Annotated in this window: 101 protein-coding genes and 1 riboswitch (1 of these 102 running past the window's edge); of the genes, 30 read left to right on the forward strand and 71 right to left on the reverse strand. The window is 68.1% G+C overall.

The annotated features are described in order from the left end of the window. Positions 1-57 precede the first annotated feature (57 nt). The 4 genes from A3ES_RS47085 to recA all read right to left on the reverse strand — a co-directional run bounded on the left by A3ES_RS47085 (position 58) and on the right by recA (position 4,694). On the reverse strand, positions 58-777 hold the full coding sequence (locus tag A3ES_RS47085) for an Rv0909 family putative TA system antitoxin (protein WP_020387250.1): 720 nt from the start codon (positions 775-777) through the stop codon (positions 58-60). A 613-nt stretch (positions 778-1,390) separates the two neighbouring features. Further along, positions 1,391-1,816, reverse strand: coding sequence for a peptidase inhibitor family I36 protein (locus A3ES_RS0112985; protein ID WP_020387251.1), 426 nt, complete (start codon positions 1,814-1,816; stop codon positions 1,391-1,393). 441 nt (positions 1,817-2,257) lie between these two features. Then, positions 2,258-3,634, reverse strand: a complete 1,377-nt coding sequence (locus A3ES_RS57035) for a regulatory protein RecX (protein WP_420323136.1) — start codon at positions 3,632-3,634, stop codon at positions 2,258-2,260. Then, positions 3,621-4,694: a recombinase RecA gene (recA, locus tag A3ES_RS0112995; RefSeq protein WP_020387253.1), complete on the reverse strand. Its 1,074-nt coding sequence runs from the start codon at positions 4,692-4,694 to the stop codon at positions 3,621-3,623. Before recA ends, A3ES_RS57035 begins: the two co-directional genes overlap by 14 nt. Positions 4,695-4,942: 248 nt before the next feature. On the opposite strand from recA, the gene A3ES_RS0113000 reads away from it, so the two are divergent. The 3 genes from A3ES_RS0113000 (at position 4,943) to A3ES_RS0113010 (ending at position 8,600) form a co-directional block, all read left to right on the forward strand. Next, complete coding sequence (locus A3ES_RS0113000) at positions 4,943-5,734, forward strand: hypothetical protein (RefSeq protein ID WP_020387254.1); 792 nt, start codon at positions 4,943-4,945, stop codon at positions 5,732-5,734. Between the two features lie 28 nt (positions 5,735-5,762). Beyond that, positions 5,763-6,332, forward strand: a complete 570-nt coding sequence (locus A3ES_RS0113005) for a GrpB family protein (RefSeq protein ID WP_020387255.1) — start codon at positions 5,763-5,765, stop codon at positions 6,330-6,332. Positions 6,333-6,476: 144 nt separating this feature from the next. Then, positions 6,477-8,600 carry an MMPL family transporter gene (locus tag A3ES_RS0113010; RefSeq protein ID WP_020387256.1) on the forward strand — a complete coding sequence of 708 codons (2,124 nt, stop codon included), beginning with the start codon at positions 6,477-6,479 and terminating at the stop codon, positions 8,598-8,600. 26 nt (positions 8,601-8,626) lie between these two features. Here A3ES_RS0113010 and A3ES_RS0113015 read toward each other — a convergent pair whose 3' ends face one another. Together A3ES_RS0113015 and A3ES_RS0113020 are read right to left on the reverse strand one after the other, a co-directional pair. Next, positions 8,627-8,821: a DUF3046 domain-containing protein gene (locus A3ES_RS0113015; protein WP_020387257.1), complete on the reverse strand. Its 195-nt coding sequence runs from the start codon at positions 8,819-8,821 to the stop codon at positions 8,627-8,629. Next, positions 8,821-9,900: an LppM family (lipo)protein gene (locus tag A3ES_RS0113020; RefSeq protein WP_020387258.1), complete on the reverse strand. Its 1,080-nt coding sequence runs from the start codon at positions 9,898-9,900 to the stop codon at positions 8,821-8,823. Before A3ES_RS0113020 ends, A3ES_RS0113015 begins: the two co-directional genes overlap by 1 nt. Positions 9,901-9,980: 80 nt before the next feature. Here A3ES_RS0113020 and A3ES_RS0113025 point away from each other — a divergent pair, with 80 nt between their 5' ends. The 3 genes from A3ES_RS0113025 (at position 9,981) to A3ES_RS51230 (ending at position 15,871) form a co-directional block, all read left to right on the forward strand. Then, positions 9,981-14,567 (forward strand): ATP-dependent helicase, encoded by a 4,587-nt coding sequence (locus A3ES_RS0113025; RefSeq protein ID WP_026162827.1) that lies wholly within the window; start codon positions 9,981-9,983, stop codon positions 14,565-14,567. Positions 14,568-14,570: 3 nt separating this feature from the next. Further along, a complete protein-coding gene (locus A3ES_RS0113030) occupies positions 14,571-15,356 on the forward strand; it encodes a DNA-formamidopyrimidine glycosylase family protein (RefSeq protein ID WP_020387260.1) in 786 nt (261 codons plus the stop codon). A gap of 92 nt (positions 15,357-15,448) precedes the next feature. Then, complete coding sequence (locus A3ES_RS51230) at positions 15,449-15,871, forward strand: DUF4262 domain-containing protein (RefSeq protein ID WP_020387261.1); 423 nt, start codon at positions 15,449-15,451, stop codon at positions 15,869-15,871. A 20-nt stretch (positions 15,872-15,891) separates the two neighbouring features. On the opposite strand, the gene A3ES_RS0113040 is transcribed toward A3ES_RS51230, so the two are convergent. The 8 genes from A3ES_RS0113040 to A3ES_RS0113075 form a co-directional block, all read right to left on the reverse strand. After that, the gene (locus A3ES_RS0113040) at positions 15,892-16,182 is read right to left on the reverse strand and encodes a helix-turn-helix domain-containing protein (RefSeq protein ID WP_020387262.1); all 291 of its coding nucleotides are present in this window, start codon (positions 16,180-16,182) and stop codon (positions 15,892-15,894) included. A gap of 163 nt (positions 16,183-16,345) precedes the next feature. Next, positions 16,346-16,792: a CinA family protein gene (locus A3ES_RS0113045; protein ID WP_237744941.1), complete on the reverse strand. Its 447-nt coding sequence runs from the start codon at positions 16,790-16,792 to the stop codon at positions 16,346-16,348. A gap of 170 nt (positions 16,793-16,962) precedes the next feature. Further along, entirely contained in the window at positions 16,963-17,586 is a 624-nt protein-coding gene (pgsA, locus tag A3ES_RS0113050) for a CDP-diacylglycerol--glycerol-3-phosphate 3-phosphatidyltransferase (RefSeq protein WP_026162828.1), read from the reverse strand. Next, positions 17,583-19,316 (reverse strand): MiaB/RimO family radical SAM methylthiotransferase, encoded by a 1,734-nt coding sequence (locus tag A3ES_RS56020; RefSeq protein WP_040454633.1) that lies wholly within the window; start codon positions 19,314-19,316, stop codon positions 17,583-17,585. The genes pgsA and A3ES_RS56020 overlap by 4 nt, the downstream gene beginning before the upstream one ends. 663 nt (positions 19,317-19,979) lie before the next feature. After that, positions 19,980-20,741 carry a helix-turn-helix domain-containing protein gene (locus A3ES_RS0113060; RefSeq protein WP_157630483.1) on the reverse strand — a complete coding sequence of 254 codons (762 nt, stop codon included), beginning with the start codon at positions 20,739-20,741 and terminating at the stop codon, positions 19,980-19,982. A 92-nt stretch (positions 20,742-20,833) separates the two neighbouring features. Then, complete coding sequence (locus A3ES_RS0113065) at positions 20,834-21,406, reverse strand: hypothetical protein (protein WP_020387267.1); 573 nt, start codon at positions 21,404-21,406, stop codon at positions 20,834-20,836. Positions 21,407-21,409: 3 nt separating this feature from the next. Next, entirely contained in the window at positions 21,410-24,031 is a 2,622-nt protein-coding gene (locus A3ES_RS0113070) for an FtsK/SpoIIIE family DNA translocase (RefSeq protein ID WP_026162829.1), read from the reverse strand. A 393-nt stretch (positions 24,032-24,424) separates the two neighbouring features. Further along, positions 24,425-24,940 (reverse strand): DinB family protein, encoded by a 516-nt coding sequence (locus tag A3ES_RS0113075; protein WP_020387269.1) that lies wholly within the window; start codon positions 24,938-24,940, stop codon positions 24,425-24,427. 162 nt (positions 24,941-25,102) lie between these two features. Next, positions 25,103-25,216, forward strand: a riboswitch (SAM riboswitch). 16 nt (positions 25,217-25,232) lie between these two features. Here A3ES_RS0113075 and A3ES_RS0113080 point away from each other — a divergent pair. Then, on the forward strand, positions 25,233-26,600 hold the full coding sequence (locus tag A3ES_RS0113080; RefSeq protein WP_020387270.1) for an aminotransferase class V-fold PLP-dependent enzyme: 1,368 nt from the start codon (positions 25,233-25,235) through the stop codon (positions 26,598-26,600). A 125-nt stretch (positions 26,601-26,725) separates the two neighbouring features. Here the strand turns inward: A3ES_RS0113080 and A3ES_RS0113085 are convergent, their stop codons facing one another. Then, positions 26,726-28,786 carry a prolyl oligopeptidase family serine peptidase gene (locus A3ES_RS0113085; RefSeq protein ID WP_020387271.1) on the reverse strand — a complete coding sequence of 687 codons (2,061 nt, stop codon included), beginning with the start codon at positions 28,784-28,786 and terminating at the stop codon, positions 26,726-26,728. A gap of 158 nt (positions 28,787-28,944) precedes the next feature. Continuing rightward, positions 28,945-30,471 carry an alkaline phosphatase D family protein gene (locus A3ES_RS0113090; RefSeq protein WP_020387272.1) on the reverse strand — a complete coding sequence of 509 codons (1,527 nt, stop codon included), beginning with the start codon at positions 30,469-30,471 and terminating at the stop codon, positions 28,945-28,947. 135 nt (positions 30,472-30,606) lie between these two features. On the opposite strand from A3ES_RS0113090, the gene A3ES_RS0113095 reads away from it, so the two are divergent. Both A3ES_RS0113095 and A3ES_RS0113100 read left to right on the forward strand, forming a co-directional pair. After that, a complete protein-coding gene (locus tag A3ES_RS0113095) occupies positions 30,607-31,317 on the forward strand; it encodes a GAF and ANTAR domain-containing protein (RefSeq protein ID WP_020387273.1) in 711 nt (236 codons plus the stop codon). A 147-nt stretch (positions 31,318-31,464) separates the two neighbouring features. Further along, a complete protein-coding gene (locus A3ES_RS0113100; RefSeq protein WP_020387274.1) occupies positions 31,465-32,547 on the forward strand; it encodes a fatty acid desaturase family protein in 1,083 nt (360 codons plus the stop codon). A 79-nt stretch (positions 32,548-32,626) separates the two neighbouring features. On the opposite strand, the gene A3ES_RS0113105 is transcribed toward A3ES_RS0113100, so the two are convergent. Beyond that, a complete protein-coding gene (locus A3ES_RS0113105; protein ID WP_020387275.1) occupies positions 32,627-33,205 on the reverse strand; it encodes a TetR/AcrR family transcriptional regulator in 579 nt (192 codons plus the stop codon). An 80-nt stretch (positions 33,206-33,285) separates the two neighbouring features. Between A3ES_RS0113105 and A3ES_RS0113110 the strand changes: the two genes are divergently transcribed. After that, positions 33,286-34,044 carry an alpha/beta hydrolase family protein gene (locus tag A3ES_RS0113110; protein ID WP_020387276.1) on the forward strand — a complete coding sequence of 253 codons (759 nt, stop codon included), beginning with the start codon at positions 33,286-33,288 and terminating at the stop codon, positions 34,042-34,044. Next, complete coding sequence (locus A3ES_RS47095) at positions 34,041-35,159, forward strand: YbfB/YjiJ family MFS transporter (RefSeq protein WP_020387277.1); 1,119 nt, start codon at positions 34,041-34,043, stop codon at positions 35,157-35,159. The genes A3ES_RS0113110 and A3ES_RS47095 overlap by 4 nt, the downstream gene beginning before the upstream one ends. Here the strand turns inward: A3ES_RS47095 and A3ES_RS0113120 are convergent. The 11 genes from A3ES_RS0113120 to paaA form a co-directional block, all read right to left on the reverse strand. Beyond that, complete coding sequence (locus tag A3ES_RS0113120) at positions 35,113-36,144, reverse strand: LacI family DNA-binding transcriptional regulator (protein ID WP_051084707.1); 1,032 nt, start codon at positions 36,142-36,144, stop codon at positions 35,113-35,115. The genes A3ES_RS47095 and A3ES_RS0113120 overlap by 47 nt on opposite strands. A 20-nt stretch (positions 36,145-36,164) precedes the next feature. Next, complete coding sequence (locus A3ES_RS0113125) at positions 36,165-37,859, reverse strand: ribonuclease J (protein WP_020387279.1); 1,695 nt, start codon at positions 37,857-37,859, stop codon at positions 36,165-36,167. After that, positions 37,856-38,791 (reverse strand): 4-hydroxy-tetrahydrodipicolinate synthase, encoded by a 936-nt coding sequence (dapA, locus tag A3ES_RS0113130; protein ID WP_083933408.1) that lies wholly within the window; start codon positions 38,789-38,791, stop codon positions 37,856-37,858. Before dapA ends, A3ES_RS0113125 begins: the two co-directional genes overlap by 4 nt. Before the next feature lie 323 nt (positions 38,792-39,114). After that, entirely contained in the window at positions 39,115-40,203 is a 1,089-nt protein-coding gene (locus A3ES_RS0113140) for a serine hydrolase domain-containing protein (RefSeq protein WP_020387282.1), read from the reverse strand. 26 nt (positions 40,204-40,229) lie between these two features. Further along, positions 40,230-41,039: a metal-dependent hydrolase gene (locus tag A3ES_RS0113145; protein WP_020387283.1), complete on the reverse strand. Its 810-nt coding sequence runs from the start codon at positions 41,037-41,039 to the stop codon at positions 40,230-40,232. Positions 41,040-41,140: 101 nt separating this feature from the next. Next, the gene (locus A3ES_RS0113150; protein WP_237744942.1) at positions 41,141-42,766 is read right to left on the reverse strand and encodes an alpha/beta hydrolase; all 1,626 of its coding nucleotides are present in this window, start codon (positions 42,764-42,766) and stop codon (positions 41,141-41,143) included. A gap of 85 nt (positions 42,767-42,851) precedes the next feature. Further along, positions 42,852-43,934, reverse strand: coding sequence for a 1,2-phenylacetyl-CoA epoxidase subunit PaaE (paaE, locus tag A3ES_RS0113155; RefSeq protein ID WP_026162831.1), 1,083 nt, complete (start codon positions 43,932-43,934; stop codon positions 42,852-42,854). Between the two features lies 1 nt (position 43,935). After that, positions 43,936-44,415, reverse strand: coding sequence for a 1,2-phenylacetyl-CoA epoxidase subunit PaaD (gene paaD / locus A3ES_RS0113160; RefSeq protein ID WP_020387286.1), 480 nt, complete (start codon positions 44,413-44,415; stop codon positions 43,936-43,938). Beyond that, positions 44,409-45,164: a 1,2-phenylacetyl-CoA epoxidase subunit PaaC gene (gene paaC / locus A3ES_RS0113165; protein ID WP_020387287.1), complete on the reverse strand. Its 756-nt coding sequence runs from the start codon at positions 45,162-45,164 to the stop codon at positions 44,409-44,411. Before paaC ends, paaD begins: the two co-directional genes overlap by 7 nt. Further along, entirely contained in the window at positions 45,161-45,463 is a 303-nt protein-coding gene (paaB, locus tag A3ES_RS0113170; RefSeq protein WP_020387288.1) for a 1,2-phenylacetyl-CoA epoxidase subunit PaaB, read from the reverse strand. Before paaB ends, paaC begins: the two co-directional genes overlap by 4 nt. Beyond that, positions 45,460-46,389 carry a 1,2-phenylacetyl-CoA epoxidase subunit PaaA gene (gene paaA / locus A3ES_RS0113175; RefSeq protein ID WP_237744944.1) on the reverse strand — a complete coding sequence of 310 codons (930 nt, stop codon included), beginning with the start codon at positions 46,387-46,389 and terminating at the stop codon, positions 45,460-45,462. The genes paaB and paaA overlap by 4 nt, the downstream gene beginning before the upstream one ends. A gap of 83 nt (positions 46,390-46,472) precedes the next feature. On the opposite strand from paaA, the gene A3ES_RS53985 reads away from it, so the two are divergent. Beyond that, positions 46,473-46,673, forward strand: a complete 201-nt coding sequence (locus A3ES_RS53985; protein WP_157630484.1) for a DUF418 domain-containing protein — start codon at positions 46,473-46,475, stop codon at positions 46,671-46,673. An 87-nt stretch (positions 46,674-46,760) separates the two neighbouring features. Continuing rightward, a complete protein-coding gene (locus tag A3ES_RS0113180) occupies positions 46,761-47,375 on the forward strand; it encodes a GNAT family N-acetyltransferase (protein WP_020387290.1) in 615 nt (204 codons plus the stop codon). A 34-nt stretch (positions 47,376-47,409) separates the two neighbouring features. Here A3ES_RS0113180 and A3ES_RS0113185 read toward each other — a convergent pair whose 3' ends face one another. Beyond that, positions 47,410-48,375 (reverse strand): GlxA family transcriptional regulator, encoded by a 966-nt coding sequence (locus A3ES_RS0113185; RefSeq protein WP_020387291.1) that lies wholly within the window; start codon positions 48,373-48,375, stop codon positions 47,410-47,412. A gap of 53 nt (positions 48,376-48,428) precedes the next feature. On the opposite strand from A3ES_RS0113185, the gene A3ES_RS0113190 reads away from it, so the two are divergent. After that, complete coding sequence (locus tag A3ES_RS0113190; RefSeq protein WP_020387292.1) at positions 48,429-48,815, forward strand: cupin domain-containing protein; 387 nt, start codon at positions 48,429-48,431, stop codon at positions 48,813-48,815. Between the two features lie 135 nt (positions 48,816-48,950). Here the strand turns inward: A3ES_RS0113190 and A3ES_RS0113195 are convergent, their stop codons facing one another. Further along, positions 48,951-49,646 carry a DsbA family oxidoreductase gene (locus A3ES_RS0113195; RefSeq protein ID WP_020387293.1) on the reverse strand — a complete coding sequence of 232 codons (696 nt, stop codon included), beginning with the start codon at positions 49,644-49,646 and terminating at the stop codon, positions 48,951-48,953. A gap of 1,044 nt (positions 49,647-50,690) precedes the next feature. Between A3ES_RS0113195 and A3ES_RS0113200 the strand changes: the two genes are divergently transcribed. After that, entirely contained in the window at positions 50,691-52,409 is a 1,719-nt protein-coding gene (locus A3ES_RS0113200; RefSeq protein WP_020387294.1) for an alpha/beta hydrolase, read from the forward strand. 411 nt (positions 52,410-52,820) lie between these two features. Here the strand turns inward: A3ES_RS0113200 and A3ES_RS0113205 are convergent, their stop codons facing one another. From A3ES_RS0113205 to A3ES_RS0113280, 15 genes are all read right to left on the reverse strand, one after another. Further along, positions 52,821-54,419 (reverse strand): hypothetical protein, encoded by a 1,599-nt coding sequence (locus tag A3ES_RS0113205; protein WP_020387295.1) that lies wholly within the window; start codon positions 54,417-54,419, stop codon positions 52,821-52,823. A gap of 705 nt (positions 54,420-55,124) precedes the next feature. Then, positions 55,125-57,662, reverse strand: coding sequence for an ATP-binding protein (locus A3ES_RS0113210; RefSeq protein WP_020387296.1), 2,538 nt, complete (start codon positions 57,660-57,662; stop codon positions 55,125-55,127). Positions 57,663-57,891: 229 nt separating this feature from the next. Continuing rightward, on the reverse strand, positions 57,892-58,335 hold the full coding sequence (locus A3ES_RS0113215; protein ID WP_020387297.1) for a hypothetical protein: 444 nt from the start codon (positions 58,333-58,335) through the stop codon (positions 57,892-57,894). Between the two features lies 1 nt (position 58,336). Beyond that, complete coding sequence (dapB, locus tag A3ES_RS0113220; protein ID WP_020387298.1) at positions 58,337-59,083, reverse strand: 4-hydroxy-tetrahydrodipicolinate reductase; 747 nt, start codon at positions 59,081-59,083, stop codon at positions 58,337-58,339. 41 nt (positions 59,084-59,124) lie between these two features. Continuing rightward, a complete protein-coding gene (locus A3ES_RS0113225; protein WP_157630485.1) occupies positions 59,125-60,966 on the reverse strand; it encodes a hypothetical protein in 1,842 nt (613 codons plus the stop codon). Positions 60,967-61,639: 673 nt separating this feature from the next. After that, on the reverse strand, positions 61,640-62,638 hold the full coding sequence (locus tag A3ES_RS0113235) for an ABC transporter ATP-binding protein (RefSeq protein WP_020387301.1): 999 nt from the start codon (positions 62,636-62,638) through the stop codon (positions 61,640-61,642). Beyond that, entirely contained in the window at positions 62,638-63,636 is a 999-nt protein-coding gene (locus tag A3ES_RS0113240) for an ABC transporter ATP-binding protein (protein ID WP_020387302.1), read from the reverse strand. Before A3ES_RS0113240 ends, A3ES_RS0113235 begins: the two co-directional genes overlap by 1 nt. After that, the gene (locus A3ES_RS0113245) at positions 63,633-64,526 is read right to left on the reverse strand and encodes an ABC transporter permease (protein ID WP_020387303.1); all 894 of its coding nucleotides are present in this window, start codon (positions 64,524-64,526) and stop codon (positions 63,633-63,635) included. The genes A3ES_RS0113240 and A3ES_RS0113245 overlap by 4 nt, the downstream gene beginning before the upstream one ends. Continuing rightward, a complete protein-coding gene (locus A3ES_RS0113250; protein WP_020387304.1) occupies positions 64,519-65,445 on the reverse strand; it encodes an ABC transporter permease in 927 nt (308 codons plus the stop codon). Before A3ES_RS0113250 ends, A3ES_RS0113245 begins: the two co-directional genes overlap by 8 nt. After that, the gene (locus A3ES_RS0113255; RefSeq protein ID WP_157630486.1) at positions 65,442-67,055 is read right to left on the reverse strand and encodes a peptide ABC transporter substrate-binding protein; all 1,614 of its coding nucleotides are present in this window, start codon (positions 67,053-67,055) and stop codon (positions 65,442-65,444) included. The genes A3ES_RS0113250 and A3ES_RS0113255 overlap by 4 nt, the downstream gene beginning before the upstream one ends. A 202-nt stretch (positions 67,056-67,257) precedes the next feature. Then, positions 67,258-68,925 (reverse strand): ATP-binding cassette domain-containing protein, encoded by a 1,668-nt coding sequence (locus A3ES_RS0113260; protein WP_237744945.1) that lies wholly within the window; start codon positions 68,923-68,925, stop codon positions 67,258-67,260. 130 nt (positions 68,926-69,055) lie between these two features. Next, positions 69,056-70,366, reverse strand: a complete 1,311-nt coding sequence (locus A3ES_RS0113265) for a M16 family metallopeptidase (RefSeq protein ID WP_020387307.1) — start codon at positions 70,364-70,366, stop codon at positions 69,056-69,058. Then, positions 70,363-72,591, reverse strand: coding sequence for a polyribonucleotide nucleotidyltransferase (locus A3ES_RS0113270; protein ID WP_020387308.1), 2,229 nt, complete (start codon positions 72,589-72,591; stop codon positions 70,363-70,365). Before A3ES_RS0113270 ends, A3ES_RS0113265 begins: the two co-directional genes overlap by 4 nt. A gap of 297 nt (positions 72,592-72,888) precedes the next feature. After that, positions 72,889-73,161, reverse strand: a complete 273-nt coding sequence (gene rpsO, locus A3ES_RS0113275) for a 30S ribosomal protein S15 (protein ID WP_020387309.1) — start codon at positions 73,159-73,161, stop codon at positions 72,889-72,891. 112 nt (positions 73,162-73,273) lie between these two features. Then, positions 73,274-74,239: a bifunctional riboflavin kinase/FAD synthetase gene (locus A3ES_RS0113280; RefSeq protein ID WP_020387310.1), complete on the reverse strand. Its 966-nt coding sequence runs from the start codon at positions 74,237-74,239 to the stop codon at positions 73,274-73,276. A 173-nt stretch (positions 74,240-74,412) separates the two neighbouring features. On the opposite strand from A3ES_RS0113280, the gene A3ES_RS0113285 reads away from it, so the two are divergent. Beyond that, positions 74,413-75,390, forward strand: a complete 978-nt coding sequence (locus tag A3ES_RS0113285) for an SGNH/GDSL hydrolase family protein (RefSeq protein ID WP_063745954.1) — start codon at positions 74,413-74,415, stop codon at positions 75,388-75,390. 142 nt (positions 75,391-75,532) lie between these two features. Here A3ES_RS0113285 and A3ES_RS0113290 read toward each other — a convergent pair whose 3' ends face one another. The 8 genes from A3ES_RS0113290 to rimP form a co-directional block, all read right to left on the reverse strand. Next, positions 75,533-76,765, reverse strand: coding sequence for a MalY/PatB family protein (locus tag A3ES_RS0113290; RefSeq protein ID WP_020387312.1), 1,233 nt, complete (start codon positions 76,763-76,765; stop codon positions 75,533-75,535). A gap of 57 nt (positions 76,766-76,822) precedes the next feature. Continuing rightward, a complete protein-coding gene (locus A3ES_RS0113295; RefSeq protein WP_026162834.1) occupies positions 76,823-77,707 on the reverse strand; it encodes an NAD-dependent protein deacetylase in 885 nt (294 codons plus the stop codon). 253 nt (positions 77,708-77,960) lie between these two features. After that, a complete protein-coding gene (gene truB / locus A3ES_RS0113300; RefSeq protein WP_157630488.1) occupies positions 77,961-78,914 on the reverse strand; it encodes a tRNA pseudouridine(55) synthase TruB in 954 nt (317 codons plus the stop codon). After that, entirely contained in the window at positions 78,895-79,332 is a 438-nt protein-coding gene (gene rbfA / locus A3ES_RS0113305; protein ID WP_020387315.1) for a 30S ribosome-binding factor RbfA, read from the reverse strand. The genes truB and rbfA overlap by 20 nt, the downstream gene beginning before the upstream one ends. 109 nt (positions 79,333-79,441) lie before the next feature. Further along, positions 79,442-82,660, reverse strand: coding sequence for a translation initiation factor IF-2 (infB, locus tag A3ES_RS52540; RefSeq protein ID WP_083933412.1), 3,219 nt, complete (start codon positions 82,658-82,660; stop codon positions 79,442-79,444). Positions 82,661-82,843: 183 nt separating this feature from the next. Next, positions 82,844-83,140, reverse strand: coding sequence for a YlxR family protein (locus A3ES_RS52545; protein ID WP_083933414.1), 297 nt, complete (start codon positions 83,138-83,140; stop codon positions 82,844-82,846). A gap of 44 nt (positions 83,141-83,184) precedes the next feature. After that, positions 83,185-84,177, reverse strand: coding sequence for a transcription termination factor NusA (gene nusA, locus A3ES_RS0113325; protein WP_020387319.1), 993 nt, complete (start codon positions 84,175-84,177; stop codon positions 83,185-83,187). Continuing rightward, positions 84,177-84,704 carry a ribosome maturation factor RimP gene (gene rimP / locus A3ES_RS0113330; RefSeq protein WP_020387320.1) on the reverse strand — a complete coding sequence of 176 codons (528 nt, stop codon included), beginning with the start codon at positions 84,702-84,704 and terminating at the stop codon, positions 84,177-84,179. The genes nusA and rimP overlap by 1 nt, the downstream gene beginning before the upstream one ends. A gap of 131 nt (positions 84,705-84,835) precedes the next feature. Between rimP and A3ES_RS0113335 the strand changes: the two genes are divergently transcribed. From A3ES_RS0113335 to A3ES_RS47110, 3 genes are all read left to right on the forward strand, one after another. Then, positions 84,836-85,423, forward strand: a complete 588-nt coding sequence (locus tag A3ES_RS0113335; RefSeq protein ID WP_020387321.1) for a hypothetical protein — start codon at positions 84,836-84,838, stop codon at positions 85,421-85,423. Further along, positions 85,420-85,830 carry a ferritin-like domain-containing protein gene (locus A3ES_RS0113340; RefSeq protein WP_020387322.1) on the forward strand — a complete coding sequence of 137 codons (411 nt, stop codon included), beginning with the start codon at positions 85,420-85,422 and terminating at the stop codon, positions 85,828-85,830. The genes A3ES_RS0113335 and A3ES_RS0113340 overlap by 4 nt, the downstream gene beginning before the upstream one ends. Before the next feature lie 248 nt (positions 85,831-86,078). Then, on the forward strand, positions 86,079-86,738 hold the full coding sequence (locus A3ES_RS47110; RefSeq protein WP_020387323.1) for a lysoplasmalogenase family protein: 660 nt from the start codon (positions 86,079-86,081) through the stop codon (positions 86,736-86,738). On the opposite strand, the gene A3ES_RS0113350 is transcribed toward A3ES_RS47110, so the two are convergent. Further along, positions 86,658-87,659, reverse strand: a complete 1,002-nt coding sequence (locus A3ES_RS0113350; protein ID WP_020387324.1) for a sigma-70 family RNA polymerase sigma factor — start codon at positions 87,657-87,659, stop codon at positions 86,658-86,660. The genes A3ES_RS47110 and A3ES_RS0113350 overlap by 81 nt on opposite strands. Before the next feature lie 67 nt (positions 87,660-87,726). Between A3ES_RS0113350 and A3ES_RS0113355 the strand changes: the two genes are divergently transcribed. The 3 genes from A3ES_RS0113355 (at position 87,727) to A3ES_RS0113365 (ending at position 90,051) form a co-directional block, all read left to right on the forward strand. Continuing rightward, the gene (locus tag A3ES_RS0113355; protein ID WP_020387325.1) at positions 87,727-88,503 is read left to right on the forward strand and encodes an SDR family NAD(P)-dependent oxidoreductase; all 777 of its coding nucleotides are present in this window, start codon (positions 87,727-87,729) and stop codon (positions 88,501-88,503) included. Between the two features lie 12 nt (positions 88,504-88,515). Next, on the forward strand, positions 88,516-88,905 hold the full coding sequence (locus A3ES_RS0113360; protein WP_020387326.1) for a YchJ family protein: 390 nt from the start codon (positions 88,516-88,518) through the stop codon (positions 88,903-88,905). 168 nt (positions 88,906-89,073) lie between these two features. Further along, a complete protein-coding gene (locus tag A3ES_RS0113365; protein ID WP_026162838.1) occupies positions 89,074-90,051 on the forward strand; it encodes a GlxA family transcriptional regulator in 978 nt (325 codons plus the stop codon). A 27-nt stretch (positions 90,052-90,078) separates the two neighbouring features. Here the strand turns inward: A3ES_RS0113365 and A3ES_RS0113370 are convergent, their stop codons facing one another. From A3ES_RS0113370 to hisD, 12 genes are all read right to left on the reverse strand, one after another. Continuing rightward, positions 90,079-91,488, reverse strand: coding sequence for an alkaline phosphatase PhoX (locus A3ES_RS0113370; protein WP_020387328.1), 1,410 nt, complete (start codon positions 91,486-91,488; stop codon positions 90,079-90,081). 99 nt (positions 91,489-91,587) lie between these two features. Next, positions 91,588-92,892 (reverse strand): ABC transporter substrate-binding protein, encoded by a 1,305-nt coding sequence (locus A3ES_RS0113375; RefSeq protein WP_157630489.1) that lies wholly within the window; start codon positions 92,890-92,892, stop codon positions 91,588-91,590. A gap of 38 nt (positions 92,893-92,930) precedes the next feature. Then, complete coding sequence (locus tag A3ES_RS0113380; RefSeq protein ID WP_020387330.1) at positions 92,931-94,037, reverse strand: branched-chain amino acid ABC transporter permease; 1,107 nt, start codon at positions 94,035-94,037, stop codon at positions 92,931-92,933. After that, entirely contained in the window at positions 94,034-94,921 is an 888-nt protein-coding gene (locus A3ES_RS0113385) for a branched-chain amino acid ABC transporter permease (protein ID WP_020387331.1), read from the reverse strand. Before A3ES_RS0113385 ends, A3ES_RS0113380 begins: the two co-directional genes overlap by 4 nt. Next, positions 94,918-96,756 carry an AMP-dependent synthetase/ligase gene (locus tag A3ES_RS0113390; RefSeq protein WP_020387332.1) on the reverse strand — a complete coding sequence of 613 codons (1,839 nt, stop codon included), beginning with the start codon at positions 96,754-96,756 and terminating at the stop codon, positions 94,918-94,920. Before A3ES_RS0113390 ends, A3ES_RS0113385 begins: the two co-directional genes overlap by 4 nt. After that, on the reverse strand, positions 96,753-97,535 hold the full coding sequence (locus A3ES_RS0113395; RefSeq protein WP_020387333.1) for an ABC transporter ATP-binding protein: 783 nt from the start codon (positions 97,533-97,535) through the stop codon (positions 96,753-96,755). The genes A3ES_RS0113390 and A3ES_RS0113395 overlap by 4 nt, the downstream gene beginning before the upstream one ends. After that, positions 97,532-98,317: an ABC transporter ATP-binding protein gene (locus A3ES_RS0113400; protein WP_020387334.1), complete on the reverse strand. Its 786-nt coding sequence runs from the start codon at positions 98,315-98,317 to the stop codon at positions 97,532-97,534. The genes A3ES_RS0113395 and A3ES_RS0113400 overlap by 4 nt, the downstream gene beginning before the upstream one ends. Before the next feature lie 357 nt (positions 98,318-98,674). Then, on the reverse strand, positions 98,675-99,214 hold the full coding sequence (locus tag A3ES_RS0113405; protein ID WP_020387335.1) for a YciI family protein: 540 nt from the start codon (positions 99,212-99,214) through the stop codon (positions 98,675-98,677). Beyond that, a complete protein-coding gene (hisH, locus tag A3ES_RS0113410; RefSeq protein ID WP_020387336.1) occupies positions 99,214-99,855 on the reverse strand; it encodes an imidazole glycerol phosphate synthase subunit HisH in 642 nt (213 codons plus the stop codon). Before hisH ends, A3ES_RS0113405 begins: the two co-directional genes overlap by 1 nt. Next, positions 99,852-100,451 carry an imidazoleglycerol-phosphate dehydratase HisB gene (gene hisB, locus A3ES_RS0113415; protein ID WP_020387337.1) on the reverse strand — a complete coding sequence of 200 codons (600 nt, stop codon included), beginning with the start codon at positions 100,449-100,451 and terminating at the stop codon, positions 99,852-99,854. Before hisB ends, hisH begins: the two co-directional genes overlap by 4 nt. Further along, on the reverse strand, positions 100,448-101,566 hold the full coding sequence (locus tag A3ES_RS0113420; RefSeq protein WP_020387338.1) for a histidinol-phosphate transaminase: 1,119 nt from the start codon (positions 101,564-101,566) through the stop codon (positions 100,448-100,450). The genes hisB and A3ES_RS0113420 overlap by 4 nt, the downstream gene beginning before the upstream one ends. Next, positions 101,566-102,888 (reverse strand): histidinol dehydrogenase, encoded by a 1,323-nt coding sequence (gene hisD, locus A3ES_RS0113425; RefSeq protein WP_020387339.1) that lies wholly within the window; start codon positions 102,886-102,888, stop codon positions 101,566-101,568. Before hisD ends, A3ES_RS0113420 begins: the two co-directional genes overlap by 1 nt. Positions 102,889-103,036: 148 nt before the next feature. Between hisD and A3ES_RS0113430 the strand changes: the two genes are divergently transcribed. The 3 genes from A3ES_RS0113430 to A3ES_RS0113440 all read left to right on the forward strand — a co-directional run bounded on the left by A3ES_RS0113430 (position 103,037) and on the right by A3ES_RS0113440 (position 104,321). After that, a complete protein-coding gene (locus A3ES_RS0113430) occupies positions 103,037-103,705 on the forward strand; it encodes an LON peptidase substrate-binding domain-containing protein (protein WP_020387340.1) in 669 nt (222 codons plus the stop codon). 74 nt (positions 103,706-103,779) lie between these two features. Continuing rightward, a complete protein-coding gene (locus A3ES_RS0113435) occupies positions 103,780-104,016 on the forward strand; it encodes a ribbon-helix-helix domain-containing protein (RefSeq protein WP_020387341.1) in 237 nt (78 codons plus the stop codon). Further along, positions 104,016-104,321, forward strand: coding sequence for a type II toxin-antitoxin system PemK/MazF family toxin (locus A3ES_RS0113440; protein WP_020387342.1), 306 nt, complete (start codon positions 104,016-104,018; stop codon positions 104,319-104,321). The genes A3ES_RS0113435 and A3ES_RS0113440 overlap by 1 nt, the downstream gene beginning before the upstream one ends. A 649-nt stretch (positions 104,322-104,970) precedes the next feature. Here A3ES_RS0113440 and ilvD read toward each other — a convergent pair. Further along, positions 104,971-106,821, reverse strand: coding sequence for a dihydroxy-acid dehydratase (gene ilvD / locus A3ES_RS0113445; RefSeq protein ID WP_020387343.1), 1,851 nt, complete (start codon positions 106,819-106,821; stop codon positions 104,971-104,973). Positions 106,822-106,949: 128 nt separating this feature from the next. On the opposite strand from ilvD, the gene A3ES_RS0113450 reads away from it, so the two are divergent. From A3ES_RS0113450 to A3ES_RS0113470, 5 genes are read left to right on the forward strand one after another with little or no spacing between them, the layout of a single operon-like run. Then, entirely contained in the window at positions 106,950-107,792 is an 843-nt protein-coding gene (locus A3ES_RS0113450; RefSeq protein WP_020387344.1) for an AraC family transcriptional regulator, read from the forward strand. Beyond that, positions 107,789-108,235 (forward strand): VOC family protein, encoded by a 447-nt coding sequence (locus A3ES_RS0113455; RefSeq protein ID WP_020387345.1) that lies wholly within the window; start codon positions 107,789-107,791, stop codon positions 108,233-108,235. The genes A3ES_RS0113450 and A3ES_RS0113455 overlap by 4 nt, the downstream gene beginning before the upstream one ends. 26 nt (positions 108,236-108,261) lie before the next feature. Further along, positions 108,262-110,109 (forward strand): DNA helicase RecQ, encoded by a 1,848-nt coding sequence (recQ, locus tag A3ES_RS0113460; protein WP_020387346.1) that lies wholly within the window; start codon positions 108,262-108,264, stop codon positions 110,107-110,109. Positions 110,110-110,147: 38 nt separating this feature from the next. Continuing rightward, the gene (locus A3ES_RS0113465) at positions 110,148-111,248 is read left to right on the forward strand and encodes a hypothetical protein (protein WP_157630490.1); all 1,101 of its coding nucleotides are present in this window, start codon (positions 110,148-110,150) and stop codon (positions 111,246-111,248) included. Positions 111,249-111,301: 53 nt separating this feature from the next. Further along, entirely contained in the window at positions 111,302-112,015 is a 714-nt protein-coding gene (locus A3ES_RS0113470; RefSeq protein ID WP_020387348.1) for a class I SAM-dependent methyltransferase, read from the forward strand. On the opposite strand, the gene A3ES_RS0113475 is transcribed toward A3ES_RS0113470, so the two are convergent. From A3ES_RS0113475 to A3ES_RS0113490, 4 genes are all read right to left on the reverse strand, one after another. Then, the gene (locus tag A3ES_RS0113475; RefSeq protein WP_157630491.1) at positions 112,001-113,170 is read right to left on the reverse strand and encodes a serine hydrolase domain-containing protein; all 1,170 of its coding nucleotides are present in this window, start codon (positions 113,168-113,170) and stop codon (positions 112,001-112,003) included. The two genes, A3ES_RS0113470 and A3ES_RS0113475, sit on opposite strands and share 15 nt — an antisense overlap. A 94-nt stretch (positions 113,171-113,264) precedes the next feature. Beyond that, entirely contained in the window at positions 113,265-113,633 is a 369-nt protein-coding gene (locus A3ES_RS0113480) for a VOC family protein (protein WP_020387350.1), read from the reverse strand. 66 nt (positions 113,634-113,699) lie between these two features. Next, complete coding sequence (locus tag A3ES_RS51245; protein WP_020387351.1) at positions 113,700-114,134, reverse strand: hypothetical protein; 435 nt, start codon at positions 114,132-114,134, stop codon at positions 113,700-113,702. A 67-nt stretch (positions 114,135-114,201) separates the two neighbouring features. Continuing rightward, positions 114,202-115,343: the 3' portion of a DUF3352 domain-containing protein gene (locus A3ES_RS0113490; RefSeq protein WP_237744947.1), read on the reverse strand. The gene runs 358 nt beyond the window's last position; 1,142 of the gene's 1,500 nt are visible here — the last part of the coding sequence; the start codon falls outside the window, past its right edge; the stop codon is at positions 114,202-114,204.

Genomic DNA, 115,343 nt, shown 5'->3' on the forward strand with positions numbered 1-115,343 from the left:
GTGCAGGAGAAGAGCCCGGGTCGATGGGGGTTGCTATTGCTGGTGCTCGGGTGAGAACTACCTCGGTCCAGGGAGACCGCCGTCAGTGGTACCGGTCGCAGTACCGCCGGTCTCGGTCCCCTCCGTACCGGACCCGGCCGAACTGCTCGGGTTGCTCGCGACATCCGGCGCATCACCACCGACCACAGTGCCATCCACAGCATCCGGGTCAGCCTCATCGACCGCACCCTCAGCACCAGAATCCACGGCAGAGTCGCCAGCACCAGACTCATCCGCGCTGGACTCACCCGCACTCGAATTGCCCGCGCTGGACTCCGCGCCGCCCTCGTCACCGGTGGACTCGCTCGTGCTGGAGTCCGCGCCGGAGTCGGCCGCTTCTGGCTCAGCCGCCTCGGGCTCGGTCGTCGTCGCCTCGCTGGTCGGCTCGCTCGTACTCGCCTCGGGGGCGGTCGACTCGGTCGTGCTCGAGTCTGTCTTGCTCGAGTCGGGCGTGGTCGGGTCAGTAGGGGCCGACTGGTCTGGTCCGGAGTCGGTGGGTTGGGTCGTCTGCTCGGGTGCGGTGGTCCCGGGACCACCGGGCGACTCGGAAGGCTGGCCCTGAGAGTCGACATAGTTGCCGACCTTCTCCTGAACCGAATCGACCTTCTCGGCGTACTTCCCGCCGGTCTGCTTGTCGATCAGGTCGCCAGCCTTCTCCACGCCCGCCTTGATCTTGTCCGGGTTTTGCTTGACGACATTCCGGAGCCAGTTCTTAGCCTGTTCCTGGAAATCGTTCATTGCACCCTCCGAGAGGTGTCAGGGGCGGATCGGACGAAAATCTCAGCCTACGGACCGCACAAAACCGATCCGTACTTCGGATCAGACACCGTCAACCCCCACCCGTCAACGTCCCTCGCCGCCCACACCCCATCTCCTTGCCCCCCACTCCCACCCAACGCAGCCGGCACAGCGGCAAAAGCGCGCCGGCCGGAACGCCGCGAGGAGGGCTGCGGCCACCACGTCGAGAGAAGAACGACGCGACCGGTGCTGCGGGGAGAACCGCGGCATGACCGGTACTGCGGGACAAGCGCGACGTGACCGGTACTGCGGGTGGGCGAGCCGTAGCCGCGCGGAGCGGCGAACTCGGCGGACCGCAGCCATCTCGTACGGCGTACTGCGGTGGCTGGCTGGCGCGCCACCGGCGCACGGTAACCGACCGGCGCTTTGTGGGACCCGCTGGAGACACGCGATTCGCTTTCTGACACTTCCTGATGACGCCTGAGGCGATTCGGCTGTGCGAGCTGTTGATCCTTGCCCGGCCTTCAACGCCGCTGGGACTGCTCTGTGGGTCCCGGTCCTGGCCGGTGCGCAGGCGTCCGCCAGAACCGGCACGGGACTCAGCAGTCGATGACTACCGGGGCGCCAAGGGCTTGTCGCAGCTATCGCCGGCATTGACAACGCTGTAGGAGCTGACAATTCGGCTAAAAAAGTTCTGTGCCGCGTCCGGATGTGTAGCCGGCGGGATCTTGCGCGACCACCCCTGCTCCCCCCTGTTGTAGTTGTGGTGCTGGTAGACGCAAATGTAAGCCCCGGTGCGGTTCCAGACCGACCAGGCCCAGTCCCCGAAACCGATGGAATGCAGGTCCTGGTGCCAGATCGGAGCAACTCCGTCGGTGAAGGGGCTATCTCCGCCATCCGCGTAGTGGAAGAGGCAGAACTTCCCTGCGGCGCACTGGTACCAGTCGGCATTCGCCTGGGTGGCCGGGGCCGCGACCAGGACGGCCGCTCCGAGCCCGGTGGCGAGCGCCGCCGACGTGAGTGTGCGTCGTATGTTCATCGTCGATCCTTTCGATGATGTGCTGACGCTTCGATCCTGCGTGCCGCGGCGAGTTCGGTGGGTGATCCCGGACGAATCCGGATGAACTCGTTGTCCAGGGGCAAACCCGCGCGTCCCGCCGAGTAGTCCTGACAGGAGGTCCTTCGGGCGGTCTGTCGCGGTCGAGGTCAGCGCGAATGCCGCCTCCGCCGCTAGCCAATACCGCACGACTCGGATAGCGCTCGTTGCCGACCTACCGGGCAGCCGCCCGTACGCCGGTGGCGCCGCTGGCGTACCGCAGCCGACTGCCTTTGGGGCCGATGGCGAGACGCCAGGCGCTGGTCGCTCCGTTGCCGTGCCAGGTGCCGCGTCAGTGCGGCGGTACGGGTACGACTCACTGATGTCTTGTGGGCGCCGCTAGCGGGACGCCTCATCGAGCGGGCCAGCCCGCTCGGTACGGCGTTAGTCGGCTTCGAGGCCTGAGTCGTTGAGGAGGGGGAGTTCCTCGTCGGTCGCGGCTAGTTCTTGTTTGACGATGGTCATGGCGAGGCCGCCTGGGTAGCCCTTGCGGGCGAGCATGCCGATCAGGCGGCGCATGGCGACCTGGCGATCGAGGGAGCGCATCGAGCGGAGCTTCTTGCGGACCAGGGCGCGCGCGGTGGCTTCTTCCTGGTCGGGGTCGAGTTCTTCGAGGGCGTCGCGGGCGAGTTCGTCGTCGACGCCTCGGCGGCGGAGTTCCTGGGCGAGAGCGCGCTTGCCCAGGCCGCGGCCGCGATGGCGTGACTCGACCCAGGCGTTCGCGAAGGCCGCGTCGTCGATCAGCCCGACGTCGGTGAAGCGATCAAGCACCTCGTCCGACACGTCGTCGGGGATTTCGCGCTCGGCCAGCAGGTCGGCCAATTCAGCTCGAGTCCGAGGCTGACCACTCAGTTTGTCGAGCAGGATCGTCCGCGCCGTGGACGCTGGATCCGCCGACTCGTCGAGTTCGGCATCCGCCGACGCACTCGGCCGTCTGTCACCGAACCGCCGGCTCCCCCGCAGCCCTGACCTCCGCCGACCACCCGTTCCCGACGATCTGCCGCCAGAAGAACCATCACCACTCGGAGCGTCAACACCCGGAGCGTCAACACTCGGAGCAGCAACGTCTGAAGCAGCATCACCAGAATCGGCGACAGCATCACCCAACCGGCTGGAAGCACCAACGGAACTTGCGGCGGGCGCGCCGATGCTGCCGCCCGCCGATCTGCCACTGCCGGCCACCCCGGATGACCCACTGGACGCGGACGAGTCGACGCCACCACCGCCGGCGGACCCACCCGTCATCCAGGCATCAACCGGCTCGCTGGCCGACCCACCCGACGTCCACACATCAACCGGCGCACTGGCCGACTCACCCGGCATCCAGACATCTACCGGCTCGCTGGCAGCCCAGTCCGGCATACGGTCGGCAGGGCCCTCGAAAGCATCGATCGCTCCACCGTCGGCCGAGCCATCGGCAACACCGCCGACCCGCCCACCCGTAGAACGGCGAGGCCTCCCAGACCGACCTTGCCCAGACCGACCTCCACCTGAGGGAGCTTGGCCTGAGCGACCTTGCCCTGAGGAACCCCGACCGCTGCGGCTCCCGGCGGACTTCCCGGATGCCCCCGCGTCATCCCCAAGGGACCACGGGAGCGGTTGAACAGGGGCTCGTTCCGCCTCTGGATCGGCCTCCAACTGCTGAGGCGGAACGATTCCCGCTAGTCCCCGGCGGACTCCGTCGGGCAGCTCCGGCAAAGCCTTCCTGGAGCTGCCCGGACGGTTGGCGCCGGGAGACGACGGGCGATCAGAAGTCGACATCGACCGCGGCCGCAGCCTCGGCCGGCACGTCGACGACTACCGGGCCGATGCCCATCTTCTCCTTGATCTTCTTCTCCAGCTCGTTGGCCAGATCCGGGTTGTCGCGCAGGAAGTTCCGCGCGTTCTCCCGGCCCTGACCGAGCTGGTCGCTCTCGTAGGTGAACCAGGCACCGGCCTTGCGGACGAAGCCCTGCTCCACACCGAGGTCCAGCAGGCTGCCCTCGCGGCTGATGCCCTGGCCGTAGATGATGTCGAACTCGGCCTGCTTGAACGGCGGGGCCACCTTGTTCTTCACGACCTTGACCCGGGTCCGGTTGCCGACGAAGTCGGTACCGTCCTTCAGCGACTCGATCCGGCGCACGTCGAGTCGCACCGAGGCGTAGAACTTCAGCGCCTTACCACCGGTCGTCGTCTCCGGGGAGCCGAACATCACGCCGATCTTCTCGCGCAGCTGGTTGATGAAGATCGCGGTGGTGTTGGTCCCGCTGACCGCACCGGTCATCTTCCGCAGCGCCTGGCTCATCAGCCGGGCCTGCAGACCGACGTGGCTGTCGCCCATCTCGCCCTCGATCTCGGCCCGGGGCACCAGCGCGGCCACCGAGTCGATCACGACGATGTCGATCGCGCCGGAGCGGATCAGCATGTCGGCGATCTCCAGCGCCTGCTCACCGGAGTCCGGCTGCGAGACCAGCAGCGCGTCGGTGTCGACGCCGAGCTTCTGGGCGTAGTCCGGGTCCAGCGCGTGCTCGGCGTCGATGAACGCCGCGATCCCGCCGGCCGCCTGTGCGTTCGCCACTGCGTGCAGCGCGACCGTCGTCTTACCGGATGATTCCGGACCGTAGATCTCCACCACACGACCGCGCGGCAGGCCGCCGATCCCGAGCGCGATGTCGAGCGCGATCGAACCGGTCGGGATGACCTCGATCGGCGCGCGGCCCTGCTCGCCCAGGCGCATCACCGCACCCTTGCCGCAGCTTCGCTCGATCTGCGTCAGCGCCGTCGCCAGCGCCTTCTCGCGATCCGCGGCCTTGCGGTCGTCCTTCGCCGCTGCACCAGCCATGTGACTGCCACCTAACCCATCTACTATCGGGGCCGCTGTCCAGCTGCCCGGAGGAAATTCGTTGTCGCCAGAGACGGTATGGGTTCCGACGGACAGTTTTCGGTGCCGGAGAGAATCTGTGGACAAACCCGGCCGATCCGAGGAACTCGTACGAGACAAAATAGCCCGAACACCTGTTCGAATCACAACTGACACGCCGAAGCACCCCGAGATCGTGGCTGGACCTTCGAGTCCCTACCCTGGCGGTCGTGACCGACCGTCCTGACATCCCCGACTCCGCCGTCGTCCTCGCCCTCAGCCGGGTCGAGTTCGGCATCGACTCGGTGCTCGACGCACTCCGCTCCCAGGACCCCTTCGGCATCCGCAGCGTCCTGGCCGAGTACTCCGCCCAGGAGCAACCCAACCTGGCCGAGAAGGGCCTGATCCTCGCGATCGACCGGCTGCTCAAGATGAAGGTGCCCGGCCACGCCGAGTGGCCGACCCTGCCGCTGGCCAAGCGCTGCGACTGGTGGGTGGAGCGGCTCGGCGGGTTCGCAGCGGTGGTAGCGGGTCTCCCCCGCCTCGGTGGCGCTGCAACCGACGCCCTGCCGGTCAAGGACACCCTTGGCGCCGCAGTACAGGCCATGGTGATCGGGGCGGTCTGTCGCGAGTACGGCGTCGACGCGCACGCGGACCGGACCGCTGTGATCGCCAGGGTGCTTACAGCTCGCCCGATCACGCCTGACGACGTACTGCGGTACGACGATCCCACCACTGCCGGCAAGGATGTCGCGGAGCAACTGGGGCTGGGTAACGAGTCAGAGGAGGCCGGTCTCCGCAAGGGTGTCCGCCTGGTCTGGCGGATCAGCAAGCTCTTCGGTGGACTCGGAGAGGTGTTCGAAGAGCGGCCTCGCGGCAGCATCGGCGCAAGGATGCTCGGCAAGCTCCCTGCGGTCGGAGTGGTCGGCGGGTACTTCGACGAGCGCAAGGGCATTCGCAAGGCCGCGTACGCCGCAGCCGAGCTGCTCAGCACCAGCGCCTTCCGGGTAAAGCCTGTCTGAGACGGCGACTCACTGGAATGATCACCTCATGAGCGCGATCGCCATAGTCAACCCGGACGCGAGCTGGGCCGCGCAGTACGACAAGACGGCCCAGGTGATCAGCAACATCCTCGGCGACGTCGCAGTACGGGTGGACCACATCGGTTCGACCTCGGTACCGGGCCTGGCGGCCAAGGACGTCCTCGACATCCAGGTGACCGTGGCGGCCGAGTCCGAGCTGGAAGACGCCGTGCAACTGCTGGTAGCGACCGACTGGGAGGCGAGGGCGCCCCGGCGTGACCACCCGGTGCCCGGCCTGCCCAAGGACGAGTTCCAGTGGGTGAAGCGACTGGTGATCGAGCCCATGTACCGCCGCCGGGTGAACCTGCATCTGCGTGTGGCCGGCCGCGCCAACCAGCGGTACGCGCTGCTCTTCAGGGACTACTTACGTGCCCACCCGGACACCGCAGCGGCGTACGGGGAGTTCAAGCGGCGGGCCGCGTCGCTGCCGTTGGAGTCAGTCGGCGAGTACGCCGATCTGAAGGATCCCGTGTGCGACCTGATCTATCTGCCCGCCGAGGAGTGGGCAGAGCGTTCCGGCTGGACCAGTGACCGTTAGGGCAACCCCCTGCGGACAGTGACCGGAGTACTACGCGGGGCTCGTTGACGTGCGCCCGTGACAGCCAGGAGTCTGGACCAGGGGTGTGTCGTCGACGACCCGGCGTACGGCGGGCGGGCGCTTCCCCAGGGGGCGTGATAGCGAATGGCGGGATCAGGGCGGCTCGCGGCGTTGCCGTGCGGCAAGGTGTCTAAGTGGATCGTGCTCGGGCTGTGGATCGTGGCGGTCGCCGTGTGCTTCAGCCCAGCCGGCAAGCTGACTGGTGCACAGGAGAACGACGCTGTGTCCTGGTTGCCCGGCAATGCCGAGTCCACCGAGGTGCTGAAGGCAACGGCACAGTTCTCCTCACCGGACGAGATCCCCGCCGTGCTGGTCTACGAACGACCTACCGGACTGACCGACGCTGACAAGCAAGCCGTCGCCGGCCACGTAGCGGAGTACGGGAAGCTGCAGGACGTCGATCGGGACGTAGTCGGGCCGATTCCGTCGGAGGACGGCAAGGCGCTGCAGGTCCTGGTACCGATCAACGCGGGCGCTGGCGGCTGGGAAGTGATCGGCGCCAGAGCCGATGACATCCGCAGGCTCGCCGCCGAGCGACCTGATGGACTGTCGTTCCACCTGACCGGGCCTGGCGGCTTCGCTGCCGACTCCCAGGAGGCGTTCGCCGGGATCGACGGCAAGTTGCTGTACTCCGCGGCTGCGGTAGTGATCGTGATCCTGCTGCTCACCTACAGAAGCCCAGTGCTGTGGCTGCTGCCGCTGATCTCGGCAGGTGTTGCGCTGTTCGCCGCACAGGCCGTCATCTACCTGCTGGCGACCAAGGCAGACCTGACAGTGAACGCCCAGAGCGCAGGCATCCTCACAGTGCTCGTCTTCGGCGCCGGGACCGACTATGCCCTGCTGCTGGTCGCCCGGTACCGGGAGGAGCTCCGTCGACATCAGGACAGGCATGAGGCGATGGCCTTTGCCCTGCATCGATCCGGTCCTGCCATCTTCGCGTCCGGCTCCACAGTGGTAGCCGGCATGTTGTGCCTGCTGCTGGCTTCCATGAACTCGACCAGTGGCCTCGGCCCCGTGGCGGCAGTCGGCATCGTGGTCGCGCTGCTCGCCATGCTGACGCTGCTGCCCGCACTGCTGGTGATCTGCGGCCGCTGGGTGTTCTGGCCGATCCGGCCGACGTACGGGTCCGACGATCACACAGAGACGAGTGTGTGGGGCCGGATCGGGCGCAGGATCGCAGTACGGCCTCGGCTCACCTGGATCACCACCACGGTTCTGCTGGGCGCTGCGGCGCTCGGCATGCTCACACTTGACGCCAACGGGCTGACGAACGAGCAGTCCTTCACCGGAACCCCGGACTCGGTGGTCGGCGAGAAGGTAGTGGCAGCACACTTCCCGGCCGGAGCAGGCAACCCACTGGTCGTCGTAGGCAAGGCAGATCACGCTACAGAGATCCGTACTGCGATGTCGTCGGTGCAGGGCATTGCCTCAGTCGCCGAGCCGCAGACGGCCGGTGGCCTTGCGTATATCGAGGGCACCATGTCCGATGCGGTCGACACCGAGGCGGCGAAGGACACGGTTGACCGGGTGCGGGCGGCCGTCCATGCGGTCGACGGGGCCGATGCGCTGGCCGGCGGTGGTGCCGCGATCCTGCTGGATACGCAACGCGCGGCAACCGACGACAACAAGATCATCATTCCGGCCGTGCTCGCGGTGGTGCTGATCATCCTGGCGTTGCTGCTGCGGTCGCTGCTGGCGCCGGTGTTGCTGGTGGCAACCGTAGTGCTGTCCTTCGGTGCCGCGCTCGGGATCAGCTCGCTGGTGTTCAGTCAGCTGCTGGGGTTCGAGGGCGCGGACAGTTCGCTGCCGTTGTTCGTCTTCGTCTTCCTTGTTGCCCTAGGCATCGACTACAACATCTTCCTGATGACCAGGGTGCACGAGGAGTCGAAGGTGCACGGCACCAGACGCGGCGCGCTGATCGGCGTCGCCGCGACCGGCGGGGTGATCACCTCGGCCGGCCTGGTGCTGGCGGGCACGTTCGCAGTACTGGCGACGATGCCGGTGGTCGCGTTCGCGGAGATCGGCATCGCGGTCGCCCTGGGCGTGCTGCTGGACACCATCGTGGTCCGGTCCGTCCTGGTGACGGCGCTCAACCTCGACATCGGCCGGCATCTGTGGTGGCCGAGCAAGCTCGCGCAGAAGCGCGACCCGGACCCCACAGAAGCACTGGCCGACCCCGAACCAGAACGCACCCTCGCCGGCAGCTAGCCGTCCAGCGAACGCACGCCGACTGGCTAGCGCTCGCTGGCCGGCAGTTGGAGGTGCGCCCAGACGGCGCGCCAGACGGCCTTGGCGGCTTCGCCGTCGGACAGGGCCTCGACGACCGTGCGGCCGCCGAGCTCACTCAGCGCCTGGGTCTCCGCCCAGGTTCGCGAGTAGGCAGGGCCCAGATGGCTGTCCATCCGGGCCCAGAACTCCGTCAGTCTCATTACTGCCCATCGTCGTCCGGCGGCCGGTTCCAGCCGCCTTGCTGTCCGCCCTGCTGCGGCGGCTGGCCCCAGCCACCTTGCCCCTGCTGCGGAGGCTGTCCCTGAGCGGGCGGTCCCTGAGGCGGCTGACCCCAACCGCCCTGACCCTGCTGAGGCGGCGGACCCTGTGGCGGCTGCTGCGGTCCCCACTGGCCGGGCTGACCCTGCTGCGGAGGCTGCGGCTGCCCAGGGTACTGCCCCTGACCGGGCTGACCGTACTGCTGCGGCGGCTGACCGTACTGACCCGGCTGCCCCTGCCCGTATTGACCGGGCTGCCCGTACCCAGGCTGGCCCTGCGGCGGACCGTACTGACCAGGTGCGCCCTGCTGGCCGCCGTACTGGGGTCCCCACTGGCCCTGCTGCGGCTGGCCCGGGTACTGCCCGTACTGGCCGTACTGCTGCGCTTTGGCCTTGCGCCCACGCAGTACGAAGAAGGCCACGGCACCCGCCGCGAGCAGCAGTAGCACGATGATCAGGATCAGCGCCCACGTTGGGAAGCTGCTGCCGGCCTCGGACGTCAGCGACACGTTGCCCAGCTTGTCGAGGCTGTCGTACGTCGCCGTGCGGCCGTCGACCTTGGCGCCTGAGTCGTGCTCGAGGATCTTGCCCGGCATGGTGATCTTGAAGTTGACCACCGGCGTGGCACCGCCAGTGTTCCTGCCGAGGTTCGCCTGCTTGACCGTGACCACGAATTTGTCGCCGTCCTTGCGGAAGCCCACGCCCTGACCGGTCGACGTCCCCATCTTGCTGAACGGCACGTTGTCGAAGGTGCAGTTCGATCCGACGTACTTGTCGTCCTGGAAGGCCTCGCAGGTCACGCCCTCGGTGGCGGTCTGCTTGATCCCCTTCTCGACCTGCTCGCGGATCGCGTCGATCGACTGACCGCTGCTGGTCAGCAACTGCTTGTCGATACCGATCTGCATCGTGCCGGAGACGGTCTCGTTGGAATTCACCTTGAGGTCGGCATCGAGCTTCACGCAGCCGGTCAGACCGACCAGGCAGGCCACGATGACGAGCGCGGTGCGCACGCGGTTCTTCATGCGGCGATCATTCCAGAAGACAGGGACACTGCGACCGCTGGGAACGGTCCAGACGAAAACTGTCGGTGCGGCCGGGCAAGATGGTGGCCGTGCAGAGATCCAGCGCGTTGAGCCGCTTCTCGCCCGCGACCCGGGCGTGGTTCGGCGACGTCTTCGAGGCAGCCACCCCGGCCCAGCTCGAGGCGTGGGACGCGATCACCGCGGGCCGGGACGCCCTGGTGGTCGCCCCGACTGGTTCGGGCAAGACGCTGGCGGCCTTCCTCTGGGCGCTCGACCGGCTCGCCACCACGCCCCCGCCGGACGATCCGAAGCTGCGCTGCCGGGTGCTCTACGTGTCGCCGCTGAAGGCGCTGGCGGTCGATGTCGAGCGCAACCTGCGGGCCCCGCTGATCGGGATCCGGGAGACCGCCCGGCGACTGGGTGAGTCGCCGATCGACGTCGAGGTCGCCGTCCGCTCGGGTGACACGCCGGCCAACGAGCGCAGACGGTTCGCCACCAAGCCTTCCGACATTCTGATCACCACGCCCGAGTCGCTGTTCCTGCTACTCACTTCTCAGGCGAGGGAGTCGCTGCGAGGCGTCGAGACGATCATCGTCGACGAGGTGCACGCGGTCGCCGGTACGAAGCGCGGTGCCCATCTCGCGCTCACCCTCGAGCGGCTCGATGCGCTGCTGCCCGAGCCCGCCCAGCGGATCGGGCTGTCGGCGACGGTCCGGCCGGTCGAGGAGGTCGCGCGTTTCCTCGGCGGCGAGCGGCCCGTGACCGTGGTCCAGCCGAAGTTCACCAAGCAGTGGGACCTCAGCGTCGTCGTACCGGTCGAGGACATGGCCGAGCTGGCGAACACCGAGGTCGAGACGTCCGGGCCGGCCACCGGTCCACCTCGGCACGCGTCGATCTGGCCACATGTCGAGGAGCACGTCTTCGACCTGATCGCCGCGCACAGATCCACCATCGTCTTCTCCAACTCCCGCCGACTGGCCGAGCGACTGACCGCCCGGCTGAACGAGATCGCCGCCGAGCGAGCCGAGCTCGAGCTGCCGGAGGCCGGTTCGCCGGCCCAGGTGATGGCCCAGTCGGGCGCTTCGCTGGCCGCTCCCCCGTTGATCGCCCGGGCCCACCACGGTTCGGTCAGCAAGGAGCAGCGAGCCCTGATCGAGGCTGATCTGAAGTCGGGCCGGCTGCCTTGTGTGGTCGCGACCAGCAGTCTCGAGCTCGGCATCGACATGGGTGCGGTCGATCTGGTCATCCAGGTCGAGGCGCCGCCGTCGGTCGCGAGCGGTCTGCAGCGGGTCGGCCGCGCGGGTCACCAGGTCGGCGCGATCTCGCGGGGTGTGCTGTTCCCGAAGTTCCGCGGCGACCTCATCGACACGGCCGTGGTGGTCCAGCGGATGCGGGACGGGCTGATCGAGAGTCTGCACATCCCGGCCAACCCGCTCGACGTACTAGCTCAGCAGATCGTCTCGATCGTCGCCCTCGACCCGATCGACGTGGACGAGCTCTACGCACTGGTACGGCGTTGTGCTCCGTTCGCGACACTGCCGCGGTCGGCATTCGACGGCGTACTGGACATGTTGTCCGGGCGCTATCCGTCGGACGAGTTCGCCGAACTGCGGCCGCGGATCGTGTTCGACCGGGTCAGCGGCGAGATCTCGGGCCGGCCAGGTGCGCAGCGGCTCGCGGTGACCAGCGGTGGCACGATCCCGGACCGAGGCCTGTTCGGCGTTTTCCTGGTCGGCGAGTCCACGAACCACCGCGTCGGCGAGCTCGACGAGGAGATGGTCTACGAGTCCCGGGTCGGCGACGTCTTCACGCTCGGCGCCTCCAGCTGGCGGATAGAGGACATCACTCACGATCGGGTGCTGGTCTCCCCAGCCCCCGGGCAGCCGGGCCGATTGCCGTTCTGGAAGGGCGACGCGGTCGGCCGCCCGGCCGAGCTGGGAGCCGCGACCGGCGCCTTCGTGCGGACGATGGCCGCGTTGCCGCCGGCGAAGGCCATCAAGCGAGCACGCGACGCCGGCCTCGACGAGTACGCCGCCAACAACCTGGTCGCGTACCTGGCCGAGCAGCGTGAAGCCACCAGTCGGGTGCCCGACGACATCACGATCCTGGTCGAGCGGTTCCGTGACGAGCTGGGCGACTGGCGAGTCTGCATCCACTCTCCTTACGGCGGTCAGGTGCATGGCCCGTGGGCCTTGGCGATCGCGGCCCGGCTCCGCGAGCGGTACGGCATGGACGCACAGTCGGTCTCTGGCGACGACGGCATCGTCCTGCGCCTGCCGGAGACGGACGAGCCGCCGCCTGGAGCCGATCTGGTGCTGTTCGATCCGGCGGAGATCGAGGATCTGATCACGGCGGAGGTCGGCGGATCGGCCTTGTTCGCCGCACGTTTCCGCGAGTGTGCCGCGCGGGCGTTGCTGCTCCCCCGGAGGAATCCAGGCAAGCGATCACCTCTGTGGCAGCAGCGGCAGCGATCAGCGCAGTTGTTGAGCGTGGCCAGCAAGTACGGCTCGTTCCCAATCGTGCTGGAGACGCTGCGCGAGGTGCTGCAGGACGTCTATGACTTGTCCGCGCTGAAGGACCTGCTGACGGGCATCAGTGAGCGCCGGATCTCGGTGGTCGAGGTGGAGACCCCGGAGGCCTCGCCCTTCGCGAAGTCGCTGCTGTTCGGCTACGTCGGCGCGTTCATGTACGAAGGCGATACCCCACTCGCCGAGAAGCGCGCGGCGGCGCTGGCGCTCGATCAAGGCCTGCTGGCCGAGCTGCTCGGCCGCACCGAATTGCGCGAGCTGCTCGATGCCGAGGTCGTACTGCGAACCGAGGCCGAGCTGCAACGCCTCGCCGAGGATCGACGCGCTCGCGACGGCGAAGGGCTCTTCGACGTACTGCGACTCGTCGGGCCGCTGTCGTTGCCGGAGGCATCACAGCGTTGCGTAGACGGCTCGGACGCCGAGGCCTGGTTGACCGAACTCGCCGCGGCTCGACGAGTGGTCCGGGTACGGGTCGCGGGTGAGCACCGATGGGCTGTCGTGGAGGATGTCGCGCGCTTGCGAGACGCACTCGGCGTACCGCTGCCGCCGGGGATCGCCGAGGCGCATGCCGAGTCGGTCGCGGATCCACTGGGCGATCTGGTGTCGCGGTATGCCCGGACGCACGGACCTTTCCGCGCCATCGATCTAGCGACCCATCTCGGGATCGGCATCGCTGTCGTTTCGGACGCGCTGCGCCGGCTGGCCGCGGCGGGGCGAGTGGTCGAGGGTGAATTCCTGCCGGGCGGGATGGCGATGGAGTGGTGCGACAGCGAGGTACTGCGGTTGCTGCGCCGCCGGTCGCTAGCCGCGCTACGCAAGGAGGTCGAGCCCGTCGATCCTGCTGCGCTCGCGCGATTCCTGCCTGCCTGGCAAGGCATTACGAGCAGTCGCGGCCGCGGATACGACGTACTGCTGGGTGCTGTGGAGCAGTTGGCGGGATGTGCTGTGCCAGCGTCCGCGCTGGAGTCGATCGTGTTGCCATCGCGGGTGCCCGGGTATCAGCCGTCGATGCTGGACGAGCTGACCGCGACCGGCGAGATCGTGTGGGCCGGTTCTGGTTCGCTGCCGGGCACTGACGGCTGGGTCTCGCTCCATCTGGCGGACAACTGCGATCTCACGCTGCCCGATCCGGATCCAGCCTTCGAGGTCGGCGAGACCCATCAGGCGGTGCTGGACGCGTTGTCCGGTGGCGGCGCGTTCTTCTTCCGCCAGCTGAGCGATGTCGTCGGCGCCACAGCTGGAGTGGTCGACGACCAGACGCTCGTCGGCATCCTCTGGGATCTCGTCTGGGCAGGACACCTGACGAACGACACACTGGCCCCGGTCCGATCTCTGGTCGGCGGCGGCCGGGGCGCGCACCGGACTCGCCGTCCTACGCCTCGCGCGCGGCCAGGACGTCCGCTGAGAGCCGGGCGGCCCGCGATGCCTGCTCGGAGTGGTCCACCGACGGCGGGCGGCCGATGGTCATTGCTGCCGGAGCGCAACGAAGACGCGACTAGGCGCGCCCACGCGGCAGCGGAGACGCTGCTCGATCGCTATGGGATCGTCACACGTGGCTCAGTCATGACAGAGCGGACGCCGGGTGGGTTCGCCGCGGTCTACAAGGTGCTGAGTGCTTTCGAGGAGTCCGGACGATGCCGCCGCGGGTACTTCGTGGCGGGGCTCGGGGCTGCGCAGTTCGCCTTGCCTGGTGCCGTTGACCGGTTGCGGGCAATGGCCGAGTTGCCGACGGTCGGCTCGAGTGGCAGCCGGTCGAAGGAACAGCCAGCGGCGCGGGCCGTAGTACTGGCAGCTGCTGATCCGGCCAACCCGTATGGCGCTGCCCTGCCCTGGCCCGAGCGTGAGAACGCAGGCGGGCACCGGCCGGGACGGAAGGCTGGGGCGCTCGTGATGCTCGTCGATGGGCGGCTGATCGTCTATGTCGAGCGTGGCGGGCGGACCGTGCTGAGCTTCACCGAGGATCCGGATCTGCTGCAGCCGGCCGTGGACGCGCTGGCCCTGGCCATCAGGGACGGTCATCTGGGCAAGCTCAGCGTGGAGACCGCGGACGGCGAGCAGGTCCGGCACACCGCTTTTGGGGATGCGCTGGCGAAGGCCGGCTTCCACGCGACGCCGCGCGGTCTGCGGCTGCGGGCCTGAGCCATGCCGGAAGGAGACACCGTCTGGCGAGCCTGTCGGCGGCTCGATCAGGCGCTGGGTGGGCAGGAGTTGACGCGCACCGACTTCCGGGTGCCGTCGCTGGCCACGACCGATCTCAGCGGTCGGAGCGTGCTCGAGGTCGTTGCGAAGGGCAAGCATCTGCTGATGCGGTTGTCGGCCGGAGTGACGATCCACAGCCACCTCCGGATGGACGGCAGTTGGCATCTGTACCGACCTGGCGAGCCGTGGAGAGGCGGCGCCGATCATCAGGTGCGCGTTGTCCTGGAGACGGCCGGCTGGCTGGCGGTGGGGTATCGGCTGCCGGTGCTGGAGCTGGTCGCGACCGCTGCCGAGGACACCGTGGTCGGTCATCTCGGCCCTGATCTGCTGTCCCCCGACTTCGACCGGGCTCTGGCGCTGGCCAATCTCGCCGCCGAGCCTGAACGGACGATCAGCGAAGCGCTACTGGACCAGCGAAACCTGGCCGGAATCGGCAACTTCTATCGGACCGAGGTCTGCTTCCTGCTCGGCCTCCATCCGTGGCGGCCGGTGGCCTCGGTCGACCTGGCGGCCGCAGTCGACCTCAGCCGTCGGCTGATGAAGGCGAATCTCGGGCATGCCGCCCAAGTGACGACCGGGGTCGATCGGCCTGGCCAGCGCTCGTACGTCTTCGAGCGGCCGGGCAAACCGTGCCGCCGGTGCCGGACGACGATCCTGGCGGCCCCGATCGGGGAGCCGCCCCGGGAGCGGGTCAGCTACTGGTGCCCCAACTGCCAGCCCGAGCAGTGAAATCCGCCTGTGGATGAACCGCTGCTCCGGCGGAAAGACGGATATCTTCCCTGTCGAGTCGAACATTTGTTCGAGTCCGAGAGGAGAGAGTCATGTGCGATCTGTGCGGCGGCATCACGAGTCCTGAGTACGAGCAGCGCCTGCTGGCCAACATCCAGCGCTACGGCTGGACGGTGCAGTTCGTCGAAGGCGACCACGGCGGGCGGAACCCGGCGTACGCCTACACGCTCGGGCTGAGCCTGCACGGGCATCCGGAGTTCATCACGTTCAACTGCCGGCCGGAGCTGGTCGCGCGCGACCTCGAGCCGCTCGCACAGGCAGTGCTCGCCGGGCGGCAGTTCGACGAGGGTGACGATCTCGGCGATCTCTTCCGGCCACGGCTGCTCCGGTTGCCGGACTCGACGACGCATCTCTACACGGCGAACACGATGTTCAGGCGCCCTGGTGATCCACCGATCCGGGCGCTGCAGTTCGTCTGGCCGAGCATGACGCCATGGCTGGAGAGCGGACGATGACCGCCCGCGAGCTGGATGGTTCAGGCTGCGGAGGCTACGACCTCGGCCTCGATCACCGGGTGCGCCAGCACCAGAGCCTCTTCGCGGGCCAGATCCTCGCTCACCTCGGCGAAGACCGTCGACAGCGGCACGTCCAGCGCCATGCAGATGGCGGCGAGCAGCTCGCTCGACGCCTCCTTCTGGCCGCGCTCGACCTCCGACAGGTAGCCCAGGCTGACCCGGGCATCGGCGGACACCTCGCGCAGTGTGCGCCCTTGGCGCAGTCGCTTACGCCGCAGGACGTCGCCCAAGAGGCCACGAACCAGCACCATGAGGTTTCTCCCTTCCGCCTGTCGGACCGAACCTACTCGCACCGTAGCTCGGTCGTGGGGACCAACGGTACCCGTTGCCGGGTCACTACTCCTCGCAATGTCCAGCTTCGGTGCGCCGTGCCAGTCTGCCTTACCTGTTCCCATGGTGGTCTCAACACTCCGATCAAGCCAGTTCTTCCGCCACTAACTCGGCAGCCAACTCCAGCGCGGCCTGCACACTGCCCTGCCGGACAGTTGCCCGGTCCCCCTTCAGCGACAACTTCCGGACCCGTACTGCGCCCGGCCCCGCGGCCGCGACGTAGACCGTGCCGGCCGCGACACCCGCCTGAGGCTCTGGACCGGCCACACCGGTCGTGGCAAGCCCATAGGTGGCCCCAAGCCGCTCCCGTACGCCGGTGGCCAGTGCTGCGGCCGTGTCGGGGTGTACCGGGCCTACAGCGGCCAGGAGATCCTCTGGGACACCAGCAAGGGTTGCCTTCAGATCAGTCGCGTAGACAACGACTCCGCCGCGGTAGACGGCTGACACGCCGGGCACATCCGTCAGCGCGGCGCCCACCAGGCCACCCGTCAGGGACTCGGCCGTCGCCAGCGTTTCCCCGCGCTGTTTCAACCGCGCTACCAACCCCAGGACCACGTCCGGAGGTGCAGCGGCAGCGGGGGTCGGCAGCTCCCGAGGACGAGCTGGGCCCGGAGCCGCGGCCTCTGCGGTGTTCGATCCGGTCCTTGATCCGGTGCTGGATCCGGTGCTGGTCCCGGTGGAGGCCGGAGGTTGGTTCGGGGTCATGGCAGAGGGTGTTTGGCGGCGGCTCGAAGACGGAGGGCCCGGCCGACGTAGTCGAGGCCCGTGACGATGGTGACGAGGACGGCGGCGCCCATGAAGACGATTGCGGTCCAGTGCAGAACGGCGAGCGAGTGCCAGGGAAGGAGGTAGAGGCCGAGGGCGATCGCCTGCAGGACCGTCTTCAGCTTGCCGCCACGGCTGGCCGGCATCACGCCGTGCCGGATCACCCAGAAGCGAAGTGCGGTGACACCCCATTCGCGCACCATCACCACGACGGTGACCCACCAAGGCAGGTCGCCGAGGATCGAGAGGCCGATGAACGCTGCGCCGGTGAGCGCCTTGTCCGCGATCGGGTCGGCGATCTTGCCGAAGTTGGTGACCATGTTCCAGCGGCGGGCGATGTCACCGTCGAACCGGTCGGTCACGATCGCGACCACGAAGGCGGCGGTGGCGAGCAGCCGGTTGCCGTCGCTCGCGCCGACGTCGCGGAGCAGCAGCCAGACGAACAGCGGCACCAGGGCGAGCCGCAGTACGGTCAGCGCGTTCGCCACATTCCAGGCGCTGGGCGCGCTGAGCGCACCGGCCGCGGCGCGCGGCACGGGGTTCGTCGGCGGGATTGTCACGCGGTCAGATTAGCTGCCGGAACACCCTCTCGGGTGCCTACCTGCGCGGCGAACGTGGCGATCAGGTCGACTCCCTCGCTCCCGACGACGTCCGCGGTGACCAGATCGCCGATGGCAAGATCCGCCGGGAAACCGGTCAGCGTGGTCGAGCCATCGACCTCCGGGCCCTGGTGGGCGGCGCGCCCTTCCGCGGTGTCGCCGTCGAACGACTCGATCAGGAGTTCGACGGTCTCGCCGATCCGGGCCTCGGCGCGGGCCGACGTCAGGTCCTCGGCGAGCCGGGTGACGCGATCCAGCCGGGCCGCGATGGTGTCCTCGTCCAGCTTGCCGTCGTAGGTCTCCGCCTCGGTGCCGTCCTCGTCCGAGTAGCCGAACACCCCGATCGCGTCGAGACCGGCGCGGGAGAGGAAGTCGCAGAGAATGTCCACATCCTCCTCGGTCTCCCCCGGGAAGCCGACGATCACGTTGCTCCGGATGCCGGCGGTCGGCGCCTGCGCGCGGACCTGGGCGATCAACTCGAGGAAACGCTCGGAGTCACCGAAGCGGCGCATCCGGCGCAGGAGCGGGCCGGACGCGTGCTGGAACGAGAGATCGAAGTACGGGACGACGCCTGGGGTCGACGCCATCGCCGTGATGAGGGTGGGTCGCATCTCGGCGGGCTGCAGGTACGAGACCCGCACGCGGGTCAGGCCCGGCACCTCGGCGATCGCCGCGACCAGCGTTTCCAGCAGGCGCAGATCGCCCAGGTCCTTGCCGTACGAGGTGGAGTTCTCCGAGACCAGGAAAACCTCGCGGACACCGTTCTCAGCGAGCCAGTGCGCTTCACCGATCACCTCGGTCGGGCGACGGGACACGAACGCACCACGGAAGGCGGGGATCGCGCAGAACGCACACCGGCGATCGCAACCGGACGCCAGCTTCAACGGAGCCATCGGCCCACCGTCGAGACGACGGCGTACGACCCGCGGCCCACTGGCAGGCGCCGACGCAAGATCCGGAGCATCAATAGTCAACTCGGATGCCTTCAGCGTGCGCCCCTTCAAACCGGACCCCTGAGTGGCGAGCCCAGTTGCAGCATCGCCCTGCCCGTCAGTGGCCAGCGCGGTTGCGCCGCTGCTCTGTCCGTCAGTGGTCAGCGCGGCTGCGCCGCTCCCCTGCCCGGCGGTGGTCAACGCGGTTGCGCCACGGGTGCGCTGACCGTCGGTGGTGAGCGCGGATGCGCTGTGGCTGGTCCGCGGGTCGGTGGCGGGGCTTGCGTCGCCGTGGCCGGGGAGGGAGACGCCTTGGGCGTTCGCGCGGTCGGCCGGGGCGAGGGGTAGGAGCTTGCGGCGGTCACGGGGTACGTGGGGCTCGTGCTTGGTGCCGGCGAGGATGGAGCGGAGCTTCTCGGAGATGTCCGCATAGTCATCGAAGCTCAGCACCGCGTCGGTCTCAGGGAGCGCCTCGGCCAACTGCTCGCCGTACCGCTCGGCCAGACAGCCGACGGCCACGACTGCCTGTGTGCGACCGGAGTCCTTGTAGTCGGAAGCAGCCAGCAGAGTGTCGACCGAATCTTTCTTGGCGGCCTCGACGAATCCGCAGGTGTTCACCACCACGGTGTCCGCCTCGGCGGCGTCCTCGACAAGCCGGAAACCTCCGGCCTCGAGCCGGCCGGCCAGTTCCTCGGAGTCGACGTCGTTGCGGGCGCAGCCCAGCGTGACCAGGGCGACGGTGGTGGGAGTCGTAGTCATCACCACCGAGTATGACTGCTCCACCTACCGCACAGAAATCAGCCGGCCAACTACACCGAGCCAGCCAACAACACCGTGGTTCTTGCGACCTCGGAGACCATGCGGCGAACCTGAACACGTAAGTACGACTACGCCGGGGCTTGAGTGGGCGCGAGTACGCGCGCGGTCGAGGGGCGACGCACTGGGCTGATCAGCGCGGGCAGCAGACCCAGACCGAAAGAGCAGGGTATGCAGCGGTGACCTCGTTGGACTGGAAGCCCGTAGGGTGCCGATGGAAGTGGGTTGTGTGTCAGATAGCGGTCCGCACTACTGACCTCGATCCTGTGGCTGGTCTGGCCGCTGCCAGCCGCCCGGCGTCGCAAGCGTGAGCCAACTGTTCGACGTCCCGCTGCGCGAACACACCAAGAAGTCCGAGTCCGAGCCGCGTTGTAGGCGACCGCGGCGTTCGACATCGGAGTACTGCCTTCGGTACTGGGTCGAAGCCGGCATTGGTGTCACGGCCGGTGGTCAGTCGACGCTGACCAGTTCCTTCCCGGGCTTCCTCGGTGGTGCGTCAGCTCATTCCTTCAATGGCAGCGGACGACCGACGGAGAAGCGAGGTGGCTGGGAGGTGGGGAGCGGCGACGCAGGAGCCGCGTGGGCATGCGGCGTGCAGAGAGGGTGTTAGTCCTCGGGGTTGGCGATTTTGCCGGTGGGGGTGATGGTGAAGCGTTTGGCGGGTGGCGTGGATTTGGTGCCGTTGATGAAGACGGTGATGTTGCCGCCGTTTTCCAGGGAGACGCGGATTTCGCCTTTGTAGGTGACGGTTTGCGTGGAGCCGGGGCCGAGCAGGCCCTGGAAGAGCTTGAGGCCCTTGGCGTCGCGGATGGTGACGTAGGAGCCGTCGCCGCGGGCTGTCAGGGTGAGCTTGGTCTTGGCGGGAACAGCGGGCTTGGCGGGCTTCGCCGGTGTGGTCGGCTTCAGTGTGGGCTTGGCCGGCGGCTTGGGAGCCGGGGTGGTCACCGCAACAGTGGGAGCCGTCTTGGAGGCGTTGGCCTCAACGTCGCTGGGCAGGGTGAACAGTCGCACCATCCCCCAGCCCATCAGGCCGACCAGGATCGCGCCCAGGACGACTGCCCAGCGCGGGCGGGCGGGATGCAGGGTCGGGCGCTTGGAGTTCGCTCGCTCCTCGCGGCGGTTGCGATCCGGTTGCGGGGCCGGGTGCGTCTCGTCGAACTTCGCCAGCAGGACTTCCGGGTCAGCCTTCACCACGCGGGCGATCGCCCGGATGTGGCCGCGGGCATAGAAGTTGCCGCCGCAACGGGAGAAGTCGTCGGCCTCCATGGCGGTGAGCAGCCCGGATCTGATCCGGGTGGACGCGCTCAGCTGCTCGATCGTCATGTCAGCCCGTTCGCGGGCCGCCGTGAGCGCGCTGCCGATGCTCACGCCCACCACCTTTCTCCACCGTCTAAGTTGAGTTCCCAGATCCGCCGACTTCACACAGTCAACGGCCTGGGCACGACGGGGTCACGCAAGGCTCAGAGTTGTTCCCTGACCGGACACCTGGTGTCCGCCAGCATGTGCAGAGCCTGTACCACTTCCCCGTTCGACGGCTTGGCCGTCAACCCGAACGGTACCGCGAGCGATGTCCCGGTCAGCCGTCGGTTGGCATCAGTGACCTTGCGAGTCGCGGCCGGCATCTCGCCGAGCACCGGTCCGGGGTCGAGCAGGTGCACCGCGATCCGGCCGTCGTCGAGCAGGTGCCGTCGCTTGAGCACGGTGACCTCCTCGATCTCCTCCCACCGGGTGCCGATCCACTCGTTCCGGATCCGCAGCCGGATACCGACGTCGTCGGCGACCAGCATCGCGCCGACGGTCAGCGCCCGAGCGCAGATCACCGCGAGCACGGCGAAAGCCGCGGCGGCGATCCAGCGCAGTACGCCGGTGGGGCTGGTCGACGCCGAGGTCGCGAAGCCGATCGCGACCAGGCCGGCGCCGGCGGCCAGGGCTCCGTGCACCTTCTGGGAGGCACGGACGGTGAACTCGTGGGTGACTGGATCGGTGTCGACAGCGTGCTGCTCAGACCGGGGCATCGCGGTATGGGCGGTCACGGGTCACTCTCCTCGCAATGTGGCGACGAAGTCCTCTAGGTCGTCCGGTTTCACCAGTACGTCACGGGCCTTGGAACCTTCGCTCGGCCCGACCACACCCCGGCTTTCCAGGATGTCCATCAGCCGGCCCGCCTTGGCGAAACCGACCCGGAGCTTACGTTGCAGCATCGACGTCGAGCCGAACTGGGTGGAAACGATCAGCTCGGCCGCCTGGACGACCAGGTCGAGGTCGTCCCCGATCTCGTCGTCCAGGTCCTTGCTCGGACCGGTCGGCGCGATCAGATCCTCGCGGTACGTCGGCTGCAGCTGCGCCTTGCAGTGCTCGACGACCGCACGGATCTCGTTCTCGGTGACCCAGGCACCCTGGATCCGCATCGGCTTGCTCGCGCCCATCGGCAGGAACAGCCCGTCACCCTGGCCGACCAGCTTCTCCGCGCCGGGCTGGTCCAGGATGACCCGGCTGTCGGCCAGCGACGAGGTCGAGAAGGCCAGCCGGGACGGCACGTTCGCCTTGATCAGGCCGGTCACCACGTCGACCGAGGGCCGCTGGGTGGCCAGTACCAGGTGGATGCCGGCGGCCCGCGCGAGCTGGGTGATGCGGACGATCGAGTCCTCCACGTCGCGCGGCGCGACCATCATCAGGTCGGCCAGCTCGTCGACGATCACCAGCAGGTACGGGTACGGCGTGAGCACGCGTTCGCTGCCGGGCGGCGGCTTGACCTTGCCCGACTTGACCGCCTTGTTGAAGTCGTCCACGTGCCGGAAACCGAACGCCGCGAGGTCGTCGTAGCGCATGTCCATCTCGCGAACGACCCACTGCAGCGCCTCGGCGGCCTTCTTCGCGCTCGTGATGATCGGCGTGATCAGGTGCGGGATGCCCTCGTAGTTGTTCAGCTCGACCCGCTTGGGGTCGACCAGGACCATCCGTACCTCGTCCGGCGTCGCGCGCATCAGGATCGAGGTGATCAGCGAGTTGACGAACGACGACTTGCCGGAGCCGGTCGCACCGGCGACGAGCAGGTGCGGCATCTTCGCCATGTTGGCGACGACGAAACCGCCCTCGACGTCCTTGCCGAGGCCGGCCACCATCGGGTGGTGGTCGTTGCGGGCCGTCGCCGACCGGATCACGTCGCCGAGGCTGACGATCTCCTTGTCGGTGTTCGGGATCTCGATACCGATCGCGGACTTGCCCGGGATCGGCGACAGGATCCGCACGTCCGCGCTGGCGACCGCGTAGGCGATGTTCTTGCTGAGCGCGGTGACCTTCTCGACCTTGACGGCCGAGCCCAGCTCGACCTCGTACCGAGTGACTGTCGGGCCGCGCGTGTAGCCGGTCACCTGGGCGTCGATGCCGAACTGCTCGAACACCTCGGTCAGCCGGTCGACGACCGCGTCGGAGGCCTTCGTGCGGGCCTTGTGCACCGAACCCGGCTTGAGCATCTGGCCGTCGGGCAGCGTGTAGGTGATGTCACCGGACAGGCTGAGCTGCTCCACCCGCTGCGGGATCGGCGCGTGCGGCGGCGGCTCAGGGGCCGACTCGGCCGACTCCGCCTTCGCGGCTGCCGCGGTCTTCCAGGCCGGCTCGGCCTCGGTGTCAGCGGCGCCATCGACGTCGTACGGGTCTTCTTCAGGCTCGACGGCTGCGGCCTTCTTGCGGCCGCGCTTGGCGATCTCGCGGCCTTCGAGCACCGGCGAGTCGTAGGGCTTGACGGTCGGCTCGGAGTCCTCGTCGAGGGCGGCCTTCGCGCGCCGCTCCTTGCGGGACAGCCGCACGGTGTCGTCGGCCTGCGCAGTCACGGACGGCGCGTCAGCCGGGATCTCGGTGCGTCCGAGCAGTACGTCGAACGCGGCGCGCACGCGCAGCGGGATCGCGTAGATCGGAGTACCGGTCACCACCAGGGCGCCGAAGATCGCCAGCAGTACGAGCAGCGGTGCCGAGACGTACTGCGTGAGGAGATCGGACAGGAACGAGGAGACGAAGTAACCGATCGCTCCCCCGGCGTCCTGGAGCTTGCCGTCGGCCGGGTTGCCGGGACGCGGCAGGCCGTTGGCGATGTGGACCAGGCCGAGTACGCCGAGCGAGACCGACGTCCAGCCGATCACCTGGCGACCAGCCGGGCCGTTGCGGTCCGGGTGGCGCATGGTGCGGACCGCGATGAACACGAGCATCATTGGTACGGCCCAGCCCAGCATGCCGACGCTGCCGCCGACCACTGTGCGGATGCCCTTGCCGACCACGCCTGGCAGGTCCCACCAGATCGCGGCGGCTACTACTAGCGCCAGACCGATCAGGGTGAGTCCGGCGCCGTCGCGGCGGTGAGCCGGGTCGAGGTCACGCGCGCCGTGCCCGATGCCGCGGACCATGCTGCCGAGCAGGTGGGCGATCCCGATCCAGACCTTGATCAGCCCCCTGCCGAGGGCCAGCATGGCGGCCGCGAAGGGACCGGCGCCGCTCGATTTGGGCGTGGCGGTGCGCGCAGCGGTGGTGCCACTGCGCTTCGCGCTCTGCCCACGCTTCTGGGCGCCTGACGGACGGGAGCGGCCACCAGCCGCCGAACGGCCCGAAGCTGGGCTGCTGGCTGCCGACTTCCGCGCCCGCGCCGGGGAAGACGTGCGGGTCGCCATGTCTAGCAGGCTACCCCGACTACCACTCGAGTCACACGTGTCACACGCCGATCACGCCGTCCCATCCGTAGCGTCACAGCGCGGACACCACCCCTCCCGAGGCGCGGCGAGGCGGGAGGGGCGAGGCGGCGCGGCGCGGCGCGGGACGGGGACGAGGCGGGGTGGCCCGGGGGTGCCGCTGGGCGAGCGGCGGAGTGGCGCGGGGTGAGGTGGGGTGCTCGGGGCGGCGCTGGGCACGGCGGGACGGGGCGAGGCGGCGCGGGGCTGGGTGGGGTGAGGTGGCCCGGGGGTGGCGCTGGGCGGGCGGGGTGGCCAAGGGTCTCGCTGGGCGGGCGGGGCGCTGGGCAAGGCGGGACGGGACGGGACGGACGAGCCGGCGCGGGGTGCGGGTGGCTAGGCGCCGGTTGTTCCGTCTAGTTGTTCGCGGAGGAGGTCGGCGTGGCCACAGTGGCGGGCGTATTCGCCGATCAGGTGGATGTAGATCATCCGCAACGAGGAGATCTCGCCTTTGAATGTGAACCGCTCGTCGAGTGAGTGACCCTCGGCCGCCTTGTCCGACCAGGTCCATTCGGCGATCAAGGCGTCGTACTCCGACCGCGCGCGCCCCGCGTCGATCAGCTCGAAGTCGGCGTCCTTGCCCAGCGAGAGGTCGAAGACCGGCTCGGCCGGGTTGTCGGCGAAGTGGATCCGGAACCAGATCCGCTCCACCTTGGTCAGGTGCCGGATCAGGCCCAGGAGCGAGAGGTTCGAAGGCGGCGACGGCCGCGTGGCCAGTTGTTCGGCGGTCAGCCCGGCGCACTTGTGCAGCAGAGTGGTCCGGTAGAAGTTCAGGTAACCGGCGAGCAACTCCTGCTCAGGGGCGACGAGCGAGCCGCCGGGCCGCTCGACCTCAGGTGCGATCCAAGTCATTGCCGCATCCTCTCCCGGCGCCTGCACACCAAGCCATCGGATTAGGCAGCGGCCCGAAACAAGCACTTCACCACGCCTGCCGTCTCACGATACGTGCGAGTATCCCATGTACTGAGATAGCTGCTGGCGCATCGACCGGGTCTTTGGCTACCGTCTTCGGCAGGTCATGAGTGCCAGCGCGAAGCCCCGGCTTGCTGGCCGGCAACCCTCCTCCGCGGTGGGGTGCCCCGGGTGAGGACCCGGCCGTTCGGATACCCCGATCGGCAAGTGCGGACCACCCGGGAGCAGAACCATGTCGATCCTCTCCATCCTCGAGCCTGTCAACGCCGCCGTGAGCAGCCGGCCCGTCGTCGCCCGGCTCACCACCGGCAACATCCCCGCCACCGTCGCGAGTGATCTGCTGGTGCCGCTGGCCGACGGCCGAGTGACGGACTACGCGAACTTCGACCACGGTGCGAGCGCGCCGTGTCTGGAGTCCGTGCGAGCGGCGGTCGAGGCCGCGCTCCCGTCGTACGCGTCGGTGCACCGCGGCAACGGTTACGCCTCCCGGATCACCACCCAGTGGTACGAGCGGGCCCGCCAGGAGGTGCACACCTTCGTCGGCGCCCGCGCCGACGACCAGGTGATCTTCACCCGGCAGACCACCGACGCCCTGAACCTGCTGGCCCGCGCGGTACCGGCCGACGCGACCGTGATCGTGTTCGAGTCCGAGCACCACGCGGCCCTCCTGCCCTGGCCGGCCGAGCGCACCGTGCGGCTCGCGGCGCCGACCTCCCAGACCGCGGCGGTCACCGCAGTCGCGGACGCGCTGCGCACCGCGCCTGAAGGCCCTCGCCTGGTCGTCATCACCGGCGCGTCGAACGTCACCGGCGAGATCTTCCCGATCGCTGAGATCGCCGCCGTCGCCAAGGCGCACGGCGCCCGCGTCTGCCTGGACGCAGCACAGCTCGCACCGCATCGCCAGGTCGACATCCAGGAGCTGGACGTCGACTGGGTCGCGCTGTCGGGCCACAAGCTCTACGCCCCGTACGGCGCCGGCGCACTGATCGGCCGCGCCGACTGGCTGAACGCTGCCGACCCGTACCTGTACGGCGGTGGCGCCACGGCCGCGGTGACCAGCGACGCGACAGTCTGGAACGAAGGCCCGGCCCGGCACGAGGGCGGCTCCCCCAACGTCATCGGCGCGATAGCTCTGGCTGCGGCGTGTGCCGCGATCACCAAGCACCGCGAGGCGATCGAGCAGCACGAACGCAGCCTGCTCGCCCGGCTCCGCACCGGCCTGGCCCAGATCGCAGGCGTAACGACCTACGACATCTTCGGCACCGACGCGGACCGTGTCGGCACCGTCTGCTTCACCGTCGAGGGCGTCAGCTCGCCCCTGGCCTCCGCGGCGCTCTCGGCGGAGTACGGGATCGGTGTCCGGGACGGCAAGTTCTGTGCGCACCAACTGGTCGGCCACCTGCTCGCCGGTTCGCCGGAGCACTGTACGGCCGTCCGCGCGAGCCTCGGCCTCGGTACGACGCCAGAGCACGTGGACCGTCTCGTCAACGCCGTTCGCACCCTGGCCACCAACGGCCTGGCGACGGAGTACGAGGAGTCCGGCCACGGCTGTCAGCCCGTCGGCGACCCCCGCGACCTCGAGGCTCCTCAGATCTGGTGAACAAAGCCCACTCACCAACCGCCTGAGCCCCGCACCACCGCTCGGTGCAGGGCTTCAAGCCCCAAGGCTTGGTGAGTCTCGGACCTGCACGGTGAGCGGCTGACGCCAGCAGGTCCGGCCAACAGCTACTGCGGTCGAAGGCCCGTGTGATGCGCGGCGAACGCCAGCAGATCGGCCCATTCCGAAGCGACCATGGCGGCGGGCTTCCCGAAACCGTGGCCAGTGTTGACTTCGATGCGGCTCAGAACCGGGTTCTCACCTGCTTGCACGTGCTGCAGCGTCGCCATGAACTTGTGGCTGTGCAGCGGCACCACCCGGTCGTCGTGGTCGCCAGTGACGACCAGAGTCGCCGGGTACGACGTACCGGCGTGCAGGTTGTGCAGTGGCGAGTAGGCCAGCAGATCCTCGAACTGTGCTGGGTCATCGGGCAGCCCGAAGTCCGATGCCCAGGCAGCGCCGACGGTGAAGAGATGGAAGCGCAGCATGTCCATCACGCCGACACCGGGCAGTGCTGCCGCGAACAGGTCGGGCCGCTGGGCCATCACCGCTCCAACGAGCAGGCCGCCGTTACTGCGGCCGTGGATGGCCAGTTGCTGCGGCGTGGTGACCTTGGTCTTGGCCAGGTGTTCGCCGACCGCGATGAAGTCGTCGAAGACGTTCTGCTTGTTCGCCAGGCGACCTTCGTCGTGCCAGGAGCTGCCGTACTCGCCGCCACCACGCAGGTTGGCGATCACCAGTACGCCGCCCGCCGCGAGCCAAGCCGGCCAGCCCGGCCTGTAGTCGGCCAGAACGGGGATGCGGAAGCCGCCGTACCCGTACATCAGCGTCGGCCGCGGCTGGTCGAAGGTCAGGTCGGCCCTGCTGATCAGGAAGTACGGCACCTCGCGCCCGGGTTCGACCCGGCGGCTGACGATGATCTCCGGCGAGCTGAAGCCCGTACCGGCCGGGACGAGCTCAGGCAGCGCACGGACCTCTCCTGATGCCCCTGAGACCACGTATGACACTGTCGGGTCGGTGGTCGAGGACAGGCCGATGAAGATCTCGTCGTACTTCGGTGACGCGTTCAGCCCGACGACGCCACCACCGGGCACGGGGACCACTCGGGCGTTGCCGCCGTCGAGGTCGTGCAGCGAAAGGACCGGCAGCGCATCGATCAGGGACAGCACGGCCAGACCGGCCGCCGTACCGGAGACGTCCTGCAGAGCACCTTCGCCTTCGGGGATCAGGTCGGTGAAGTTGCCAGCCAGGTCCGAGCTCACCAGTCGGCCTCGCGGGGCGGCGCGGTCGGTACGCAGTACGAGCTGGTCACCGGACATCCGGACGAAGACGGTGTTGTCGCGGAACTCGTCGATCACCTTGACCGGCTCGCCCAGCTCGCCGTCTGTGATGGGGTAAACCCACAGCTTCGTCGCCGGGTCGGTGCCTTCGCCGATCGTCACCACGAGGTAGCGATCGTCGTCGGACACCTCCGGACCGATGAAGATCCGGTCGTTGTCCGGGAAGCTCAGGATCAGCTGGTCGTCCTCCTGCGGTGTCCCGACCTTGTGCAGCTTCAGCAGGCCGCCGCCGAGCGCCTTCGTCTCGGTGCCCTCAGCGCGGCCGCTGGACGGGTAGTGCAGGTACAGGTACGCCGACAAGTCCGGCAGCCAGGTTGCCTCGCAGAACTTGGCCTCTGTCACCACGTCGTCTACGTCGGCTCCGGTAGCGATCTCCCGGAGCCGGAAGGTCGTCCAGTCGCTACCGCTCTCGTTAACGCCATAAGCGAAGTACCGGCCGTCCGGGCTGACCGTGAAGCTGCCTAGTGAGTCAGTGCCGTCGTCGGACAGCTTGTTCGGGTCGATGATGACCCGGCCGCCTTCCAGCAGCCCTTGCAACGAGTCGGCGACGTACACGACGTCCTGCGCTTGGGTGCCGTCGTTGCGGCCGACGAAGTACCAACCAGCCTTACGAGCCGGTACTCCGGCGCGCGGGCGGCGCAGGATCGCCGTCATCGTCTCCTGGAACCAAGCCCGCTCGGCATAGCCCGACAACTCGGCCTCAAACGCTTCGTTCTGGCGGCGGACCCAGTCCTTGGTCTCGGCGGAGTCGGCATCCTCCAGCCAGCGGTACGGGTCCGCGATCTGGCGTCCGTGCAGGGTCTCGACGACGCTCTCGTCGCGGCGGCTCTCGGGGTACTCGGCGCTCATGCCAGCAAACCTAGTACGCCGTACCAGTCGACGCCCCTTGCGCGTCCCACTCACCAGGCCTTCAGCGGGCGGCATCCCGCGCTAGGCATCCGGCACTGGTGAGTGGGCCGCTCCCCAGAGCCAGACCGGGGCAGTGGGGCGGGGGAAGAATGAAACAGTCAGTGGGCTGGCGGTAGGTCCTTGCGCCAGAGCACCTTGCCGTAGAGGTCGCGGAGCGAGGTGGTGAAGACTTCGGTGCGCGGGTCGATCTCGACGTGCCCGAAGAACTGGTTGCCGCCGGACGGCGGCTGGTTGGGGAAGTCGGCCGCCTTCACGAACTCCAGCCGCGGGCCGAAGGTCGAGTCGAGCGCGTTCGGCCCGAAGCTGCCAGCGTTGATCGGACCGGCGACGATCTCCCAAAACGGGTCGAAGTCGGTGAAGGCAGCACGGCTCGGGTCGTAGTGGTGCGCGGCGCAGTAGTGCACGTCCGCGGTCAGCCAGACCGTGTTGCGGACCTTGCGGCGCTTGAACTGGCTCAGCACCCAGGCGATCTCGTGCTCACGGCCGCCGGGGGCTCCGGCCAGCCCGTTGGCGACTGCCTCGATCTCAGTGCCGTCCGGTATCAGCAGGCCGATCGGCATGTCGCTGGCGATCACCTTCCAGGTCGCCTTGGAAGCGGCGACCTCGCGAACCAGCCAGGCCGCCTGCTCGGCACCCAGCATCGCGACCGGACCGGCGACACCCGGTGCCGGGTTGCCGCCGCGGTACGTGCGCATGTCCAGGCAGAAGACATCGAGCAACGGGCCATAGCTCACCTTGCGGTAGATGCGGTTGCGGCCGGCGGTATGGACCATCGGCAGATACTCCAGGAACGCCTGCCGGGCCCGGGAGGCCAGTACGTCGACCCGCTTCTCGGTGTACCGGGGGTCGGTCAGGATCTCGCCCGGGTACCAGTTGTTCACCGTCTCGTGGTCGTCCCACTGGCTCACGATCGGTACGTCGGCGTACAGGTCGCGGACGTTGTGGTCGAGCAGGTTGTACTTGTAGCGGCCCCGGTACTCCGCCAGCGTCTCCGCGACCTTGCTGACTTCCTCGGTCACGACGTTCTTCCAGGTGGTGCCGTCCGGGATCTTCACCTCGGCGGCGATCGGGCCGTCGGCGTAGATGTTGTCGCCGGAGTGCAGGAAGAAGTCCGGCCGGGTCTGGTGCATCGCCTTGTACGCGATCATGCCGCCGAAGTCGGGGTTGATGCCGTAGCCCTGCCCAGCGGTGTCACCGGTCCAGACGAAGCTCACGGGGCGGTTGCGGCCCGGCGTACTGAAGGAGCCCTCTGTGGTCTCGCCGCGGCGGCCGTAGGCGTCCTCGAAGCCGATCCGGTAGTCGTAACGCTGGCCGGGGCGCAGGCCGCGGAGCGGAAGCTGGGCGGTGTAGTCCTGCTCGGCAGAGGTGATCGGCCCGCGCAGCCGGACGGCCCGGTCGAACCGGCCGTGGCTGGTCAGGTCGACGACGAGGCGGGCGCGGCGATCGGTCCGGGACCAGACGACGGCCGAGTTCGAGGTGACGTCGCCACTGGCGATCCCCGACGGCAAGGCGGGCCGGTCGCGGCGGACGACGGAAGGGGCAGCGGCGGCGGTCACGCTGGGAACAGCGACGGTGGCGCCCGCGGCGGCAGTGGCGGCCAGCAACTGGCGGCGGCTCAAGTTCATGAAGCCGAAGGTGCTCCCTCCGGATGACGCGGGGGTGACCGCGGAGCGAACTACCTGACAACTCAGCGGCGGTGTCGTCGACCTTGCCTTGGGACCGATGATGGAGTGACTTCGGACGAAAGGGCATGCTGGGGAATGACACGGGAACACCGCCTCACGCAGGTCTTCATCAAGCTGGCTGACACGCTGGTCGCCGAGTTCGACCTGGTCGATTTCCTCGGCATGCTCGCCGAGGCGACGGTCGAGCTCATCGACGTGGACGCGGCCGGGCTGATGCTCGCCGACGATCACGGTGTGCTGCACGTGATGGCTTCCTCCGACGACCAGGCCGAACTGCTGGAGCTGTTCGAGCTGCAGCAGAACGAAGGCCCCTGCCCAGAGTGCTTCCGGACCGGCGTACCGGTGGTGAACGTCGATCTGGCCGGCTGGCCCGAGTTCGCGCAGGCTGCGGCGGCTGGTGGCTACGTCTCGGCGCACGCACTGCCGCTGCGCCTGCGTGGCCAAGTGATCGGTGCGATGAACCTGTTCCGGTCCAGTCGCAGCCCACTCACCGACGAAGATGCCGGGCTCGCCCAGGCGCTGGCAGACATGGCGACGATCGGCCTGCTGCATGAGCGGGAGCTCCGTGGCCAGCAGGAGCTCGCGGAGCAGCTTCAGCACGCGCTGGACAGCCGGATCGTGATCGAGCAGGCGAAAGGCATGCTCGCCGAGCGAGCCGGTCTGAGCCTGCCGGAAGCGTTCACGGCGATGCGCTCGTACGCCCGTGGCGGGGGCTTCGGATTGACCTCCGTCGCCCACGGTGTGCTCGAAGGCACACTCCAGACCTCCGCCTTGATGACCCGCTGAGCCTGAGCGTGCGGCGCGCGTGGTGGGCGCCGTGTTGCGTAGCGCCTTCCAGCATGGTTCCGTTGGGGGCACCAGCCACTTTCTCGTGGCGCTGCCCTGGACCCGGTAGCGCATCTCGACCGATGCACTCCGGATGGGGCGTTCTCCTTGTCGCAACTGCTCGCTGAAGACCCGCACCCCCAACGACCGCAGGAACGGCATGTAAGTCTCTACAGCGACCTGCTGCACACAGTGCGTGACCTCGGCCTGCTGCGGCGTCGCTACACCTACTACTGGACGCGCATCGGGCTGGTACTGGTCGCGCTGGGCGGTGTGATCACCGGATTCATCCTGCTCGGTGACTCCTGGTTCCAGCTGCTGATGGCCGGCGCGCTCGCCCTGATCCTCGTCCAGGTCGCGTTCCTGAGCCACGACAGCGCGCACCGGCAGATCTTCCACTCGGCCGCCTGGAACGACTGGACCGCCCGCGTCCTGGCCGGCGGCCTGGCCGGGATGAGCATCACCTGGTGGAAGAACAAGCACAGCAAGCACCACAACGCGCCGAACCAGATCGGCAAGGACCCCGACATCGCCATCGGCGTGATCGCCTTCACGCCCGAGCACGCCGCCAGCCGCAAGCGCGGCTTCAAGAAGTGGTACGGCGATCGCCAGGGCTGGCTGTTCTTCCCGCTGCTGACGCTGGAAGGCCTCAGCCTGCACGTGTCGAGCCTGCGGCACCTGTTCCGGCGCGGTGCGACCAAGGTGGAGCGGATCGAGGCCGCCGTCGTCGTCTCGCGCCTCGGCCTCTACGTGACCGCCCTGTACGTCGTACTGCCACTCGGCAAGGCCAGCGCCTTCCTCGGCCTGCAGTTGGCCGTCTTCGGCGTCTGCCTGGGCGGCTCGTTCGCGCCGAACCACAAGGGCATGCCGCTAGTCCCGGCCACGATGAAGGTCGACTTCCTCCGTCGCCAGGTGCTGATGTCGCGCAACATCCGCGGTGGCGTGATGGTCGACTTCGCGATGGGCGGCCTGAACTACCAGGTCGAGCACCACCTGTTCCCGAGCATGCCCAGGCCGACGCTGCGCCGGGTCCAGCCGATCGTCCGCGAGTACTGCGAACTGCATGGCGTGAAGTACACCGAGGTCGGCTTCTTCGAGTCGTACCGGATCGTCGTGGACTATCTCAACAACGTCGGGCTGCGGGCCCGCGATCCGTTCCAGTGCCCGCTGGTCAGCCAGTACCGGGCTTAGGGCGTGTCTCCTTGTCTCGTGCAGTAGCGAGGTGCCGTGCCGAGTGCCGCGCAGCACGCACGAGATAAGGAGACACGCCCTAGCTCGCCAGGAGGGGTAGGGCCGCGGCCAGCGCGTCATCGGCCGCGGCCCGGCCTAGCTGGTGATGGTCGGCCATCACGATCGCGCCTTCGAGCAGCATCAGCAGTTGACGCCCGGCCCGGTCGGGATCGGCGACCCTCGCCTGCGCCGCGATCTCGGTGAACAGCTCCTGGTAGCGGTCGAGATGCCGCACCGCCATGCCGTGGGCCGGCTCGAAATGCCGCTGGGTAGCAGCGTTCATCAGCGCACAACCGCGGTAGTTCGGCTCGTCGAACCACTCCCCCAGTACTGCGAACACGGCCGTCAGCCGGGCGACGGGATCATCTCCGCCCGTCTCGGCCGCCTGCCGGAGCCAGGCGTTGTTGCGATCGCTACGGGCCTGCAGGACAGCGGCGATCAGCCCGTCCTTCGAGCCGAAATGCCGGTAGAGCGTCTCCTTCGACCCTCCCACTGACGCGCACAGCTCGGCGATCCCGACGCCGTCCAGGCCGCGTTCGTAGAAAACGACGCTGGCGGCCTCGAGCATGGCTGCCCGGGTCCGCTCGGGATCGAGCGAGGTTCCTTTGGCGACGGGCATGAGACAGATGGTACCGACTGGGACGATCTCTTGCTAGCGTAGCGATGGTACCGACCGGTTCGATCAGATGAGGTGCCCCTTTGACGCACACCAGCACGCACGCCAGCACGTCCGCTTTCACCGTCGCCAGCGGCGGGCACCAGCTCCCCGGAGTGCTGCATCTGCCAGCGGGTGACGGCCCCCATCCGGCCGTCCTGCTGCTGCACGGCTTTCCGGGCTGGGAGCGCAACTTCGACCTCGCCCACGCTTTCAGCAGGGCCGGCTACGCGACGCTCGTCTTCCACTACCGCGGCTCGTGGGGCGCGGCCGGCACGTGGTCCTGGAGCAACGTCCTCGAGGACGCGGCTGCCGCCGTCCAGGTACTGCGTGCGGACCCGCGAGTCGATGCCGCAAGGCTCGCCATCGTCGGCCACAGCATGGGCGGATTCGCTGCGCTGCGTACGGTCGCCGCCGACCCGACGATCCCGCTCGTCGCCTCGATCGCCGCTTTCGACTTCGGCGCCGCGGCAACCGCGCCGAACCCGGACCAGTACGTCGAACCCTTCGACAGCGACCTGCTCCCCCTGCGAGGAACCAGCGGCCGCGCACTGGTCGACGAGATGGTTGCCCACGGCCCCGAATGGCGCCTGACCGCGCTGGCCGCGCAACTCGCGGATCGCCACGTCCTGCTGATCGGAGCGAATCGCGACGCCGCAGCACCGCACGAGGAGAACTACCTGCCACTCGTCGACGCCTATACGACGGCCGAGCACCACCTGTTCCCCACAGACCACGCCCTCGCCGACCACCGCGAGGAGCTTGCAGAGGCAGTTGTCGACTTCCTCAAGCGGAAGCTGTGAAATATCGCCTCGCCCTCGGATCCGCTGTCGCGCTCGGCTTCGCGCGGTTCGCCTACGGTCTGGTCGTACCCGCGATGCGCGACCAGCTCGGCTGGTCACAAGCCGACGCCGGGCTGCAGACCACGGCCAACGGCGTCGGCTACCTGATCGGCGCGATCCTGGTGGCCATCATCGTCCGCCGGCTCGGTACGGCGCGCTCCTTTCAGCTCGGCATGGTCATCACCACCCTCGCCCTGGCCGCGACCGCGCTCGCCCCTTCGTTCCCGGCCCAGCTGTTGCTGAGGGCAACGGCAGGGTGGTCCGGTGCTCTCGTCTTCGTGGCCGGCACAGTGGTCGCCGCGAGAATGCCGGATCGCTCGGCGATCACCGTGTACTTGGGCGGTGCCGGCCTTGGCGTCGCGCTCAGCGGTCTCGTGCTTCCACTCCTGCTCGACGGTCACCCGAGTCGCTGGCCCGTCGCGTGGCTGTTGCTCGCCGCCGCATCACTGGCCGCCACTGCGATCTCCTGGTCTGCGGTCAGCTCGGTCTCACCAGCGGCCGAGGCCAAGGCCAAGCTGGGCCGCCTCTGGCCTGTCGGTGTCGCCTATGTGCTGTTCGGCGCCGGCTACATCGTCTACCTGACCTTCCTGACCGCCTACCTGAAGTCGGAACGCAGTACTGCCCACGAGATCGCCGCCACCTGGACCCTGCTCGGAGTAGCCGCGATCGTCGCGCCCGTGATCTGGAACCGGCCGCTGGCGAGGTGGCCCGACGCTCGCCCGATGGCGGTCATGCTCGCACTGCAGGTGGTAGCCGCAACCCTCCCGCTGATCAGCCGCGCCACCGTGCTGGTCTCGGCGGCGATCATCGGGCTCACGTTCATGAACGTTCCCGCCTCGGTCGCCTCGCTGGTACGCCGTACCAGGCCGCAGCACGAATGGACCGCGACGATCGGCACGCTCACCGTGCTGTTCGCGGCCGGTCAGACCGTCGGGCCCTGGCCGGCAGGGTTCCTGGCCGACCACCTCGGCGCGGCCGCGAGCCTCGGCTGGACAGCCGCCCTCTGTGCGGCGGGGGCGGCGGTAGCTTTCAGCTGGACGGCGGAATCTCGCCGGACCCACGAATCGTCAGTTTGACCGGAACGCGCACCGTCCGGCCCGGGCGGTGTGGCTCGGGCAGACGTTCGGTCATCAGCTGGATCGCCGTACGGGCCATCACGTCGGCTGATTGTGCCACCGCGGTGAGTCCCGGGCTGAGCAGGTCACCCAGCGCCAGGTCGTCGAACGACACCAGCGCCACGCGATCACGCCGGCCGGCCATGCCCCGCAGTACCTCGGCGGTGGTCATGTTGTTTGCCGAGAGGATCGCCGTCGCGGCCTCGGGCCGGTCCAGTACTGCGGACAGCGTGATCCCGATGCCCTCGGTCGTCGGCTCGGACAGGTGCACCAGGTCCTCGTCGACGTCGATCCGGTGCCGCGCCATCGCCGCCCGGTAGGCGACCACCCGCTCGCGAGCCGTGAAGATCCGCTCGTCGTCACCGAGATAGGCGATCCGGCGATGTCCCTGCCGGACCAGGTGGTCGATCGCCTGGTCGATACCGCCGGCGTTGTCGGCCAGCACCGCGTCGGCCTCGATCCCGTGCGCCGGCCGGTCGATCGTCACGACGGCCATGCCCGCGTCCACGTGCGGAGCCAGGTAGTCCTGGGTCTCCCCGATCGGCGCCATGATCAGCGCGTCCGGGCGCCGGGCCACGAACTCCAGGCAGACGTCGCGCTCACGCTCAGGATCCTCGTCGGTCAGGCCGATCATCACGACCGAACCGCTCCCCCGCGCCCACAGTTCGACCGCCCGGCCGAGCGAGGCGAAGAACGGGTCGCCGATGTCGCGGATCACCACGGCGATCGTGCCGGTCTTGCCCCGGCGCAACATCCGGGCGCTCTCGTTCGGCGTGTAGTTCAGTTCCTTGATCGCGGCCTGGACCTTCGCGGTCAGCTCCGGGCTGACGTTCGGCTCCTCGTTGACCACCCGGGAGACGGTCTTGAGCGCCACACCCGCCCGGGCCGCGACCTCTTTCATGGTGGGCCGGCGCTGCCCGGCTCCATTGACACCAGAGATGCTCATGCCTGGCCCACCCTCTCCCTTTAACTTTCCACGACGACGGGGATGATCATCGGGCGGCGACGGTGTGTGTCGCTGACCCATTTGCCGACCACGCGGCGGATCACCTGCTGCAACTGGTACATGTCGTCCACCCCGCTCCCGATCGCCTTCTCGATCTCGGCCTCGATCTTCGGCTTCAGGTCGTCGAAGACAGTGTCGTCCTCGGCGAACCCGCGCGCGTGGATCTCCGGTCCTGCCGTCAGTTTGCCGGTGACAGAGTCCATCACGGCGATCACCGAGATGAAACCCTCGTCGCCGAGAATCCGCCGGTCCTTCAGCGAAGTCTCGGTGATGTCGCCCACGGTCGAGCCGTCCACGAACACGTACCCGCAGTCCACCTTGCCCGCCACCACGGCCTTGCGGTCGATCAGGTCGACCACCACGCCGTCCTCGACCACCACGACGTTCTCGGCCGGTACGCCGGTCTGCCGGGCGAGCTCGGCGTTCGCGTGCAGGTGCCGGATCTCGCCGTGCACCGGCATCACGTTGCGCGGCTTCACGATGTTGTAGCAGTACAGCAGCTCGCCCGCCGAAGCATGGCCCGACACGTGTACCAGGGCGTTGCCCTTGTGGATCACGTTCGCGCCGTGCCGGGTCAGCCCGTTGATCACCCGGAAGACCGAGTTCTCGTTGCCCGGGATGAGCGACGACGCCAGTACGACGGTATCGCCCGGGTGGATCTGTACTACGTGGTGGTCGTTGGCCGCGATCCGCGACAGCGCCGACATCGGTTCGCCCTGCGACCCGGTGGACACCAGCACCACCTGCTCGGGCGGGTAGTTGTCCAGCTCGCGCATATCGATCAGCGTGTCGCCGGGCACGTTCAGGAAGCCCAGGTCGCGGGCCACTCCCATGTTCCGCACCATCGAGCGGCCGACGTACGCGACCTTGCGGCGGTGCTTCACGGCGGCGTCCATCACCTGCTGGACGCGGTGCACATGGGAGGCGAAGCAGGCGACGATGATGCGCTGGTTCTTCGCCTTGCTGAAGACGCCGTCCAGGACCGGCGCGATGTCGCGCTCGTGGGTGGTGAAGCCGGGCACCTCGGAGTTCGTGGAGTCGACGCAGAACAGGTCGACGCCCTCCTCGCCCAGCCGGGCGAACGCACGCAGATCGGTGATCCGGTTGTCCAGCGGCAACTGGTCCATCTTGAAGTCGCCGGTGTGCAGCACCATGCCGGCCGGCGTCCGGATGGCCACGGCGAGCGCGTCCGGGATGGAGTGGTTGACCGCGATGAACTCGCACTCGAACGGGCCGAAGCGGACCGTCTCGCCCTCGACCACGGTCTGCTGCGGCACGTTGCGGTGCCGGTGCTCCTTCAGCTTGCCCTCGAGCAGCGCCAGGGTCAGCTGCGAGCCGACCACCGGGATGTCGCCGCGCTCGCGCAGCAGGTACGGCAGACCGCCGATGTGGTCCTCGTGTCCGTGCGTCAGCACAACTGCCACGATGTCGTCCAAACGCTCCCGGATGGGCTGGAAGTCCGGGAGGATCAGGTCGACACCGGGCTGGTTCTCGTCCGGGAAGAGCACGCCGCAGTCGACGATCAGCAGTTTGCCGTCGAACTCGAAGACGGTCATGTTCCGGCCGACCTCACCGAGCCCGCCGAGCGGGATGACACGAAGCGCGCCGGGCGCGAGTGGGCCCGGCGCATCCAGATCAGGGTGCGGGTGACTCATGCAATCAGTCCTGCCGTCTTGAGGTCGGTGGTGAGCCAGTCCACTTGTTCCGCGGTCGCCTCGACCAGCGGCGGCCGGACGGTCGCGTGCTCGATGGCGCCGGTCAGTTTCAGCGCGGCCTTCACCATGATGGCGCCCTGGGTGCGCGTCATGATCGCCTCGACGGCGGGCACCAGCTGGCGGTCGATCCTTCGCGCGGTCGCGAGGTCACCGGCCGCGACGGCGTCGATCAGCTCGCGGTACTGCGGGCTGGCGACGTGCGCGACCACGCTGACGAGTCCGACCGCACCCATGGCCAGCCAGGCCAGGTTGAGCTCGTCGGCGCCGCAGTAGTAGACGAGATCGGAGTTGGCCAGCACCTTCGTCGTACCGGCGACGTCGCCCTTGGCGTCCTTCACCGCGACGATCCGCGGGTGCTCGGCGAGCGCCAGCAGCGTCTCGGTGGCGATCGGTACGCCGGCCCGGCTGGGGATGTCGTACGCCATCACGGGCAGGCCGGTGGCGTCGGCGATGGTGGTGAAGTGCAGCTTGATCCCCTCTTGCGGGGGCTTGTTGTAGTACGGCGTGACCACGAGCAGGCCGTGCGCGCCGGCGGCCTCGGCGGCCTTCGCGCTCTCCACGCTGTGGGCGGTGTTGTTCGTACCTACGCCGGCCACGACCTTGGCCCGGTCGCCGACCGCTTCGAGGACGGCGCGGACGATGCGCACCTGCTCCTCGTCCGTCGTGGTCGGCGATTCACCGGTGGTGCCGTTGACGACGAGGGCGTCGTTCCCCTCGTCGACCAGCTTGGTGGCCACCTTCTGCGCAGCGTCGAGATCGAGCGAGCCGTCAGGCCGGAACGGGGTGATCATCGCCGTGGTCAACCGCCCGAACGGCGGCTTCGCCGCCGAGGCAGAGTTTGCGCTTGAGGCTGTGTTTGAGGCTAAGGGCATAGGGCTCAGATTACCGCTCCCAGCCCCTCAGGAAATGAGTAGGCCTGGTGGCTGTCCGCTCGGGGGTCCGGGCAGCCACCAGGCTCACTCGTCCTATCGGGCCACCCCCCGCAGTCGTTACAGGTTCTTTCAAAAAAGTCCGGAAAACTTTCTGGCAATACTCTCCGTCGCGAAACGACTACTCTTGGTCGATTCTTGCCTGAAACTCCGAGCCGATAGCCTCTGCCGGTGTCCACCCTGCCGACCGCTCCCCGCCCGCCTGCCACCCAGACGATCACCATCACGATGACCGCGCTGCTCTTCCCCGTACCGCTGATCACGTTCTAGACGGCAGCCAGCGCGCTCACGAGGTCGAGCGGGCGTTCGTCCGGCGCAGCTATCCGGACTTCACTCATCAGGTAAGAGAAGCTGATCCCGCGGCTCGGCCACGCCCCATGGCGGGAGCCGCCGGCACCGGCATGACCGAAGACGTCGGCGGGCGTCCCCAGATTGCCCGCTGGGGTCTGCAGTTCGAAGCCGGCGCCATACGCCAGCTCGCTCCCCCAGAACGGCTCGATCCCGCGGCGGAGTTCCCGCCGCCCGAGCTGGACCGTCTCCGGCTTCAGCACCCGAACGCCGTCGACCTCGCCGAGCAGCGCCGCGTAGAACCGGGCCATCCCCCGCGCTGTCGCAAACCCACCGACCGCCGCGAGCCCCGCGCTCCGGTACTCCGCGCTGTTCCAGATCCGATCAGCACCCGGCACCAGCAACGGATTGCGAATCAACTGCCGCAACGGGTCAGTCTCCTCAGGGTCGCCCAGCACCCCGTCCGCCGCGACCATCGCGGAAGCCCTCGAATGCAACGCCGACGGCAAACCGACCCAGACCTCCAGGCCCAACGGAGCCGCGAACTCCTCGGCGAAGAACTCTCCCAGCGGCCGGCCGTCAGTACGCCGTACTAGCTCGTCGACCAGCCAGCCCCAAGTCGTCGCGTGATACATGAACGCCGCGCGCGGGTCATCCGACGGAGCCTGCGCGGCGAGCTGGGCGGCCACCGCGTCATGGTCGAGCAGATCGACCTTGCTGAAGTCCGTGCCCGGCAGGCGGGCTTGATGGGAGAGCACCTCGGCGACCGTGATGGCGTCCTTCCCAGCGGCACCGAAGGCCGGCCAGTACTTGCTGAGCGGCGCGTCCAGGGCGACCAGCCCGCGCTCGACCAGCAGCAGGACACAGGCCGACGCGAGCCCCTTGGTCCCGGAGAAGATCAGCTGGATCGTGTCCTCCCGCCAGTCCCGCCCACCCCACAGGTCCACCACGGGCCGTCCGTCGCGGTAGGCCGCGAACCCGGCGCCCAGCTCCTGCCGTTCGGTGAAGTTCCGCTCGAACGCCGCCGCGACGTGTTCGAACCCGGTAGCCGTCCATCCAGAGATCATGGTGAGATAGTACCGACCGGTTCGATCTATTGGCTACCGGCGATCCAGACCGAAGTGGTGGAAACTATCGCCGTGTAGACGTCGCGGAGGATCGGCATCGCGCCGGGCAGCAGGAGCACGCCGGCGATGATCAGGGCGGGAGCGATCAGCAGGTTCTCGACCCAGCCGCCGGTGCGGAAGCGCAGGTGCCGGGGCAGGCGGATCTCGTACCAGGTCTCGCCGCGGATCGGGAGCGGCCAGAGCCATGGGCAGCCGGAGCGGGTCAGGCTGTCGCCCAGACAGTGCACGAACATGCCGACGGCGACAGCCACACCAATCCAGCCGCCGATCTCCCCCAGGCCGTTGTGCAGCGCCTCGACCGCCGACGTGCCCGGTAACCACGTCCCGGCGATCGTCCACGTGCCCGCGCCGAGTACCACCAGCAGAACCCAGTCGCCCAGCGCACCAGCGGCAAGGATCAGCCCAAGCAGAGCAACAGCCAGTACTGCGCGCCAGCCACCCGCCGCGCCCGCACTCGAGGTCGCGAAGCCGAGCAGGACGGCAGCCACCAAGGTGTGACTCGCGTGCCGATGCTGGCCGGTGCTGTCCTCGTCGCGCGGCCCTTTGGTGAGTGAGTACAGCAGGCTCGAGAAGGCCCGCACCACACTGGAGACGAACCCGGTGATCGGCCCGAGCAACCGCGACGCTCCGGCTCCCGGATGGTCGAGGTCAGGCAGCAACGCGTACCCCGCTGTCGCGGCGGCGAACGGCACCACCTCGGCGACCGACGTCAGCCCCACCATCGGCGCGACCGCGAGCCCCGCACACCAACCGGACAACGCATGCGAACGCCCCATCACGGCGCCCCACCCCCATCAGTCGTACTGTGTCGACTTCATTGAGGGCCAATCCTTCCAGCGTCGACCGACAGTTCCGGGGAGGCGCACAGGGGTTTCGGTCACCGTGTCATCGGAGGCCATTGGTAGGTCGGCTTCTTCTTAAGAGCGGCGCTGCCGGTGAAGGGGATGGCCTCAACCTCGCAGACTGTTCCGGCTTTTGGCACGGCCCCGGTGAGGAGGTAGCCGCTGGCGTAGGCGTCGGCGCAACTGGAGGTGAAGAGAGAAGTGTGGCCCCAGCCGTTGACGGTCAGCAGGCGGGCGTTGCCGAGGATCTTCGAGGTGCTGACGGCGTCCTCGTAGCGGGTGGCGGGATCCCAGCGTTGGCCGATGACCAGGACCGGGTTGGCGGTGCGCTTGTTGAACGGGCCCAGGTAGCGGTCGCTGTCATGGCCCGGCCAGCTGGCGCAGGCGCTCGCCGACCAGTTCCACGGGCGGCCGAAGTACGGCCACTTGCGATCGGCGGCATGGGCCGCGTTGGCCCAGGCGGAGACATGGAAGGGCTTCAGCGAGTCCGTGCACCACACACCGTAGAAGCCTTCAGCGCCCTGGGCGTACGGCGTCTCGGCGCGTGCGGCCCGGGCTTTGCTGACCTTCGCGAAGGATGCGGTGTCGAGACCCTGGAGGTAATCGGCCAGTACTGGGTAGGTACCCCCCGAGTACAGATCGCCGAGCGACTCCCCCACCATGTCGGCGTAGGTGACCACCGTGGTCCCGCCCTGTCCGTCCGGGAGCTTGATCGGATTCTTGAGCAGCCGGGCCGCGAGGGCGTCGTACCGGGCCTTCGGATCGCCGGCGCTGAAGGCGCACCTCGGTCCGGCGGCCTTGCACAGCTTGAAGAACTGCAGCAGTGACTGGTACGCGCCCTGCTCACTTTCCAGGCGCGCGTCGGGTGACTTGGTGAGCCACTCGAGACCGCGGCCGGTGGCGTCCGAGATCGGGTCGATCACGCCGTCGATGATGACCGCACGCACCTTGCCCGGGAACAGGTTCGCGTAGACCGAGCCGATGTAGGAGCCGTAGGAGAAGCCGCCGTACGTCAGCTTCTTGTCACCGACCGCGGCGCGCAGCAGGTCCAGGTCGCGGGCGACATTGGCTGTCGACATGTGGTCGATGATCGGGCCGGCGTACTTGCGGCACGACTTCACGTAGGCACGGTCGAAGCCGACCCACGCGCGCTCCTCGGCCCGGGTGACCGGGAAGACGAAGGGTGCCGTCGCCGCGTCGGCCTGCTCCTGGGTCTTGAAGCACGTCAGCGGAGTACTGCGCGCAACCCCTCGCGGGTCGAAACCGATCAGGTCGAAGCGCGCCCGCACCGCGTCGGAGTACAGGTAGGGGCCGAGGCCCTGGACGAACTCGACGCCCGAGCCGCCAGGGCCGCCGGGGTTCAGGAACAGTGAGCCGATCCGGTGCTCCTGGTCGGTGGCGCGCAGCCTGGTCAGCGCGAGTGAGATCTTCGCGCCACCTGGGTTGTCGTAGTCCAGCGGCACCTGGACCGTGGCGCAGTCGTACTCCGGAAACTGCTCACTGCAGAGCTTCCAGTCGATCTTCGGCACCTGCGGACCGGTGCCGGCCGAAGCAGAAACCGAAGCCGGCTCTCGGGTGAGCGCGGCCGAAGCCGGCACCGTAGTCAGCAGACCGGCGGCAAGCGCGCCGATCGTGGCGAACGTCATCCAGCGTCGTGACATCGAGACCCCCAGGGCGGATGGACCGGAGTGTCGGATTCTGCCTCATCAACCCGGTCACCGGCACTGCACGACAGCTTCCTGTCACTCAGGCGTCGAAGTCGAGCGTGACCTTCTCGCTGGTCGGGTGCGACTGGCAGGTGAGCACGTAGCCCGCCCGGATCTCGTCCGGTTCGAGCGCCCAGTTCGTGTCCATCCGCACCGAGCCCTCGACCACCTTGGCCCGGCAGGTCCCGCAGACTCCGCCCTTGCACGCAAAGGGAGCATCCGTCCGTACTGCGAGCGTCGCGTCGAGGACTGCCTTCGCGTGCTCGCCCAGCTGGAACGTCGAGCGGCGGCCGTCGAGGATGACGGTCACCTCGGCCGCCTCCCCGTCGATCACGTTCTCCTCGACGCGTGCCACCGGCGCTTCGTCGCCGACATGGAACAGTTCGGCGTGAACGCTCTCGCGCGGAACCTCTTGATCGAGCAGCAGTTCCTGCGCGCCGACGACCATCGCGTACGGCCCGCAGAGGAACCACTCGTCGACGGACTTCACCGGCAGGATCGTGTCGATCATCCGGCGCAGCCGATCGCTGTCGATCCGGCCGCTGAACAGCTCGACATCCGTCGACTCGCGCGACAGCACGTGCACCAGGTGCAGCCGTTCGGCGTACCGGTCCTTCAAGTCGGCGAGGTCGTCCGCGAACATGACCGAACCAGCCGTGCGATTCCCGTACAGCAAGGTGACCCGGCTCTGCGGCTCGACCTGGAGGATGGTCGCGATCAGCGAGAGCACCGGCGTGATCCCGCTGCCCGCCGCGACGAAGGCGTAGTGCTTCGCGTGAGCGGGGTCGAGCGGCGTCCCGAACCGGCCGAGTGGCGTCATCACGTCGATCGTGTCGCCGGGCTTCAGGCCGGACGCGGCGTACGACGAGAAGTCGCCGCCCGGGATCCGCTTGACCGCGATCCGCAGTACACCGGAACCGGCCGGCGAGCAGATCGAGTAGCTGCGCCGGATCTCGTCGCCCGGCCGCCGGACGGTCAGGTGCTGGCCCGCGGCGAACTCATACTCCGCCGCGAGTTCCGCCGGTACGTCGAAGGTGATCGCGACCGAGTCCTCGGTGATCAGATCGATCGCCTTCACCGTCAAAGGATGGAAGGTCGCCCTGCGGCGCGTAATCGTCGTCATCTCAAATCGCCTTGAAGTGGTCGAAAGGCTCACGGCAGGAGTTGCACCGCCACAGCGACTTGCAGGAGGTGGATCCGAACCGGCTCAGCTCCGAGGTGTCCGGCGAACCGCACAGCGGGCACCGGAGGGTCAGGCTCAGCGACACCGGCCCGCCGACCGCGCGACGGCCCGTCGGCGGAGCGATCCCGTACTCCGTCAGCTTGGCCTTGCCCTCGTCGCTCATCCAGTCCGTCGTCCAGGCCGGCGACAACACCGTCTCGACGCGGCCCTTCAGGTGGAGGGAGTCCAGGGTCAGCTCGACCTCGTGCTTGATGAGATCCATCGCGGGACAGCCGGAGTACGTCGGAGTGATCGTGACGACCACCTCGTCGCCCTCGTGCCGGACGCCGCGCAGTACGCCGAGGTCAGCGATCGTCAGGACCGGTACTTCGGGGTCCGCGACCTCACCGACTGCTTCGAAGATCGCCGTGTCACTCACCATGACGCTCCTGGGTGTGAGCGCGCGACATGCTGCAACTCCGCGAGCAAGTACCCGAAGTGCTCGGTATGGCGACCGTCGCGGCCACCGCTGTGCTGGTACGCCGACGTCGGCCGCTCGCAGGTGGACTCGTCGATCACCTGGTTGACCCGGCGCAGCCACTCCTCCTCCAGCGTCGACGGATCGACGGCGACGTCGAGCCGCTGCACCAACTCGTCGGAGGCGAACAGTTCGGCCGTGTACGGCCACATCGCGTCGAGGCCTGCCTGCATCCGGCGGTGGCTCTCGTCGGTGCCGTCACCCAGCCGCAGTACCCATTGGGTGGCGTGGTCGACGTGGTACGCGACCTCCTTCACCGCCTTGCCCGCGACTCCCGCCAGGGTCTCGTCGGTGCCTCCGCGCAGCTCTTCGTAGAGCAGGTGCTGGTACGTCGCGAAGTACAGGAGCTTGGCGATGGTCTGGGCGAAGTCGCCGTTCGGCAGCTCGCACAGCTGGAGGTTGAGGAACTCACGCTCGTCGCGGAAGTAGGCCAGGTCGTCCTCGGATCGGCCCGCGCCCTCGACCGTACCGGCGTACTGGAGCAGGGATCGCGCCTGGCCCAGCTGGTCGAGGCCGATGTTGCCCAGGGCAACGTCTTCCTCGAGTTGCGGTGCGGCCGCGATCCACTCGGCGGTCCGCTGCGCCGCGATCAGCGCGTCGTCGCCGAGGCGGAGCGAATAGGTACTGAGGTCATTGGCGCGGGGGTCGCTCACAGGTGCTCGACGCCTTCCGGGACCTGGTAGAAGGTCGGATGCCGGTAGACCTTGTCGGCAGCCGGGTCGAAGAACTCGTCCTTCTCGTCCGGGCTCGACGCGGTGATGTCGGTGGCCGGCACGACCCAGATCGAAACACCTTCCTGGCGGCGGGTGTAGACGTCGCGGGCGTTACGCAGCGCCATCGTCGCGTCCGGCGCGTGCAGGCTGCCGACGTGAACGTGCGACAGGCCCCGGCGGGATCGGACGAAGACCTCCCAGAGCGGCTCGATCGGCGCGCGCTTGGCACCTTCGGTCATGCTGCGCTCCCCTGCATCTTCTTCGCCTGCTTCTCGGCGTACGCCGCGGCTGCCTCGCGGACCCAGGCGCCGTCCTCGTGCGCCTTCACCCGGTGCGCGAGCCGCTCCTGGTTACACGGACCGTTGCCCTTGACAACTTCATACAGCTCGGCGAAGTCCGGCTGGGTGAAGCTGTAGCGCCCGGTCGCCTCGTCATAGGTCAGCTCGTCGTCCGGCACCCGGATGCCGAGTACGTCGGCTTGCGGCACCGTCATGTCGACGAACCGCTGCCGCAGCTCGTCGTTACTGTGCCGCTTGATCCCCCACGCCATCGACTGCTCCGAGTGGGTCGAGCTCGCGTCCGGCGGACCGAACATCATCAGGCTCGGCCACCACCAGCGATTGAGCGCATCCTGCGCCATCTCCTTCTGCGCCGGCGTGCCGTTGCACAGCGTGTGCAGGATCTCGAAGCCCTGCCGCTGATGGAACGACTCCTCCTTGCAGACCCGGACCATCGCTCGCGCGTACGGACCGTACGAGCAGCGGCACAGCGGCACCTGGTTGACGATCGCGGCGCCGTCGACGAGCCAGCCGATCGCGCCGATATCGGCCCAGGTCAGCGTCGGGTAGTTGAAGATGCTGGAGTACTTCTGCTTGCCGGCGTGCAACAGGTCCAGCAGGTCGGCGCGATCCACCCCGAGCGTCTCGGCCGCGGCGTACAGGTAGAGGCCGTGGCCGGCCTCGTCCTGGACCTTCGCCATCAGGATCGCCTTGCGGCGCAGTGACGGCGCGCGGCTGATCCAGTTGCCCTCGGGCTGCATGCCGATGATCTCGGAGTGCGCGTGCTGTGCGATCTGCCGGATCAGGGTCTTGCGGTACCCCTCGGGCATCGCGTCGCGCGGCTCGATCCGGCCGTCGGCGTCGATCGTCGCCTGGAAGCTGTCCATGACCCCGAGCATAGCCGACTTGTGACACTTCGTCTGCAGAATCGACAGCAAGTGTCACAAGGGGTGCCAGCACCACCACAGGAGTGGGGTCAGACCGCTGGGACGGCGCCGGCCACGGCAGCAGGATTGAGTTAACAGCTCAACCCCTCCACAGTTATCGAAAGGGTGAATCCCCCGCGGCCGCAGTACTGGTCTGGACGGTCTCGGTGGCCGGGGCCTACCAGATGAAGAAGCGCTCGTACCGCGGTCCGGCGGAAACGCTGCTCCGCAAGCTCACGTACTGACCACTCCCCCGACCGCCTTCGGCAGGACACCTCCCCGACGGGTGTCCTGCCGAAGGCCTTTGTCATCCGCTTTGAAAGGATGGGGGCATGAACCACGACGACTTCGGCGTACCGGAACCGGAAAGCCTGACCTCGATGGGCGCCACTGACGAGCCGATCGCCGAGTCGAGCGTCCGGCTGGCGCTGCCGGCCGAGGCGGATGCGATCGGCGAGATCCAGGTAGCGGCGTGGCGCCGGTCGTACGACGGCCTGCTGCCCGCGGACGTACTGGCCGACCTCAACCCCGCGCAGTTCGCCGCCCAGTGGCGTGCTGCTCTCATCGCTCCCGGCGAGGCTCGCAACCGGGTGATGGTCGCGCTGGCCGGCCGGACCCTCGTCGGCTTCGCAGCGATCACCGCCTCCGACGACCCGGACTCCGACCCCCGCCACGACGCCCTGGTCGCCGAACTGGCGGTCGACCCCGAAGCCACTCGCGCCGGCCACGGCTCCCGGCTGCTGAACGCGGTCGTCGACACGATCCGCGCCGACGGCTTCAGCCGCGTGACCGTCTGGGTGAACTCGACGGACGACGTACTGCGTTCCTTCTACACCGACTCCGGCTGGGCACCCGACGGCGCCCATCGCGAACTCGACCTGTACGGCGACGGCACGGTCCGCGTGAAGCAGATCCGGCTGCACACGGATCCCTCAGCCGAGGACTAAGCGTTGAGCAGCCCGCCAGGCGGTGGGCAGCCCGTTAGGTGTTGAGCGCGAAGCGGCGGCGGTAGTCGCTGGGCGTCAGGCCGGTACGTCGTCTGAGCTGGATCCGCAGGTTCGTCGCGGTACCCAGACCACATTGGCGGGCGACTGCATCCAAGCGGATCTCGCCTGCCTCCAGGAGCCGGCAGGCAAGGGCCACACGCTCGGCGGTGAGCCACGCGAGTGGAGTGGTGCCGAGCTCGGCCTGGAACCGGCGATGCAGAGTCGCCTGGCTCATGGCCGCGTGAGCTGCGATGTCGGCAATGGTCAGCGGGCTGGCGAGTTCCTGCCGCACCCAGGTGAGCAACGGGGCCAATGAGCTATCCGCGACCGGCGGTACCGGTTGGTCGATGAACTGGCGCTGTCCGCCGTCGCGATGCGCGGTGAAGACGAGTCGCCGGCTGACCGCGTTCGCCACCTCGGCGCCGTGGTCGCGGCGGATCAGATGCAGCCCGAGGTCCAGCGCGGCCGCACTCCCCGCCGCCGTCAGGACATCCCCGTCGTCGACGAAGAGCACATCCGGCTCCAGCTTCACGGCCGGGAACATCGCCCCGAAGAGCTCGACCCACTTCCAGTGCGTGGTCGCCCGCCGCCCATCGAGTACGCCGGCCGCTGCCAGCGTGAAGGCACCTGTGCAGAAGCTGACCAGCCGCGCCCCGCGCGCGGCAGCCCGCCGTACTGCGTCCAGCACCTCCGGCGACGGCGGCGTCTCGGGGTCCGGGCGATTCGGCACGATCACCGTGTCGGCCTGGTCGACCTGGTCGAGGCCGGCGACTCCGGTGAGCGTGAAGAATCCACTGTGCATGCGGACGGCCGGTTCCGGAGTACAGAGGTCCAGGTCGTACCAGCGGCGGCCCAGCTCTGGCCGGCGCAGGCCGAACAGTTCCGTCGCGACGCCGAGCTCGAACGGGTTGGAGCCCTCGTCGATGATCAGCGCGACGCGATGCGAGGATTCTTTCGACATATGCTATTCCTAGCACTCACGCGCAAGCCGCGCATCCCGTCACGCTGGGAGGCGTGACCACTGAACCGATCGACCTTCGCGCCGTCCTGAGCACCTTCGACGAACTGTGGAGCCCGCGGATCGCCGCGCGGATCAACGACTACGACGTCCGCGTGACGCACGTGAAGGGCTCCTACATCTGGCACGTGCACGACACCACCGACGAGTTCTTCCTGGTCCTCGAAGGCGAACTGAGCATCGGCCTCCGCGACCCCCACGAGCGAGTCGTCTCGCTACCCGCCGGCTCGGTCTTCGTTGTCCCGAAGGGTATCTACCACCGCCCGTTCTCCGACGGCGGCGCACAGATCGTCGTCATCGAACCAGCCGGCATCCCAACCACCGGCGACAGCCACGACCCACTCCCCGACCACATCAAAACCCACACTGGCATCGACCTCTAGCGCAGTGGATTGCGTCCCGACCGACAGGACGTAGTGCCCGTCCGGCGGCCAGCCGCCGTCTCCGTGAGCGTGGCGCCCGCCCGAACGACCGACTATGTCCTGTCGATCGGGACAGCCCAGCGGGCTGAACTGGATCTAGACGGCCTGCAGGGAGCCGGCGGCCCGGAGTAGGAGGGCTTCATAGACGGAGGGGTCATCGGCGGTGGCGATCGGGAAGCCGATGCCGTAGTCGCCGGTGTAGTGGACCTCGACTCCCGGGTTCGCCGCGTCCGTGCCGTCGGGCAAGAACAGATGCGGGCTGCACTGGACGGCATCGGTCTGCGAGACCGCGAAGTCGGCCATCACCGACTTGCGCGCGCGCCCGTCGTCCAGCGCCTCCGCCAGCAGGTCGACGTCGACGACGCTCGTCTCGGCCGCAACCTCCAGCAACACCGAACGCAAACTGATGCATCGGCTGTCCACCCAGAAAGCCTTGCGCAGCGCGAGATCCATCGCCTCACTCGCCGCCAGCCCTTGCTCCTTGGCCGCCTGAACAGCCTCCAACGCGGGCAACGTGGTCGTCGGATAAGTCCAGTCGGGCGCCTGCCACAACTTCCACCCAGCCTCCGGATCAAGCCGCCCGATCGCCGACACCTCCGAATCCGTCCCCGGCCGCGGACTGCTGTGCCCGTTCAGCAGTTCCAACGGAAACGCGTGGTGATCAAACGCCACAACCCCTTCCAGCCCAAGCCGCGCCCGAGCCCGATGCAGCCGATGAACAGCCAGATGTGCAAACGAACACCACAGGTCGGAGTACACGACGATGGTCCCCGACGCGACAGCAACAGTCATCACTTTCCCCTTCATTCCAACGGAAAACCGACGGTATCACAGAATCGGACCACAGTCCGGTTAGTTCAACGACCCTGCCGGCTACTCGGCTCGTACCGCGACCCACGCCCCCGCCGCCGCGCTCCTGCGTCGCTCCCAGCTCTGAGCACTCCCGCCCACCCTTACACCGCTCCTAATGAGGCTCGTGCCCTGCCGCAACTCGCCTCCTACCGCGGGCGCACTCTCCTCAGGCCAGGTTCGCGGTTAAGCCCAAAGTTGTTTAGTTAGGGCGAGCGCCAGGCTGTCAACGATCCGTCAGGGCGGTCCGCGACCAGTCGTCCTCCGTGTGTCTGGGTCTTCGGCGCCTGGGGCTTCGGCGCCCGGGCTGAGTGGGTCACCCGTACTCCGGAGGGGTTCGCGCCTCGGCGAGGGGTTCGCCCATTGCTCTACCAGTGGGTGATGCCCGTGCGGCGGGGCGGAGTACACCGATTAGCGCGAGGTCGCGCGTGCGCAGCCGTCCACGCCTTCGCCATGACGGACGCACGGTCGAGCAAGCCGAGGAGTGACAGCTGACCCGCGTGAAGGATTTCTGCCACGGAGCGGCAAAAATCCTTCACGCTGTGGCCCAGGTCGATCTCAGCCAGCGTCGTCGAGCAGCACCTTGCCGGATTGAACAAGTGGCTCAGGAGTTGCTGACCAAGCGACTACCGAAGCCGACTTCGGGCGAGACCCAGCCCTCTGACAGGTCCCGGTCTGTGTCAGCTGGCACTGGCGAGTAGTTCTCTGACTTCCAGACTGACCGTCGATTGCGGGCCGCGAGTCTCTGGTGACCCGCGACAGAGACCGACCCGCGCGCGACCGCCCACCGCGACGAAGGAGCGGGAAACCGGGTGGGTGGGAGCGCCCAGAGCCGGGAGCGGCGTGGGAGCGCGAGCGGCGGCCGGTGCGTGGGATCTCATACCAGCTGAGGATCCCGCGACGGGCCGGGGGTGGTGCTCGACGTCGCAAGGCTGGCATGACAGATTGCGACGGACCGATCACGCTTGGCCATCCGTTGGAGGATGTATGAAGTTCCGTACCCTGGCCGTCGCCCTGGGTATCAGTGCAGCCGCTCTGCTCGCGATTCCGGGCTCCGGGGCGACTGCCTCGCTGCAGACCGGGACAGAGCGGATGCAGACCGGGCCGAACCAGGTGGCCAACCGGTACCTGAAACAGCAACTCGTCTGGAAACAGTGCGGCGATCCGGAGTACCGGACCTTCTGCGCCAAGATCACCGCACCGCGCGACTGGTCGAACCAGTACTCCGGCAACGACATCGAGCTCGCCGTCAGCAAGGTGACCCCCGTCGGCAAAAGCAAGACCAAGCCGAGCCGCGTCATCTTCGGCAACCCGGGCGGACCCGGCGGCGCGGGACTCGGCATGGCGCCGTACCTGGCCAGTCAGGCGGCGCTCGCCAAGGATCACCTGTTCATCGGCTTCGACCCGCGCGGCACCGGCGACAGCGCCAACGTCACCTGCGAAGGCGCACCCGGTTTCACCATGGACGCCCGCGATCGCGACAGCAGCAACCTCGACCTGATCTCCGAGGCGGCACTCCTGACCAGGCCGTACTGCGAACGCCAGTCGCGCGGCCTGCTGCCCTTCGTCAACACCGCGCAGACCGTCCAGGACATCGACCTGATCCGCCAACTGCTCGGCTACGACAAGATCGACTGGGTCGGGTACTCCGGCGGCACCTGGCTCGGCGCGTACTACCAGACCTACTTCCCGGCCCACGTCGGCCGTTTCGTGCTCGACTCGAACACCGACTTCACCAAGCCGTGGTCAGACACCTTTCTGGCCCAGCCGCAGGCGTTCGAACGCCGTTTCCGTGAGGACTTCGCCCCCTGGGCCGCGAAGCACGACGACAAGCTGGGACTGGGCGGATCGCCACGCTTGGTGATCAGGACCTACGAACGGCTCCGCCGCGAACTCAAAAAGCAACCGGCCGTCGAAGAGTTCCTGGACGGCTCGGTGAAGATCAGTTACGACCAGAACGCCCTGGACGACATCATCGCCGGGGATATGTATACAAAAGCTGATTTCCAGTCACTGGCGATCGACCTCGCATTTCTCCGCGACCTGTCCGCCGCCCAGACCAAGGGCGGCCCGAAAGCCGCGCAACGCAAGGTCGACGCGCTCCCCCTGGCCCGTCAGCACGAACTCGTCCGGCGCGCGACCCGCAGTACGGTCGGACTGAGGCCGCTCGGGCGGCCCTTCGCCGACGACGCCGAGGACGCGACCTTCACCGCGGTCACCTGCAACGACACCCCCTGGCCGCAGGGCCGCGAGTACGGCGACCAGCTCGCGGCGCGGCTCGGCCCGAAGTACCCGCTGCTCGGCTGGGGGATGAACGAGAACCCCTGCTTCTACTGGGATCGACCCGCTCTCGAGATGCCGGTACCGACCGGCAAGGGCTTGCCGACGACCTTGATGGTGCAGTCGGTGCACGACCCCGCCACCAGCCTCTCGCTGGCCACCTCGGCCCACCACCGGTACGCCGGATCGCGGCTGCTCACGATCACCGGCGAGGGCGACCACGGTGTCTACGGCGGGGTGAACAAGTGCGCGGACAAGATCATCAACACCTTCCTCACCACCGGCGTCGCGCCGGCCAAGGACCTCAGCTGCAAGGGCGAGGGAATTCCGGCCCCGTCGGTTCCGGATTCCGAGGACGACGGTGCCGGCGCGCCACTGCGGCGGATCGCCGGATTTACCAAAGAAGTTTCCGGATATCTGCAGTGAAAGCCCTGGAGCATCCCAGAACATCACTGAAACGGGTGAATTAGGTTCGATTTCTGGCACCGAATTCCGGTACAGAATGGAAACGCACCGTCACGATCGGTGAAAACGTGACAAGGCGTTCGTTGTCAGCACTGTCTTGTCAGGGCGATGTCAGGGTTGCGTCCCTGTGCGACGCAGCGTGACCACGCCAACCTTGAGTCAGCGCGAGAGAACCAAGCGTCGACTGGGAGGGCCCGACGTTTCGTTGACTCGCCGAACGTGGCTTCGGCCGGCTGTGAGGTGGGGGGACTGCCTGGGGGGTCAGACAGAACACAGCCGGCCGGGCCCCGTTTACGCTTGTCCGGCCCGTCCCCCAAGATCCCTCGCGGGGTACCTTCGATCCCCCAGGTCGTGGTGCCTCGCGAGGCTTGTTCAGCGGTGTCTGTCCAGGTACTGCGCCTGGTACAGCGAGGGCGGGAACAGCCCGGGCCGGTTGGCACCCTCGATATGGCCCGCCGGCTGACTGAACGGTCCGTCGCCGGTGACCACTCCCCGGCAGCCGATCGCATAGTTCTGCGCTGTCGGCGGCTTCTGGACCACGAGCTTGGCGGTCGCCGTGTCGCAGTTCCAGCCGACCGAATGCGAGGTCGCCCAGCCGTGGCCGGTGCCGTAGTCGCCACGGTTGTAGATCCCCAGACTCAGATTGACCTGCGGGGCGACATCGCGGTGGTTGTCCCAGAGCAGTCCCTGGCTCCAGCGCCGGTGCCCTTCGCTCGACGCGAGCGCGCCTTCCGACGTACCGCGCAGGAAGACGATGCCCGAGGCGCTGCTCGCGCCATTCGAGATGAAGGCGTGCCGGGCCTTCGAGGCGTGACAGTCGGCGAACAGCACCTGCTGCGAAAACGCCTCGCAGTTGAAGTTGTAGCGCAGCCCGCCGGTGATGACCGAGGCCGGATCGAGAGCGCGGCAGTTCCGGACGGTGACTCGGGTCGCCTGGGTCGTCTCGACGCCGGCCTTCGCGAAATGCAGGAACGTGCTGTCCCGGACCCACGCGTCCTCGACCTGCCGGACCTTCACCCCGACCCAGGCGTGTGCCTCGTCCACCTCCGGATCGCCCGCGAACTGGATGTCGATCCGCAAGCTCTCCACGCCGACGCCGGTCACCAGGCCGGCGCGGTCCCAGACGTACAAGTAGGCCTGCGAGCGTTCCCGTCGCAGGTGCTCGAACAGCGGTACGTCGACGGTCACGGTGTTGCCGCGGATCGAGTGGACGTAGCGGTTGTAGGTGATCGGCTGGCTGTCGACGGTCCAGCCGGCGTCCGTCGCAGTGCCGCCGTGGTCGACGGCGGCCAGCCAGGCCTCGGTGCACGGGTGGATCAGGATGATGTTGTCGCCCCGCTTGAGCGCACTGGCGTCGGCGACCTCGAACGAGCGCGATCCGACCTGCACCCAGTCGGTGGTGATGTCGGTCCGCGTCCCCGCGACCTGACCGCGCCAGCCGGTACTCGTTCCGCCGCCGAGCACGATCACGTCCCGCGAGACGGGGGTGTTGCCGGTCGCCTGGATGATGGTGTCGCGCGCTGGATCGGCGCCGTCGCCGGAGCCACGCAGTACGACGCCGGACTGGTTCACCTTCAGCGTTCCCGCGACCGGATAGTTGCCGGGGGCAAGCAGTAGCGCGCCGCGGAAGCCGCTGGCATCCGGGGTGCGTTTGCCGACCTCGTCGATCGCGGCCTGCAGGTGCGCGGTGTTGTCGCCTTCGACCGGCCGGACGGTCTTCGCGGTCCGCACATGCGGGATCGGGCTGTCGCCGTACTTGTAGCCGGCGTAGCTGAAGTCGGGGATCCGGTTTCCTTCGGCGTCGGCGGTGTAGACCAACCGGTACTTCGCGTCGTACCGGACCCGCTCCGACTGCCAGAGGCCTGTCGTCTTCGCCGCCGCCTGGCCCTGACCGAGCGACCCCAACGCCGCTCCCCCGACCACGGCTCCCCCGGCCCCGAGCAGACTCCTCCTGCTGAACGCGTTCGTCATCGAGCACCTTCCTGATGGGCGGATCAGGCTGCCCATCCTGCGGCCTCGCCATGCAGTTTGGCAAGCGCTTGCCACCGCCCGGGGAACGTTTTCCCACCAGGCGGAACCCGAGGCGCCCAGCATCCCGGACCGCCACCAAACACCAACCTCCTCCGGAGGCCACTCAGCCGGTGCCGCTGAGCGTGGAAGCCCGTGCCGGCCGCGACTTACCGTGTGATAGCGGTCCGGCCGGCCGAGTGAATCGGCAGCCGGAGTCAAGTCCGACGGAGTGGTGGACGAGGTCTCGTGCCTGCCACCCCGGTCCTCGCCAGGCCGACCGACCAAGCACCTGATCATTCGCCCCCTTTTGGCCGCTCCCGGCCCACCGTGTGCACCGACCAGGCACCCAACCCGCCCAACGATGCCCAGCCGGTGCCCAAGGTCGATCACCCTTCGCCAGGTGGGGAGGGAAATGTCTCATGACGGGGGCAAGATCCGCCTCGGGTCCAGCGAGAACCCTCCCCAACCACACCCCGTCTTGCCAAACCACCACGGGTGGGTCGGACGAGCTCCTTACCCCTCCAGGCGGCCGATCCGATTCACCGTGGCTCGGAGCGCGGGTGAAAAGGGGGCGAATGATCACAGGGGTTGGCGTGGAATCGCGGGCAGGGCGGGTCGAGCGGGTCGTCCCGGTGGGCCGTCGAGCGGTCCGGCCCGGCAGGTGGGTCAGAGGTGGGTTGAGCGGTCTGGGGTGGTGCCGGGGCCTGGGTAGCCGTCGGCTACGGCGGCGAGGGGCGCGGCGCGGCCGGCGGACCAGGCGGCGCGGAAGGCGCGGCGGTCGAGGGTTTGCTCGATCGAGCGGCGGGTGGCGAGCTGGTCTGGCTTCTCGACCTCGGGCACCGGTGCGCCGATCGCCTCGCGGATCCCGTCAGCCGCGCCGATCAGGAAGGCCGCGTACTCCCCCCGATTGCGCTGCTGAGCGACCGTTGCCAGCTCCTCCAGCACGCTCGCGGATCGCCAGCGGTCACCGAGATCGCGATGCTCGGCCAGGCTCTCGTCGAGCAGATGCACAGCGCGATCCGTGAAACTGCGGCGCCGCTCGACGATGCCCAGCTGGTTGAGCGACCAGGCAACCCCTTCGCGATACCCGAGCCTCTGCGACAGCGCGAGACTCTCCAGTAACAGGTCCTCGGCCTCGGTCAGCTCACCGCTGTACTGCGCGATGGTGCCCAGGCTGATCAGCGACCAGGCCAGCCCTTCGCCGTCACCGAGCACCCGGAAGCTGTCCCGCGCCCGCCGGCATCGCCGCTTCCCGATCTCCAGATCCCCACGCAGCCAGGCGACGAACCCGAGGTGGTTGTGCGCCCAGGCCATCCCCGACCGATCCCCGAGACTCTCGAACAGGTCGTAGCTCTGGCAATGCAGATTCTCCGCGGCCAGATAGTCGCCCCGCTCGCGAGCCACTCCGCCGAGACGCTGCATGACGAGCGCAGTACCGGCCGCGTCCCCAAGCTCCTTGTACTGCGCCAGCGCCGACTCCAGCCGCGCCATCGCCACGTCGTACTCGCATTGCAGGAAGGCCAGCATCCCCGCACCGAGCGCCGCCTTCGCCTGGTACTGCGCTTCGACGCCGGCCGCGCCGGTCATGGCGAGTGCCCGCTCGAGCCAGTCGCCTCCTTCGGCATAGTGACCGCGCAGGTAGCAGAACAACCACAATCCACCCGCCAGGCGAAGCGGCTCCCCCGCCGTACCGGACCGCAGCGACCACGCCATCGCGGCGCGGATGTTGTCGAGCTCGCCGTCGAGCCGATCGAGCCAGTCAGCCTGGTTCGCACCCCGCAGATGGCTCTCGGCCTCTTCAGCGAGCGCGACGTAGAACGCCGCGTGCTGCCGCGCGATCTCCTCGGTGCGACCGGTCGCGGTCAACTGGTCGGCGGCGAACTCACGGATCACGGCCAGCATGTCGTACCGCGCGATGCCACGGTCGCGACTGACCCGGATCAGGGACTTGTCCACCAGCCGGCTGGTGAGGTCGAGCGCTTTCGCTCGCTCCAGCGGACCTGGGACGACCGTGCCGGAGAGCACGGCCGCTGCCGCGTTCAGCGTCCAGCCGCCGACGAACACGGACAGCAGCGCGAACAGTTCACGCTCGGCCGGAGTCAGCAGGTCGTGGCTCCACTCGATCGCGCCGTACAAGGACTGCTGCCGGGGACCCGCAGTACTGGAACCGCCGGCCAGGATGGCGAACGAGGTCTCCAGCTCGGCGGCTAGCTCCTCGACGGTCAGCACGTTGGTACGGGCGGCCGCTAGCTCTATCGCGAGTGGCATGCCCTCCAGCCGGCGGACCACGCGGGCGACCTGCTCGCGCTCGACGGGATCGTGCCCGCGGGCGGTGGCGCGGTCGACGAAGAGCTTCACCGCGGGCGAGGTGTCCAGCTGGTCGTTCGTCTCGGGCAGGGCGAGTGGCGGTACGACGTACACGCTCTCGCCGGGGATGCGCAGGAGCTCGCGGCTGGAGGTGAGGACGGACAGGTTCGGGCAGTACTCGAGCAGGGTCGAACAGACCGACGCGGCATCGGCGACGACGTGCTCGCAGTTGTCGAGCACCAGCAGCAGATGGCGCTGGCCGATCTGCTCGGCGATCTCCTGGAGCAGCCGGGCTCCGTCCAGCGGATGCAGGCCCGTCGACGAGGCCACGGCCGGAGCGACCGCGGCCGGATCCAAGACCGGGGCCAGCGGCACCCAGCAGACACCGTCATCGAAGTGGTGCCCCACCTCCCCCGCGATCGCGAGCGCAAGGCGCGTCTTGCCCACGCCACCAGGACCGCTCAGAGTCATCAGCCGGGTGACCCGCTCACCGACCAGACGGCCGACGTCGGCGAGTTCGTCCGTACGGCCGACCAGCTCATTCGCTGCGACCGGTACCGGGCGCATCGCCGTACGGGGGCCGGTGTCGCCGTCGCGGCGGGCGGCGGCTGTCAGTTGCGCGCGATCGAGCGCGCCGAGCCGGAGAGCGTCTCCGAGCAGCCTCAGCGTGTGCGGCCTCGGCGCACGCCGACGACCTCGCTCCAGCGCCGCGATGGCGTCGACACTCAGTCCAGCGAGTTCCGCCAGTCCCTCCTGCGACAATCCGGCATCTCGCCGGTGCCGGCGGAGCAGATCACCGAACCCCGTTGCCTGGGCGTCGTCCGAGCCGCGGCGAGACCCGTCTGAAGGCAAAGGACGGCCCACCCAGTCTCCGACCTCGTCCGTGGCGGTCGCCACGCACCCCCCGAAGGTATCCCGTTCCGCACCGCATTGTCAGGCCATACCCGCCGTTCCCAGCCAACTCCCAGGAAACTCCCCGGTAGCCCCTGCCCAGCCGTCGCGGCCGCGACCCCACGCCATTTCAGCGGTTAACCGCCGAGGTGGTGGGTTGTCACCCGATCTTCCGGGGTGACAACCCACAAGCTCGGCGGTTAACCGCCGAAATGCTGCGGGCGTCGCGAGTCGGTTAGGGGTTGTGGTGGGTTATGGCTGTGCGCATGGAGGCGCGGGCTCGTTTGCGGTCGCCGGCGGCGTCGTAGGCGGTGGAGAGGCGGAACCAGACTCGCCAGTCGTCCGGCGCGGCTTCGGCTTCTTGTTTGTACTTCGTGAAGGCGGCGTCCGCGGCGGCTCGGTCGATTCGGCCTGACGGGCGTCTTGGCAGGTCGTCGACAGGGAGGCCGCCCGACTCGGCCAGTTCGCGGGCGAGCGCTTCGGTTTGCCTGCCGAACTGGAGTTCGCGCCAGACCAGGTACAGCCCGACGATCGGGATCACGAGTACCGCGGCGCCGAGTCCGATCGCGACCGGATCACCGGTGCCGATCAGCAGCACGCCGCGCCAGCCGAGCAGCCCGGCGTACGCGATGAAGACCACCGCGATCACCGCGACTGCCTTCTTCGGACTCAACGACATCTCAGTCGAGGTCCAGGAAGTGCTCGAGGCCGACGGTGAGCCCGGGCGTTTCCACGATCCTCCGTACGCCGAGCAGTACGCCGGCCATGAACGACTCGCGATGCATCGAGTCGTGCCGGATCGTGAGCGTCTCGCCGATGTCGCCGAGCATGACCTCCTGGTGCGCGACCAGCCCGCGCAACCGCACGCCGTGCACGCGGATCCCGCCGACGTCGGCTCCGCGCGCGCCGTCGAGGCCGGTGCTGGTCGCATCGGGGATCGGCGCCGAGCCGGCTTCGCGCCGCGCCTCGGCAATCAGTTGCGCGGTGCGCTGCGCAGTACCGGAGGGTGCGTCGACCTTGTCCGGGTGGTGCAGCTCGACGATCTCGACCGATTCGAAGTACGGCGCTGCCTTGGCGGCGAACTGCATCATCAGCACGGCGCCGATGGAGAAGTTCGGAGCGATCAGTACGCCGGTACGCGGGCTGGCATCGAGCTGCCCGCGCAGGGTCGCGAGCCGCTGCTCGTCGAAGCCGGTGGTCCCGACGACGGCGTGGATGCCGTGCTCGATGCACCAGCCGAGGTTGTCCATCACGACCTCGGGCCGGGTGAAGTCGATGACCACCTCGGCGCCCGCGGCGATGAGCTCGGACAGCTCGTCACCCTGGTCGAGCGCGGCGACCAGCTCACAGTCGTCGGCGGCCTCCACGGCCTGGCACGTCTGAGCGCCCATCTTTCCCTTGGCGCCCAGCACCGCAACCTTGATCATCCGTACCCTTCCCTCGTCACCGCAGGACAGGGCTCAGGATCTCACCCCGCGCCTTTGGCCGGACGACCGGCCGGGTCCGCGATCGGCACGTAGATCTGCAGATTCATCGTGCTGGCCGGCGGCGCGATCAGCTTGTAGCCGACCTTGAGGTCCAGCCCGCAGGTACGCAGCGCGTCGATCTCCAGCTGGCCGACCCGGCGGCTGAAGAACAGGAGTGGCTGGCGATCGCCCAGCCAGGGTTCCTTGGTGGAACAGACCTCGACGATGCCGGCCGCGGTCCGCTCACGCTCCTTCGGCGCCACCCAGGCCTCGCCGAACGGACGGCCACGCAGCATCAAGATGATGCCGGCCATCTTGTCGAAGCCGATGATCGGGCGGCCCGACGGTGTCGTGTACGGCTTGAGGAGGGTGTCGAGCGCGGTGAACTGCTCGGCCGTGGCCTGCGTCAGCTTGAGCGAGCCGAGTGGCTTGAGGTCGGTCAGGGTGGTGAGATCTCGGTGCGGCGCGGACCGGTACGGGTTGAGCATCAGGCCGCCGTACGAGATCGCGGCGATGGCGACGAGCGCGCCGGCCGTCACCAGTGCTGTCGTCGTCCGGGCGACCAATGGTGCCGTTTCGATGCTGGTCAGGACGGCGATCATCAGCGCGGCCCAGGCGGCGAAGGCGTTGAAGCCGATTAGGTAGAGCGGGTTGTTCGTCCCGAACGCCTGAACGAACGGCAGCACCGCGAGCATGCCGAGCACGACCCAGGAACGCAGATTCTCCTTGCCTGGCGTCCATCGCTTGGCGATCACCGCGACGACTGCTGTCACCACAGCAACCAGTACTGCGGCCAGCAGGGTGACCTGGAACTTCCCGTTGTTGGCCGCGCCGCCCGCGAGTCCGCCTTCGTCGAGCGCCCGGTAGATCGACAAGCCGAGCCCTGCTGCGGCGAGCAGCCAGGCCGCGATTCGTAGTACGGGATGGCGGGCGACCACGGCGACGCCTGCGGCAATGAGGAGCAGGAAGTGTTGCTTGGTCGCCTCGCCGACCAGCTTGATGCCGGTGGTCCAGTACATCTCCAACAGGGTGGCCGGAGTGTAGGAAGTGTCTGCGATGAAGCGGTTGACGGCCAGGATGCCGGGGATCGCGACCGTCAGCGGTACCACCAGGAAGTGCACCGCGGCGGCGACGGCGGTCGCGCCGGCCAAGGCCCAGAAGATGCCTCGGGCAACGGCTTGGATGCCTTGGGCACTCAGTACGACGATCGCGGCGACGACGATCAGGGTGAGCACGACCACCGACGACCACTTCGCCAGCACCATCACGCTCACCACGACCCCGGCCAGCGTGAGCGCCCAGATCGGCGGCTTCCTCTCCTGCTCGATGGCGGTCGCGGCCCAGAGCACGCACGAGACGCCCGTGAGCGAGCCGAGCAGGATGACGTCGTTGTACGCCGGGCTGAGTGGCAGCCAGCTGTAACACATCCCTGCCGCGGCAAGGATGATGGCGATCCCGGCGAACTCCCACAGCTTGGTCGGAGGCGCCGTCGGTCGGCGTACGCGAAGCGAGCGCATGAAGCTCCAGCCGAAGAACGCGTGGCCGAGGATCACGGTCACGAGCCGGAAGACGCGCAGGCTGGCGATATCCCAGTTCAGAAGCTGGAAGATCGGGCCGTAGATGTACTGGATCCCGGTCAGGGCTAGCGGATTGCTGCTCCACCAGCGGTAGGACAGCAAGTAGTAGCCCTCATCGGTGATGTCGAACCCGTAATCGACCGTGCGCAGCACTGTGACTACCCAGACGAGTACTACCGCGCTGGCGATTGCGATCACTGCGCTCAAGAGCACGCGGACACGCAGGGTGACGCCTCCTGCGCCACCAGCAACCATGTCCGAGCTCACCGAAGAACCTTAGACCCTGGTACTCCCCACGCCCGCGCGCGACGTTCGCTCGCCTGGCGCTGGCTTACTGCAGGTCGTGGATGTGGAGCCGACCTTCGATCCCAAGATCGTCGCCGACTTCGTGGTCCGGATCGCCCAACTGCCCACGGACGTCGCCGTACCGACGCAACGCCGGCGACCTGCCTGACGCGCCGTGGGCGGCCGCTGACGGGGATGCCCGTTTGTGGAGCGGGCCGCCCGGACCGCCACCACTATCAAACCTCGCGAGCAAACGCTTCCCTTCGACGTATCGGGTGTTGGGGCGGGGTTCGGTAGTGGTGGCGGTCCGGTCGGCCCGGTCATCGTCGGTGGTCGGCTCTGCCCACCGCCTGCCGGCGCGGTGTTTCCCTGCGGTGACCGCCCTGCCGGCGCGGTGTTTCCCTGCGGTGACCGCCCTGCCCACGCGGTGTTTCCCTGCGGCGCTCGGCCCTGCACGGCCGAGCGGGATGTCATCGGTTCCTGCGGTTGAGCGGGGTTACCGGCCTGTGGGAGGGGTTCGCCTCTCGGCGTGGGGTTAGCCCATTGCTCTGCCAGGGGGTGATGCCCGTCTGGCGGGGCGGAGCACACCGATGGTCACCGAGCAGGCGACGAAGGAGGCCGCGTCCCCGGGCGGGTGGGAGTCGACGCCGGAGTGCTAGCCGGTGACCGAGTAGCTCGACTGGGCGTCTTCGGCGAAGTGGCAGGAGACGGTTTGCCCGGTGGGGATCTCGCGGAGTTCGGGGATCTCGACACCGCAGCGGGCTTCGGCGCGGAGGCAGCGGGTGTGGAAGCGGCACCCCGACGGCGGGCTGACCGGCGACGGCGGGTCGCCGGCCAGGACGATCCGTTTGCGCCCCTGACGAGCCAGCCCAGGCTCGGCCGACAGCAGCGCCTGCGTATACGGATGCGCCGGCACGTCGTACACCTGGTGGTGCTCGCCCAGCTCAGCCACTCGCCCGAGGTACATCACCGCGACGCGATCCGACACATGCCGCACCACCGACAAGTCATGCGCGACAAAGATGATGCTGAGCCCGAGTTCGCGCTGCAATCGCATGAGCAGGTTGACCACCTGAGCCTGGACCGACAGGTCGAGCGCGGACACAGGCTCGTCGCAGAGCAACACATCAGGATTGAGCGCGATCGCACGAGCGATGCCGATCCGCTGCCGCTGACCACCGGAGAACTGGTGCGGGAAGCGCGTCTCGTCCTCCGCACGCAGACCGACCAGCTCCAGAAGCTCGCGCACCCGCGACCGGATGTCGATGCCCTTGGAGACGTCCGGGTGCACCTCGAGCGGCTCCGCGACGATCTCGCCGACGCGCATCCTGGGGTTCAGGCTGGAGTACGGATCCTGAAACACCACTTGGACATTGCGACGCCACCTGCGCAGTTCCCGGCCGCCCATCTTGCTGACATCAGCGCCGCCGTACAGGACCGAGCCCGACGTCGGCTTCTCCAACGCAGCAAGCAGCCGGACCAAGGTGGACTTGCCGCAGCCCGATTCACCGACAATCCCGAGCGACTCACCGCGACGCAGGACGAGGTCGACGCCGTCGACAGCCCGGACCAGGGTCTTCTGGCCGAAGGAAAAGGCCGGGCTGATGTCGTAGTGCTTCACCAAATCCGTTGCCACGAGCAACTCGGAACCCATCAGACCGCCTCCTTCGCAGGGATGGACGTACGGCGTATGCAGGCGGCGTCCCGCCCCGGCGCGACCGTCAGCAGCGGCGGCACCAAGACGGCGCAGTCCTCGATCGCGTGTGGACACCTGGTACGGAACGCGCAGCCCGACGGGATCGAGCGCAACGACGGCGGCGTACCGGGGATCGTCGGCAACTCCTGACCCTTCAGGTCCGCAGACGGCATCGAGCCCAGCAGCCCTTCTGTATAAGGGTGAACGGGATGCTCCAGCGCCTCCGCCGTGGCAGCGCGCTCGACCACATGGCCGGCGTACATCACCACCACGTTGTCGGCGACGTCGGAGACCACGCCGAGGTCGTGGGTGATCAGCACGACGCCCATGTCCCGCTCGGCCTGCAGATCCTCGATCAGCTCCAGGATCTGTGCCTGCACGGTCACATCAAGCGCAGTCGTGGGCTCATCCGCAATGAGCACGTCGGGATCCAAAGCTAAAGCCATCGCCAGCATCACCCGCTGCCGCATGCCGCCAGAGAACTCGTGTGGGTAGTCGTGCACCCGCTTGGCGGCGGCCGGGATCCGTACCTGGTCGAGCATCTCGGCCGCCCGCTTCATCGACTCCGACCTCGAAAGACCGCGATGCACCCGGAAGCACTCGGCGATCTGCTTGCCGACCGACTGGACCGGGTTGAGTGCCGACAGCGAGTCCTGGAACACCATCGTGATCCGGTCGCCGACGATCTTGCGGCGCTCCTTCACCGACATCGCGATCAGATCCTCACCCCGGTACTTCGCGGTGCCGGACACGATCCGCCCGGGCGGCATCTCCAGGATCCCGGTCAAGGCCTGGGTGGAGACGCTCTTGCCGGAGCCCGACTCTCCCAGGATCGCCAGCGTCTCTCCGGCCCGGACCTGCCAGGACACGCCGTCGACGGCGCGGACGCGGCCGTGGGGGGTGTCGAACTCGACGCTGAGGTCGTCAACCTTCAGCAGTACTTCGCCAGACGTCATTTCAGCAGCTTCGGGTCGAGGGCGTCGCGGATCGAGTCGCCGATGATCATGAACGAGATCGTCATCGTCGAGATGAACAGGGCCGGCCAGATGAACAGGTGCGGGGTGTTCCGGAACGACGCCGCGACGCCGAACTGCGAACCCCAGGAGATCGACGGCGGCTGCAACCCGACGCCGAGGAAGGTCAGGATCGCCTCCAGCCCGACCAGCCCGCCGACCCCGAGAGTGGTTGTCGCCAGCAACGGTGCCATCGCGTTCGGGAACACGTGTTTGCGCAGGATCCGCAGCGGTGGCACCCCGATCGACCGGGCGGCCAGCACGAACTCGCGGTTGCGGACCGAGAAGACGGTCGACCGCATCAGCCGCATCCCGAGCGGCCACGACGTCAGCAGGATGACGCCGACGATGATCCAGATGCTCCGGTTCGGGACCGAGTTGAGCACCACGATCAGCGCGATCAGCCCGGGCAGCGAGAACAGGACGTCCGCAGTACGGGAGATCAGGTTGTCGACGAAGCCCGGGAAGTACCCGGCCAGCAGGCCGAGGATCGCCGCGATGGCGAACCCACCGAGGCTGGCCACGACGCTGACCAGCACCGACGGGCGGGCGCCGTAGATGACGTTGGCGAAGTAGTCGCAGCCCTGGATGTCGAAGCCGAACGGATGGCCGGGCTCGCGGCCGTGCTGGCTCTTGCCCAGTTCGCAGTACCGCGGATCGACGGAGGTGAAGATCCGCGGTACGGCGGCCATCAGGAAGAACGCGAAGACGAGCAGCACGCAGACCACGAACTGCGGTTTGCGCAGCAACGCCCGGAGCAGTTCGGTGTTGGACAGGGTCCGGGCGGTCAGGTCCTGCGCCTCGGCCCCGAAGACCTGCTGGGTCTCAGACATTGCGCACCCTCGGATCGATCGCGCCGTAGACGATGTCGACGAGCAGGTTGATGGCGATGAACATGACGAAGGCCAGCGTGGACAGCAGTACCACCACGCCCCCCTCCTTCAGCTTGATCGCCTGGAACATGAACTGGCCGAGCCCCGGCAGGTTGAAAATGCTCTCCGCGAGCAGCGCGCCGGCGAAGATGCCGCCCACCTCGACGCCCATGTAGGTCACCATCGGGAGCAACGCGTTCGGCAGGACGTGGCCCCACAGGATCCGCTGCTCCCCCAGCCCTTTCGCCCTTGCGGTCTTGACGAAATCGGCGTTCGCGGTCTCGACGATCGACGTCCGGGTCAGCCGGGCCAGCCCGGCGAAACCGGTCAGGCCGATGCACACCGCGGGCAGCAGGTACGAGAGCGGATAGCCGTGCGCGATGCCCGACACGGGCAGCCATTTGAGCTCTACGCCGAACACGTACTGCGCCGCGAAGTACACCACCAGCAGGGGTACCGCGAGGATGAAGAGTGTCGCGAGCAGGAGCACCCGGTCGACGACTCCGTTGCGCTTGAAGCCGGCGTACAGGCCGAAGAGGAGTCCGGCGATCCACTGAATCACCAGGCCCATCGTGGCCAGCTTGAGCGTGACCGGGATCCGCAGTTGCAGCTGCGCGGCGATGTCGGCGCCGGCGAACGTGGTGCCGAAGTTGCCCGTGAGGATGTCCTTCATCGACAGCAGGTACTGCACGATGAAGGGATCGTCCAGATGGAACTGGGCCCGCTTGGCGGCCAGTACGGCGGCCGGGATCGGCTTGTCACCGGCCAATTCCCGCAGGGGGTCTCCAGGCATCGCGAAGACGAGCGCGAAGACCCCCAGCGTGACGATCAGGCCGATCGGCACGGCCGCCAGCACGCGGCGCAGTACGAACCCGGTCACTTGAACGTGGCGTAGAGCGCCTGGACGCCGGTGAACTTGGAGACTCGCGGCTCGATCTTGGCCGAGTGCAGGTAGGCGTTCTGCTTGGCGTACAACGGGATCAGCGGCATGTCCTCCAGCGCGACGTCCTCGGCCTGCTGGTACAGCTTGATCGCGGTCTCCGGGTTCGCCTGCGCGTCGCCCTGGGCGAGGAGGGCGTCCAGCTTGGGGTTGCTGTAGTGGGCGAAGTTCGCGTCACCGGTGGTCTTGAACATCGGCGTCAGGTAGTCCTCGATCGACGGGTAGTCGTGTCCCCAGCCGCCGAGCCGCAAGCCGTCGAGCTTGCGCTGCTGGGCCAGCTCGGTGAGCTCGGACCCTGTCTTGCCGGTGTACTTGACCTCCAGGCCGAGGTTCTGCCGGAGCATGTTGCCGATCGCCTCGGCGAACAGCTGACCGGTCGCCGACGTGGTGTTGTAGTTGATGTTCACCGGACCGGAGAAGCCGCCCGCCTCGGCCAGCAGGGTCTTCGCCTTGGCGACGTCGAAGCCGCAGTACTTGCAGGCGTCCGCTCGGTAGCCGTCGATGTCCGGCGAGATCAAGCCGCTGGACGGAGTCGCCAGGCCGACCAGGTCGGCCAGCGCCTTGCGGTCGATCGCCAGCGAGAACGCGTGCCGCAGCTTGGGGTTCTTGTAGCGCTGATCCCAGGCCGGCATCACCAGGTAGTTGGCGCCCGAGCTCACGCCGGTCACCCAGCCGTCCGGCGCGTCGGTCTTGAACGTCTTGATCTTGGTCGCGGGTACGTCGACGAAGTCGACCGTGCCGGCCAGGAACTCGTTGTACGCCGTGTCTGCGTTCGGAATGAAGCGGTACGTGATCGCGTCCGCCTCGGGCGCGTTCGGGCCCTTGTACCCGTCCCACTTGACCACCTTGATGTCGCCACCGGCGCTCCAGTCACCGTCCAGCTTGTACGCGCCGTTGCCGATCGGCTTGCGCTTGTAGGCGTCGGGGTTCTTCCGGACCTCCTCGGGCAGCGGCGCCAGACCGAGGTACTGCAGGGTCAGGCCGAACTGCGAGAAGGGCACCTTGAGCTTGACCGTGAAGGTCAGGTCGTCGACCTGCTTGAGGCCGGTCATCGTCTTCACCGAGGTCGGCTTCGGGGTGGCACCCTCGGGCGTCGGCGGGTTCAGCGCGTCGTAGCCCTCGACCTTGGCGAAGAACCCGTTGTTGTCCCAGGCGTTCGAACCCTCGGCAGTCAGGTTCCAGCTGTCGACGTAGTCCTTCGCGGTCAGCGGCTGGCCGTTCTGGAAGCTGTTGCCGGCCTTCAGCTTGATCGTCCAGGTCTGGCTGGTCTTGTCCGGGGTGACCGAGTCGGCCATCACGTTGACGACCTTGCCGGTGGTCGGATCGGTGGCCACCAGCGGAGCGAACATCGCCTGCGCGATCTGGATGCCCGGGCTGCTGTTCTCGTTCAGCGGGTTGATGAAATCGAGCGGATCCGCGGCGAGCGCGATCACCTCGCTCTTGGTGCCACCGGCTCCCGAGCCGTTGCTACTGCCCTTGCCGTCACCACAACTGCTGAGCACCAGGGCGAGACCGAGCGTCACCCCCAGAACACCACTGACTCGTCGCACGTCGAACCAACTTCCTCGGCGGAGGGCCGGTAGGCGGAATAGCCGCCATGTTGGCCGGTCGAAACTGACCATGTCAACGTTGTCAGCGACAATCCACAGGCAAGTAACAAACGCGTTATCTACCCAAGACCTCAGAGCACCTACGGCACACCACGCGTACGACAGTCAAGATGTTCGGCAAAAAACCCAAAGTCATCAGACGTCAGCGGATCCGATCACTGTCAGTAGCCTGTTGGTCGAAGATCTCCGCGAACCGCCCGCCCGGTACTGCGACCAGCTCCGCATACCTGCCCTCCTGGACCACCCGGCCCTGGTCGATCACGTAGATCCGGTCCATCTCCCGCAACGTCCAGGCCCGGTGCGACACCACGATCGTGATCCGGCCGGCCCGGGTCCGGCTCAGCTCGGTGAAGATCTCCCGCTCCGCCTCCGCGTCGATCGCCGAGGTCGGCTCGTCGAGAATCCAGATCCCCGCATCCCGCAGGTAGATCCGCGCCAGCGCCAGCCGTTGCCACTGACCGCCCGAGATCCCGGTGCCAGCCCATTGCTGCCCGAGCTGGGAGTCCAGCTCCATCCTGTTGGTGAACGACGCCGCTTCGGCCGACGCGAGCGCCTGCCTCACGGCCCCATCCGGTACGCCGTTCGCCGGCGACCCGAGCCGGACCACGTCCCCGAGAGTGAACTCGAACTTCCCGAACTCCTGCACCAGCAGCCCGAAGTACCCGAGTCGCTCGGTCTCGGGGATCACGGCACCATCGATCAGGACTCGTCCTTCAGTGGGCGTCAGCAGGCCGATGAGCGTGTTGATCGCCGTCGTCTTGCCCGCTCCGTTGACCCCGACCAGCGCGATCATCTCGCCGCGCTCAGCCCGGATCGAGACGCCGGTGAGCGCTGGTTCCGCCGCGCCCGGATAGCTGTAGCTGACGTTCTCGAGGCTGACCGACTCGACTCGGTGCACGACCTTCTGCGGCGACGCCGGTGGGATCCCGGCCAGGAAACTGCGGTAGATCAAGGCCTGCGGAGTCGCGGTGATGATCGCGCCGAACGCGTAGCCGCACATCCGGATCGCGTTCAGCCCGGAGATCGTGCCTGCCACCGCCGCGGCCGCTCCCGCTCCACTCGCGCCAGCCGCGACGAGGGCGACCAGGGCTGCGCCAAAGAGAAGGGCAGTCCCCACCGCGGCGGCCAGCTCCATCAGCATCGCGGTCCTGGTCATCGCGTCGACGACGTACATCGCCTCGCTCCGCCGTTCCGTGACCAGAGCGGCGACCTTGTGCGCGGAGCCCAGTACGGCGAGCTCAGTCCCGGAACGCTGCTGGACGAGCTGCTCGGTGGCGTAGTTGGCACGACGTTCGAAGCCTGCGAATCGGGGCCAGCCGCGCGCTTCCGCTCGGGAGACGACGGTGAAGGCGAGCACGGTCGGGACCAGGGCTGCGACCACGAGCAGGCCCGAGAGAGGGTTGATCGCCCAGATCACCACGCAGAGCACGGCCGACGTGATCCCGGCGCCGAGTACTCGCAACGTCTTGCCGGCCACGTCGTCCATCGCGGCGGTGGCCGTCTGGCTCGCTTCCAGCTCCGTGGTCACGTCCGCGCGGGCCAGCCGACTCGGCGTCAGCCGCGCAGCGGCGTACGCGAGATCTGTGCGGTACCGGAGCCTCAGGCGTATCGCCATCCGCTGCATGGCGGCCATGGCGACCTGCCCGAGCGGAAACATCAGGCCGACGACGACGGTCAGCCCCAGCAGCGGTGCCCACGGATCACCGGAGATGTCCTCGACCAGGCTCTCCAGCAGCACGACCTGTACGGCGGGCAGGAGCGATTGGGCCAGGACGAGAACCCAGAGGCAGATCACGTGGTGACGCAACAACCACAGACGGTACCGCGCGGATGACCGGACCGCCACCACATCCCAAGGGCCCGCGGCGGCGGTGTGAGGCGCCACGCTGAGCGTGGCTCTGGTGCCGCAGCGATGGTTGGTGTGTGGTGGCGGTCCGGGACTACACGGTGAAGAGGGATTTGTTGTCGAAGGGCCCCATCACCGTCAGGACGGGCGTACCGGCGTACAGGTCGGCGGCGAGCCGGCTGACGTCGTCGAGGGTGACGGCGTCGATGCGGGCCAGGATCTGGTCGACGGTGGGGAGTTCGCCGTAGACGAGTTCGGCCTTGGCGATCCGGGTCATCTTGGCGCCGGTGTCCTCCAGGCCCATCACGACCGAACCGCGCATCTGGCCTTTGCCGCGGAGCAGTTCGTCCGGGGTGATGTTGCCTTTGGCAATGTTCGCCAGCTCGGCGCGGACCACGTCGAGCACCTCGGGCGCCTTCTTCGGCAGGCAGCCCGCGTAGACGCCGACCATGCCGGAGTCCGCGTACGCCGAACCGAAGGTGAACACCGAGTACGCGAGCCCGCGCTTCTCGCGCACCTCCTGGAACAACCGTGACGACATCCCGCCGCCGACGATGCCGTGCAGCACGCCGGCGGCGTACCGGCGCTCATCGCTGCGCACCAGCCCCGGCATCCCGAGCACGAGATGCGCCTGCTCGACATCCCGGCGGTGCACCTGCACTCCCCCGTACGTCGGTACGCGGCGCGCCGAACCCCGGCGTACCGGCGTCGGCTCCGACTCGGTGGTGACCCAGTGGCGCTCGAAAGCCTTGCGCACCAGGCGAACCACGTCGGTGTGCTCGACGTTGCCGGCGACCGAGACGACGATGTTCTCGGGCAGATAGCGACTGCGGTACCAGCCGCGCACCTGGCGAGGCGTCAGGGCGGCCACCGATTCCGGCGTACCGGTGATGGAGCGGCCGAGTGGGGTCTGGCCCCAGAGCTGTTCGGCGAAGAGGTCGTGGATGTGGTCCGACGTCTCGTCGGCGTGCATCGCGATCTCTTCGTCGATCACGTCCCGCTCGCTCTCGATGTCGTCCTGCGTGAGCGTCGCCGAGGTGATCATGTCGCAGATCACGTCGACCGCCAGCGGCAGGTCGGAGTCGAGCACGCGAGCGTAGTAGCAGGTGTACTCCTTGCCGGTGAACGCGTTCATCTCGCCACCGACGGCGTCCAGCGACGCCGAGATCTCCAGTGCGTCGCGACGCTCGGTGCCCTTGAACAACAGGTGCTCGAGGAAGTGCGTCGCGCCGGACAGCTTGACCGGCTCGTCGCGGGATCCGACGCCGACCCACACGCCGAAGGTGACCGAGCGGAAGCCCGGTACGGACTGGGAAAGCACGCGGAGCCCGGAGGGCAGGACGGTCCGTTTGACCGGACCGCCCTCCTCCGGGCTCAGCAGCGTGCTGGTGATGGCACGTGTCACTCGGCGGGAGCGACCTCTGCGTCAGCGTTCTCTTCGGCCTTCTTCTCATCCTCGTCGAGGACAGGGATCAGCGAGAGCTTGCCGCGATCGTCGATCTCGGCGATCTCGACCTGGAGCTTCTGGCCGACGGACAGGATGTCCTCGACGGCCTCCACCCGCTTGCCGCCGGCCAGGCCGCGCAGCTTCGAGATGTGCAGCAGACCGTCCTTGCCGGGGAGCAGGGAGATGAACGCACCGAAGTTGGTCGTCTTGACGACCGTTCCCAGGTAGCGCTCGCCCTTCTCCGGCATGGTCGGGTTGGCGATCGCGTTGATCATCGCGCGCGCCGCGTCGGCCGAAGGGCCGTCCGTCGCACCGATGTACACCGTGCCGTCGTCCTCGATGGAGATGTCGGCGCCGGTCTCGTCGGTGATCTGGTTGATCATCTTGCCCTTCGGGCCGATGACCTCTCCGATCTTGTCCACCGGGACCTTGACCGAGATGACCCGCGGCGCGAACTCGCTCATCTCACCCGGGGCGTCGATGGCCTTGGCCATCACGTCGAGGATGGTCAGGCGGGCTTCCTTGGCCTGGGTCAGCGCGCCGGCCAGCACGCTGGCCGGGATGCCGTCGAGCTTCGTGTCCAGCTGGAGGGCCGTGACGAAGTCCTTGGTTCCGGCGACCTTGAAGTCCATGTCACCGAAGGCGTCCTCGGCACCGAGGATGTCGGTCAGCGCGACGTACTCGATCTCGCCGTCGACCTCACCGGAGATGAGGCCCATCGCGATACCGGCGACGGGGGCCTTCAGCGGCACACCGGCCGAGAGCAGGGACAGCGTCGAGGCGCAGACCGAACCCATCGAGGTGGAGCCGTTCGAGCCGAGCGCCTCGGACACCTGACGCAGCGCGTACGGGAAGTCCTCACGCGACGGCAGCACCGGTACGAGGGCCCGCTCGGCGAGCGCGCCGTGACCGATCTCGCGACGCTTGGGCGAACCCACCCGGCCGGTCTCACCGGTCGAGTACGGCGGGAAGTTGTAGTTGTGCATGTAGCGCTTGCGCGTCTCCGGGGAGAGCGTGTCGAGCTGCTGCTCCATCCGGAGCATGTTCAGCGTGGTGACACCCATGATCTGGGTCTCGCCGCGCTCGAAGATGGCCGAACCGTGCACCCGCGGGAGCACCTTGACCTGCGCCTTGAGCGGGCGGATGTCGGCCAGGCCGCGACCGTCCATCCGGACCTTCTCGGTCAGCACGCGGTTGCGGACGAGCTTCTTGGTGAGCGAGCGGAAGGCTGCGGACAGCTCCTTCTCGCGACCCTCGAAGGCCTCGGCCAGCTTGGCCACCACGGCGGCCTTGACGGCGTCGGTGGCGTCCTCGCGGTCGTGCTTGCCGGTGATCGTGAGGGCCTGGGTCAGCTCCTCGGTCGCGGCGGACTCGACGGCGGCGAAAGCGTCGTCCTGGTAGTCCGGGAAGACCGGGAACTCGCCGGTCGGCTTGGAGGCCTTGGCCGCCAGCTCCGACTGCGCCTCGACCAGCGTCTTGATGAACGCCTTCGAAGCTTCGAGGCCCTGGGCAACGATCTCCTCGGTCGGCGCCTGCTTGCCGGCGGCGACGGCGTCGAAGGTGCCCGGGGTGGACTCGGCCTCGACCATCATGATCGCGACGTCACCGGAGTCGGTGACGCGACCCGCGACCACCATGTCGAAGACGGCGTCCTCGAGCTCGGTGTGCGTCGGGAAGGCGACCCACTGCTTGTCGATCAGCGCGACGCGGGTGGCGCCGATCGGGCCCGAGAACGGCAGCCCGGCGATCTGGGTGGACATCGACGCGGCGTTGATCGCCAGCACGTCGTACAGCTTGTCCGGGTTGAGCGCCAAGACGGTGATGACGACCTGGATCTCGTTGCGCAGGCCGGAGACGAACGACGGCCGCAGCGGGCGGTCGATCAGCCGGCAGGTCAGGATGGCTTCCTCGGAGGGACGACCCTCGCGACGGAAGAACGAGCCCGGGATGCGGCCGGCGGCGTACATCCGCTCCTCGACGTCCACCGTCAACGGGAAGAAGTCGAACTGGTCCTTGGGCTTCTTGCTGGCCGTGGTGGCCGAAAGCACCATCGTGTCGCCATCGAGGTAGGCAGCGGCCGAACCGGCGGCCTGCTGGGCCAGACGGCCCGTCTCGAAGCGGATGGTGCGGGTGCCGAAGCTGCCGTTGTCGATGACTGCTTCAGCGAACTCTGCGCCCTCCATGGGCGCGTTTGTGGATCCCGACACGGGATACCCCTCTCTCACTTGAGACGACTGTGAGGCGCGAGCTCCGGGGGGTGCCGGTCTTCGATCGAGGCCCGCGGGTGCTGCGCCGTGCTACCAGGCGCTGTTCCGAAGGCCACTACCGAGGACCGGTCGTCGGCCCGGTACGCGAATCGCGTCGTCTCGTTGTCGTTGATTATTCAGTTGTTCCACGCTCGATGGACCTGAGCATGGCTGACTTGATTCCAGATAGGCGAGAAGCGGCCACCCGGAATGCGGTGGCCGCTTCTCACGACGTCATCGGCGAAGGCCGAGCCGCTCGATCAGGGACCGGTAGCGGTTGATGTCCTTCTTCGCCAGGTAGTTCAGCAGCCGGCGGCGCTGGCCGACCAGGAGGAGCAGACCACGACGGCTGTGATGGTCGTGCTTGTGCTCCTTCAGGTGCGCGGTCAGGTCCGCGATGCGGTGGGTGAGGAGCGCGACCTGGACCTCGGGGGAACCGGTGTCGCCCTCGGTCAGGGCGTACTCGCCGATGATCTTCTTCTTCGCCTCAGGATTGGCTGACGACACGTGTGATCCTCTCGATGTCCGTTGCGCGGCGCACCGGGGCTTGGGTCACCCGGGCACTCTCGATCCGCGGCCGTTCAGACGGCAGCGCCCAGAGTATCAGTCCGTGGACGCGTCACCCTAACTGGGTGAGGGTGACGCGTGCCTGGTCGACGTCGAGCTTCATCTGGACCAGCAGGTCGTCGATGGTGTCGAAGCGGATCTGGCTGCCGCGCAGGCGGGTGACGAAATCGACCGCGATGCGGGCGCCGTACAGCTCCAGGTCGTCGCGGTCGAGCACGTACGACTCTACCCGTCGGTCCACCCCGTCGAAGGTCGGGTTGCTGCCGACACTGATCGCGGCCGGCAGCGGTTCGGCGTACTGCGGGGCGCCGGGTGCCGGGTCGAGCACGGTCAGCCAGCCGGCGTACACGCCGTCCAGCGGTACTGCGGCGCCTGCCTCGGCAGGGATGTTGGCTGTCGGGTACCCGAGCTCGCGGCCGCGCTTGTCGCCCTCGATGACGACCCCGGTGACCCTCAGCGGCCGCCCGAGCGCCTCGGCGGCGCCTTCGACGTCACCGGCAGCGATCAGCTCCCGGATGTACGTCGACGACCACGGCTGCCCCTCGCCCGCCAGGCTCAGGCCCTCGACCTGGAACCCCTTGGTCGCACCGGCTGCGACCAGCGTGTCGACGTGGCCGGCGGCCTTGTTGCCGAAGCGGAAGTTCTCCCCCACCACGACCGCCTTGGCGTGCAGGGTGCCGACCAGGACCTTGTCGATGAACTCCTCCGGCGACCAGGACCTGACGTCCTCGTTGAACGGCAGAATCAGTACTGCGTCCGCTCCCGCGGCGCCGAGCAGCGCGGCCCGCTCAGACGGCTCGCTGATCGTCGCCGGGGCGTGGCCCGGGCGTAGGACCGCTATCGGGTGCGGGTCGAAGGTCATCGCGACCACCGGCAGCCCACCGAGCTCGGCCGCCCGCGCCTTGGCGTGCGCGAGCACCTCCTGGTGACCGCGGTGCACGCCGTCGAAGTTGCCGATGGTGACGACCGACGGCCCGAATTCCGGGTCCACCTCGCCCAAACCGTGCCAGACATGCATGAGAGAAGGATTCCACGGTCCTTCCGGCTAGCTGCAACAGGGGCCATGGTCACCCCTTGTAATCGGGCGGTAACTCAACTTAGGGTAGGCCCGCAATCTTTCGCACCCTCGGAGGTCCCGTGAAAGCGCACCGACTCGTCGCCGCCTGTACCTCGGTGGCACTAGCTGGCTTGATGTCCGTCACGAGTACCGCCCCGGCTGCTTCTTTTGAGAAGCCGGCTGTTGCTTTGGGGAAGTACGTCGCACTGGGTGACTCCTACACGTCGGCACCGCTGGTGCCACTGCCCGAGCTGCTCTCGCTCGGATGCCTGCGCTCAGGTAGCAACTACCCGAAGCAGGTCGCCGCGCTGCTGCGGGTCTCGTCGTTCACCGACGTCAGCTGTGGTGGCGCAGATACGACGCACATGACTCAGCCGCAGAGCACGGCGCTGGGGACGTTCCCGCCGCAGTTCAACGCGCTGACTGCTGACACGGATCTCGTCACCCTCGGGATAGGTGGCAACGATTTCGGAGTCTTCGGCGACATCATCGACACCTGCCCCGGACTGCGCGCCTCGGATCCCGCCGGCTCGCCTTGCAAGACGCACTTCACGGTTGGTGGCGTCGACACCTTGGCTGCCAAGATCGCTCAGACGCAGGTTCGGATCACCGAGGTGGTGAAGGGGATCAAGCTGCGCTCGCCGCGAGCGAGCGTAGTACTGGTCGGGTATCCGAAGATCGCGCCTTCGACGGGCGTCTGTCCCGACGTGTTGCCGTTCGCGGATGGGGACTATGCCTATCTGTACTCGATCGAGCAGAAGCTCAACCTGGCGGTGGAGAACGCGGCTGCTGCCGGCGGGGCCGTGTACGTCGACACGTTTGGGCCGTCGACCGGGCATGACGCGTGTGCTCCTGATGGGCAGGCGTGGATCCAGGGGAAGGATCTAAATCTGCTGCGGGCGGCGAGTTATCACCCGCGGTACGAAGGACAGGCGGGGGTTGCTTCGCTGACCTACAAGAAGATCGTCGGGCTTCAGGGGACCGTTACGCCTGCCGAGCAGGCGCAGTGGGCCGCGGAGGCTCGAGAACTCAGCCGTCAGGCTGCCAAGACCACGTCCAACCCGGCCGTCAAGGCCCACCTGGACCGCCTACGGACCGGCGCGCAACGCTGACCCTTTCCAATCCGTACGGCGGACACCGGACCGGAATCCCTCCACGCAAGGGGTTTCGGTCCGGTGCTGGTTACCGTCCCGATCGACAGGACATAGTGCGATTATCGAGCCGCGCAAACGCTTGCCCGGACCGATTCGAGGACTATGTCCTGTCCGTCGGGACAGACTCGCGGCTCACGAGACGTGCCCGGCCCATCCGGGTTACCGCTTCGGTCAACGTGGCCTGCGAAGTCGCGAAGTTCAGGCGCATGTGACCTGCCCCTCCGGCCCCGAAGACATGTCCGGAGCTGAGGGCGACCCTGGACTCATCGAGGAAGAAGCGTGCAGGGCCGGCGAGCTCGCTGACGATCCCGGGCCCGCCGTCGCCGTCGGCGTGGTGCAGGCCGAGTTCGCGGCAGTCGAGCCATGCGAGGTAGGTGCCTTGCGGGGGGATCCAGCGCACTTGCGGGAGGTGCTCCGTGAGCAGGGACTGCAGCAGTGTGCGGTTCTTGTCGAGCCCGGCGAGTAGGGCGTCCAGCCACGGCTCACCGTGGCGGAACGCGGCGGTGTGGGCCAGGATTCCCAGGTGACTGGGCCCGTGGCTCACCTCCTCCGGCAGGCGAGCCAGGTCCGACTGTGACTCCGGTCCCGCGATGACGAGGGCCGCTTTCAGGCCGGCCAGATTCCACGCCTTCGAGGCCGAGATGACCGCGAAGGCGTTCTCGGCGCCGTCGATGCTGAGGTACGGGGTGAACGTGGCGCCGGGGAGGACCAACGGGGCGTGGATCTCGTCGGAGACCACCCGGACGCCATGACGCCGGGCGAGGGCGGCGATGCCTTCGAGCTCAGCGCGAGAATGCACGGCCCCGGTCGGATTGTGCGGGTTGCACAGCAGGTACGCGACGCCGGAACTTTGAGCCCGAGCCCTGTTGAACGCAGCGTCGAGCACCTCGAGATCGACCCGTCCGTCCGAGCCCAAGGGAGCTTCAAGGACGCGGCGGCCGTCATGACTGACGAAGGCGTAGAACGGTGGGTAGAACGGCGCGCTGACCACAACGGTGTCTCCGCGGTCCGTGATGAGTCGAAGCACCTCGACGATTCCGAGCATCACGTCGGGAACGATCGCGGTACGACGAACTTCCAGCGGCCAACCCCACCGCCGCTCCGCGAACTCGGCCAGCGCCTCGGCGTACCCGGTCCCAGCCGGGTACCCGGTGTCCCCGCGGGCGATGGCCTCCCGAAGCGTTTCGGCGACTGGCTCGGCCAGTACGACGTCCATCTCCGCCACCCACAGCGGCAACACATCCCCTGGATGGGTCCGCCACTTCGCGCTGGTCCGTTTCCGCAGGTCCTGCAGAGTCAGCTGCTCTAACGGGTTGGTCGACGCCTCACTCATCGAACTCAGCCTCCTTCTAACCTCGGCGAACCCTATCCGCCGGAGAACGCGGGCCTGTCAGATGAGCGAGCCTGTCAGGCTGGTCAGCGCCTCGCCCAACGGCAGGTTCACCCGTACGGCGGCGTACGGGTCGCCTCGGGTGATGCCCTGGTTGATGATCAGCACCGGCTTGCCCGCCTGGGCGGCGTACCGGACGAAGCGGAAGCCCGACATGACCGTCAGCGAAGACCCGAGGACGAGCACCGCGCGGGCCTCATCGATCAGCCGGTAGCAGCGTTCCACCCGAGTCTTCGGCACGTTCTCGCCGAAGAAGACAACATCCGGCTTCAGGAGCGGCGATCCACAGGTCACGCACTCGACCAGGCGGAAGTCCTTCACCACCTCGTCGGGCAGTTCGACGTCGCCGTCGGGGTTGATCCTGGTCGCCCGGCCTTCGAAGACCGGGTTGGCTTCGCGGAGCCGGCGGTCGAGTTCTTCGCGCGGCGTCGTATCCCGGCAGGCCAGGCAGATCACGCGGTCGAGGTTTCCGTGCAACTCGATCACGTCGCGCGCCCCGGCCGCGCCGTGCAGTCCGTCGACGTTCTGGGTGATGACGCCGTCGAGATATCCGCGGGCCTGAAGGGCCGCGACCGCCCGGTGCCCGGCGTTGGGATCAGCCCTGGCGACCGTCCGCCAGCCGAGGTGGCTCCTCGCCCAGTACCGCTGCCGCCCGGACTCGCTTCCCACGAAGTCGCCGTACGTCATCGGAGTATGCGTCCGCAGACTCCCGCTGGCTCCGCGGTAGTCGGGGATCCCCGATTCGGTAGATATCCCAGCCCCGCTGAGCACCACCACTCCCCCGCCACCAACCACGTCGACAACGGGCGCGACGTCCGTAGTACCGGGGGCAAGCGAAAGCACGTCAGGCCCAGGAGACCAGCTCAGTGTGGGACGAGAACGCACCCCACCAGCGTACGTCGAACCGGCGCCCGCCACCGTCCAGCCCGGATCGCTCCGGTGTCGAATCGGACTGCGCTGGCGTGGGCAGCTGGCGGAGGAGGCCGCGCACCAAGGGTGGGCGGGAGCAGTCCGGCGCAACCAGAACCGATCGGTGTGCTTCGCCCCGCCTAGCGGGGTTAGCCCTCTGGCAGAACAGGAGGCGAACCCCCAGCCGAGGGGCGAACCCCTCCGAGAGCCCAGCGCGCGGGGCGTAGTGCTAGCTGACGAAGACGGCAGTGGGTTTGGCGATGGGGCCGTGGGGTTCGTAGAGAGCCAGGAAGGTGCCGTCTGGGTCGAACATGGCGGTTTGCTGGCCGGGTGTCAGTTTCAGCCCTGGCAGAGGCCTGCCGGTCCGGATCGCCGCGGCCTGGTCTGCATCCGCATCAAAACGGGGGAAAGTATCCGCAGCGACCTCCGCAATCGGCAGCATCGTGAAGGACTCGGCCAGAGCCTCCAACGTATGCGCCGACGACATCCCAAAGGATCCGACCCGGGTACGACGAAGCATCGTGAGGTGCCCTCCGACGCCCAGATCGACGCCGAGGTCCCGAGCCAACGCCCGGATGTACGTCCCGCTCGAGCAATCGACCGAGACGTCGACCTCGATCCCGTCATCCACAGCCCGTACGTCAACCACGTCGTACCGGCTGATCGTCACGCTGCGAGCCTTGAGCGCGACCTCTTCGCCGGCCCGCACCCGCTCGTACGCGCGCTTCCCGTCGACCTTGATCGCAGACACCTTGGACGGCACCTGCGAAATGACACCTCGATAGGCAGAGACCGCGGTCTCGATCGCCTCCGCGGTCACGGCGGCCAACTCGGAAGCCGAGGCAGAAGCAACGATCTCCCCCTCCGCGTCGTCCGTGGACGACGCGGCGCCGAGAAGGATCGTCGCGTCGTACGACTTGTCGGCCAACTGGAGATGACCGAGCAACCGCGTGGCGCGGTTCAGGCCGACCACCAGTACGCCGGTCGCCATCGGATCCAGCGTTCCCGCGTGGCCCACTTTGCGCGTCCCTGCGAGCCGGCGGATCCGGGCGACCACCGTATGCGAAGTCAGCCCAGCCGGCTTGTCCACCACAACGATGCCGTCAGCAACGGAGGCATCAAACCCAGCGGGGGCGTTGGAGCCGGCAGTCACGTCCACCGCGTCACTCGTCGTCGGAGTCATCGTCCTCGCGGCGCTTGTACGGATCGGCGTCGCCGGCCGGCTTGGCACCGGCAGCGGACTTGGCGACCTCGGCGTCGGCCTGGCGAGCCTTCGCCAGCAACTCCTCGATCTGGCCGGCCGTTTCCGGTACCGCGTCCAGGTAGAACGCCAGGGTCGGGGCGCGCCGCAGCCCGAGGGCCTTGCCGACCTCGCTGCGGATCAGCCCACGGGCCGACTCCAGCGCTGCCGCGGTGGACGCGCGCTCCTGCTCGCCGCCGTACACCGTGTAGAAGACGCTCGCCTCGCCGAGGTCGGCGGTCAGCTTGGCGTCCGTCACGGTCACGAAGCCGAGTCGCGGGTCCTTGACCCGGCGTTCGAGCAGTTCCGCGACCAGGACCTGGATCCGGTCGGCCAGCTGCTTCGCCCTTGCTTGACCCATCAGGGCTCACTCCCTCTGTTCCTGCTTTGTGGTCCTTCATGCGTAACGTCCGGAGTGACGGGTGTGAAACCGCCACTCCGGACGTTACTCGTGCCTCGACAAAGGCAGATCAGCTACGCGGCTTCTCGCGCAGTTCGAACGCCTCGACGACATCGCCGATCCGGATGTCGTTGTAGTTCTGCACGGTCAGACCACACTCGAAGCCCTCGCGGACCTCGGACGCGTCGTCCTTGAACCGCTTGAGCGACGACAGGTCGCCGTTCTCGACCACCACGGCGCCGTCCCGGATCAACCGGATCTTGGCGTTGCGGCGGATCAGGCCACTGGTCACCCAGCAACCGGCGATGTTTCCGACCTTCGACGACTTGAAGATCTCGCGGATCTCCGCCTGACCCAGAGTGACTTCCTCGTAGATCGGCTTCAGCATGCCCTTCAGGGCCGCCTCGATGTCGTCGATCGCCGCGTAGATGACCGAGTAGAACCGGATGTCCACGCCCTCGCGCTCAGCCAGATCGCCGGCCTTGCCCGCCGGCCGCACGTTGAAGCCGATGATGACGGCGTCGGACGCGATGGCCAGGTTGACGTCGTTCTCGTTGATGGCACCGACACCACGGTCGATCACCCGCAGGTTGACCTCGTCGCTGACCTCGATCCGGACCAGCGCGTCTTCCAGCGCCTCGACCGAACCGGAGCCATCGCCCTTGAGGATGAGCAGCAGCTCCTGCGTCTGCCCCTTCTCCATGGAGGCCATGAAGTCCTCGAGGGTACGACGCGCGCGCCGCTTGGCATTGGCGGCCGCACGAGCCCGGGCTTCCCGCTTCTCAGCGATCTGCCGGGCCATCCGGTCGTCCTCCACCACCAGGAACTTGTCACCGGCACCGGGCACGGCGGTCAGACCCAGGACGAGCACCGGCCGCGACGGCAGGGCCTCCTGGACCGAGTTGCCGTGCTCGTCGAGCATCGCCCGGACCCGGCCGTACGCCGGACCCGCGACCATCGAGTCGCCGACCTTCAGCGTTCCGCGCTGAACCAGCACGGTCGCGACCGGTCCACGGCCCTTGTCCAGGTGCGCCTCGATCGCGAGACCCTGCGCCGGCATGTCCGGGTTGGCCCGGAGATCCAGTGCCGCGTCCGCGGTCAGGACGACGCCCTCGAGCAGGCCCTCGATGTTGATCCGCGACTTCGCCGAGACGTCGACGAACATGGTGTCGCCGCCGTACTCCTCGGGAACCAGCCCGTACTCCGTCAGCTGACCGCGAACCTTGACCGGGTCGGCTGCCGGGACGTCGATCTTGTTCACCGCGACCACGATCGGCACGCCGGCCGCCCGGGCGTGGTTGAGCGCCTCGATCGTCTGCGGCATCACGCCGTCGTCGGCCGCGACCACCAAGATGACGATGTCGGTGGCCTGCGCACCACGAGCACGCATGGCGGTGAACGCCTCGTGACCCGGGGTGTCGACGAAGGTGATGGCGCGTTCCTTGCCGTCCACCTCGGTCGTCACCTGGTACGCACCGATGTGCTGGGTGATGCCACCGGCCTCGCCGGCCACGACGTTCGCGTGCCGGATCGCGTCCAGCAGCTTCGTCTTACCGTGGTCGACGTGACCCATCACGGTCACGACCGGCGGACGCGACGCCAGGTTGGTGTCGTCGCCCTCGTCGGAACCGAAGTCGATGTCGAACGACTCGAGCAGCTCGCGGTCCTCGTCCTCGGGCGAGACGACCTGAACGTCGTAGTTCAGCTCGGTACCCAGCAGCTGCAGGGTCTCCTCGTTGACCGACTGAGTCGCGGTCACCATCTCGCCCAGGGCGAACAGCACCTGGACCAGCGATGCCGGGTCGACGCCGACCTTCTCGGCGAAGTCCGTCAGCGACGAACCACGGGCGAGCCTGACGATCTCGCCGTCACCGTGCTTGACGCGCACGCCGCCGACGGCCGGAGCCTGCATGTTGTCGAATTCCTGGCGCTTGGCGCGCTTGGACTTGCGACCACGACGGGCCGGACCGCCCGGACGCCCGAAGGCACCCTGCGTTCCGCCCCGGCCCCGGTTGCCCGGGCCCGGACGACCGCCACCGCCACCACCGGGAGGACCGCTGGGCCCACCACCGGGACGGAAACCGCCGCCACCGCCACCGCCGCCACCCGGACGTGCACCGGTGCTAGGACCGCCCGAACCGCCACCGGGACGACCACGGCCACCGCCACCGCCGCCACCGCCCGGACCACCCGAACCGCCGCCGGGACCCGACGGACGGCCGGTGAAGGTACCGGCTGAAGACTTCGGCATCATCGCCGGGTTCGGACGCGGAGCGCCCGGAACACCACCCGACGGACGCGGCCGGTCGGAACCGCCGCTACGAGCCTGCGCCGGCCGCGGCGGCATACCTGCCGGGCTGCCGCCCTGGGCCGGGGCCGCCGGAGCGCCACCCGGTCCCGGACGCGCGCCACCGCGCTGCATGCCCTGAGTCGAGCTGAAGGGGTTGTTGCCCGGACGCGGAGCGCCCGGACGGCCACCGGCGCCACCCTGGCCACCCGGTGCTCCTGGACGCGGCGAGCCACCCGGACGGGGTGCACCCGGCCGCGGTGCGCTACCAGGACGCGGGGTGCTGCCCGATGCGGGACGCGGCGCCGGACGAGCCGGAGCCTCCGCCGCGGGCCGCGGCGCTGCCGGGGCAGGCGTCTCGGCACGAGCTGCCGGAGCCTCGACAGCCGGAGCTGCTGGTGCTGCCGGTGCCTCGGCGGCCTTGGCCGCAGGAGCCTCGAAAGCCGGCTCCACCTTGGCCGGAGCCTCCGCCGCGGGGGCGGGGGTTTCGGCAGGACGCGCGGCCGGCCGGGGGCCGGGGCGCGGGCCCGGACGGGCCGGAGACGGCGCACGGGTGCCCGCGGCCGGAGCCGGAGCGGCCGGTGCTGATGCGGCTGCAGACGTGCCCGCGTCGGCGCTGGCCGGGGCTGAGTCGGCCGGAGCGGCCTTCTCGGTGACCTTCGGCTCAGCCTCGATCGGGGCCGGCTTCGCTTCGGCGGCCGGCGCGCTGCGCTCGGCCTCCACCGCGGGAGCCGGGGCAGGAGGCGCTGCGGCCTTCTGCTCCGCCGGGCTGACCGGTGCGGTCGCCTGCGGCGCTGCTGAGGTGCTGGCGGCGGCCTTCTTGGCCGCGCGCTTCTTCGGCGGGTTCTTCTCGAACTCCTCCGCCAACCGTCGGACGACGGGTGCCTCGATCGTCGAGGACGCCGATCGGACGAACTCTCCCATGTCGTTCAGCCTGGTCAGTACGACCTTGCTGGTAACTCCGAGCTCTTTCGCGAGCTCGTAGACCCGGACCTTTGCCACTGCTCTCCCTCTGGTCCGAGCCTGGGGCGCGGACCGTTAGTTGACGTACATGCTCATCGCATTGCACTCATCGTTCGACACTCATCGAGTGGTCATGAGTCGATGACCCGCCTTCATGCCTCTGAACCGATACTTCACAGCGTTTGCCATGGGCGGCCGGGCGGCCGCTCTTCTTGGTGCAACTCATTGCTGCTGCTCGACCCGAAACTGTTCAACACAGTCCCGCACGAGCGTCAGATCCAGCGGACCCGGGACCTTGAAGGCCCGCGGGAACGCCTTACGCCGCTCTGCGAGGTCGAGACACTTGGTCACCGGGTGCAAATGGGCCCCGCGGCCAGGTGCCCGATGCTCGGGATCCGGGAGGACACGTCCTCCGGAAACCGTCATCCGCAGCAAGCCGGTCGGACTGTCCCGTTTCCGACACCCGATACAGGTGCGCTCCTGAACCCTCTCAGGGCGCGCGTCTGCAGTCTCTGTCACAGTTCCTCAGGGTGTGGTGACGACTCAGTCGACCGACCGAGAGATCAGTCTACCTTCTCGTCCTCACGAGTCACATCGGTATCCGGCCGGATGTCGATCCGCCAGCCCGTCAGACGGGCCGCGAGGCGGGCATTCTGGCCTTCTTTGCCGATCGCGAGGGACAACTGGTAGTCCGGTACGACGACCCGCGCGGCGCGCGCAGCCGCGTCCACGACCTCTACAGACGAAACCTGCGCCGGTGACAGCGCATTCCCGACGAAGGTCGCCGGGTCGTCGCTGTGGTCGATGATGTCGATCTTCTCACCGTGCAGCTCGTGCATGATGTTGCGCACCCGCTGGCCCATCGGGCCGATGCAGGCGCCCTTGCCGTTGACGGACGGGTTCAGCGTCCGGACCGCGATCTTGGTCCGGTGCCCGGCCTCGCGCGCGATCGCGGTGATCTCCACGGTGCCGTCGGCGATCTCCGGTACTTCGAGCGCGAACAGCTTCTTGACCAGGTTCGGGTGGGTCCGCGAGACGGTGATCTGCGGGCCCTTGAAGCCCTTGCGGACGCCGACCACGTAGACCCGCAGCCGGGAGCCGTGCTCGTACTTCTCCCCCGGCACCTGCTCCGGCGCCGGCAGGACGGCCTCGATCTTGCCCAGATCGATCATCACCGAGCGCGGGTCGCGGCCCTGCTGGACGATGCCCGACAAGATGTCGCCCTCCTTGCCGGCGAACTCGCCGTACCGGACCTCGTCCTCGGCGTCGCGCAGCCGCTGCAGGATGACCTGCTTGGCCGTGGTCGCCGCGATCCGGCCGAAGTCGGCCGGCGTGTCGTCGAACTCGCGGGCCACCGTGCCGTCCTCGGCGAGCTCCTTCGCGATCACGGTGACGTGACCGGTCTTGCGGTCCAGCTCGACCCGCGCCTGGTGCTGCGCGCCCTCGGTCCGGTGGTAGGCCACCAGCAGCGCCTGCTCGATCGCCTCCACGACGATCTCGAAGGCGATGTCCTTCTCGCGTTCCAGGGACCGCAGGACGGCCATGTCGATGTCCATCAGTTCTCCTCCACCGTGCCGTCAGCGGTTGCGTCTGGGGCAGGCTCGTCGTTGCCGGCTGGCCGGTTGAACTCGATCTGGATCTTGGCCTTCGTCACGTCCGCGTACGCGATCGTGCGCGGCCGGCCCTTGACGTCCAGCTCGGCGGCCTCGTCGGTGGCGGACTTGATCCGGCCGGTCACCTTGCCGCCGGCCACCAGGGTGACCTCGACCAGGCGGGAGACGTTGCGCCGCCAGTGCCGTGGCAGCGTGAGCGGCCGGTCGACGCCGGGACTGGACACCTCCAGCGTGTACGCGCCGTTGCCCATCACTTCGTCCGCGTCGAGCGCCTTGGAGATCGCCCGGGTCACCTCGGCGACGTCGTCCAGGTTGATCCCGCCGTCGCGGTCGACCAGCACGCGCAGCAGCCGCTTCTTGCCGATCGGCGTGACTTCGGCGGCCTCCAGGTCGCAGCCGAACTGCGAGATGATCGGCCGCAGGAAGTTTTCGAGGCTCTCGGGGTCCGTGTGGTCAGTCCTTCGGCTCACAGGTAGACCTGCCTCTCTCTCCAGTTGTGCACCCGTTACGCACCCCGGCAATCCGACCGAGGGCAGTAGCCCACCATATCCGGCAACCGAGGTGTCCGAGCACGCGCCTGCCTCGGGATAGGGTTTCGGCCGTGCCGAACGATCCTCAGCTTCTCCCCCGCCGGACGGCCGTCGTCGCCCGCCGGACCACGCTGCGGGCTGCGGCGCTAGCAGCCGGTACTGCGATCCTGCTGGCCGGCTGCAGCGACGACCCCGGCGAGCCCGGGGCCGGGGGCGGCACGCAAAGCGGCGGCACCAAGGGCCCGGACGGCAAGAAGCAACCCGAGCCGAGTACCGACCCGGCAGTGGTGGCTGCCCTGTCGACTGCGGCCGGCCAGGTGGCGCAGGCCGCCCAGCGACTGAGTGCCGCGAGCAAGGCCTACCCCGCCTTGGCCGCCCAACTCGCCATCGCAGCGAAGTACCACGCTCAGCACTTGGCGAAGCTCAACGAGGCGTCCGGTGCTGACCCGGCGGCCGTCGACAAGCTGCCGCCACTGCCGACGGGGGCAGCGGCCGCCCTGGCGGATCTGGCGAGTCGCGAGCAGAAGCTGTCCGTCGCCCACGCCACCTCGGCGGCGAAGCTGTCCGGGCCGCACGCCCGCCTGCTTGCCATGGTCGCCGCCTCCGAGACCCAGCTGGCCGCCTCCCTGACCGTCAAGAAGAAGCAGGCCGCCCGGTGACTCAGGTTCAGGCTCTCCAATCCGCTCTAGCCGGCGAGCACGCCGCCCTGTACGGCGTCGGCGTGGCAGGCGGCAAGCTGAGCGGAGCCAAGTTCCAGGCGGCGTCCGAGCTCGACGAGCGACACCGCCGGCAACGGGACAAGCTCACCGATCTGCTGATCGCAGCCGGCGAAACCCCAGCCGCAGCCGAACCGGCGTACGACCTGCCGCTCGCCGTGACGACCCCAGCAACCGCGACGGCCCTGATCCTCCTAATCGAACGCCGCCTGGCGGCCGTCTACGCCGACTTGGTCGAGAACGCCGAGCAGGACGCAGTCCGCGCCCTAGCGATCCAAAACCTGCTCGCCGCCTCCGCAACCCAGATCAGCTGGGGCGGCGCCCCGGTCGCCTTCCCCGGCGCAGTCTGAACCGAACCGCCTCCCACGCAGCTCCGCCGCCGCGAGCCCGCGGGCCACTTTGAGCACCGGGAAGGCAGCTACCCGCCAGTAGAACGCACAGCCGGTGCCCAAAGTCGCGCCCCAGACGCTCAGCACCGCCGTGGCCGGCGGCGATTGATGGGCTGAGAGTCCTTCATTCCCGCCGGGTTGCCCGCGTGAGGCGAAGTACTCGCCAGAGGTTCGCCCGTTGGACACCGGCGTGCGGAAGACTCGCACGCATGAAGCTTGGGCAGCTGGCGGACGGGCGGCGGCGGTTGGCGGCGTACTGGGGGGCGACTGTCATCCAGGTGGCTGCCGTTGCTTTTGACACCAAATTGCTGAAGCAGGCAAGCAAGGTGACCTTGATGCCTTTGCTGTTGTCGTGGACGCAGACGCAAGACACGCCGCCGCTCATCCAGGCAGCCCTGCTCGCATCCGCGGCCGGGGATCTCTTGCTGGAGACGGATCTGCAACTGGCCGGCATCGCCGCCTTCGCTGCGGCGCATGCTTGCTACCTCGCCGTCTTCCTATCCAAGCCCGGCGAGCGATCCTGGCGTGTACTAGCGGCGTACGGCGCATTGTGGGCAGCCCTGATCGCACTGCTGGCTCGCGATCTCGGCTCTCAACGAGTCCCGGTCGCCGCCTACGCGTTGTTGCTCACGGCAACGGCGGTCGCGTCGAGATGGCACAACCCTCGCAGCGGGTTCGGCGGCGCGCTCTTCCTCATCTCCGACGCGCTCATCGCGATGCGCCTCGCCGGTCGCGACTTCCCGGGCCGTGGCGTGCTGGTCATGTCCACGTACGCCACAGGGCAGTACCTACTCGTCTCCGGTGCCAGGAAGCGAGAGCGGCAGCCCGAAGTACGGGAACAAACTGGTATCGAAGCGAGTGAAAGCTGAGATCCGGTCGCCGGTCAGAGTGAGGACGAACAGCCCTCCTCCATGGCGAGTGGCGCCGTGGAGGTAGGCGCCGAACGCCGGCTGGCCGTTCGCCCGCGTCGGCACCAGGCTGACCCGCCGGCCCGACCTGAAGATGGTCGCGAACAGACCGGCCGCGGCATCGCGACCCTCGTACTCGAGCGGAATCGGTGGCATCGACACGAAGACGTCATCGGTGAACAAGGCAACCAACGCCTCGACATCGCCGGCCTCGTAAGCGCTCACGAACCTCGCCACCACCGCCCGCTCCTGCGCTGAATCGGAGGCGGGTGCTGGTTCGGCAGGCGTCCGGCGCCGGAGACCGGCTCGGGCTCGTTTGAGAGCGCTGCTGACCGACTCAACCGTGGAGTCGAGCATCTCGGCGACTTCGCTCGCCCGGAAGCCGAGCACCTCACGCAGGATCAGTACTGCGACCTGACGCGGAGGCAGCGCCTGGACCGCGGCCACGAAGGCCAGCGAGATCGACTCGCTCTGCTCGACGCCCGTTTCCGGGCTCAGCGCCACCGCGCCATCGAGCAGCGCGTCGGGATACGGCTCGAGCCACGCGACTTCGCCGTACCGGGTCGGTTCGGGCGGTTCGACCGATGGCATGCTCCACTGCTCGGCCGGGCGCCGGCTGGCTGAGCGCCGCGCGTTGAGGCAGCGGTTGGTGGCGATCCGGTAGAGCCAGGTGCGGATCGAGGCGCGCCCTTCGAAGTCGGCGATCCCCCGCCAGGCGGCGAGCAGTGTGTCCTGCAGGGCGTCTTCGGCATCGTGCAGCGAGCCGAGCATCCGGTAGCAATGCACCTGCAGCTCGCGCCGGTACGGCTCAGTGAGTTCACGGAACGCCTCGCCATCTCCGGCCCGCGCCCTGCTGATCAGCTCCTGCGTCACCTTCACCATTGTATGGACACCAGCGGCGCCAGGAACTGGGCGCCAGGTTTCAGGAAGGCGTGGTGTCTGTATCGGCATGATGCTCAAAAACAAGATCGCAGTGGTCTATGGAGCCGGCGGCGAGATCGGCGGCGCCGTCGCTCGCGCCTTCGCACTCGAAGGCGCCGAAGTCTTCCTCACCGGCCACCGGCTGGCGCCCGTCCAAGCAGTCGCCAACGAGCTAGCCGCCGAAGCAGCACAAGTCGACGCCCTGGACGAAGAGGCGGTGGACAACCACCTGGAATCCGTCGTCGAGAAGGCCGGCCGCGTCGACATCTCCTTCAACGCGATCGGCCTGCCGAACGCGAACATCATCGGCACCCCACTGACCGACCTGGAGGCCGCCTGGTTCACCCAGCCGCTCGCCGGGTACGCCCTCTCCTACTTCCTGACCGCACGCCTGGCAGCCCGCCGGATGATCGCTCAGAAGTCGGGGGTCATCATGACCGTCACCGCGCTCCACTCCAGGACAGGCCTCCCGCTGGTCGGCGGCTTCGGCCCGGCGATGGCCGCCAAGGAGGCTCTCACCCGAGACCTGTCCGCCGAGCTCGCGCCGTACGGCGTACGCGTGGTCGGGCTGCGTCCGCAGGGCATGCCCGAGACCCGCACGATCCGGGACGCCTACGAGCCCCGCGCCAAGGCATCGGGCATGACCTGGGAGCAGTGGCTGGAACTACTCGCCGGCCGGACCCACCCACGACGCCTGATGACTCTCGAGGAGATGGCGAACCTGGCCGCCTTCATGGCCTCCGACAAGGCCAGCGGGATGACCGGGACAACCGTCAACCTGACCATGGGCAGCTTGGATGACTGACACAATCCTGAGATGGCCAAACGCACCACCACCTGCCTGTGCGGTCTCCCCGCACCGTACGCCGACTGCTGCGGCAGCCTCCACGCCGGCCGTACTTCGGCAACCACCGCCGAGCAGCTCATGCGATCGCGGTACTCCGCGTTCGTAGTACGCGATGCGGCCTATCTCCTCCGCAGCTGGTCCTCCGCAACCCGCCCGCCCGAGCTCCACTTGGACGACGACCTCGAGTGGACGGGCCTGGAGATCCTCAGCAGCACAGGCGGAAGCCCTTTCCACACCGAAGGCACCGTCGAATTCCGAGCGACCTACAAGGCCGACGGCACGCCAGGCGACCAACACGAGAACAGCCGCTTCATCCGCGAAAACGGCTCATGGGTGTACGTCGAACCGCAGGGTCGCTAGACCGAAGCGGGTGTGACAGCTGGTCGGCGAGCCAGCCGAGGAGGGTTAGCAGGGCGACTGCGGCGGCGTACACGACGAGCTGGATGAGGATGAGCACACGGGCCATCGTCGCGAGGCGTGGCAGTGGACGACAGTGGCAAGAATGCCGCTCACCGATAGAATATGGTCATGCATCGCGTCGCAGTCGTTGCCGCCGATCGGGTGAACAGTCTCGATCTCGCGATCCCCGGGCAGGTCTTCGGGACCGCGCACTCCCAGGACAAGGCGGCCGGGGCACTGTTCGGCGCCCCGCTGTACGACGTGGTCGTGTGCGGGGAGCGACCTGACCTCGTCGTGACCGGCCGCGGCGGAGCGGAGATCTTCCGGCTGACCGCGTCACACGACCTGTCCGAAGCCCTGACCGCCGACACCGTGATCGTGCCGGGTGCACGCACGGACATCGATCCGTCCCCCCAGGTGCTCGACGTACTGCGACAGGCACACGACCGCGGCGCGCGGATCGCCTCGATCTGCAGCGGCGCCTTCATGCTGGCCGCGGCGGGGCTGCTCGACGGACGGCGGGCGACAACCCACTGGACCGCCGCCGACGAGTTGGCTCAGCGGTATCCGCAGATCGAGGTCGATCCCAACGTGCTGTTCGTCGACGAAGGCGATGTGCTCAGTTCAGCCGGGGCAGCGACCGGCCTCGACCTGTGCATCCACATGGTGCGCAACGACTTCGGGTCGGCGGTTGCCGCCGACGTCGCCCGCCACGTCGTGGTCGCACCCCAGCGCGAAGGCGGGCAGGCACAGTTCATCGTTCACCGCGAACCCACCGGCGACAGTGGATCGCTCGAGCCGACGATGCGGTGGCTGCGAGACCGCCTTGATGAACCGCTCACGCTGGCCGACATCGCGGGGCATGCAGCCATCAGTCCGCGCACCCTCAACCGGCGTTTCCGCGAACAGACCGGGGTCACCCCGCTGCAGTGGCTGCTCACTCAGCGCGTGCGGCACGCCCAGGAACTCCTGGAAACGACGAGCCTGTCTGTCGAAGAAACGGCCAGACACTGCGGTTTCGGCACCTCGATCAACCTGCGTCAGCACTTCGCGCGCCAGGTACAGATGTCACCCCTGGCCTACCGGCGCGCCTTCCAGCTGCGCTGAGCTGGAAGGCGCGGAAACCAGAGGGGGTCAGCGGCGACGGCGCCAGGGGCCGGTCACGGCGTAGGTGATTCCTGGCGTATAGACGTTGAAGAACATCGTCCGGCCGTCGGCCGAGAAGCCGGCGCCGGCCAGTTCGCCGTACTCCGGCTCTTCGGGCGTGCCGTTGTTGACCCGGTTGCGGGCGAACTTGAAGACCTCTCCGTCCTCGGTCGTGCCCAGGATGTGCTGCTCACCCAACCCGTCCTCGCACATCATCAGACCGCCGTACGGCGACATCGTGATGTTGTCGGGGGCATCGAACTCGGGGTCGTCCGAGCCGGGCTTGGGCCGGGTGAAGATGACCACCAGCTTCAGCGTCTTCTTGCGCGGGTCGTACCGCCAGACCTGGCCGTCGTGGTCGACCTTCGGGCCGAGTTCCGTCCGCGCGAACGACGATACGAAGTACACGCAGCGGTCCAGCTGGCCCCACCAGCAGCCCTCGAGCTTGTAGCCGCCGGTGATCGGCTTCGCGTAGTCCTGGGCGCGCACCGATTCCGTGGTCGCGAGCGGGTCGGGCACCTTCACCCACTGCACGTTGTCGAAGCTCGTCCCAGGCTCCTGTACGACGGACAGGTCGGGCAGCCCGTCGATGTGCATGGCCTGGAGTTCGCCACCGGCCCGCAGACTCCCCCAGCCGCCGCGGGGACGGTTCGGGAGGAAGCGGTAGAAGCCGCCGAGGGGCGCGACGAAGGCGTCCTCGGTTTCGTAGACGATGCCGGTACTCGGGTCGATCGCGACCGCCTCGTGCTGGAACCGTCCCATCTCCTTCAACGCGAAGGGCTGGTTGTTCCGGCGATCGTCGTACGGGTCGACCTCGAAGATGAAGCCGTGGTCCTTGGTGTAGCCGCTGGTGCCCGCCTTGAGCTCAGTCTCCTCGCAGGTCAGCCAGGTGCGCCACGGGGTCACGCCGCCGGAGCAGTTGATCGCAGTACCGCCGAGGCTGACGTACTCGTTGGTGGGGTTGTTGTGCCGGTCCACGACGACCGTGCTGGTACCGCCGGCGCCGCCTGGGTCGTAGGTGCGCTCAGGCGGGGCGACGACCTTGATCTTGGCGGACGGGCTGCACTCGTGGTTGCGGACCAGCCGGCTGCCGCCGTGCCGGTCAGGGAAGGCACCCATGCCGTCGAAGCGACTCGGCACCGGCGGAGTGCCCGGCTTCGTGACGGTGCCCTCGCGGGACACCACTTTGTAGCTGAAACCACGCGGCAGGTCGAGCATGCCGGCCGGGTCAGGGATCATCGGCCCATAGCCGACCTTCGGCCCGGACGTACCGAGCGCGGGCTCGGCGGTGTAGAGGGCCTCGACGGACCCCACGACACTGACGGCAATGCCTGCCGCGGCCGCACGGGCGACGAACTGCCGCCTGGACAGGGGATTCGACTGCGGTTCCACGGACACGCGGGCCTCCTTGAGCGGAATTATCTTTCGATCACCAGCGAACGTATGGTGAACGGCCGATGACTACAAGGTGAACCGCGCGCCGTGGACAGAAAATACTTACTGGTAACAGGGCTTGCTGAACTCGTGCTTCGCCGCCGTCTTGCCGGTGAAGAAGTCCTTCTCGACCTTCACTCCGGTGGGCGCCGTCGGGTCCACCTTGGAGATGATGCTCTGCCGGAAGACCCGCTCGTTCGGCTCGCCGCCGAACCGGCCGGCCTCCGCGGGCAGCATCCCTTCGTAGTCGACCTTCTCCAGCGACTTCACCGCTGCCAGCAGCCCGGCCCGGGTGAGGTCCTTGGAGTCGACCGCCTTCTGCAGCGCCGCCTTCAGCGGGTACGACCAGACCCAACCGGCCGTGTAGCCGTCGTTGGGCGCGGCCTTGAACATCGCCTGGTCCAGCGACTCGCCCAGCGCCTTGTGACCCGCAGTTTCCGTGCCGTATGGCGCCCAAGGTCCCGATTGCCGGTAGAGCGCGGTCAACGCCGGAGCGGCCGGGCTCTTCAGCAGCGCCGGGTTCCAGGTCGGGCTGGTGCCGATGAACTGGCCCTTGAAACCGGCCTGGGCGGATCCACCGACGATGGTCGCCGCCTCGGTCGGACCGGTGGTCAGGATGACCAGGTCAGGCTTGGCCTCGACCAGTTTCTGGATCGCCGCGCCCTGGTTCTCCTGGCCGGGCGCGGTCGGGATGTCGGTGAACTTCATCCCGTTCGCCTCGGCCGCGATCTTCGTACCGGCCGCCGCGTCGTCGCCGTAGTCACCCGGGAAGTGCACCGCGGCCACGCTCTTGGCCTGCAACGTCTCAGCCCCGAAGTCGACCGAGTTCATCGACTCGAAGCAGTAGTTCGTGCCCGACTCCAAGATGACGTCCTCGAACGCCCAGGCCGACGTCCACGAGGCCGGCACCCCGATCATGTTGCTGGACTTCAGGTCGGCGAGGATGGCCGCGGTGGTCGGCGAACCGAGAGTCTGGGCCAGGCCGAGCACGTCCGGCTTGATCTCGGAGTACACCTCGTTGTGGATCTGCGGGTTGTACTTGTTGTCCTTCGTGTACTTCGAAACGTCGACCTCGTAGCCGCCGATCCCGCCCGCGGTGTTGACCCGCTTCCAGAACGCCTTCTGGCTCTCGGTGATCGGCACGCCGAGCGCCTTGAACGGGCCCTCGGTCAGGTCGGAGATCGAGCCGAGGTAGATACATCCCTTGGCTTTGTCCACCGCGGCCGGGCACGGCTCCTTGGTGACGCCGACGTCGAACTTGACGCCTTCGCTGCCCTGCTGCGTCTCCGGGGCGTCGCTGCGGCACCCTGCGACGGCCAGTACGGCGGCCACCAGGCCCACCGCGACCATCCTGCGACTTCTGTACATCGCTCTTCCTCCTCGGGCTGCCGGCACCGACTGGTGAGTCAGTGCGAGAACGGCCATGACTTCCAGTAGGTGCGAATGCGGACCCAGATCCCGAACAACCCTCGTGGTTCGAAGATCAGGAATCCGATGATCAGCAGGCCGTACAGAATCGTTTCGACCTGGAAGATCGTGATGCCTCCGGCCGTCGAGCTGCTGCTGATGAACGGCAGCACGGCCGGGAGTTCGCGGGTGACCCGCGGCAACAGGGTGATGAACACCGCGCCCATGATCGATCCCGAGATGGTGGCGACGCCGCCGACCAGGATCATCGCGATGTACTGCACCGACATCGCCAGGTTGAACGACCCCGGCTCGACGAAGCCGATCATCACGTACAACAGCGCCCCCGCGACGCCGGCGTAGAACGACGACACCGCGAAGGCGATCATCTTGTACCGGGTCACGTCGACGCCGATCACCTCGGCGGCCAGATCGCGATCGCGGACGGCGGCCAGCGCCCGGCCGATCCGGGACCGGACCAGGTTCCGCGCCAGGACGCCGAAGATCACCAGCAGCACGAACATCAGCAGATAGAGCTTCTGCGCCTTGGTGAAGATCGCGCCGTCGACCGCGAACTGCAGCCCGAACAACTCCGGCACCGCGGCCGGCCGGCCGACGCCCACTCCCCCGGTGAGATCCCGCCAGTGCTTGAACAGGTGCTCCCCGATGAACACCAGCCCGAGCGTCACGATGGCCAGGTACAGCCCCCGCAGCCGAGCGGCCAGCGGGGCCACGATCAACCCGGCCAGCCCCGCGACCAGGCCCGCCGCCAGCAACCAGATCGGCAGCGAGGTGATCCCGAATCCGATCAGCCGGGTGCTGTCCGGATCACCTGACAGTGCCGCCGCGGTGTACGCCCCGATCGCGAGGAAGAACGCATGCCCGAGCGACACCTGACCGGCGTACCCGGTGACGAGGTTGAGGCCGATCGCGCCGATCGACGCGACGAACGCGGTCGCCAGGACGACGAGCAGGTCGTCCTCGAGCATGAACGGCAGCAGGACCGCGACCAGCACCAGGCCGAGCGTCCACCACCGTTTGGCCGGGGTGTTCAGCAGCGCCATGTCCTGCCCGTACGACAGGTAGAGCAGCGGGCGACCCCTCATATTCGTTCGACCTCTCGTGTGCCGAACAGGCCGTACGGTTTGACCAGTAGGACGAGCAGCATCAGCAGGTACGGCACGACCAGGAAGAAGTCGCCGCCGAACACCGGGCTGAGGTTGCCGCCGTAGTTGCCGACGAGTGCCTCGACCACGCCGATCGTGAGTCCGGCGATCACCGCGCCACCGAGCGAGTCGAGACCGCCGAGGATGATCACCGGCAACGCTTTGAGCGCGGTGAGCCAGAGGTTCTGCTCCAGCCCGATCCCGGTGGACAGGAAGACCCCGGCGAGTCCGGCCAGCATCGCCGCGAGTGCCCAGGACAGCGAGAACACCCGCCCGACCGAGACGCCCTGGGCCAGTGCGACCTCCTGGTCCGAAGACGCCGCGCGCATCGCCAGGCCGGTTCGCGACCAGCGGTAGAAGGCGAACAAGGCCGCGACGACCACCAGCGTCGTCACCAGGGTGGCGAGGTGCCGCTGGTCGATGGTCACCCCGAGCAGCTTTAGCTGCTTCAGGCCCCAAGGATCGCCCATCTGGCGGATGTCCAGGCCGATGAAGGAGTTCACCACCGTACGGATCACGATGTCGACGCCGAGGGTGATGATCGCGATCACGAAGACCGGCTTGCCGATCATCGGCCGCAGCGCGACCCGCTCCACCCCGGCACCGAGCAGGGCCGTGAGCAGCAGGGAGATGAGCACCGCCAGGAAGAAGTTCATCGACAGCACCAGGTGGCTGACCAGGACGCCGCCCGCCATCATGAAGGCCGGCTGGGCGAAGCTGATCACCCGCATGGACTTGTAGATGATGACGAACCCCAACGCCAGCAGGGCGTAGATCGAGCCGTTGCCCAGACCCCGGACCACCGTGGCGACGAACTCGTTCACCGGGTGCCTCCCTGGTACATCGACTCGACCAGTTCGGCGAAGGTGTCGGAGACGGCGCTGCGCTTGACCTTCATGGTCGCGGTCAGCTCGCCGTCCTCGTGGTCGAGCAACTTCGGCAGCATCCGGAACCGCTTGACCTGCTCGGCCGCGGCGAACCGTGCGTTCACCTCGTCGACGACGCCTTGGACGAGCGCGATCACCTCGGGCTTCGAGGACAGATCGTGGTACGTCGAGTACGGCAGCCGGTGCACCTGGGCCCAGTGGCCGACGGTGTCCGGCTCGATCCCGATCAGCGCGGTCAGGTACTTGCGCCGGTCGCCGATCACCACCGCCTCCTTGATGTACGGCGAGGCCTTCAGCGCGTTCTCCAGTTCGGACGGCGCGACGTTCTTACCGCCGGCGGTGATGATCAGGTCCTTCATCCGGTCGGTGATCCGCAGATGGGTGCCGTCGACCCACTCCCCCACGTCGCCGGTGTGCAACCAGCCGTCCGGGTCGATCATCCGCGCGGTCGCCTCCGGGTCGTGCCAGTAGCCCGCGAAGGTGCCCGGGTGCCGGGTGAGGATCTCGCCGGTGGTCTCGTCGATCCGCAGTTCGGATCCCTCGTGCGGCTCGCCGACCGTGCCGACCTTGACCCTGCCCGGACGGTTCGCGGTGGCGACGGCCGAGTTCTCGGTCATCCCGTACACCTCGTGCATCGGGAGTCCCAACCCCATCAAGAAGCGCAGTACTTCGGGTGCGATCGGCGCGGCACCCGAGGCGGCGTACCGGACCTTGCGGAGGCCTGTCCGGTCCATCAATGCCCGGTAGCAGAGCACGTAGCCGACTGCATAGACCAGCCGGGACGCCGGCGTGTGCTTGCCGCCGTTGGCGGCGAGGGTCTCGCCGATCCAGTCCGCCCGGCGCAACCAGTACCCGCCGATCTTCCGCTTCAGCCAGGTCGCCGACCCGACCCGGATCTGGACGCCGGCCGTGATCTTCTCCCAGATCCTCGGTACGCCGAACAGGACCGTCGGCTGCACCTCGTACAGATTGGTGGTGACCGTCTCGATCGACTCGGCGAAGTGCACGGTGACCCCGGCGCCGGCGCCGAACCAGCAGCTGAAGACCCGCTCGGCCACGTGACACAGCGGCAGGTACGACAGCACGCAGTCCTTGTGCGACGGCGGCGGCGAGGTGAAGCCACCCTGCTCGACGAGCTCCCGGATGGCGTAGTCGACGTTGGCCACCGTCAGCATCACACCCTTGGGCGGCCCGGTGGTGCCCGACGTGTAGACCAGGGTCGCCACGTCGTCCGGGCCGGCGCCGGCCATCCGGTCCTGCACCGCCTCGGGATGCGCCTCACGGTGCTCATTGCCCAGGGCAAGGAAGTCCGGCCAGGCCAGCAGCCGCGGATCGTCGTACCGGTGCCTGATGCCGCGAGGCTCGACGAAGACGATGCGCTCGAGATCGGGGAGTTCGCCGGCGACGGCCAGGGCTTTGTCGACCTGCTCCTGGTCCTCCGCGATCAGCACCCGGGTACCGGAATGGCGAAGCAGGTAGGCGACTTCGGCGGCCGGGTTGGTCGGGTAGAGGCCGACCGTCACGGCCCGCACCGAGACCGAGCCGACGTCGGTGTAGAGCCACTCCCGCCTGTTCTCCGAGTGGATCGCCACCCGATCCCCCGGCTCGATGCCGAGGGCAAGCAAAGCGTGGCCGACGAGCTCAGCGGTGTACCAGTACTGCGACCAGCTGACCTGTTGCCACAGGCCCATATCCTTCTCCCGCAGGGCGATCACGTTCGGCGTCGCGATCGCCCGGTCCCGCACCCTGGTGGCAATCGTCGCCGTGCTCATGCCCGCTCCACAATCCGGTGTTCTTCGCCCAGGTAGGCGCGCACCACGTCGGGATCGGCTGCGACCTCCTGCGGCTTGCCGGTCCGGATCGGGCGGCCGAAGTCGACCACCATGATCCGGTCGGCCAGGTCCATCACCAGGCCCATGTCGTGCTCGACCATCACCATCGGCAGGCCCAGCTCGTCGCGGATGTCGAGAATGAACCGGGCCATGTCCTCGGTCTCCTCCAGGTTCATCCCGGCCACCGGTTCGTCGAGCAGCAGCAGCTTCGGCTCCGAGGCGAGCGCCCGGCCGAGCTCCACCCGCTTCTGGACGCCGTACGGGAGCAGGCCGACCGGCATCCGCCGCCACTGCGCGAGTTCGAGGAAATCGACGATCTCCTCGACCGCCCGCCGGTTGGCGAACTCGTTCCGGCGGGCCTTGCCCAGCCAGCCGAGCGCGGCCAGTACGCCGTACGGGTGGTGGTGATGGCGGCCGAGCATCAGGTTGTCGAGCACCGTCAGGTTCGAGAACAGCTCGATGTTCTGGAAGGTCCGGGCGATCCCGAGCCGCGCGATCGCGTGCGGACGCAGGCCGAGCAGCTCCTGGTCGCCGAATCGGACCGAGCCTCGCTGCGGCCGGTAGACGCCCGAGAGCACATTGAAGATCGAGGTCTTGCCGGCGCCGTTCGGGCCGATCACGGCGAACAGTTCGCCGGCTTCGACGGTGAAGCTCACGCCGTTCAGCGCGGTCACGCCGGAGAACTCGAGCAGCACGTCGTCGAACGTCAGCACCTTCACGACAACCACCGCTTCCGGCGCCGGTAGTGCTTCACGTCGCGGAAGGATCTGGAGCCGCCCTCGGCGCCGAGGCCGAGATAGAACTCGCGGACGTCGCCGTCGTTCAGCAATTCCGCGGCCGGCTTGTCCATCACCATCGCGCCGTTCTCCAGCACGTAGCCGTGTTCGGCGATCGACAGCGCCATCGCTGCGTTCTGCTCGACCAGCAGCACGGTGGTACCGGCGGCGTTGATCTCGACGATCACGTCCCGGATCTGCTGCACGATCATCGGCGCCAGGCCGAGACTCGGCTCGTCCATCAGTAAGTACCGCGGATCCGACATCAGCGCCCGGCCGATCGCCAGCATCTGCTGCTCGCCGCCGGACAGGTAGCCGGCCGTCTTGCGCTGCCGCTCGGCCAGCACCGGGAACAGTTGGTAGGTCCGGTCGAGATTCGCCTTCAGCGACCGGGGGGCGACATGCCCGCCGACGCGCAGGTTCTCCTCGACTGTCAGGTCGGCGAGGATCCGCCGGCCCTCCATCACCTGTTTGATGCCCAGGGCAGCTATCCGGCTGGCGCCCAAGCCGTGGATGGGTTCGCCGTCGAGGGTGATCGTGCCACGGCGTACCTCACCGTCGTGCACGTCCAGCAAGCCGGAGATGGCCCGCAACAGCGTGGACTTGCCGGCCCCGTTGGCCCCGAGCAGGGCAACGATCTGCCCCTGCGGGACCTCGAGGCTGACGCCTCGGAGTACCAGCATCACGTCGTCGTAGACAACCTCGAGATTCGTCGCTGCCAGCAAGTCCGGCCTCCTGGATCCCCAAGGTTCCAACCGTCCTGGCGAGTGAGTGTGACAGCCCCGATGTCATCTACGGAAGAGTTCCGCCCCGAAAATCGGACGCCGCTCCCCAAACTGTGATCGAGCTGAATCCTCTGCCTGAGTACGCGTTTGAGGCAGGACAGGAGCAAACGACGAAACGTCGTCGTACACAGGCCCGAGGAAGACGACCGGCCCCGGACCGCCACCACTACCAAACCCCGGCCCCACCCCTCGACACGCCGAGGGCAAGCGCTTGCTCGCGAGGTTCGACAGTGGTGGCCGTCCGCCCCGCAAGCGGATCCCGTTCGTGAGCAGGTCGTCGCTGGCCGTGACCAGCGTTTACGAGCGGCCGCCGCGTTGCCAGCGGCGTGCGGTGATCACCATCGCCGATTCATCGTTCAACTGGTCGGCGACCGGCGAGACGATGCCCGCCGCTTCCTCCGGCAGAGCGGTGAGAGCTGCGACGAGTCCGACGGACTTGGCTCCGTCGTCGTCGACGAGCAGCGCCAGGAAGCTCAACTGGCCGTCCGCGAGCTGCGGGCTGACCGCCTCGACCGGCGCCCACTCCGCGGTCACCAGCGTCCGCGGTGCGTCGTCCGTCCGGTTGACCAGTACGACGGCCCGCACCACCGTCAGTGGCTCGTAGAAGCCAGCCGACCAGTAGGGCTCCTCGTACGCGAACCGCTCCGCAGCGGCGCGATCGTCCACGTCGACGACATGGACGCTCCCCGTATGGTCCTCGCCGTCGCCGGACAGCGTCGGCCCACGAAGGATCAGCCGATCGGCGTACTGATCCATGTAGGACCAGTGCGCCTCCGCGTTCTCGATCAGCCCGGCCAGGACCTCAGGCTTGTCATCGCCCTGGACGTAGAACGGCACTACAGCGACCGGACCCAGTTGGCGAGCAACTCCGCGCCCGCGTCACCCGACTTCTCCGGGTGGAACTGGGTCGCGGTCAGCGGCCCGTTCTCGACCGCGGCGACAAACCGGTCTCCGCCGTACGTCGTCCAGGTGACGGTCGGCGTGACGGAGGCCCGGGTGTCCGTGAGCTGCCATTCGCGGACGCCGTACGAGTGAACGAAGTAGAAGCGTTCCTTCTCGATCCCCTCGAACAGCTTGGTCGCGCCATCCACCTCGACCGTGTTCCAGCCCATGTGCGGAACGGGCTCCGCGCCGGTGGGCTGGAGTCGCTCGACCACTCCGGGCCACTGCTCGCAGCCTTCGGTCTCGACGCCGTGTTCGATGCCTTTGGCAAACAAAATCTGCATGCCGACGCAGATGCCCAGCACCGGCCGGCCGCCCGTCAGCCGGCGGTCGACGATGTCGTCGCCCCGGACCGCCTTCAGCCCGGTCATACAAGCCTCGAAAGCGCCGACGCCGGGGACCAGCAGCCCGTCGGCGTTCAGCGCTTCGTCGAAGTCCGCGGTGACGGTAACGTCGGCGCCGACCCGCTGCAGCGCGCGCTCGCCGGAGCGGATGTTGCCTGAGCCGTAGTCGAGCAGGACGACCTTCTTGCTCACAGGGCGCCCTTGGTCGAGGGGATGCCCGGCTGCCGCGGATCGAGCTCGGCAGCGTCCCGGAGCGCCCGGGCGAACGCCTTGAACTGCGCCTCGACGATGTGGTGCGGATCGCGGCCGGACAGCACCCGGATGTGGATGCAGATCGCGGCGTTGAACGCGAGCGTCTCGAAGACGTGCTGGGTCAGCGAGCCGGCGTAGTCGCCACCGATGATCGCGTAGACCTGACCGTCGGGCTCGCCCGTGTGGACGCAGTACGGGCGGCCGGACAGGTCGACCGTGCAGTGCACGAGCGCCTCGTCCAGCGGCACGGTCGCGTCGCCGAAGCGGCGGATCCCGCGCTTGTCACCCAGAGCCTGCTTCAACGCTTGGCCGATGCCGATCGCGGTGTCCTCGACGGTGTGGTGCGCGTCGATCTCGAGGTCGCCGACCGTGTTCACGTGCAGGTCGAGCAGAGCGTGCTTGGCCAGCGCGTTGAGCATGTGGTCGTAGAAGCCGACGCCGGTGGAGATGTCGGCGCGCCCGGTGCCGTCGAGGTCGAGCTCGACGAGCACCTTGGACTCGCTGGTCTCCCGGTCGACCCGGGCCGTCCTAGTCATGATGACCTTCCTAGATCAGTCTTGAGCACCTTCTCCAGCGAGGCCCGGAACGCGGCCATCTCGGCGCCGGTGCCGATCGACACCCGCAGCCAGCCGTTGGGTCCGGTCTCCCGGATCAGTACGCCGTCGTCCAGCAGCGACTGCCAGACCGCGTGCCGATCGGCGAAGGTGCCGAAGAGTACGAAGTTCGCATCCGAATCGACCGCGCGCAACCCCTGTGCCCGCAGCCAATCCACGGTCTCATCGCGCTCGGTCCGCAGTTGCTCGACCCGGCCGAGCAACTCGTCGGAATGCCGCAGCGCCGCCCGCGCGACCGCCTGAGTGACGGCCGACAGGTGGTACGGCAACCGAACGATGCGCAGGGCATCGACCAGTTGCTTGCTCGCGGCAAGGTAACCGACCCGCGCTCCGGCCAGCGCGAACGCCTTGGAGGTCGTCCGGGCCACCGCCAGATTGGGGTACGACGGCAACAACGTGACCGCGCTCGGCGTACCGGTACGGCGGAACTCGGCATACGCCTCGTCCACCACGAGGACTGCCCCCATCCCCGCTGTCCGGGCGGCGACCGCCTCGATCAGCTGGATCGGCAGCGCAGTACCGGTCGGGTTGTTGGGTGAGGCAAGCAGTACGACGGATGGCCGGTGTCGCGAGATCGCCGCGAGCGCCTTGCTCTGGTCGAGGGTGAAGTCCTCGGAGCGTCGGCCGGTGACCCAGTTGGTGTTCGTGTCGCGGGCGTACTCCGGGTACATCGAGTACGTCGGCGCGAACGACAGCGCAGTACGGCCTGGTCCGCCGAAGGCCTGCAGCAGGTGCAACATCACCTCGTTGGAACCATTGGCCACCCACACCTGCTCGGCCGTGAGCTGAGCACCCGACTCACGACCCAGGTACGCCGCGAAGTCGGCGCGCAGGGCAAGGAACTCGCGGTCCGGGTAGCGGTTCAGCCCGCGGGCCGCCTCGGCCACCGACGCGGTGATGTCCGCGACGGTCGCCTCGCTCGGCGGGTACGGGTTCTCGTTGACGTTGAGCAGGACGGGCACGTCCAGCTGCGGTGCGCCGTACGGCTCGAAGCTCTTCAGCTCGTCGCGGATCGGCAGCCCGTCGAAGCGCCCCATCAGGTCCCATCCTTGAAGCGGACCGACACCGCGGCACCGTGGGCCGGCAGGTCCTCGGCGTGCGCGAGCGCGACCACGTGCCCGGCGACCTCCTGCAAGGCCTCGCGGGTGTAGTTCACGACGTGCATCGCCTTCAGGAAGCTGCGCACGGACAGGCCGGACGAGTGGCACGCACAGCCCGCGGTCGGGAGGACGTGGTTCGAGCCCGCGCAGTAGTCGCCCAGCGAGACCGGCGACCAGCCACCGACAAAGATCGCGCCGGCGTTGCTGATCAGCAGGGCGCGCTCCTCCGCGTCGACCGTCTGGATCTCCAGGTGCTCGGCCGCATACGCATCGACGACCGCCGTACCCTGCTCCAGATCATCGACCAGTACTACGGCCGACTGCTGCCCGCCGAGCGCCTCGCTCACCCGCTCGTGGTGCTTGGTCCGCGGAACCTGGACGGCGAGCTCAGCCTCGACCGCGGCGGCCAGCGTCTCGCTCGGCGTGACCAGGACGCTCGCGGCCATCGGGTCGTGCTCTGCCTGGCTGATCAGGTCGGCGGCGACGTGCGCCGGATCGGCCGAATCATCAGCCAGTACTGCGATCTCGGTCGGCCCGGCCTCGGAGTCGATGCCCACCTCGCTCTGCACGAACCGCTTGGCCGCGACCACGTAGATGTTGCCCGGACCGGTGACCAGGTTGACCTTGCGGCACCCCTCGAAGCCATACGCGAAGCCGGCGATCGCCTGCGCGCCACCGATCGCATAGACCTCGTCGATCCCCAGCATCGCGCACACGGCGAGCACAGTCGGGTGCGGAAGACCCCCAAATTCCTTCTGAGGCGGCGATGCCAGGGCAAGGCTGGTGACCCCGGCAACCTGCGCCGGTACGACGTTCATCACCACGCTGGACGCGAGCGGCGCGCGGCCACCCGGAACGTAGAGCCCGACCCGCTGCACCGGCACCAGCCGCTGAGTCACCCGGCCACCGGCCGCGGGCTGCGACTCCACGTCGGTGCCGCGCTCGTCCTCGCTGACCTCGCGGACCCGCCGGATCGACTCCTCCAGCGCACTGCGCACCGCCGGGTCGAGCTCCTCCAGGGCCGTCTTGAGCGCCTCGGCGGGGACCCGCGGGTCCTCCACCCGGACATGGTCGAACTTCTCGCCGTACTCCCTGATCGCCTCGATCCCGCGATGACGGACGTCCAGGCAGATCGGTCGGACGACGTCGAGGGCGGCCTCAACGTCGAATACGGCTCGGGGGACCAGGTCATGGACGGCTTGGAGGTCAAGAACCTCTCCGGCTGCCACTCGGCCCCGCAGGTCGACGCGGCGAATCATGACGCTCAGTCTACGGGCCACCCATGTCCCGCCCGCGCACTGTCCGCATGCTTGCCCCGTACCCCTGTCGGCGTTCACCCAGGTCAACTCCTGAGGCGACTGAAAGGCTGCACTTTCGAATGAGGTCGAATGGCCTAGGCTCAACAGCATGGACTCCCGCCTGCCACTACTCACTGTCGAGACAGTGATCTTCCCCGGGCTGGTGCTCCCGATTCCCGTCACGGACGTCCAGGGACGATCGGTGATCCGTGACCTGGTCGAGAACGGGGGCGAGATGGCCTGTGGCGCGGTGGCGGTCCGCGACGGCTACGAGCTCGGCGACCGGGTGTTCCGGTCGCTCTACGGCACCGGTTGCGCGGCGACCATCTCCGAGATCTCCCTGGACGTCGATGACGACGGCCCGGTCGAGATCACCCTGACCGGCAACCGCCGCTTCAAGGTCGCCGAGCTCGACAGCGGCGGCGACTACCTGGTCGCCGACGTCGAATGGCTCGACGAGGAGCCCGGCGACGACCCCCTCGGTACTGCGACCGTCGCAATCGAGCGCTTCCGCCGGTACGCCGCCGCCGTCACCGAGATCTCCCAGCCCGGCCTGCGAATCGGCGCCCTCCCCGACGACCCCAGCACCCTCTCGTACCTGATCTCGGCCGCGATGACCCTGGTCACCCCCGACCGCCAAAAACTGCTGGAAGCCGTCGACACCACCACCCGCCTGGCCCAGCTGGTCGGCCTCCTCGACAGCGAACTCTCCGCCATCAAAGCCCTACCGTCCCTCCCCGCGGCAGACCTGGCCTGGTCGGACCTGTCCCCGAACTGAGATGGCCGAGGAACATGGCAACCCGGCGTTCGGGAGTGGTAGAGAATTGAATCCCGGAGCGGTATGGTTTTGGTATGAGCAAGCAGATCACTGTGCGGTTGCCGGATGAGCTCGTGGAGTTCATGGATCGGCTGGTGGATGACAACAAGGCGTCCAGCCGGGCGTCGGTGGTTGCGCGCGCGATGGAGCGGGAGCGGCGGCGGGAGCTGGCCGAGCGGGATGCGGCCATCCTGGCGGAGCACGGTGGGTACGCCGACCTCGACGGGCTGGCGGTCGCCGCCGGCGGGACTGTGCTGGCCGACCTCGACTGATGCGGCCGCTGCACATCGCGCGGCTGGACAAGCCGCGCCCGGTCGTCGTGCTGACGCGTGAACTGATCCGCCCGCGACTGGCCAACGTCACCGTCGCGCCGATCACGAGCACCATCCGCGGCCTGTCGACCGAAGTACTGGTCGGCGCCCAGAACGGCCTGGATCACCCCAGCGCGATCAGCTGCGACAACATCCAGACCATCCCCAAGCTCCAGCTCGGCCGCCTGATCGGCTACCTCCTCCCCGCCCAGGAGGCCGCCCTGGCCGAGGCGATCACGCTTGCCTTCGACCTCGAGGGCCACTAGCCCAGCCCGGGCCGAGGTGGTCGCCTAGCGCAACGGATGGCCATGCATACCCAACTCGGCCGGCAAGCGATTACCTCGGCGTGTCGGCGCAGCCGGGTCGGGTGGTGCGTGCGTGGCGGTCCGGGAACCCCGGCCCCGTCGTGGCGCGACAGGTGCATGTGTCAGGGGACGGTGCTGTCTCGCCGGTGCGGAGCGGGNTGATCGGGGGACACTAGCGCCTAATCGGGACACTAGCGCGCTATAGCACGCCAGTGGCCCGATAAGGCGCTAGTGGTGCGGACAGGTAGGCGCCGATCGGCAGGTTGGAGGCCGGTCGGTCGGCTGGAGGCCTGCTCGGATGGACGGGTGGGCGGCGACCCGGGTGAGTCGCCCTGGCAATCGGTACCCCGATGGCGGCCGGCCGAAATGTGCCGATGCCCCCGATCGTGGCCAGTCCTCCCAGCGGCTCCGGAATAGCTGCGCCCTTCCCTGGTCGTGGTGGCGCGTGTCAAGAGTCGAACTCGTTGGATCCCGAAGGCGCTCTTGACGCGCGCCGCCGCGACTAGGGCCCTCAAGCAGCCCGGCGACGCGATCCACAGTCGCCTTCCCAACAGCCCCACGCAACCGGCCGCGCCTAGCCGTCAGCCCCCGCACCACCCCCATCGCTGAGTTAGCCGAGCTTGGTGACATCCCGTACTGCGCCCTTGTCCGCGCTGGTCGCCATCGCGGCGTACGCCCGCAGGGCCGCGGACACCTTGCGCTCGCGAGCCTTCGGGGCGTAGACACCGCCGAGGGCCTCCCGGCGAGCGGCTAGTACGTCGTCGGGGACCAGCAGCTCGATCGAGCGGCCGGGGATGTCGATGCGAATGCGGTCGCCGTCCTCGACCAGCGCGATCGTGCCGCCCGAGGCCGCCTCCGGGGAGGCATGGCCGATCGACAACCCCGAAGTACCGCCGGAGAAGCGGCCGTCGGTGACCAAAGCGCAGACCTTGCCCAGGCCGCGGCCCTTCAGGAACGACGTCGGGTAGAGCATCTCCTGCATGCCCGGGCCGCCCTTCGGACCCTCGTAGCGGATGACCACCACGTCACCGGGCTGAACTGCCTTGGCGAGGATCTTCTCCACTGCCTCTTCCTGGGACTCGCAGACAACGGCCGGGCCCTCGAAGGTCCAGATCGACTCGTCCACGCCCGCGGTCTTCACCACGCAGCCGTCCAGCGCCAGGTTGCCCTTCAAGACAGCCAGGCCGCCGTCGACGGAGTACGCGTGCTCGCGGTCGCGGATGCAGCCGCCGGCCGCGTCGGTGTCGAGAGTCTCCCAGCGCTCGGACTGCGAGAACGCCGTCGCCGACCGCTTGCAGCCAGGCGCCGCGTGCCAGAGCTCGACGGCCTCAGCCGAAGGCGAGCCGCCGCGGACATCCCAGTTCTTCAGCCACTCGTCCATCGAGGCGCTGTGCACGGTGTGGATGTCCTCGTTCAGCAACCCGGCGCGGTACAGCTCGCCCAGGATCGCCGGGATGCCACCCGCGCGGTGTACGTCTTCCATGTAGTAGGTGCCGCCGGGTGCGACGTTCGGCGCGACCTTCGCCAGGCAGGGCACGCGCTGCGAGACGGCGTTGATGTCGTCCAGGTCGAAGTCGACCTCGGCCTCCTGGGCCGCGGCGAGCAGGTGCAGGATCGTGTTCGTCGAGCCGCCCATCGCGATGTCGAGCGCCATCGCGTTCTCGAACGCGGCCCGCGAGGCGACCGTCCGCGGCAACACGGTGTGGTCGTCGGTTTCGTAATACCGCTTGGCGATGTCGACGACCGTCCGGCCGGCGTTCTCGTACAGGGCCTTGCGGGCGGTGTGGGTGGCGAGGACCGAGCCGTTGCCGGGCAGTGCCAGGCCGATCGCCTCGGCCAGGCAGTTCATCGAGTTCGCGGTGAACATGCCCGAACACGACCCGCAGGTCGGGCAGGCGTTCTCCTCGATCCGCAGGATGTCGGCGTCGGAGACGTTCTCGTTGACGGCCTCGGACATCGCGTCGATCAGGTCGAGCTTGCGCACGGTGCCGTCGACCAGGGTGGCCCGGCCGGCCTCCATCGGGCCGCCGGAGACGAACACGGCCGGGATGTTCAGCCGGAGCGCGGCCATCAGCATGCCCGGGGTGATCTTGTCGCAGTTGGAGATGCAGATCAGCGCGTCGGCGCAGTGCGCCTCGACCATGTACTCGACCGAGTCGGCGATCAGGTCGCGCGACGGCAGGCTGTAGAGCATCCCGCCGTGGCCCATCGCGATGCCGTCGTCGACGGCGATCGTGTTGAACTCGCGCGCGATCCCGCCGGCCGCGTGGATCGCCTCGGAGACGATCCGGCCGACCGGCTGCAGGTGGGTATGCCCCGGCACGAACTCGGTGAAGCTGTTCGCCACCGCGATGATCGGCTTGCCGAAGTCCTCTCTGGCGACGCCGGAGGCCATCATGAGGGCGCGGGCGCCCGCCATGTTGCGGCCGTGGGTGACGGTGCGGGACCTCAGTTCAGGCACGACGATCTCTCCAAGAATTCGCAGCAGACGACTCCCAGCATGGTGCCACTAACCGTCCAGATGCCGAAACGCTGGTCCCGGATGGCGGATCGCTGCTAATTGTCGGAGGGCGGATCTAGCCTGGGGGGATGACGGGCTTCGAGCTGCACGTACGCCAGGCGCATCCCGCCCTGCGCCCGTACCTCGGGGACCTGATCGGCTACGCGTACGGCGGCGCGCCGCCCGAGCTGCATCGCGGGCTGCCGACGCAGTACCTGACGGTCGTGATCAGCCTGGACGAGCCGTTGGGCATCGCCTGGCCGGGCGAACCGGTGGAGAAGTTCCAGACCGTGGTCAGCGGGCTGCACTCGACGGCCGTGCGGATCGGCGACTCCCCCAACCTGTCCGGTATCCAGCTCGCGCTCACGCCGGCGGGGTCGAGAGCGCTGCTCGGCCAGCCGTCCGGGGAGCTCGCGGCGACGATGCTGGACGTCGACACGCTGCTCGGGGTTTCGGCGCAGGAGATCGGAGAGCGGCTCCGGGCCGCACCGCACTGGCATGAGCGGTTCGACATCGTCGAGCGGCTACTGCTCGAAGCCTGGCGTGACGAGCTGACCGGCGAGCCACGAGCCGAGCTCGGTTGGGCATGGCAGCGATTGCGCGAGACGGCGGGCGGCGTCGGCGTACAGGAGTTGGCTGGGGAGGTCGGGTGGAGTCGGCGGCATCTGACCGAGCGATTCCGGACGGAGTACGGGTTGACCCCGAAGGTCGCCGCTCGGGTCATGCGGTTCGAGCATGCCATCGATCGGCTCAAGGCGCGGCCACGGACCAGGCTGGCGGATCTCGCGGCCGACCTCGGGTACGCCGATCAGGCGCATCTGACCCGTGAGTTCCACTCGATCGCGGGGTGTTCGCCGCGGCAGTGGATGACCGAAGAGCTCCCATTCGTTCAAGACGACCGCCGTACCGCGGAGGAAGAGTTGACGGTATGAACACGACGATGAAGGACACCGTGATCGGAGTCTGGCCGACGCTGGTCTACCGCGATGGTCAGGCCGCATTGAAGTTCCTCACCGAAGGGCTGGGGTTCAAACTGGTCGTCTCGTACCCCGGGGCCGCCGAAGGGTCGATCACGCATTCCGAGCTGGCCTGGCCGGCTGGTGGCGGGGTGATGGTCAGCTCGGTCGACCGCAACGCCGAGCCGAACGAGTTCGACAAGCTGGCCGACCAGACCGCCTCGGTCTATCTGGTCTGCGACGATCCGGATGCACTGTGGCCGCAGGCGATGGCGGCCGGCGCGACCGTAGTACGGGAGATGCGCGAGGAGGACTTCGGGTCGCGCGGGTTCAGCGTGGCCGATCCGGAGGGCAATCTGTGGAGTATCGGCACGTATCGCGGCGAGTTCGGCGCGTCGTCCACAGGCCCCCGGCAGTGAGTCCGGGATCTCCGTAGAATCGCCGGGTGACAGAGACGAGCCAGCCGCTGGACGACACCTCGAGCGAGGCCTTGCAGGTCTTGCACCGGGTGTTCGGGTACGACTCGTTCCGGGGCGAGCAACAGGACATCATCGAGACCGTGGTCGGCGGCGGTGACGCCCTGGTGCTGATGCCGACCGGTGGCGGGAAGTCGCTTTGCTACCAGATCCCTGCCCTGGTCCGATCCGGTGTCGGCGTCGTCATCTCGCCGCTGATCGCGTTGATGCAGGACCAGGTCGACGCGCTGACGGCACTCGGCGTCCGGGCCGGCTTCCTCAATTCGACGCAGGACTACGAGCAGCGCCGCGACGTCGAGCAGGCGTTCCTGTCCGGTGACCTCGACCTGCTCTATCTGGCGCCCGAGCGGCTCCGGGTGGAGGCGACGACGCGGCTTCTCGACCAGGGCAAGATCTCGCTGTTCGCGATCGACGAGGCGCACTGTGTCTCGCAGTGGGGCCACGACTTCCGCCCCGACTACCTGATGCTGTCGCAGCTGCACGAGCGCTGGCCCGACGTACCGCGAATCGCGCTGACCGCCACCGCGACCGCGGCGACGCACGCCGAGATCGCGACCCGTCTGAACCTGACGTCGGCCAAGCACTTCGTCGCGAGCTTCGACCGGCCGAACATCCAGTATCGGATCGTGCCGAAGGACAGCCCGCAGAGGCAACTGCTCGACCTGCTGCGCACCGAGCACGCGGGCGACGCCGGCATCGTCTACTGCCTGTCCCGCAACAGTGTCGAGAAGACCGCGACCTTCCTGACCCAGAACGGCATCGAGGCAGTCCCGTACCACGCCGGTCTGGACAGCCGGATCCGCGCGAAGAACCAGTCGCGCTTCCTGCGCGAAGACGGTCTGGTGGTGGTGGCGACGATCGCCTTCGGGATGGGCATCGACAAGCCGGACGTGCGGTTCGTCGCGCATCTCGACCTGCCGAAGTCGGTCGAGGGCTACTACCAGGAGACCGGTCGCGCGGGGCGGGACGGGCTGCCGTCGACGGCCTGGCTGGCCTACGGCCTGCAGGATGTCGTCCAGCAGCGCAAGATGATCGACACCTCCGAAGGCGACGCGGCCCACCGTCGCCGTCTCGGCACGCACCTGGACGCGATGCTCGCGTTGTGCGAGACCGTCCAGTGCCGTCGCCAGCAACTGCTTGCGTACTTCGGGCAGAACGGCGAGCCCTGTAGCAATTGCGACACCTGCATGACGCCACCCGAGTCGTGGGACGGCACGATCCCGGCGCAGAAGCTGCTGTCGACGGTCTACCGGCTGCAGCACGAGCGCAACCAGAAGTTCGGCGCCGGTCAGGTGATCGACATCCTGCTCGGCAAGACGACCGACAAGGTGAAGCAGTTCCGGCACGACGATCTGACCGTGTTCGGCATCGGCACCGAACTGAAGGACACCGAGTGGCGCGGCGTCGTCCGCCAGCTGCTCGCCCAGCGGCTGCTCACGGTGGAAGGCGACTACGGCACGCTGCTGCTCACTGAGGACAGCGCCGAGGTGCTCGGCCGCCGACGCGACGTGATGATGCGCCGCGAGCCTGAGCGCGCACCGCGGTCCTCGAGGTCGAGCGGTGGCGGCAAGAAGAAGGCTGTGGTGGATCTCGCTCCCGAGGCAGCGCCGGTGTTCGAGCGGCTCCGCGCGTGGCGTGGTGCCGTCGCCAAGGAGACCGGCGTACCGGCCTACGTGATCTTCCACGACGCGACCCTGCGGCAGATCGCGACCGATCTGCCGACCAGCCTGGCCGAGCTCGGCAAGATCAGCGGCGTCGGCGAGAACAAGCTCGCGCAGTACGGCGAAGGAGTGCTGGAGGCACTGGCCGGCGAATAGGTGTGACAGAGCTCCCTCCTCACTGCGTCTGAGGAGGTATGCAAACAATCGTTTCTGCTTTCGTGCTGGCAACCACCGTGGGCGGCCTCGCCCAGCCGGCGCCGATCGACTGGACGCGGACCCCGACGGGTCCCGAGAACGCGGTGCTCTACACGGCCGCGCAGGCCGGCGGCTCGCTCTGGAGCGTCGGCATCAACCTTGAGCCCGGTCCGGAGGGAACGCTCAGCTTTCACCCACTCGCGGTCCGCTGGGACGGCAAGACCTGGCAGCAGACAGAGCAGCCGTTGGCCGACGGCCGATTGGACGACGTACTGGCTAGGTCGGCGAACGACGTCTGGGCGGTCGGCGCGACCGAGATGACAGTCGAAGAGCCGATGCGGCCCATCCTGCAGCACTGGCAGGGCAGCGCCTGGAAGCTGCACGAGACCCCGCCCGGGACGCCAGGCGAGAACGCGCAGTTCACCACGATCGGTGCGCAGGGCGGCAACCTGCTGATCGGCCAGTACGCCGACGAGTCCAGCGTCCTGCGGTACGCCGGTGGCAGGTGGCAGGAACTCCCCCGCGAAGGACTCCAGCACATCGTCTACCTCGAGGATCTGGTGGCGGTCGGCCGCAGGGAGATCTGGGCCGCGGGAATCGGCGGAGTCGCGCGGTATGACGGGACGCGCTGGAGCAAGGTCGAGTTGCCGGTGGTGCTGCCGCCGGGCAGGTTGCTGGAGATCGCCAAGCTGGTCATCAAGTCGGCCGATGACATCTGGGCCATCGGCATGAAGAACAGCCAGGAGCTGTGGCGCCAGCCGCTTGCCCTGCACTTCGACGGCAAGGCATGGACCGAGCTCGCCACCCCGGCGATCACCGGGCAGTTCCATGACGTTGAGTTCGTCGACGGGAAGGTGGTCGCCATCGGCGGCAACCCCGACACCGGCGAACCACTGGTCGCCGAACTGGCCGGCAAGGAGTTCGTGCAGACCACCACCCCGCCGGGCGCGGGCTACTTGCACGGCAGTGTCCGAACCGGCAGGTGCCTGTGGACAGTCGGTGTTGCCGCTGAGAGGGCCAACGGATTCGAGACGCCGTTCATCGCGACCGGAAAGCACCGCCCCGACGCCGGCCACGGCCTGCCGCGACCGGGCTGTTGATTGCTCTCAGCAGAAGCCGAAACTCTGTGCGCCGAGGTGTCGTTGAACCGCACATGAGCAACCTCACGAGTGCCTACGAAGAGCTGGCCGATGTGTACCACGAGACAGTCGACCCCGACGGCGCCGGGCTGAGCGACCCGACCTTCGACGAACTGGTGGGCGATGTTCGCGGTCAACGGGTTGCCGCGGTCGGGTGCGGGCAGGGGCGCGATGCGCGCCGCCTGGCCGATCTCGGCGCGGAGGTGGTCGGCATCGACGCCTCGCAATCCCTGTTGGCTCACGCCCGCGAGCTCGAGCGGCAGGTACCGCGCGGGATCGACTACGTCCACGGCGATGCTCACGATCTCCGGCCGCTCGCCGACGGGCACTTCGACGGGGTGGTCTGCTACATGGCGTTGATGGATATTCCCGAGCTGGAGCCGACGGTGCGATCGATCGCGCGCATCCTCAAGCCGGGTGGCTGGTTCGTGGCTTCGATCACCCATCCCTGCTACAAGTCGCCCGCCCACGGGGAGCTGGTCGACCATGTCGAGGGCACCTACCGGCGGATCTCCGGCCGCTATTTCGAGGAGGGCCCGCACAACAGCGCGACTCGCTGGGCGATCCTGCCCCGGGTGGCCTATCACCGGATGCTGTCGACGTACGTCAACACGCTGGTCGAAGCCGGCCTGCCGATCGTGCGCATGGCCGAGCCCGTCGGCGACCGGCCGGTATGGAAGGAGGCGGCGGGGATCCTCTACTTCCGCTGCCAGCTAGCCTCCCAGTAGCGGCTGGATGGCGGTGATCAGGCCGGTGACCACGGAGTTGGGGCGCTTGTTGCCGTCGGCAAGGATTACGGCGACGGACAGTTTGTGGCTGGGGATGGTGACGAGCAGGCTGGTGTAGTCAGGCATCTCGCCGTGGTGCCCGTACGCCGTACCGAGGCCGTAGGTCTGCGAGAACAGCATCGTGCCGAGCCCGTACTCGCCATCTCCGGTCGTCAGCTGCTTGACCAGGTCAGCCGGTACGACGCGATCGCCGTACAGCTGGTAGCCCCAGCGCGCGACGGTCGGCGCATCGGCGGCGAGACCGGCGTTCGCCGCGGAGAGGCTCGCGATCGCACGGCAGGGCGTGTACCCGTCGACGGCCGGGCCGCAGACCGGGTTGCGGTCCTCCGCGAGCGGCGGCTTCGGCTTCTCGCCGTCTTGGAAGGCCGCGCGCTCCAGGCCGGCCGCCGTAGCCAGGTCGCGGCGCAGTACGGTCGCGAGCGGCTCGCCGGTCACCTTCTCGATCAGCATGCCGAGCAGCACATAGCTGGGATTGCTGTAGTTGTAGGGGCTGTCGGGCTGGGCCGGCTCGGCGGTGTCGTAGGACAGCGCCTCCTCGGGCGTCCAATGCTTGCCGGGTGCCGCCTTGATGGCTTTGTCCAGGTTGCCGTAGTCGGCCGGCAAGTAGTTCGGTACGCCGGAACGCATGCTGAGGTGTTGCCGCACGGTGGCGTTATTGGCGGTCAGCTTGTGCTTCACGTACTGCGAGAGCGGCGCGTCCAGGTTGAGCTTGTTGGCCTGCGCGAGCAGCAGCACCTCCGCCGCGACAAACGTCTTCGTGATGCTCGCGACGCCCATGCTCGTCTGCGGCGTGAGCGCAGTACCGGCCGCGTCATTGCCAGCGGCTCCCGACCAGATCCACTTGTCGGTCACGACTGCCGCGGTGACGCCACGGGAGCCGGCCTCGGTCGTCGGCGTACTGACCACCTTCGCCAGCACGGCCTGCAACGCGGCGGCCTTTGCCGGATCCAGCACGGTCGCCGACGGCTCGGGCAGCTTCTGCCCGGCCGAATCGGTCAACGTCGAGGTGGGTGGCGGCGCGGCGCCGTCGTCCGACGAGCACCCACTCACCAGCAACGCCACCGCGACCGCGAGCGCCACCCCAGATCTGACCATCTCCAGATGGTCTCGCGCGCGGAGGGTCATGGCGAGACAGGGCCGCGACCCTTGCCTCATGGCGCAAGGGTCGCAGGTGAGGCTGCCCTGAAGGTCACTCCTGGATCAGGTAGAGGCGATTGTCGTCCTGGTCGTGGAAGGTGAACATCGGCGGGACCCCCGGCCAGGAGATGAGCTCACTCGTCGCGACGCCCCGCCCGGTCAGCGCGCCGTGAGCCGCGGCGGCATCGGACGTGACCAGCCGGATGCCGGTGTCGACGCCAGCCGGAGTGCTCTCGGAGCTCTGCAGCAGAGCGATCGAAGTACTCGTGCCAGGCAAGCCGACAACAAGCCACCGCCCACCCAACTGCGGCAACGGCGCATCCATCAACTTCTCGAAGCCCAACTGCTCGTAGAACTCGAGTGCCCGGTCCTGGTCGGTGACGGAAATCGCGACGGTACGGACGTCGGTGATGTGCTTCATTTCAGGTTCCTCCTAGGTGTGTTTACCCCTAGGTAGAAGCCACCCCACCGATTTCGACATGCTCCGCTAAACCTCGGTCGGTGGGACGGCCGCGAGGTAGGCCTCGAGGTCGGGCTTGTCGGCGAGGAGGTGCCGAATCCAGGCGGCACGTTCGTGGTGAGCGACGGCCAGTTCCCAAACGCAGCCGGTGGAGTGCTCCGGCATCGGTGTGAGGGCGGTGGGCTGGTCCAGCGGTGAACGGAAGTAGGCCAGTGCCAGGTCCACGGCGCTGGTCCACCAATAGACGAGCACGAAGCAGGCGGGCCGGGCCCGGTGGGCGATCACGAACGCGGCGCGCTCGCCGGAGGTGGCTGGCAGGGTGGCTGACGCAACTGATCTCGCAGCGTCGAGTAGTTCCTGCCCGGGCTCTCCCTCGACGGCCAAGCCGTAGATCTTCGTCGGCCAGCCGTTGAGCGTTTGTACGCCGTACTGCGTGACGGGCCGCGGGCGGTAGCTGCTCATCTCGTCCCTCCGACGCGCACCGGCCCGGACAGCTTTGGTTCAGCTGCCCGGGCCAGCTTGATGCGGGTTACTTCGCGACTACTCGGAGGGTGAATTCGCCCTTGCCGTCGTCGGTGATTCGGCTGGTCAGGCCGGCTGAGCGGAGGGCTGCGTAGTCCTTGTCCGCGTTGATCCGCTTGCTCAGCGACGCGATGGCCTCGAAGTCGACGTAGCCGACCATCACCGCGCCGGAGGTGTCCGGCACCGCCTGCTTGAAGTTCTCGGACTGTCCGAGGTTGCCGCCCTTGAGTACCTGGTCGGCGTACTCCTGGTCGGTGGAGATGACCAGGTTCTCGGCGTCCTTGGCCTTCTTCAGCGGGATGTTCGCCGGCGTCCGGGTGCGGACCAGGTTGAGCACCTTGTCCACCACCTGCTCGGCCTTGGCCGGATCGGTCTTGATCCGCGCGGCGATCTTCGGACCGTTGCTGGAGTCCTTGTCGATCGCGATCGCCAGGTTCTCGCCGAGCAGCGGCTTCAGGTCGTCCGGCAACGCGAGGCCGTACTCCGAAGTGAAGTTCTTCGTCAGCTCCGGCAGGTTGAGGCCGGCGCCGGACTTCTCCAGCTGCTTCCAGACCGTGTCGACCAAGGTGGCGCCGTCGGACAGCGCGAACGCGCCGGCGGTGGTGTCGGGCAGCTTGGCGATCTGGTCGCCGGCGTTCGACTTGTTGACCTTGATCGACGTGTCGCTGTTCGCGACGCCCTTCAGCTCGACGTACTGCGCGTCGAACCGCAGCGCGGCGGCCATGCTCCCGTTGGGCAGCGCGGCACGCTGCTCGTCGGTGAGCCGCTCGCCGGAAGCGAGCGCGAGGCCCTTGCTGTCGGCCCAGAACGACACGAAGCCCTGCTCGCCGAGCGCGTCCATGTCAGCCTTGAACTTGACGTTCTCGGCCAGCGGCGATTCCTTGCTGGAGGCAACGGCCGCGTCGACGACCGACTGCTTCTCGGACAGCAGCACATAGCCGTCGGTGAACGCCCGGCCGGGCTTGTCCTTCTCGTTCGCGAACAGCTTGTCGAGACCCTTGGTGGCCTCGTCCTCGTTCTTGACCTCGACCGCGACGATCGCGTCCGGCTTCTCGCCGTCCGTGCCCGGAACCGCGGCGACGCCGGCCCGGTCACCCAGCCACGGCTTGACGTCCTTCTCGAAGTCGACGTCGGCCAGGTCGTCGCCGG

It is taken from the genome of Kribbella catacumbae DSM 19601, assembly GCF_000372465.1.
GTDB classification, from domain to species: domain Bacteria; phylum Actinomycetota; class Actinomycetes; order Propionibacteriales; family Kribbellaceae; genus Kribbella; species Kribbella catacumbae.

Bases quoted from the DNA above. Each gene is read 5' to 3' on its own strand.
- A3ES_RS47085 (WP_020387250.1), bottom strand. From the start codon at position 777: ATGAACGATTTCCAGGAACAGGCTAAGAACTGGCTCCGGAATGTCGTC.
- A3ES_RS0112985 (WP_020387251.1), bottom strand. From the start codon at position 1,816: ATGAACATACGACGCACACTCACGTCGGCGGCGCTCGCCACCGGGCTC.
- A3ES_RS57035 (WP_420323136.1), bottom strand. From the start codon at position 3,634: ATGTCGACTTCTGATCGCCCGTCGTCTCCCGGCGCCAACCGTCCGGGC.
- recA (WP_020387253.1), bottom strand. From the start codon at position 4,694: ATGGCTGGTGCAGCGGCGAAGGACGACCGCAAGGCCGCGGATCGCGAG.
- A3ES_RS0113005 (WP_020387255.1), top strand. From the start codon at position 5,763: ATGAGCGCGATCGCCATAGTCAACCCGGACGCGAGCTGGGCCGCGCAG.
- A3ES_RS0113010 (WP_020387256.1), top strand. From the start codon at position 6,477: ATGGCGGGATCAGGGCGGCTCGCGGCGTTGCCGTGCGGCAAGGTGTCT.
- A3ES_RS0113015 (WP_020387257.1), bottom strand. From the start codon at position 8,821: ATGAGACTGACGGAGTTCTGGGCCCGGATGGACAGCCATCTGGGCCCT.
- A3ES_RS0113020 (WP_020387258.1), bottom strand. From the start codon at position 9,900: ATGAAGAACCGCGTGCGCACCGCGCTCGTCATCGTGGCCTGCCTGGTC.
- A3ES_RS0113025 (WP_026162827.1), top strand. From the start codon at position 9,981: ATGGTGGCCGTGCAGAGATCCAGCGCGTTGAGCCGCTTCTCGCCCGCG.
- A3ES_RS0113030 (WP_020387260.1), top strand. From the start codon at position 14,571: ATGCCGGAAGGAGACACCGTCTGGCGAGCCTGTCGGCGGCTCGATCAG.
- A3ES_RS51230 (WP_020387261.1), top strand. From the start codon at position 15,449: ATGTGCGATCTGTGCGGCGGCATCACGAGTCCTGAGTACGAGCAGCGC.
- A3ES_RS0113040 (WP_020387262.1), bottom strand. From the start codon at position 16,182: ATGGTGCTGGTTCGTGGCCTCTTGGGCGACGTCCTGCGGCGTAAGCGA.
- A3ES_RS56020 (WP_040454633.1), bottom strand. From the start codon at position 19,316: ATGACTACGACTCCCACCACCGTCGCCCTGGTCACGCTGGGCTGCGCC.
- A3ES_RS0113070 (WP_026162829.1), bottom strand. From the start codon at position 24,031: ATGGCGACCCGCACGTCTTCCCCGGCGCGGGCGCGGAAGTCGGCAGCC.
- A3ES_RS0113075 (WP_020387269.1), bottom strand. From the start codon at position 24,940: ATGACTTGGATCGCACCTGAGGTCGAGCGGCCCGGCGGCTCGCTCGTC.
- A3ES_RS0113080 (WP_020387270.1), top strand. From the start codon at position 25,233: ATGTCGATCCTCTCCATCCTCGAGCCTGTCAACGCCGCCGTGAGCAGC.
- A3ES_RS0113085 (WP_020387271.1), bottom strand. From the start codon at position 28,786: ATGAGCGCCGAGTACCCCGAGAGCCGCCGCGACGAGAGCGTCGTCGAG.
- A3ES_RS0113090 (WP_020387272.1), bottom strand. From the start codon at position 30,471: ATGAACTTGAGCCGCCGCCAGTTGCTGGCCGCCACTGCCGCCGCGGGC.
- A3ES_RS0113095 (WP_020387273.1), top strand. From the start codon at position 30,607: ATGACACGGGAACACCGCCTCACGCAGGTCTTCATCAAGCTGGCTGAC.
- A3ES_RS0113105 (WP_020387275.1), bottom strand. From the start codon at position 33,205: ATGCCCGTCGCCAAAGGAACCTCGCTCGATCCCGAGCGGACCCGGGCA.
- A3ES_RS0113120 (WP_051084707.1), bottom strand. From the start codon at position 36,144: ATGAGCATCTCTGGTGTCAATGGAGCCGGGCAGCGCCGGCCCACCATG.
- A3ES_RS0113125 (WP_020387279.1), bottom strand. From the start codon at position 37,859: ATGAGTCACCCGCACCCTGATCTGGATGCGCCGGGCCCACTCGCGCCC.
- dapA (WP_083933408.1), bottom strand. From the start codon at position 38,791: ATGCCCTTAGCCTCAAACACAGCCTCAAGCGCAAACTCTGCCTCGGCG.
- A3ES_RS0113140 (WP_020387282.1), bottom strand. From the start codon at position 40,203: ATGATCTCTGGATGGACGGCTACCGGGTTCGAACACGTCGCGGCGGCG.
- A3ES_RS0113145 (WP_020387283.1), bottom strand. From the start codon at position 41,039: ATGGGGCGTTCGCATGCGTTGTCCGGTTGGTGTGCGGGGCTCGCGGTC.
- A3ES_RS0113150 (WP_237744942.1), bottom strand. From the start codon at position 42,766: ATGTCACGACGCTGGATGACGTTCGCCACGATCGGCGCGCTTGCCGCC.
- paaE (WP_026162831.1), bottom strand. From the start codon at position 43,934: ATGACGACGATTACGCGCCGCAGGGCGACCTTCCATCCTTTGACGGTG.
- paaD (WP_020387286.1), bottom strand. From the start codon at position 44,415: ATGGTGAGTGACACGGCGATCTTCGAAGCAGTCGGTGAGGTCGCGGAC.
- paaB (WP_020387288.1), bottom strand. From the start codon at position 45,463: ATGACCGAAGGTGCCAAGCGCGCGCCGATCGAGCCGCTCTGGGAGGTC.
- paaA (WP_237744944.1), bottom strand. From the start codon at position 46,389: ATGGACAGCTTCCAGGCGACGATCGACGCCGACGGCCGGATCGAGCCG.
- A3ES_RS0113180 (WP_020387290.1), top strand. From the start codon at position 46,761: ATGAACCACGACGACTTCGGCGTACCGGAACCGGAAAGCCTGACCTCG.
- A3ES_RS0113185 (WP_020387291.1), bottom strand. From the start codon at position 48,375: ATGTCGAAAGAATCCTCGCATCGCGTCGCGCTGATCATCGACGAGGGC.
- A3ES_RS0113195 (WP_020387293.1), bottom strand. From the start codon at position 49,646: ATGACTGTTGCTGTCGCGTCGGGGACCATCGTCGTGTACTCCGACCTG.
- A3ES_RS0113200 (WP_020387294.1), top strand. From the start codon at position 50,691: ATGAAGTTCCGTACCCTGGCCGTCGCCCTGGGTATCAGTGCAGCCGCT.
- A3ES_RS0113205 (WP_020387295.1), bottom strand. From the start codon at position 54,419: ATGACGAACGCGTTCAGCAGGAGGAGTCTGCTCGGGGCCGGGGGAGCC.
- A3ES_RS0113215 (WP_020387297.1), bottom strand. From the start codon at position 58,335: ATGTCGTTGAGTCCGAAGAAGGCAGTCGCGGTGATCGCGGTGGTCTTC.
- dapB (WP_020387298.1), bottom strand. From the start codon at position 59,083: ATGATCAAGGTTGCGGTGCTGGGCGCCAAGGGAAAGATGGGCGCTCAG.
- A3ES_RS0113235 (WP_020387301.1), bottom strand. From the start codon at position 62,638: ATGGGTTCCGAGTTGCTCGTGGCAACGGATTTGGTGAAGCACTACGAC.
- A3ES_RS0113240 (WP_020387302.1), bottom strand. From the start codon at position 63,636: ATGACGTCTGGCGAAGTACTGCTGAAGGTTGACGACCTCAGCGTCGAG.
- A3ES_RS0113245 (WP_020387303.1), bottom strand. From the start codon at position 64,526: ATGTCTGAGACCCAGCAGGTCTTCGGGGCCGAGGCGCAGGACCTGACC.
- A3ES_RS0113270 (WP_020387308.1), bottom strand. From the start codon at position 72,591: ATGGAGGGCGCAGAGTTCGCTGAAGCAGTCATCGACAACGGCAGCTTC.
- A3ES_RS0113280 (WP_020387310.1), bottom strand. From the start codon at position 74,239: ATGCATGTCTGGCACGGTTTGGGCGAGGTGGACCCGGAATTCGGGCCG.
- A3ES_RS0113285 (WP_063745954.1), top strand. From the start codon at position 74,413: ATGTCCGTCACGAGTACCGCCCCGGCTGCTTCTTTTGAGAAGCCGGCT.
- A3ES_RS0113290 (WP_020387312.1), bottom strand. From the start codon at position 76,765: ATGAGTGAGGCGTCGACCAACCCGTTAGAGCAGCTGACTCTGCAGGAC.
- truB (WP_157630488.1), bottom strand. From the start codon at position 78,914: ATGACTCCGACGACGAGTGACGCGGTGGACGTGACTGCCGGCTCCAAC.
- rbfA (WP_020387315.1), bottom strand. From the start codon at position 79,332: ATGGGTCAAGCAAGGGCGAAGCAGCTGGCCGACCGGATCCAGGTCCTG.
- nusA (WP_020387319.1), bottom strand. From the start codon at position 84,177: ATGGACATCGACATGGCCGTCCTGCGGTCCCTGGAACGCGAGAAGGAC.
- A3ES_RS47110 (WP_020387323.1), top strand. From the start codon at position 86,079: ATGAAGCTTGGGCAGCTGGCGGACGGGCGGCGGCGGTTGGCGGCGTAC.
- A3ES_RS0113350 (WP_020387324.1), bottom strand. From the start codon at position 87,659: ATGGTGAAGGTGACGCAGGAGCTGATCAGCAGGGCGCGGGCCGGAGAT.
- A3ES_RS0113355 (WP_020387325.1), top strand. From the start codon at position 87,727: ATGATGCTCAAAAACAAGATCGCAGTGGTCTATGGAGCCGGCGGCGAG.
- A3ES_RS0113360 (WP_020387326.1), top strand. From the start codon at position 88,516: ATGGCCAAACGCACCACCACCTGCCTGTGCGGTCTCCCCGCACCGTAC.
- A3ES_RS0113365 (WP_026162838.1), top strand. From the start codon at position 89,074: ATGCATCGCGTCGCAGTCGTTGCCGCCGATCGGGTGAACAGTCTCGAT.
- A3ES_RS0113375 (WP_157630489.1), bottom strand. From the start codon at position 92,892: ATGTACAGAAGTCGCAGGATGGTCGCGGTGGGCCTGGTGGCCGCCGTA.
- A3ES_RS0113380 (WP_020387330.1), bottom strand. From the start codon at position 94,037: ATGAGGGGTCGCCCGCTGCTCTACCTGTCGTACGGGCAGGACATGGCG.
- A3ES_RS0113390 (WP_020387332.1), bottom strand. From the start codon at position 96,756: ATGAGCACGGCGACGATTGCCACCAGGGTGCGGGACCGGGCGATCGCG.
- hisB (WP_020387337.1), bottom strand. From the start codon at position 100,451: ATGACTAGGACGGCCCGGGTCGACCGGGAGACCAGCGAGTCCAAGGTG.
- A3ES_RS0113420 (WP_020387338.1), bottom strand. From the start codon at position 101,566: ATGGGGCGCTTCGACGGGCTGCCGATCCGCGACGAGCTGAAGAGCTTC.
- hisD (WP_020387339.1), bottom strand. From the start codon at position 102,888: ATGATTCGCCGCGTCGACCTGCGGGGCCGAGTGGCAGCCGGAGAGGTT.
- A3ES_RS0113430 (WP_020387340.1), top strand. From the start codon at position 103,037: ATGGACTCCCGCCTGCCACTACTCACTGTCGAGACAGTGATCTTCCCC.
- A3ES_RS0113435 (WP_020387341.1), top strand. From the start codon at position 103,780: ATGAGCAAGCAGATCACTGTGCGGTTGCCGGATGAGCTCGTGGAGTTC.
- A3ES_RS0113440 (WP_020387342.1), top strand. From the start codon at position 104,016: ATGCGGCCGCTGCACATCGCGCGGCTGGACAAGCCGCGCCCGGTCGTC.
- A3ES_RS0113450 (WP_020387344.1), top strand. From the start codon at position 106,950: ATGACGGGCTTCGAGCTGCACGTACGCCAGGCGCATCCCGCCCTGCGC.
- A3ES_RS0113455 (WP_020387345.1), top strand. From the start codon at position 107,789: ATGAACACGACGATGAAGGACACCGTGATCGGAGTCTGGCCGACGCTG.
- A3ES_RS0113465 (WP_157630490.1), top strand. From the start codon at position 110,148: ATGCAAACAATCGTTTCTGCTTTCGTGCTGGCAACCACCGTGGGCGGC.
- A3ES_RS0113470 (WP_020387348.1), top strand. From the start codon at position 111,302: ATGAGCAACCTCACGAGTGCCTACGAAGAGCTGGCCGATGTGTACCAC.
- A3ES_RS0113475 (WP_157630491.1), bottom strand. From the start codon at position 113,170: ATGGTCAGATCTGGGGTGGCGCTCGCGGTCGCGGTGGCGTTGCTGGTG.
- A3ES_RS0113480 (WP_020387350.1), bottom strand. From the start codon at position 113,633: ATGAAGCACATCACCGACGTCCGTACCGTCGCGATTTCCGTCACCGAC.
- A3ES_RS51245 (WP_020387351.1), bottom strand. From the start codon at position 114,134: ATGAGCAGCTACCGCCCGCGGCCCGTCACGCAGTACGGCGTACAAACG.